We start from the raw sequence: 114,894 nt of genomic DNA, 5'->3' as shown, positions 1-114,894 counted from the left end.
TCGGAACAGGCGAGCCCACATAATCACGTATGTAGGATGTCACCCATCATAAAAATAACTCATCAGACGTTACGCGATTCTCACAACATTAAAGGCACTTCTCGGTTCGACGAATTCGTATTGAGCATTTTTGGTTTGATGCTGCCGCCTCAAAGTCTTGTTCAAGCAAATTCGGCGCTAAAGGAAGCTTATGCTTGCTGTCTGTCATACATTTAAACTCACGCGTGGCCTTCGTCACCAAGCTCTTCCGCTTCATGCTCGCCGAAATGGTTTTCACATCATGTTTATCTCACTGACTTCAAGTTGTTTTTGAAGACCTCTTGCACTATCGCGCTATTTTTTATCATCAAAGCCCCATCGAACCTTGCTACCTAGCCGCTTAAGTCGCTCGTTGCGTTGAGGTACTTTATACTAGTTTTAAATCCAGTAATAAAAACCACTTCGAGAAACTCCGAACGACTTAGGCATATAGACAATCCTATATTGCATCAGATACTCGAGCATAAACTCATAATGATCTGCTTTAGATTTTTTTGCGAAGTAGGTGGCGGCCTTTTTACGATGTCTAACTCTTCGGCTTGCTTGACTTAGTTCCATTGATTTAAGTAACAAAGCCCTCGATTAGCCCTACTACAATGCTCAAGCTCCTCAAACGCTCAAGAATCATTCGTAAGATCAGGCCACTTTGACCACGTCAAAATCATAAGTTGGCTCCACAAATTCATATTGACCACTTATAATTTGTAATTCGTCCTTGCCACTTTCTTTTGTATCCTGCAGAACACCGTAAACCGCGTTACATGTATGCTTAAACGACTCTATATTTGACAAGCCTCTCACCAAACAAGCCGTAAATACAGCAGAAAACAAATTGCCGATTCCATAAACATTTTTATCAAAGCTTATTTTAGGAAGACGCGTAAGGTGACATGAATTAGAAGTAGCTAAAATCGTATTATATGTATCATCTTTTCTCGATTCTAAATGCTTCAATAAAATTACTTTTGGCCCCATATTTAACACCTGTTTACAGGCCGTAATAGCATCATATAACGACTCTATGTTGAGCCCAGTTAGGTCACTTAGCTCATCTTGACTCAGTACTAACACATCCGAAATAGGCACTAAACATTGCTTAACAACCTCTTTTTTACCATTGCGTAGATACCGAGACTCTTCATTCAATTCCAACTCGGGTTCGCAAATATACAAAGCATTGGGATTTCGCTCTTTAGTCAAGGCCACAGCGTCAACTATTGCTTTATATTGTTGTTCACTCACTTGATGCCCAGAGAGCACCGCGCCACATCCATTGAGCTTTCCTATCCCATCGAGTCCACGTATCAATGAATGTATATCATCGGAGTCAAACTTACGTTCAGACCAACCTTGCTCACATTCTGAATGGTTTGAAAATTGGGCAATATGAATAGGCCATACCTCCATGCCCATCTTTTGCATTGGGAAAACAGCCGAACTGTTACCCGCATACCCACTAACGAAGTGGGACTGAATAGAAATAATACTTTTCATAAGGTGCTCTCTAAATTTAGTTAAATTCACGATATATTTTAACTTTGTTGATTACATCTTATGGTCTGTTATCTCTAGTACTAAATACTTTTTGTAGGATCAAATCCATCATATAAAACCAAGCGAGCAATGAGGGCTCATCACCATATTACTGATAATTACGAAACGATGGATGGCATCCGACAGAAACTATTCTCTAATTTTCATCACCTCTCGTACTCTTCATTCAGAGATTGAAAAAACAATGCATTACACAATCGATTTATAATTCACTTTGCATGAAGTTCAGAAATATATTAACTGTTTGGCTTTCGAAGGTTTAAGATCAACCAGAATGAAACAAATGATGAGCTTTTAAAAACGACCTATCAGTATGAAGCATACACTCACCTTAATCGTAGCTGCTTTCATATTAACCACTCCAAACCTTAGCTTCGCCCATAATGACACGCTTACCTATTTGGGAATCACTAACCAGGGCCGTACTATCTTTGAAAAGTATGGCATTCCCCATAATTTACCAAAATCACTTGCTCAGGGTGAACATTTAGTAGAGCACGCCTAAATGTAACGCTTCACCTTGAGTATGATGTGCGTGGCTAGGAACAACAGTGTCTGTTTGCTACAAAGGTTTTTCACTTCAGTACCCGGAACTTATTCGTAAGCTCGTTTAAAAGGCTTATATGAATGGGGGGGGGATGGTATCGTTACAGTAAAACCTATGCTCGGCTGCCAGCTTGTCGATTATAGAAGTCAACTCTTTATTGGTGCCGAATGCCAAGGATTAGATGCCTGGTTAGATATACATGTTAAAACTGCAGAAATCGAGTTCGACTATGATATTAGCGTAGAACTTGGCCAGTGGGCTTACTTAACCGAATTTAACAAACAGATTGGTAAAAACTACAGCCTGAGTGTGCTTTACAACAAAGGAGAAACTCGAAACTCACTCACCCTGAATTTAGGTTATCGTTTTTAGCAACTACTTTGATCATAGTACTGCTGAGACCCTAACGGGTAATATCAACGCACCTGGCTTTGGCGCTATTGTCCATAACTGAGAGTTTCGGTAGTCTTTTGAGCAATATTGGTTACCTCTCTCATTATGGATAACTACCTCTTCTAAATTACCTCTACGGAATAATGCCATTAATAGCGCATCACAGACCGGAGTTTCTGTAATTCTGGTAGACATTGAACAACCCACTACTTGCCGTGAGTACAGACCGATAATAACGACTAAATACATCCAGCCTTCGCTTATAGCTAGATAGGTAATATCTCCGGCCCATTTTTAGTTTTGTGCTGTCGCACTAAAATCTTGCTCAAGCAAATTCAGGTAACAGGAAGCCAATGCTTACTGTCTGTCGTACATTTAAACTTAAAGGCTGCCTTCACGACTAGCTCTGGCACTTAATGATCGCGGTAATGTTTTTTACATCATGCTTATTACCATCTTTTCAAAATCTTTTTTGAATACGCCTTGCACCATAGCCATACGGAAAACCCTATATTGAATAAGATGTTCTAGCATCAACCCAAATCAATCTACTTTAGATTTCTAGCGAAGTAGGTGGCGGCTTTTTACGATATCTAGCTCTTTTGCTTGTTCAGCTAATTATCGTTTGAGTTTGACATTTTCAGTGGCTAGCTCTTTTCTCTATAGCTGATGTTCGCATCTTTTTGACGGCTTTACTTCATCCATAGATTTGATATTCATGTAATAATTGCTGTCGAGCGGCTGCAGCGACCCTGACTTTCTCTGCTAACTTAAGCGCTTCAGCTTTAAATTCAGGAGTATGTTTGATTCATGCTTTCTTAGTTGTCATTGTTCATCTCGTTCGTGATTGTACTTACTTAACGACGTGTCCAAAACTTTTGGAGCGAATCACTGTACTTTAAGGCATTCAACTTGATCGTTGACAACCTACACGTAAAAAGCAGCGAATGTCGCATCCAACCCTACATAAGCGAGTTTGAAGACTAGCATTCACCTGAGATCATCAGCTAAGTAACATTAAGTTGTAAATAAGTGAAAGTAATAGTTTCCATTACAACTCACGTTACTTATTTGGCTGTTAACTGCGTTATATCACATAGATACAAACATGGCAGTCGTTACCCCTTAATTTAACTGGTGATAATATGAACAATAACTGGCTTATAACAGTGCCATGTGGAGTTCTATTGGTAATTTGTATGACAGGGACAGCTTATGCGAAAACAACCGACTTAGATAATCTTTATCAACTCGCACTTAACAAAGACCCACTACTTAAAATAGCAGAGCTTTCAAATGAAAAGTCTAACTTTTCAACTCGTGGTGAATCCGGGAAACTACTTCCTCAAATCAAAGCCTATTTCAACATGTCTGAACTGTATAATTCTGACGTTGTAGAAACAGCTTTTGGTGGTGATGGTAGAGTTGGCAACATCGGTCTAACCTTAAGCCAAGCTATTTATACCCCCGCCGTACGTGCTGGAATTGCAATTGCGGAAAATGAATCAGAAAGTACAAAAATCCTAATAAAAAAAGCTCATGAAACACTCATTTACACCACAACAAAAAATTACTTTGATGTACTGCAAACACAAGCACTGTTAGACACGGCCAAAGCTAACTTTGACGTTTTAGAAAACTACCATGAAATGATCGTACGCCGAACATCTGCAGGTATTTCCAGTGAAATTGATTTGCTAGAAGCGGAAGCTAGGCTTGACCAAGCTAGCGTCACCCTGCTCGAAATGGAAGTACAGCACCAACTATCTCTAGATTCATTGGAAACATTATCAGGGCAAGAATTTAGCTCAGTCAAAGAGTTTAATCTCGAAAATTTTGAGCCAAATTTACCAGCATATCACTCTGGAGAGCCTTGGCTAAACATTGCATTACGTCAGAACCGAGATATCTTGCTAGCTAATTTAGCGATTGACCAATCACGTTTGGAGTTAAAAAGAGCTCAATCGGGCCACAAACCACAACTGTATTTGCAAGCAAGACTCAACCAACGCTTATACGGAGAGGCAAATTTAGCTAATGTTAACGACGTTCCAAACGACACAACCCTAACATCAGCAGAAGTTTCTTTGAACCTATCAGTCCCTGTATATTCGGGTTCTTCACTATCAGCTTATGTCGATATAGCTCAAAGTGACATCGATATTTAGTATCAAATCCTTGAACAATCGCAACAAGCAACAAAAAACCAAGTACGCTATGCCGAGCGACATATGCTTTCAACCTATAAGCAAATAGAGGCGTTCCAAAAAAGTGTCAAATCCCAAAAAAAAGCGCTTAGTTCCGTTACTAAAGGTTATGAGCTAGGTTCGAGAAATATGAATGACGTTCTCAATACCACCAGAGACCTATTTATCTCTACTTCCAATATGTATAGCGCCTACTTTTCATTCATCGCGAACGCCATGCTCTTGAAATACCTTTCAGGTGAAATTTCCGAGCAAGACATTACCTCACTTAATGCCAGCATAAAACAAGGTTAATTCTACTATGTTTAAAAAAACCACCCTATCCAGTGCACTTATCCTTGGAATGAGTGCTAGCACCGATGCAAGCAGTGTACCTGTCACGTATACAAAAGTGGTCCCCGCTCAATATGCGCCTGAGACAACCGTTGTGGCAAAATACGAAGCACAGTCCCACACCTATATAACTCCTCGATTAACAGGGTTTATCAATTCGCAACTTCACCCTGACGGTAAGTTTGTTCAAAAATTACAAGGACCTGGTGGGTCCACACAGTCTGATCTTGAAAATGCACAAGCAGAGCTTGATTCAGCAAAAGCTGCTCTAGACCTAACAATGATCAATGTTAAGAAAGCAAAATATGACTTAGGCTCTACGATCATCACAGCACCATATGATGGAAAGCTTGGAAAATCTAATGTTTCAATAGGTGACTACGTTTCGCCAGCTTCAGGTTCATTGATTGATATCGTTAGTCAAACCCCAATGAATGTAACCTTTAATGTCGATTTGAATACATTCAAAGAGTTCAGCCTCGAGAGCGATAGCCAATCCACTATTCAATTAAGTGATATCGACCAACCAGCTAATGTTGACTTCGTATCAAATAGTGTTAACCCAACAGCTGGAACGGTTGAAATTTCGGCAGAGTTTGATAACCATGAGTTCGGCGTAAAGCCAAATAGCGTAACTCATGTAACTTTACGAAAAAAGAACACTACACAAGGCTACTGGTTACCTGAGACAGCAGTAATTCAGGATCTAACTCTTCAATACGTTTATATCATTGACGAAAACGAGACCGCACAACGCCGTAATGTCACAATATTGGAGCGTGACAGTGGCAAAGTCTTTGTGTCTGAAGGCCTTGAAAACGACGACAAAGTCATTACCGATGGATTGATACGTGTAAGACCAAACACCAAAGTTATCATCAAAGCCGGAGAGTAACCCATGTTGAGTCGCTTTTTTATCCTAAGGCCTAAATTCGCTCTCGTTATTTCATTGATTCTGACCATTGTCGGAAGCATTGCAATAAAGATGATGCCAATTTCTGAATACCCAGAATTAACACCACCTGTTGTAACTGTACTCGCTCTCTACCCAGGTGCGAGTGCAGAAACCATTAACCGAGTCGTAGCCGCCCCTATTGAACAAGAAGTGAACGGCGTAGAAGACATGTTGTATATGGATTCGCGTGCCGCGAACGATGGCTCCTATGTGCTTAAGGTAACATTCGATATCGGTACAGACCCCGATATGGCGCAAGTCAATGTTCAAAACCGTGTATCGGCTGCACTTTCGTCCCTACCGCCAATCGTTAATACTCTAGGTGTACGAGTGAAGAAGGCGTCATCTGACCTCCTACTCGGTGTGGCAATTCATTCCCCTAATAAAAGCTATGGTCGTCAATACTTAGACAACTGGATGGACTCCTATTTAATAGACCGCCTTGCGCGTGTACCAGGCGTCGGTGATACAACAGTTTTAGGCACATCTTATGCCATGCGTATTTGGTTAGATGTAGACAAAATGGCAGCACTGAATGTATCTCCAGCAGATGTACGGTCTGCAATTAACGATCAAAACGCGCAAGTTCCTGTTGGTACACTCGGCTCAGGTACATCGGTTAAAGAGACGATGATTCAGGTTCCTCTTTTGACCCAAGGTCGCCTTGAAAGCCCAGAAGACTTCAAAAATATCATTGTTAAAACTGATTCAAGTGGCGCAAACACATACTTACGTGATGTGGCGGACGTTGAACTTGGCGATAGCCGCTATTCTACGTCGGTCCGTTTAAATGGTGAGTCTGCTGCAATGCTTGTTATTAGTATGACACCAGGTGCGAATGCTCTTGATACTGGTAATGCAGTTAAAGGGCTTCTTGATAGCATGGACATGCCCGACGACATTGCATATGAATATCCGTATGACGTAACCACATTTATATCTGATTCAATCGCTACTGTTACCGAAACGTTGGTGATTGCGATAGCATTAGTTATTATCGTTACTTTTGTCTTCTTGGGTTCATGGCGTGCGACCTTGATTCCAGCGATAGCAATTCCGGTATCGCTGGTAGGCTCGTTCTTCTTCCTAGAGGCCATGGGCTTTACCATCAATACCATCACGATGTTTGGAATGGTATTGGCTATTGGTATTGTTGTTTATAATGCCATCTTGTTAGTGGAGAGCGTCGAGACTGAGATGCAAAAAAATCCAGACTACTCGGCAGCAAAAGCAACTTTTGAAGCAATGAAGCTCGTCACAGGGCCGATTGTCGCCTCAACACTCGTCATGTTGGCGGTATTCATTCCTGTCAGCATGCTTCCAGGCATTACCGGTGTAATGTTTGCACAGTTTAGTATTACCCTTTGCGTATCTTTATTAATATCGGCAGTCAACGCATTAACTCTAGCACCAGCGCTTTGCTCAATCTTACTGAAACGACATGAACCGGCACGCTGGTTTATCGCTTTCAATAAGTATTTTGATAAAGTGACTAACCTCTATGGGAAAGTTGTCGGTGTGATGGTTCGAAAGTCCTCCATCCTCTTTTTGGTGTTCGGTGGAACGATTCTAGCAACCTATGTTCTTAATCAAATGACTGCTCAGGCCCTCATCGAGCCAGCAGATAAAGGTACTTTCTTTGGTATCGTACAGCTGCCAAATAGCGCCTCCCTAAACCGTACAAATGAGGTGTTAAAGCAAGTTGATGAAATTATTCTCGATGATCAAGCGGTAAGCTTAGTAGGCAGTGCTTCAGGCTTTAGTGCACTATCCATGTCGGTACAGTCTAATAATGCGACATTGTTTGTTGCGTTGAAACCGTGGGATGAGCGCAAAAACTTGCCTGGGGATAACACCGTCCTAGACGTTATTCAGCGTCTAAATGGAGAGCTTTCGAATATTGTTGGAGGTGCAGTTATACTTGTTCAACCTGCTGCGATTCCAGGGATTGGTTCGGGTTCTAACTTAGAGTTTATGTTGCAGAATAGTACTGGTGTAAGTGCAATTGAACTGGCTGGTGACACTCAAGAGTTTCTCCAAAAACTCAACCAAGCACCTGAAGTTGCGGTCGCGTACACACTATTTCGTGCAGATGTACCGCACTACTTCATTGACGTTGACCGTGAAAAAGCAAGACAGTATGGCGTTAGTGTATCAGCAATCAATAATACAATGATGTCTTACTTTTCTTCTGTTCGTGTTGGTGACTTCTCTCTTTGGGGAAACACTTACTATGTCAATATGGAAGCGAAGGAAGGTCAACGTAACGAGATATCGGATTTAAGCAAGATCCACATAAAGACTTCTTCAGGAGATATGCTACCACTTTCCGCTGTTGCAACGATTGAGAATCATCTTGAAGCGGATATTACATATAGCTATAACATGCTGTCATCAACGAAACTATTTATTGCTCCAGCGCCTGGCTACTCTTCAGGTCAAGTAATCAATGCCGTTGAAGCAATTGCGGAAAATAACTTAGGACTAGGTTATAGCTATGAGTGGACGAGTATGGCACTCCAAGAAAAAATGGCAGGTAGCTCTATTGTCTACGCATTTATATTTGCGATAATATTTATTTATCTATTCTTGGTTGCTCAATATGAGTCGTGGGCCTTACCCGTCGCCATCATTATTGCGGCAACAACAGCAGCTTTGGGCTCTTACCTAGCCCTAACGTTAACAGGCACAACGTTAACGCTGTATGGTCAAATAGGCTTGATTCTCCTGATTACTTTAGCCGCGAGAAATGCGATTTTAATGGTCGAATTTTCACAGACCCGACGAGAGAAAGGTTTGAGTATTGAAGATGCCGCTATAGAAGGTGGAAGACTACGTTTTAGAGCTGTGAATATGACATCTTGGGCTTTCATATTAGGTATTGTTCCACTGGCTTTTGCTTCTGGCCCAGGCTCTGTATCCCTGAATGGTACAGGCTTAACCTTACTAGGTGGTATTCTATTTGTATTGTTCCTAGGTTCTATTATTACGCCAGGGTTCTACGCTGTATTCCAACGAATGCGTGAGAAATTTAATAGGAATAAACCTTGATTAGCTATCTAAATCTCTACGTTTTTTTAATAAATAAAGTGCTAAGACACACCCAGTAAATGATTACACAAAACGCAAAAAACAATCATTTATCAGTTAAACACTCCACCATTTATGGTGGTTTTCCAATAAACTCAGTTACCAAAATATGTACGGGATCTTATTTAAAGGATTAAAGGTATGAAGGCACTTTCTTATATTTGTATTTTATTATTCACCTCTTTTCCGGTAAAGGCCAGTAGTATTAAGAACCCTAACCAACTACTGCCAATGGGAAGCCAACTTTCATACATGGTTTTCGATGTCAATAAAAATAGAGTTTTATTAAATAAAAACAGCCAATTACTGCTTTCTCCGGCGAGTTTGCAAAAGCTACTCATTGCAACGGCTAGCACTTTACAATTGGGTAATAACTTTCGATTTCAAACTCAGTTACTCGGTGATCCAACAAAACAGAAAGGAAACGTTTATCAAGGTGATTTAACATTACGCTTCGATGGAGACCCTACATTTAGGCATCAAGATCTAGGGAAGTTATTACAGTACATAAAAAGATCAGGTATCAATGAGATACAAGGCAATATCTCTATTGAGAGTGGTGCCTACAACGGCGCATTACACGCTGAAGGGGTAGTTTGGGATGATTTGCGGCATTGCTATGCAGCTCCCTTGCACAGCATTGTGATTAATAAAAATTGTATTTCTGGTACTTTATCAATTGCACCCGTAACCAATGAAATTACTATTAACATCGATCCCATACACCCTGTCCACATTACCCAAAAATTACAAGTGGTTACTGTAGCGGAGCGAGAAAGACGCCATTGTTCGGTACAAATAAATCCTCTACAGGCTAATCATTATCAAATCTCTGGCTGTATATCTGACCAGAACACCAATATTAACTTTGAGCTACCAATTAATTCGCCTGAAAACTATGCCATGGAAGTTATTCTGAACGAGCTACATAGATTAAATATTAAGATAACAGGCAGAGTTCTACAGTCTCAACAAATAAGTGAACAGCTTGTGTTGGTTACTCATTATTCTGATGCACTCCCCCTACTTATCTCAGAGATGATTAAAAACTCTGACAACCTATTTGCCGATAGCTTACTGAAAACCCTAGCCAGACACTATTACCAACAGCCCGGTAACTTTGAAAATGGAGTACTGGCATTACAAGAGATATTGGTGGCACACGGGATAAACTTTGCAAACAGCAAGGTTTTTGATGGTTCAGGTTTGTCGAGATATAACTTAACCAGCGCTCAGCAATTAATGGAATTACTCATCTATATTTACCAACAAGATGATCAGTTAGGCTTGATAAAGATGCTTCCAATTTCTGGCGTTGATGGCACTCTGGCGCATTACCCAGGGGTGACTAGTGAGAAATTGATTAATCGTATTCAGGCTAAATCAGGTTCAATGTCTGATATTGCAAATTTAATGGGAGTAATCAACACGCGTTATGGACCACGCCTATTTGTTATCATCATTAATGGGTATCACTATGATGCAATACACCCAAACCGCTCGCATCCAGAGTTTTATCGGCGATTCTTTGAAACGTTACTTGATTTTCAATAGTGTCTTTGTTATCGAATTCGTAGCAGAAGTCCATTACCCAAATCGAAATAAGCACCTTAACATTACGGGATAAAAGTATCCGCCCCATGAACCCACGGGGCGATATGACTAATGTTTGAAGTTCCAAGGGAGGAGTGCATCGATATCTGGCTCCGCTTTCGCCAGCTCTTTCATGCACTTGACCATGTAGTCGTAAAGGATAAGGCCGCTGGCTTTTGCAGTCTCGACGATACTGTAAAGCATCGCGCTCGCGTCAGCACCATTTGGTGTGTTCGAGAACAACCAGTTCTTCCTGCCAATGACCAGCGGTTTAATTGCACGTTCAGCACGGTTATTGTCTATCGATAAGTGACCGTCATCGATATAACGGATGAGCTTCGGCCATTGACCGAGCGTGTATTTTATCGCTTTACCCAACGGGCTAAACTCTATCACTCGTTGAGTCGTCATCCATTCGTACAACTCATCCAGTATTGGCTTGGCGTTCTGCTTTTCGTGTCTCGACAGACGCACCTTTTAAGCGGGATTCTATGCCATAGAGCTTCTGGATTTTGGCCAGCGCTTTATCTGCTTTGCCTGACTTGCCTTTACCTTGAAGCTTCTTAGCATCCATGAACTTGCGACGTGCATGCGCCAAGCAGCCGACATTAGTTACTTGATGAAGGCCGTCATAAGCACCATGGCCATCGGTTTGCAGATAACCACTGTAATCCCCCAAAAAGGCAACAGGGCACGCCCTCGCGCGACTGTTTTGATAGTCATACAGGCGATATTTTTCACGTTAGGAAGTGCGGCTTCTGGCGAGTCTGCGCCCGTGCAGTAAAGCCACATGTAGCATTGCTTATCTTCCTTGAGGACATTGAGTGGCGTTTCATCCGCCTGAACCACCACTTGCTCGAGTAGGTGTGTTTTCAAGGCCGCGTAGAGCGGTGCGAACTTTTCACTGACTTGGATAACCCATCTTGCCATAGTCGTGCGCGATAGTTCGATGCCCGATTGGGTAAAGAGCGACTCTTGGCGATACAGTGGCATCGCGTATTGGTATTTGCCCAGAATGATATTGGCTAGCAAGCTTTCTGTTGCGAAGCTCTTAGGGATAATGCTTTGCGGCGCTGGCTTTTGAACGATGTGGCTTTTGTCTTTAGTTTGCTCACACTGACGACAAGCATATTTAGGACGAACATACTCCAGCACTTTGAGTACCGCTGGCGAGAACTCTAGCTTTTCACTGCGGTCTTCACCGATTTTATGCAGGCTATGCTTGCAGCACGCGCATTGCTTTTCATGGTCGTCTAAATCGAGCTCGATAACCTCACGAGGCAAGGTTTTTGGAAGTGGCTTACGCTTACCACGTTTCTTCGTTGTGGTGGTTGTCGTGACCTCAACCTCATCTTCCTTAGCGGCTTCGCATTCCACTTCGTTGAAGAGGTCACCTTGAGATTCATCGTAAGGCTTTAACGCCTCCGAGCGTTTAGCGAACTGGCGGTCGAAGGCAAGCTTGAGTTGTTCAAGTAAAGACTGGCGCTCTTGTTTCAATCGGCTTTCTGACGCCATGAGCGCTTTCACCATTGCTTGTAGCTCGGCAACATCTTGACTTTCTGGGTTGATATTTGGCGTCTTTTTCATGGCATTCATTATACTAAAATGGAGCCGTGAACGCTTGGTGGATAAGGCTTTATTATCGATTAAGTCATTGTAAAATCGTTTATTCGAACGGGTTTATGGCCGATAATTGTGAAGCCAGAAAGTAGCCTATCAAGCTCGAATTGAGTCAGGCTAAACACCTCATTTTTCTCTTTTGATGGCCACTTGTACTTGGCTTTTTCGAGGCGTTTGTACCAAAGAGCAAAGCCTGTTTTATCCCAGTACAAGACTTTGATTTTGTCGCGCTGTTTATTGGTGAACAGGAACAGTGCACCGTTTGCCAAGGGTAAATCGGTGTCACTTTCGATAATCGCAGCAAGACCATTGATCGACTTTCTAAAGTCGACACTCTCACGATACAGATAAATCTCTGGAGCGCTGAGCATACGTTTCATGATAGCGCACCGATGAGTTCTGCTAGATAAGTGGCTGGCGTGCCTTGTGGAATACTCAGCCCAACATCATTGACGAGCAGTGTCATGTTAGCCGTTGCTATTTGAGCTTGATACTTGGTTGTCTTTTCGACGACTTCTGCTCTAACAAATCCGACAGGCGCTGATTGAGTTGTCGACTGAAGTTGACGGCGTTTTGCGAAGAACGTCGATAAGCTCAGTCCGTGCTGTTCACAGAAAGCACGTTGAGTGATGTTGCTGTGCTCATAGCGTTCGAGAAGAGTTTCCCATTCTTGGTTTGTGCGTCGAATTGCCATTTCAAATCTCCTTGTGGTTGAAGACCTGATCTTATTACTCGCGCAAAACGATTAGAATGCGGGGTTTATGACGCGCTTACTACGTTCATTGATGCAAGGGCTCCTTGAGAGTGGAAAGCTAAATGAATGTGGTGCGGTACTGTCCGGGTATCAAGTGTGTGAACATCAATACAGGGCAGTTGCTGATGCTGTAGCTTTGATTAAGGAACGAAACCCAAGTGCCTTATATATTTGCGAGCCAGAGTTAGATTCGATTGAGGAGGTTCAGGGTTTATACGACAGTAAGACAGAGACTGTAGCGCAATTTTTGGTGCCAACCTCGGATGTATTGGTACTGACTCAATATGAACTAAGTAATCTAACCGGGCTCAGCATTGGTTCCTTACACGATGCGGTTACTGCTTGCAAAAAGATGCTAGATATGGGGCCTAAGATAGTTCTATTGAAACACTTTGAAGCGAGTAAAACCGATACTTATAACACGCTTCTTGCTACTTCTAACTCATGTCGCCTAGCACTCCTTCCTAAGATACCCTTTGAAAAAAAGGTGCATGGTATCGGCAACTTACTTTCAGCTATTTTTACGGCTTGTTTGGTAAGAAATATGTCTACTCTAGAGTCGTTTAATCATGCATGTAATGCAGTTTACGGTGTACTCCAAGATACAAAAGAGAATGGAAAATATGAATTACAAATCATAAGTGGTCAATATGAATTCGTGGAACCTACTTACAATTTTGATGTGGTCAAAGTAGGGTGGTAAGGCCTGAGAACTATCAAATTGGCTAGCTTCAGAGCTTCGGCTTTAAATTCTTCAGCGTGTCGAGTTAGTTTCGCTTTCTTAATGGACATTGATTCACCTCGTTAGTGATTTTACTCACTTAACTCGGTGTCCGATACTGCTGGTACGGAGCTCCCCGGGAAATTCTCATCTGAAACTGGAAAATCTTCAGATCTGGTGCCACGCTTTCTTTTGTGTGTAATTTCGAAACTGACATTTACCCGTACTAGCTATCTATGAAAAGCCAATGTGGAGTTTGATTATGGAATCAAGCATTTATCTAATGATTGCCAAGCCTTTGCCTTCAACATCGGAGGGTAAGACGCTATTTGAAGACGCAGCGGTCTGTATCTCAAATTACAACGATAAAACGAATTTCGAAGGCTGGAATGAGATTAAGGCCAGTTGGGAAGATAGTATCGGGCTTCAATTCGACGTCGACTACAATGCATTAGGAATGAATACGTCCTCTCGCTTGGTGAAGATAGCGCTGGCGTAGTTGGTCAGAGTTGGCTTCCTTTTGTTAGGGGTGGATGGGCGTAAGATGGCAGTGTTCTAGGAAGCTGGGGCTCTGTTTTTTTGACAGCCGGTGGCTATGCATTGGTTATTAAAAATGGTCGATTTATAGACCCTGAAACAGTGCTGGATCAGGTGCTCAATATGGGGGAAACAGTTAGATTGATGAAATAACGAAAAATAAGTTATACAGCAGTGGGCTATCGACTCTACAGGCCTGTTCTAAATTAGGTATCAACTTTTGCGGGTAGATAATTATGATTATGGAAATCAACAGATACGTTCGGACTACTCTTCTTTTATGGGTTGTCGCTGTCTTTTTAAGTTTTAATGTAGTTGCTTCTGAGGAATCAGCGGATGATAAGGATTCAGGGACAAACACTGGACAAGATCCCACAAAACCAATGACACGTTTTGATATCCGTTTCGAGGAAGGGTATTTGCCTTTTGATGCTCAAGGGAGGGAAGACAAGGAAGGAATAAATACACTAATTTTTCGAGCTGATGCTCCTATCTTACTGGGAGACAAAGGAGAAAACGGAGTGTTATCACTTCGAATGGACGTCCCGTTAATATCACTGCAAAGAACGTCCACAAGAGAAGGAAGTTTTGAGTTGGGTAGCACTTATCTTCAGTTTGTACACATAGCGCCTAGTAGCTGGGGGAATTTACCTGGCGCAAGTGCTTGGGGGTGGGGATATGCAATGCAGGCCCCAAGTTCCACTACTGGTCGACAAGAATTTACCCACTTAGGAATATATGCCTCCAAATGGCAGCTAAGCGAGACAGTGAGTTTCGTACCATTATTTAAATATATGAACGCTTCTTCAGAAGATTATTTTGATGCGATAAATCAGCTCAGCTTTACTCCAATAATCAACTTCAACATAGGCAAAGGTATTGATTTTGTGACGTTGTGGGGCAACTATGAATGGTTGCTAAATTTTGACGATGGGGAATTGACTGGAAAACAGAGTGGAGACTATTTTATTCCTTACGACATTACTGTTGGCAAAATGTTATCTAATAACAGAGTAGTTGTATCAGCAACTGCTGCTGGCAAACTTCTGAGTAGTGGTGATTTCGAACAATATGATAATAAAATTATGCTTAGAGTGGGGTTCTTTTTCTAACTTATGATGGGCTTAGTTGCGTAAAAGAATTATTGACTACTCTTTACCTCTATCTAACAAATCTTGGTGTGTGATTCATAGAGATCATTTCAATCTATAATGATCTCTATGAACAGAGAAATACAACAACGGCTTACTTGGGTTAAGCTCTATGAGGAAACTAAATATGCGAGCGGCTCTATAGCGAACTAAAGTCAAAAATAACCATTAGCAGAACTAAAAACACCGGATAATGGTTATTTATAGGTTTTACAGGTAAGGATATTACTCATGCAATATAATTTTTGGGGCGGTGGTAAGCCTAAGGGCACAAAAACTATAGACTGGGTGGATCTGCTTTTAAGAACACATGCGAACCTATTATCACATAGAACCAAATTGTCATAGGTTCAGATTAAATGATTCATGATTGAGGTTAAGATGAAAAGGAAAATATGTTTATCGACACTTACTGGATTTGTAATCACAGCAGTTTTTTTCTTCGGTTACGCATTTGCTGATGAGAGCATTAATGAGTTTGAAGATCTAGCGGTAATGAGAGATACACCAGTTGAACAATCTCACTTTGATTCTTGGAACAAAACTAAAGCTCACTGGCAGGAAGAGTACGGACTACAACTTGGCATCGATTACAACATGTTAGGGTTAGTTGCAACCGACGCTTTAGGTCAGGATTCGGCTGCTTCAGGGGCTCTGAGGGCATATGGTCAATGGGATATAGTTCATACCAACTCGGGCGCAACTGGTGGCATAGTGTTTAAATTTGAACATCGGCATAAATATACAGACTCGTCGCCTAAGGAATTCGGGTTGAAAGACTTGGGCTATATTGGTTTTGTGCACTCTTTGTACGGAGACCAAGGTTTTAGAACTACACATCTATTTTGGCGGCAATCTATGCGCGATGATCGTATGGTGGTTTATGCGGGCTTCTTGGATATGACGGACTATACAGACTTTTATGCGCTGGCCAGTCCATGGAATGACTTTAACAACGGTGTATTTACAACAGGTAGTGGCACGATTGGAGGCCTTCCTGATGGCGCATTAGGGCTTATGCTTGGTGGCTTTATGAGAGACAATATCTACGGCTCAGCGAGTATTATTGATGCGAAGGGGAATGCGTCTGACCTTGTTCAAGGAGTCAAAGATTTTTTTGATACTGGTGCAACATGGAAAAGTTTAGAAATAGGTTATACGCCATCAAAAGAAACATTGTTTATTGATAACGCACACGTTACTTTCTGGCAACGTGATGCGGTTGAAAGTGATAAAGAAGGTTATGGTGTTAATTTTTCTATCTCTGGCCTTGTTAATAATCAATGGCTTCCATTTATCCGAACTGGCTGGGCGCAAGATGGCGGAGCCATGTATGATGCGTCAGTTAGCGCTGGTTTTGGCTATATTCCTACCAATCGTGAAGAAGACATGATGGGACTGGCGTTTAACTGGGCAAGTCCTATGGCAAGCACATTTGGTGATATCGATTTTGATGATCAATATACCGCTGAATTTTACTATCGCGCGAGAGTGACTCCTTGGCTTCAGTTGTCTCCAAGCGTTCAAGTAATGAATCATACAGCAATAAATCTTAATGCAATTGAATCTGGAGATGTTTCAAACGCGATCATAAAAGATAAAACAGATATGGTGTTTGGCTTAAAGACACAGTTCCTTTTTTTAAACAACAGTTAGTGTAGATAAAGGTTTAAAGCTTTTAGAGACTATATATTAGAGAGATGGAGTGTATCCGCCCCATGAACCCACGGGGCGATATGACTAATGTTTGAAGTTCCAAGGGAGGAGTGCATCGATATCTGGCTCCGCTTTCGCCAGCTCTTTCATGCGCTTGACCATGTAGTCGTAAAGGATAAGGCCGCTGGCTTTTGCAGTCTCGACGATACTGTAAAGCATCGCGCTCGCGTCAGCACCATTTGGTGTGTTCGAGAACAACCAGTTCTTCCTGCCAATGACCAGCGGTTTAATTGCACGTTCAGCACGGTTATTGTCTATCGATAAGTGACCGTCATCGATATAACGGATGAGCTTCGGCCATTGACCGAGCGTGTATTTTATCGCTTTACCCAACGGGCTAGACTCTATCACTCGTTGAGTCGTCATCCATTCGTACAACTCATCCAGTATTGGCTTGGCGTGCTGTTGGCGTTCTGCTTTTCGTGTCTCGACAGACGCACCTTTTAAGCGGGATTCTATGCCATAGAGCTTCTGGATTTTGGCCAGCGCTTTATCTGCTTTGCCTGACTTGCCTTTACCTTGAAGCTTCTTAGCATCCATGAACTTGCGACGTGCATGCGCCAAGCAGCCGACATTAGTTACTTGATGAAGGCCGTCATAAGCACCATAGCCATTGGTTTGCAGATAACCACTGTAATCCCCCAAAAAGGCAACAGGGCACGCCCTCGCGCGACTGTTTTGATAGTCATACAAGGCGATATTTTTCACGTTAGGAAGTGCGGCTTCTGGCGAGTCTGCGCCCGTGCAGTAAAGCCACATGTAGCATTGCTTATCTTCCTTGAGGACATTGAGTGGCGTTTCATCCGCCTGAACCACCACTTGCTCGAGTAGGTGTGTTTTCAAGGCCGCGTAGAGCGGTGCGAACTTTTCACTGACTTGGATAACCCATCTTGCCATAGTCGTGCGCGATAGTTCGATGCCCGATTGGGTAAAGAGCGACTCTTGGCGATACAGTGGCATCGCGTATTGGTATTTGCCCAGAATGATATTGGCTAGCAAGCTTTCTGTTGCGAAGCTCTTAGGGATAATGCTTTGCGGCGCTGGCGAGAACTCTAGCTTTTCACTGCGGTCTTCACCGATTTTATGCAGGCTATGCTTGCAGCACGCGCATTGCTTTTCATGGTCGTCTAAATCGAGTTCGATAACCTCACGAGGCAAGGTTTTTGGAAGTGGCTTACGCTTACCACGTTTCTTCGTTGTGGTGGTTGTGGTGGTTGTCGTGACCTCAACCTCATCTTCCTTAGCGGCTTCGCATTCCACTTCGTTGAAGAGGTCACCTTGAGATGCATCGTAAGGCTTTAACGCCTCCGAGCGTTTAGCGAACTGGCGGTCGAAGGCAAGCTTGAGTTGTTCAAGTAAAGACTGGCGCTCTTGTTTCAATCGGCTTTCTGACGCCATGAGCGCTTTCACCATCGCTTGTAGCTCGGCAACATCTTGACTTTCTGGGTTGATATTTGGCGTCTTTTTCATGGCATTCATTATACTAAAATGGAGCCGTGAACGCTTGGTGGATAAGGCTTTATTATCGATTAAGTCATTGTAAAATCGTTTATTCGAACGGGTTTATGGCCGATAATTGTGAAGCCAGAAAGTAGCCTATCAAGCTCGAATTGAGTCAGGCTAAACACCTCATTTTTCTCTTTTGATGGCCACTTGTACTTGGCTTTTTCGAGGCGTTTGTACCAAAGAGCAAAGCCTGTTTTATCCCAGTACAAGACTTTGATTTTGTCGCGCTGTTTATTGGTGAACAGGAACAGTGCACCGTTTGCCAAGGGTAAATCGGTGTCACTTTCGATAATCGCAGCAAGACCATTGATCGACTTTCTAAAGTCGACACTCTCACGATACAGATAAATCTCTGGAGCGCTGAGCATACGTTTCATGATAGCGCACCGATGAGTTCTGCTAGATAAGTGGCTGGCGTGCCTTGTGGAATACTCAGCTCAACATCATTGACGAGCAGTGTCATGTTAGCCGTTGCTATTTGAGCTTGATACTTGGTTGTCTTTTCGACGACTTCTGCTCTAACAAATCCGACAGGCGCTGATTGAGTTGTCGACTGAAGTTGACGGCGTTTTGCGAAGAACGTCGATAAGCTCAGTCCGTGCTGTTCACAGAAAGCACGTTGAGTGATGTTGCTGTGCTCATAGCGTTCGAGAAGAGTTTCCCATTCTTGGTTTGTGCGTCGAATTGCCATTTCAAATCTCCTTGTGGTTGAAGACCTGATCTTATTACTCGCGCAAAACGATTAGAATGCGGGGTTTATGACGCGCTTACAATTGACATTGCCCTTATAGTGGTTAATAACTAAACGGAAAAAACGAGCTGCCACATAAAAAAATCCGATATTGGTTTCCCAATATCGGATTTTTAATTTGATAACAATTAGAATCTAAATCAGTTCACATAATAGCAATGACGTAATCTCTAGTGAACTATGGTTATATCGCTGTAGCGTTGGAGTTTCATAACCCTTGTACGCTCCCACAAGCTACTTCCATTCATAACAATCTCTACCATTTGATGTTCGTCACAAAATGCCCAAGAAGGCTTTCCTTTGAAACTAGATTCTATTTCTGATACTTGTCCTTGCGTTAACTTAGACACATCCAAACCGACTTCATAAGCATATATTGAAAGCTGACTGTTTACCGCTTGCTGTTTCTTCAAGCTAGGTTCAGTACTATGTTGATACTCATCTAAAACTGTAACTTGGTTTGCTAAATCATCAAGTGAGGAGGCGTGAGCTACGCCTCCAAACGAGATTGCGCAAACTAGTATGCTAGCGGCAATTCTCATCTCATGCTCCTATTTGCTTTTGAACGTCGGGTTACCTTCTGCGCCTGCTTGTGTTGCAGAGAACGTAGGAACAGTAATGTTTTTCAGCCAGCTTGCTTTATCAATACCTTTGAAACGTGCCTTGTCTTCTGGAGTATAGCGAATAGGTTGACCCGCCCATACTTTCTTGAACTCGCCATCGTCAACCACTTTTTGGCCATTAACAATCACATAAGAAATACCCGTTGTTGGCTTGCCTTGCTCTCCCGCTTTATAAGTTGAGTTGTCTTGAACGTTTTCTGGATCAAAAATCGTGATATCGGCTACCATACCTTCTTGCATACGCCCACGCTTTTGCATAGCCTCAAGGCCTTCATCACCTAAATGTTTCGCAGGCCAGTAACTCATCTGCGCTAAGGTAAACATAAGTGGAACACCCTCTTCACGCGCCATTGCGAATACTCGACCGCGCGTACCCGCTGTACGTGGGTGACCTTTATATTCCGTGTAGTCCGCATCCCAAGAATCAACACCCAAACCTGAGTAAATAGAATCTGCCGCTACTGTCATGTGAGGGATCTGCAAGAAATACTTCAACCACTCTTTACGTGGTGGACTGAAAATGACGACAAGGTGACCAGGATCCTTTGCAACCAACTCTAGATAAGCTTCTTTATCTAAAAACTTGTCAGAATCTGGATCATAGATAATGTCCTCATATTTGTAACCAAATAGTCCTTCAACACTTTCTGGTATTAGGAATGACGACCCAATAGCAGTCGATGCTGCGTCATAAGGGTAGTATTCTGACCACATGTTCATACCTTGTTCACGAGCAGATTTAAGTTTCTCCTCTACTTCCCACCAACCAAATTCATTGTTGTGAAGCATTAATAAGCCCGCTTTTAGTGCTACAGCATTTGCAAAGACTTCATCGAAGCCCAACTGTCCTTCCGGGTTTACTGGGTTGCCATGAAAACGTGTATGAGAGGCCGTAAATCGTCCCCAATTTGCCGCCACCTTTTGTGATTCATACATTTCAAATGATGTAAGACCATTGCGCATGTATGCAGTTGTCGATGCAAGATTGATAGCACCATCTTTGAAGCCCTGATCCAAAATCGTCAAGATTTGGTTCATTTGTTCTTCATTGGCCTTGGTATCAGACCAACCACTGACCCCATCTTTGGCTGCTTCTGTGCGTAATTTACTCAGAATATCCGGAGCGTCATACGCTCGATCAATTTTGACTTCAGGGTCCAGAATCTCAAGCCTAGCCGCTTCTTGACTGATTCCAGTACCATAGTTCAAAGGCCAGGCATCTTTCTTATTGTCATACCATTCAGCTACGCGTGTTGCCCCTATTTCTAGATCCATACCTGTGGTTACACCATCAAGAGCTGCCAGCTTAATTGACAGGCCGTCAAGAGAATGGAAGTGAGTATCAATAAACCCCGGAGCAACAACCTGACCTGATGCGTCAATAACCTGACTGCCTTCTAGTTGGTCGGCAGAGATTGTAATAATTTGACCATCTTTTATGCCGACATTAAGCACTGCATCCAGCATGGTTTCAGGATCCATAACCCGACCATTTTCAATCACTAGGTCATAATCTGCTGCATGCAATGTTCCAGCGTTTAACGTCAATGCTGCCAGCACTGACGCTCTAATCAATTTCTTATTTGTTTTCATTTTTTTTCCTTATATTTTGGCTAGGTTCTTCTTTATCTACACTACAAAAGAACAGTCTCGCATATAGTAAGCAATACCATAACGCTTCTAAACAGCCCAAATCTTTAGTTTCAAACGGTATGAACCAACTAACTATTTTCAAACTGACTGTCTCTTCATCTGGCATTTATTCTATAGACATCAAGCAAATACATACACTAGCTTATGTTGGATCAGATGCGACAAAATCATCCCCTTAGCTTGAAAAACATTCAGGTACCATGGCCTAATGGAACTATCTAAAAGCCAACAAGCCAACTACAATAAACAAAACACTCACAACAACTAAACTTAGTCACATATACATTTATTTCAAGTAAGAAAAACCATAAACCAATGCAAGGGTATAAATTGATGAAACTCAAAAAACTTACGGTACTCAACACACTAATAGCTAGTTGCCTTTCATTTAGCACACTAGCTAACGAAGCGGCTGTAGTGATCACCAATGTCGATATCTTTGATGGTGTTAATAAACAACTCACTGAAGATGCCAACGTATTAATCGTTGACAACCTGATTAAAACGATCTCACAAGATGCTATCAATCATGAAGGAGCTAAAGTCGTTAACGGGAAAGGAAGAACGATGATCCCAGGTCTTAGCGATGCTCATACACACATCATGTGGACGGATGATATTGAAACACTTATTTATGGCGCTCCAGAAGGTTGGTCAGGTACCCTTGCAGGTGTGAACGCACGGGAAATGCTTCTGCGAGGCTTTACCACCATTCGCGACAACGGAGGACCAGCTTTCGGTTTAAAAAAAGCCATTGACGAGAACATCATTCCAGGACCAAGAATACTACCCGCGGGTGCATTTATTTCTCAAACATCGGGTCACGGTGACTATGACAAGCGCATGTTTTACATGTCACCTCACTTTACTGGTCAAATCGATAAAGCGTACATTCGAGGTTGGACAGTCATCGCCGATGGAGTTCCGGAAGTACAAAAAGCTTCTAGAGATGTATTCCGCTCTGGAGCAACCCATCTAAAAATATTCGGTAGTGGCAGTATTACCGGTGCACACGACCCGTTAGATGTCACCGAATATACTTATGAAGAACTCAAGGCAATCGTAACGGAAGCAGATAAATGGGGTACCTACGCAGCAATACACGCCTATAGTGATGTAGGTATCCAAAATGCCATCAAAGCAGGTGTAAAAAGCATTGAGCATGGGCTGTTCGCATCAGAAAAAACCATGAAATTGATGAAGAAAAATGATGTATGGTTTTCAACTCAGTTTTTGGCCTTTAGCTTACCCCCTGAAAAAGCAGGGATGACAGGTGACGCGGTTCCAAAATACCTACAAGCTCAATCTGGTGCTCAGGCAGGCTATGAGCGCGCTAAAAAGTACGGTGTGAAAATGACGTTTGGTACCGATATTTTGGGTTCATTAACGCTTCACCGAATGCAGAATCGCGAGTTTATCGCGCGTAGCAAGTATTTCACTCCTTATGAAATCTTAAAGCAAGCAACATCACAAAATGCAGAGCTTTTTGAACTGTCAGGTGAACGCCACCCTTATAAAGATGGAAGACTGGGTGTTATCCAAGAAGGTGCTTATGCTGACTTACTCCTTGTAAATGGTAATCCACTTGAAGACATCTCAATTCTCGCACTTCCTGAGACGAACCTCGATCTCATTATGAAAGACGGTATTATTTATAAAGACAAGTTGTCGAAATAACATTAAATGAATTGATAACACCTTGTACCCCCATCTAACCTGTTAGATGGGTTCATCGCGGATTAGCGTGAACTAAAAACAAAATCGGTAGTAAGTGATATGGTTTAGTCGCCAAACAAGAATCATACACAAACTACCGTTTCCATGCCGAATCATACTTTCCTATCTTCATTCTGGGAAGGCTTTCAAATAGTAAAGTCTCACCAGACAGCATCACTTATTACCCTGACTCTTAAACCTAACTCCAAGGCTAAATGCCTTTGTGGTCTCGAGAGCGAGACTATTCATGAATATCAGTGGCGCCATGTGAAAGAGGCCATGTTGCTCGGTGTGCCTGTTGAACTTTCCGTTCAAACACGAAGAATTAAGTGTCGTGACTGCGGCATAAAAACAGAGTCTCTATCTTGGTTAGAGCCTTATGCTCGCATTGCTAAGCGCCTAAAAAGCTATAAAGAACAACTGTTACCCCTGCTTCCCATTAAGCATATCTCCCAGTTAACGGGCGTTCATTGGCACACCATTAAAGAAATTGATAAACGCCGACTTCGACAAGTGGTACCGCCAGTGAAAAGGGGAAAGTTAAGGCAACTCTTCATGGACAAGTTCGCCATCTTTAAAGGGCATATATATGCCACCGTCATCGCTGATGGGAAGACTCATCAAGTCATTTGGATAGGGTTAGGGGTAGCCGCAAGGACATACGACCGTTCTTCGAGCAACTAGGCAAGTATGGCAATAATATCGAAGCGGTCGCAATGGACATGAATACGGCGTTTGACCTTGAAGTCCAAGCGCACTGTCCGAACGCAAAAATCGTTTACGACTTATTCCATGTTGTTGCTAAGTTCGGTCGTAAGGTGATGGATAGAGTCAGAGTCGACCAAGCCAACAAACTCAAGCAAGATAAAAAAGCGAGGCAATGGGTCAAGCGTTCACGCTGGGTGTTGTTGAAAAACAGAGGCAACTTAAATGCACGCAAGATAGCTATCTTACTGAAATATTGGATATCAATAAGGACTTGATGACCACTTATATACTCGGAGCACAACTCAAGGAACTTTGGCATTGTGAATCAGGAGTACATGCTAAAGGGTTCTGGGAGGCGTGGTGGGCACAAGTACAAGAGAGTGGAATTAAGCCATTGAAAGAGTTCGCACAAAAACTGAGTCCTTATCTTCACGGCATTATCGCATCGGCAAGTTATCCGCTCAACACCTGCACATTGGAAGGGATAAACAACAAGATAAAGCTAATCAAGCGAATGAGGTATGGATATCGAGATACAGACTACTTCTCCTTGAAGATAAAAGCGGCTTTCCCGGAAAGCCGCGATGAACCTTAATCTTTTCACATCTGATAGCTACAACCTGGTACTCTCACCTTCCCTCCATGAACCTTTCATTACAATAGACTCCCATAAGACACCCCATCTGGTTAAACACTCTAGTTATCCTATTTGTAGTGACACGATAACAAAACTAACAAGAAAACTTTTCAACGTTAAATACGGGCAGCGATGCTAATTCGATAGACCAACTAAAACGAGATTAAATTAAAAACGTTGTGGGTCAACCGAAACACACGATTGATAAATGTACTCGCTAGCTAAAAAGGGAATAACCACTAACTTGATAGACACCGTTTAGTTAGACAACAGCACTCACCAAGAGATACTTATGAACAGTAAAAGATATCCTGAATAATTTAAAATTGAAGCCGCTGGTGACTACAAATGTCATAATGTTACTGAAGCTGCCGCTCGTAAAGTGCCAATCACCCATAGCCTCTTTGCATGGAGTAAACGGTATGCCCTAGGCCTCTCTTCATCAAATAAAGTCCGATGAAAAGTAGAGAACAGTCGACTCTAAAAGAGTGATCCGCACCATCAGTTTTGGACACTGCGTTAAGTAAGTACAATCACTAACGAGGTGGACAATGACAACCAAAAAAACACGAATCAAACATGCTCCCGAGTTTAAAGCCGAAGCACTTAAGTTGGCTGAGAAAGTCGGTGTCGCTGCTGCACGACAACTATCGTTATATGACTCTCAAATCTATGGGTGGCGTAAAGCCGCTAAAAAAAGGCCGCTACCTATTTCGCGAAAAATCTAAAGTCGATTATTATGAATTTATGCTCGAACACCTTATACAATATAGGATTGTCCGCATGGCTAAGGTGTTTGGGGTTTCTCGAGGTGGGTTTTATTACTGGATTAATCATCGCCATAAAGTCACTCAACGCAACGAGCACCACCATCAGCTTGATAGCAAGGTTCAAGAAGTCTTGGCTAATAAAAAGGAACGCGATGGTGTAAGGCGTATTCAAAAAGAACTTGAAGAAAATGGGCTGGAGAGATTACTTATCTAGCGACAAGAGAAGGTTGGATGTATTTAGCTGTTGTAATCGACTTATACTCACGGCAAGTCGTTGGTTGGTCAATGAACACTATAATGACGGCGACTCTGGTCTGTGATGCGCTATCAATGGCATTATTCCGCAGAGGTATGCCAGAAGGGGTGATTATCCATAGCGACAGAGGTAGCCAGTATTGTTCAAAAGACTACCGAGACTTAATTACAGCCCATAATCTAAAACAAAGTATCAGTAGGAAGGGAAATTGTTGGGATACGCTTGTGTTGAAAGCTTTTTCCACTCAATGAAAGTAGAAGCCGTCCAATACGAGCCGATAATGACGCGAGAAGAGATGCGCCAAGCACTTTTTGAGTACATCGAAGTTGATTATAATCGAACAAGAAGGCGCAGTCCCCTTGGGTATCTACGCCCAGTTAACTTTGAAAAACAATATGTCGCTTAATGCGCTGTCCAGTCTGGCTGGAGCAGATCAGATGAGAGATAGTTCAAATCACAGACAATTACTCTTGATACTCATCAACTTTTTTTGCATTTAACAAATACGCTGTTGTCGCAAGGTCAGTATCTAATGTTTCCGTCATTAACTCACCAGTGACATAAACCACGTCCCATAACTTAGTCATTGGAGCCCCTTCTTCAAATTTGACATAAATGATTTGGTTCGGTGGTGGCGGTGGAACATGGATGCATGCCCCAAAAAATGGGACTAACAGAAATTCAGTTATATGACTCTCTGTTCCTTCAAGAGGAATTACAAACCCTGGTATTGAAATTTCTTTACCATTTAAATCATCCCTAACCGTTCCTACAGCACTTTGCTTGGCTTGAGGTCCAATATGACTAATCTGAGCACTGTCTCCCGATAAATACGCAGCTCGCTCTTGCTCTGGAATAAGATCAATCCACTCGATCGCTTGGTTAGTGCCTGCCAACGCAAAATTAAAAATTGTAGCGCTCACAATAGATAGGTATAGCAATATTTTATGTGTCATTAGCATACGTCCTCTTATATAACCCTAAGGTAATAGGGCCCCTTGAAATAAGGAGCCTGTTCAACAACTGATATCGATTAAAAAAGGATTTGCGCTTTTAAGCCCATAACTACATCAGTTTTATCTTTAATTAGTGCGTTTGACATATCCCCAGATTCAATTGCATCGAGATTAATTGCCGTATGATTCATGACTTGAATACTCGGGGACAACTGAAGCCAAGGCGCCACTTTCGCGCGGTAGTACAACTCTGCTGTATATTGATCATCAAAGTCGATATCACCAAATGTGCTTGCCATCGGACTTGCCCAGTTAAATGCTAGCCCCATCATATCTTCTGAACGACTAGCTGGAATATAGCCAAAGCCAACGCTAACCGATGCATCGTACATGGCACCACCATCTTGCGCCCAGCCCGCCCGAGCAAACGGAAGCCATTGGTTGCTTATAAGACCAGAGACTGAAACACTCACACCGTGGCCCTCTTTATCATTGTCAACCGCATCACGCTGCCAAAAAGATACGTGAGCGTTATCAATAAACAGCATCTCTTTCGATGGTGTATAACCAACCTCTACACTTTTCCATGTTGCGCCAGTGTCAAAGAAGTCTTTGACACCTTGGCTCAGATCAGACGCGTTACCCTTCGCATCAAGAATACTCGCTGAGGCATATACAGTGTCAGTCATAAAACCACCCAGCATCAGCCCTAAAGCACCATCAGGAAGGCCACCAATCGTACCGCTACCTGTCGTGAATACACTGTTATTAAAATCGTTCCATGGACTCGCTAGAGCATAAAAATCGGTATAGTCAGTCATATCCAAAAATCCGGCATAGGCCACCATACGATCATCGAGCATAGATTGACGCCAAAATAGATGTGTAGCTCTAAAACCTTGGTCACCGTATAGAGAGTGTGCAAAACCAAGATAGCCCAAATCTTTTATACCAAAATCTTTTGGCGATGAATCGGTATATTTGTGTCGGTGTTCAAATTTGAACACAATACCACCCGTTGACCCAGAATCGGTATGAACCATATCCCACTGGCCATACACTCTTAGCGCACCTGAAGCAGCTGAGGACTCTCCTAGCGCATTAGTCGCTGTTAATCCAAGCATATTGTAATCAATACCCAATTGCAGTCCGTACTCTTCCTGCCAATGAGCTTTGGTTTCGTTCCAAGAGTCAAAGTGAGATTGTTCAACAGGCGTATCTCTCATCACTGTAAGGTCTTCAAACTCATTGTTGTTCTCTTCAGCAAATACGGTTGTCGAGACTGCCATCGCTGACATTAACATTGTAACGGTTGCAGATAGACGAAAAGTGGGGTTCATTGTGGCCTCTATGAATAATTACTTCTTAAAATAAAAATGCTGTATTTCATTTGCAGTGCAAATAACAAGACTACGGATAATATAGTAGCCTAAAGGAGACGAGTTATGGGCAATAGATCCATAACCCATTGTTTATGTTGCTTGTTTAGAAGAATGACTTGTACATAAACCACGCGACGGTATTATCAATATCTTGTGTCATTGACGCTGACTCGACGGTACCGTAAGTATTCTCGATACGGAACTCACCCCAATGTGTTTTCGCTGCGTTCATTGGAGTACCAACTCGTAAGGAAGACTTCAATGTACTGGTTTCAATATCGCCTCCTGCATAAGTGTACTCTGGGCTCAACATTACATAGGTACCATCATTACCCGTTTTGACAGTAAAGTAACCTGCGGCCATGCCACCAAACGTCGAATTATCACTCACACCAAACTGGTGAGTCATAGCGTCACTGTACTCTCCTCCTAAAACACCTCCTCTCAAGTACATAGAGAAGTTCTCAGTTGGGGTAATAGCGACAACAGCACCAAGAGCAGCCGTTGTCATCGAGGCATTATCGATAAAGTCAACCGATGCAGCTACTTTGGGCATTGTAGGATTATCGAAGTTAAATACGTGGAAGTATTGCGCGCGAGCATCACTGTATTTTCCCTCTTTATCCATGTTGCCTTCAGCAACGACCATACCTTGTTGAGTGTCGTTAACGGCAAATGCATACGTTAGTGCCCCTTTAACATCACCTTGATTGGTTGCACCTACAGTGAAAGAGGTGGTCGCTCTTGCAATATCTGAAGGGTCGTTCTCTTCTTCAGCGAACGCTGAAGTGCTAGAAAGTGTTAGTACAGTAAGTGCAGTAAGTGCAAATTTTTTGTTCAGTGTCATTTTAGTTTCCAAAGTGGTTAATCAGTAGAGACAGTGATAATACAAAGACTTTCTGAAACAACTAACTAGCGTTTGTAGGATGAAACTGGACAAATTTAGAAACTGGCTTATCTTATATAGATATTAACAAACAACTAAACGAAACTTGGTCAAAGTAACTTAAAAATTGCGCCATCAACCAATACGTTACTTTTACAAATACCCAAATAAACTGGATGAAACACTATGAATTTTAGCCTTGAGCAGCTAAACACCTTTGTTACCGTATACGAGCAGAAATCTTTTAGTAAAGCGGCAGTGAAACTTAACAAGCACCGTAGCACAATTGGTCAAGTCATAATAAATTTAGAAGACTCTCTCATGTTAGCTTTATTTGATAAAGTGGGTCGTTCGGTAGAACCCACAGAAGAAGCATCATTATTGTATCGATATGCGAAACAAGCCGTTGAGCAATTAAACACATTTGATAGGCTAGCAATTAACTTAGCTTCTGGGGATATTGAAGAAATAAATATTGGTTACTGTAGTTTTATCCCTCAAATTGCAATCACAGACCTTAGAATGCAATTAACCAGAGACTTCCCAAATCTGAGAGTAAACCTACTTGTTCGCGGAAAAGAAAAGATCAAACAAGGAATAGAGAGCGGAGAGTTTCACTTCGGTTTGGTTAATATTCACGATAGCACAGCTATTAATAGCATCAATTCCATATACTTAGAGACACTATCTTTCGTTCCATTTGGCGCAAAGAACAGCGAACTATCTCGTACGCCTCCAGACCAAATGTTAACTAAACTAAAAAACTCTAAGCAGTTAATATTGCAGTCTTTAGTAGAAGAAGGCTTATCAGATAAAGTTATACTATCACCTAACAGTGAAGCAATTGACCAACTTTCTGTCATCATCAGATTAACTGAGTTGGGGCATGGTTGGGCGTTACTTCCTCGCTCCGTACTTAAATCGGAGCACATCAATCAGAACTTAGTTCAGTTAGAAGTATTTGAGTGGAAAAAAAGCTTAGAAATTCCAATTTCACTCTGGAGTCCACACTCCCATCAACTGGAGAAAATTAGGGGCTCTATAATTAATGCCTTGAAGGACTATATAGACTATGTTTTGGAAGAACTGAACAACTAACCCCCTCAATGGGGGAGGCACTAAACGCTCTTTAACCAGTAAAATAGACACCTAATTTTCTTTAGCTCGTTACTATTTTATAATCTTAGGGCTGCTCTGCTAGAAAGGGGGGTACTATCTGCAACGGTTATAAAGCGTTTATTTAATGCTCGCCAACGCAAAATTAAAAATTGTAGCGCTCACAATAGATAGGTATAACGTATCCGCCCCATGAACCCACGGGGCGATATGACTAATGTTTGAAGTTCTAAGGCAGGAGCGCATCGACATCTGGCTCTGCTTTCGCCAGCTCTTTCATACACTTGACCATGTAGTCGTGAAGGATAAGGCCGTTGGCTTTTGCAGTCTCGACGATACTGTAAAGCATCGCACTTGCGTCTGCACCATTTGGTGTGTTCGAGAAGAGCCAGTTTTTCCTGCCTATAACTAGCGGTTTTATTGCACGTTCAGCACGATTATTGTCTATCGATAAGTGACCGTCATCGATATAGCGGATGAGCTTCGGCCATTGGCCGAGCGTGTATTTTATCGCTTTACCCAACGGGCTAGACGCTATCACTTGTTGAGTTGTCATCCATTCGGACAACTCATCCAGTATTGGCTTGGCATGCTGTTGACGTTCTGCTTTTCGTGTTTCAACAGACGCACCTTTTAAGCGGGATTCTATTCCATAGAGCTTCTGGATTTTGGCCAACGCTTTATCTGCTTTGCCTGACTTACCTTTACCTTGAAGCTTCTTAGCATCCATGAACTTGCGACGTGCATGCGCTAAGCAGCCAACATTGGTCACTTGGTGAAGACCGTCATAGGCACCAGAGCCATCGGTTTACAGATAACCACTGTAATCCCCTAAGAAGGTAACAGGGCACGCCCTCGCGCGACTGTTTTGATAGTCGTACAAGGTGATATTTTTCACGTTGGGAAGTGAGGCTTCTGGCGAGTCTGCGCCTGAGCAGTAAAGCCACATGTAGCATTGCTTATCTTCCTTGAGGACATTGAGTGGCGTTTCATCCGCCTGAACCACAACTTGCTCAAGTAGGTGTGTTTTCAAGGCCGCATAAAGCGGTGCGAACTTCTCACTGACTTGGATAACCCACCTTGCCATAGTGGTTCGTGACAGCTCGATACCCGACTGGGTAAACAGTGACTCTTGGCGATACAGTGGCATCGCGTATTGGTATTTGCCAAGGATGATACTGGCCAGCAAGCTTTCTGTCGCAAAGCTCTTAGGGATTATGCTCTGCGGCGCTGGTTTTTGAACGATGCGGCTTTTGTCTTCAGTTTGCTCGCACTGACGGCAAGCATATTTAGGACGAACATATTCCAGCACTTTGAGCACGGCAGGTGAGAACTCTAACTTTTCACAGCGGTCTTCACCGATTTTATGCAGGCTATGCTTGCAGCACGCGCATTGCTTTTCATTGTTATCTAAATCGAGTTCGATAACCTCACGAGGCAAGGTTTTTGGAAGTGGCTTACGCTTACCACGTTTCTTCGTTGTGGTGGTCGTCGTGACCTCAACCTCATCTTCCTGAGCGGCTTCACATTCCACTTCGTTGAAGAGGTCACCTTGAGATTCATCGTAAGGCTTTAACGCCTCCGAACGTTTAGCGAACTGGCGGTCGAAGGCAAGCTTGAGTTGTTCAAGTAGCGACTGGCGCTCTTGTTTCCACTCTGTTTTCTCCGACATCAAGGCTTTCACCATCGCTTGTAGTTCGGCAACGTCTTGACTTTCTGGGTTGATATTTGGCGTTTTTTTCATGACATTTATTATACTAAAATCATGCCGCCAACGCTTAGTAGATAAGGCTTTATTATCGTTGTCGATGCGCTCCTGCCTTGGAACTTCAAACATTAGTCATATCGCCCCGTGGGTTCATGGGGCGGATACGGCGCAAGTACAACAACTCCCTAGTCAATCGAGGTTCACTCACGTTTTGGATTGACGAAGAAGCAATAACAGAGTGGAAACAATCTAAACAACATAGACGTGGTAGACCGCGATTGTTTAGTGACTTAGCTATCACGACCGCTCTCATGCTGAAGCGCATCTTTTCCTTACCCTTAAGGGCGCTACAAGGCTTCATAGACTCAGTATTTAAATTAGCGAATGTCCCATTGGTTTGTCCTCACTATACCTGTATAAGCCGTCGAGCCAAGGATGTAGAAGTTGATTTCAAAGCCTCAACAAGAGGCGCCATCCAACACCTAGCCATTGATGCAACTGGGCTCAAGGTATACGGTGAGGGAGAATGGAAAGTGAAAAAGCATGGAACTGATGGCAAGCGTCGAGTCTGGCGTAAACTCCATGTTGCGGTTGATACAGATACACATGAAATTATCGCCGAAGAGCTGACACTATCAGGTGTGACCGATGCGGAAGTACTCCCCAACCTACTCAAGCAAACACGCCGAACCATCAAGGCAATCTCGGGAGATGGTGCATACGATACAAGAGAGTGTCACAGAGCGATTAGAGTTAAGAAAGCGACACCTTTAATCCCTCCGCGTGAAGGTGCCGCATTCTGGGAAAAAGGACATCCACGTAATCTGGCAGTTGGCTGCCAAAAGCTCTATGGCTCGAACAAAAAGTGGAAACAGAAGTATGGTTACCATAAGCGGTCATTGTCGGAGACCGCTATGTACCGCGTAAAACAACTACTAGGTACTTCACTCACGCTTCGAAATTACAACGCACAAGTGGGTGAGACCTACGCCATGATCAAAGCACTCAACAAGCTAACTGGGATAGGTATGCCCGAAACGCAGTATATTGTTTAAAATGCGAACTATTTAGCTAGCGTTCGCTCTTTCGCTGAATTTGGCAACAAAGCCTTGAACACCTCATTTACGGTGGAGACTTTACCACCTAATTTGGTGTCCGGGATCATTAAACCACTACAATCAGTATTATACAAAAGAACGGCTGTAGTAAACTTTTTATATATGGCTGGGTAAGATAGTATAGTTAATATTGAACGAATTATGTTCTAATTTAGAAGCGAGGTTCGAAAATACAAAAAAGGTGTTCTCTGTCACCTTTGGAATTGTATGTTTTTTGTACGTTAACTTTTTTATGATAGAAACTTAATAAGTCCTCAGTTCTGTTAATATATAAGATACTGATTTTATGGAGATTATTTATTTTCTTTTTCGGTACTATTTTTCTCTTTCTTCAATTCAGAAGAATAACCTGATACTGTCTGCTAAACCATTAGAATAACTTCTCTGAACAGAATTTTATTTTATTCAACTTGAGCATTAACTAGTAATTTCACTACACTTTGTTTAATAAAGTGAAGTGTAATTATTGCTCAGATTATCCATTCTACAGATATAAATCAAAGGGAAACTTACGCCATTTTTCGAGTTTAGAACCAGACAACTATTACAAATGTAGAATAGCTTTCTTAATAGCCTCAATGCCACGCTGGTCATAACGCTTCGTCGTCTTTGGATCGGCGTGTCCCATCACTTTACTTACTGTCAAATCATCATAACCTTCCCCTAAAAGGTTAGTGGCTGTGGAGTGACGGAAGTCGTGCGGTGAGATAGTACGGCCTAATATAACTGAAACCTCTTGGCATACACGATTAACAGACTGTGTGGTCATAGCCTGATTAATCACTTGTTTGTGCTTGTTAACACGACAAAACATAGGGTCTCTTGACGTAAAATTCAGGCTATTTTCACGAACTTCTAACCACTTTCTTAGAAGTTCGACAACAAATCCAGAAGTTGCGATGTATACGTACCGCTCTTTATTGCCCTTACCAATGATATGGAGCTCACCGGTATCGAGATCACAGTCTCCTACTTTGAGTTGAACCACCTCTAGACGGCGTAAACCGGCCGCGTACATCAGTCCCAACATGGCGCGATCTCTTTGAGCTTTCACCTGATTTGACTGATTCTTTGTAATTTCCATTATGTTGGCGAATTCAGACTTAGCTATGTACCGACCGGAATCTAGACGCGATCCTCGACTAAGACGAATTGCTCTTATCCGCTCAAGATCATCAATACTTAACCTGCCAGCTAGCCAGTGACTCTTAGCAACGCCGCGGATCATTCTAAAAATGTTGTCGACGGTCGCAGGGCTGTAGTCACGTACTTTGACGATTTTTCCAAGCTCCTTGTCGTATTCTTGAACGCCATCGTAGAGATATTCGTTCATAGAAGCTTGTACAACAGGAGCCACCAGCAGTTCATCCCAGTTATAGCGATGGATGCAGCTAGTGATGCAGTAACACGCGAACGACTCAATCGCTTTTTCAACCTTTGCACTGATGTGCGGTTCGAACTCGATCCTTACATTGGCGTGCTTGGGCTTTAACCAACCATAGGAGAGAAGACCTGTGACCTCACTGGTCTTATTAAACTCACGTAAGATTATAAGTAATTGATTATATGTCACTTCTTCTAGCAGATTAGCGTCAAAATATTGCTGCGCGACAATCTGTAAGCCTTCGAGGAGTGGTGTTGACTCAAGGTTTTTTCGAGTCGTTTCCGATGCTTTTTTTAGCCTGGCAACTTCATGCTCTTTATAGATTATGAAACTCGATAGCGCTCTAGAAAGAAGAGAAGGTTGGTTGAACAGTTGTGACCAATCAATCAGTTGGTAACTGCTACCTAAAAAGAATCGAGAAAAGCGCTCAAGAATGTAGCGGGCATTAGCCTGGCCACCCGTTGTATTAGTGGAGCTAAGAGAACTGATGTAACTAAGCGCTGGATTAGTTACACTGTCACTGTTTCGTTTTCGACGGTTGAGAGCAACTAACTCCAGATTATTCGAAGCGATTTGACTGTGGTTTTGGTCTACAACAATGATGCCGTCTTGGTTACTGTTCATCCGATGATCATTCTCAAGTTTCTATAATGGACATTATATAACGTTGAGATCCATTTTCAAATGTTGATCTTCATATCGGTGTTTTTGCTGTTCTGTCGTTGTTACTTTTAGATTGTGAGCTGCTGTTGCTCGTAACCATGGAGATTTGAGCGAGCACCCCTTGAGAGTTTGTGTATCAAAGCTATATCTAACTCTTTATATACTTCTTAATTGTTTTTCAATCGCTCTCTCTTTCTTAGTGGAGACAAAATCAAGCAACATATAGTATTCGAAGACTTGGATGTCTCGATATTGCTTGTTTACGTCACTAATGTAATTATGAACATCGTTATCTTGATCACTCATTTCATATAGCTTCTTTGATTGTTCTGTATTTATTGGCGTATTGTTTAAGAAACATAGAACGGGCTCCTTGTCTATCATAGGCAAAAAGGGAGCTTTTGTTGCTATAGTGCTTAACATTATAATCGTGAGTAACCCGCATATACATAGTACAACTATACTTAAACATAGATACCCAACGTAGATGTCGATATCAAATTCGTCTATAGAAAGCTGACCAATCAGTTGTATTAATAAAGCCTGTGAAACCAGGAATAGTAAAGCGAATGTTACTCTAAATACATTTTTTGCTCTAATTACTTGAGATTTGGTTATCACAGGCAAGACTAATTTATCTTCATTCCACGTATCCATATCATCAACCTTACGCTTCTGAAAATTCTGACTTAAATCGTCGATCCGTTTCCATTTCGTCTTTTCGTGTGACAATACTCGCCAAGCATGCGAATTCATAGTATCTAGGCTCGCGATCCTGCTCAAAGATTTTTTGAACAAATTCATGTACTTCTGTATGCTCTGAGGCCAATTTCATTAACTTCTTTTTCTGCTCAGTATTGAGCAAGTCAAAATCACACCATATAGCAAAGTCCTCGTCCGGCAGTGGTATATAATAACCAAACATCATCCCCACTCGTTTTAACACGGTACTCATAGTTAACATTACTACTATAACTTGGACTATTACACTAATTATTATTCTCATAAACAAAAGAAAGATGTAGGTGCCGCCTGTCGCCTCGCTATCTATCTCTGGAATGCAAGCAAAAAATAAAAGAAAAACAATGATATTGTAGAAAATAGCGATTTGTATGTAAAATTTCTCTACGCTATTTATATAGTCTTCTTTATATACTTTAATACCTACTATGTTTTCAATCATACTATATCTCCTCTGAAAGATTGCGCTTTTGAAAGATGAAATGAATAAATTTTCCTGTCAGTTTAATTGCGTAGCAATAAGGAATGACTATTAAAGGTGCTGTAATAATGAAAGCCGTTAAGTTGCTTGCGTACGTGCCTTGTTCGTGTAGAAAGGACTGTATTAGTAGAAAGAGCTGCTCTATTTCTTTATCGCACAATATTAACGTTACAACAAAAAGCGTTAAAAGGTACATTTCATTGTAACCTTCGTTTTCACTTTTAAGCGCCTGATAGTAGATGGTCACACTCACTGAAAAGATTATTGCTGTCCATATAAAGGTTAGAATGCCCATTATTTCTCCTCCTTACCCTCTTCTTGCTCAACGCCACGTTTCGCCAAACACAGATTGATGAGGAACCAAGGGACTATGACGATAGAAGCCAACACTGCATATCTACTCGCTTGCACTATGTGCTCCCAGTCTATGTACTGTGAAAGCTCCAGATACAAGACATGAATTAGTATGATAGGGATTGCTACCATATATAGAGCCCCTATGGCGCCGAGGATTTGATAGGAGGTTGTTTTTGCAGCTTCTTTAACCTTATGCATGCTCTATGTCTCCTCATTGTTCACTTCTATGTCATCAATCTTGGAACCGTTAACACAAAGATAGGCTTCACAGTTTTTATATAAAAATTCATTTGATTAAGCAGTGTCATTTTGGCTGCTTAATTTATTGCTAGGATTAACGTTAGCCCTATTCTAAGTTCAACGTCTCATTAGAGGTTGGATCTATGTGTAGGTATTTATTTGTTTTTATGTCACTTATTTTCGCTCTCACTACGTCTTATGCCGATGATCAAATGCCACCTGAGTTTCGTTTCTATCGCGCATGGCAGTGGAACGATATGGAAGGCTGCCGGCTTGGTGACAAACTCTATTCTGTGGGAGAAAAGGTGGCCATGAACGATGGTGCGCTTAAAGATTTCACGCAGCGTACAGGCCGCCAAGCTGCTGATGGTTACGCGGTTCTCATGCAGTGCAATATATTAATCACCAATCCGAGACTTGATGACCACCCTGCTTTGCGCGAGCGTGTCTATGTCTGGACTGCATTTAATTGGTGGAGATAGGGGATATAGCATGGATAGTTTCAGTAACATTTCAAGACTACCAAGTGGCTCGTGTCAGCTTCGCTTTAAGCGCGACAACAAAAAGGTGGAACCCGTCGTCAAAAGTTTGCCCCAGGCTATTTGGCTAAGAAACGAACTCTATTTGAACGTACCTTGTCGTCCACCACATTATTTTGTCAAAATCTTCGGTGAAGATGTTCTTCGTCCTTGTACGAAGATCGACCGTGCAGGGCTGCTAAAAGATTATTGGCAAGTTCACTCACGTAGCCTCGTTGATAGGAAATACCGTCCTAGAACGTTTGCTAGTCATTTAGACGCTATAGAATTTGTTTCGAAATGGCTGCCAAGCTATAACGAGGTCGCTAGGCTTTATAATGTTGAGCGAGAGAAGGAGTTTAAGCGCCTAATAAAACAAGAGCTAAAGACTTTAAACCCCTTATTGTCCTGCAGCTTTGATAAGGCGCTTTGGTACAGATGTGCTGTTTCCATTTACGGAGCGAATGTACTGATGTATTTCACTGAATAATGTGCTTGTGCCTCTAGATTGGCATCATAGAGATACCTTGGCCATAGAAAACAGTTGCTTCCTATTCGCCACCACCACCGCAGCCTCCATCCCCTCCAGAGCTACCACTGTCACTGTATGATGAGCTGCAGTCGTTGTGAGCACTGCCACCATTTCTGGGGTTGTCACTCCCGCTAGATATCATGACGTTGGCGACCATAGCACCGGTTACAAAATCACTAGATTCTGAGCGTGAGTTTGAATGAGTGGATATGGTTCGACGGCTTTGTCTACCTGTTTGACTTGGACGACGCTGGGTTTTTGCGAATACATCATCTGATGATGTATTCCTACTTCGAATCATGGGTTCAGACTCGTTAGACTCACGCTTCTTTGTAATGAATCGATTTATCGCTGCTACGACCATCATTAGTAGGACGAAGGCAGGAATATAGAACCAGATGATGACTGAATTCTCCATAAAATCGCTTAACGGGGTATTGCGCCCATTTCTACGAAAAGTTCCACGAAATTAGCTAAATCACTGTATATAAAGGGTTTTAAATTTCCGGGTTTACCAATTTACGACCTTTTTTCGTACTTTAGCGATCGTTGATCTACTACACCCAAGCAATCCCTGTATCTGTGACAAGCTCTTTCCCTCTCCCAAAAGAAGGGAAATATTGGATCTTAGTTGTTCATCGGGCTTCCGTCCCTGGTACTTCCCCAGCGCCTTCGCCTTTTCAATCCCCTGAGATTGGCGCTTGCGGCGAGTCTCATAATCATCCCTAGCCATCGCTGCAGCTAAATCGATCATAAATTCAGTTAGCACTTTCGAGATCATGGAGCCATCAGAGTTATCATGGAGAACTGAATGAGTCATCGGTTGATCAACAACTACGATATGTAATCCAGCTTCAATTAATCGCTGTTTTAACAGCTTCCACTGTTCATAAGGTAGTCTTGATAGCCTATCGACCTTTTCGATAAGCAATATATCATTTTGGTGGGAATCATCGATTAACCTAGCCAGTTCAGCTCTTTCTAGCGTCGAGCCCGATTGGCTCTCGATATAGTAACTGGCTATCTGAACACCCTTTTTAGCTGCGAACTGGCTTAATTCCTCTTTAGCTCTTTTCGCATCTTGTTCAGCGGTTGACGCTCGTAGATATGCTCTTATGAACATTAACTTGGCACCAGTTTGATTAGGGTATGGTTTGCAATGGTAGTTCGAGTAGGGTTACTTATCAATGGTTTGCGAACCAATTTGAGAGGTGCAACCATATGGTTTGCGTAACGTGTACCCTATGAGTACTACTGGTTCGTGTATATAGATTGCAATCTATATAGATTCTAATCTATAATCACTCCAAAAGAAGCCAAGCACCGACTATGTGGACAATACTGAATCGGCCAGTCTTCATTGACTGGTTTAAAACATTGAATAGCAGGGATAAGGTTAATGTACGTGCATCCCTTATTCTGCTAGAAGAAAGAGGCCCAACTTTACCTAGGCCATACGCTGACACCTTAGAAGGCAGCAAAGTCAGTAATTTAAAAGAGCTACGCGTGCAGAGTAGTGGAAAACCGATTCGGGTTTTCTTCGCTTTTGACCCTGAGCGCCAGTGTGTCATCTTGTGTGGTGGCGATAAGACTGGTGATAAACGTTTTTACAAGAAGATGATTCCTATCGCAGAAAGAGAGTTTAAGGAGCATCTGGAGGAGCTAAATCATGAAAAGTCAGCCACTAAGCGCACTTGATGACCTGATGACTGCAGATGAACTGCACCTGGCACAACAACAAGCTGCAGAGATGTTACTTGAACTTAATCTTGCAGAGATTCGCCATAGTGTTCAAATGTCTCAAGCTCAGGTTGCAGAATCTATGGGGATAAAGCAGCCTACCGTCGCCAGTTTAGAGAAAAATGGCAAAGACGTTAAGCTTCTGTCACTAAAACGTTATGTTGAAGCGTTAGGCGGTCGGTTACGTATCGATATAGAAATGCCGGACGGGCATCACTTTGGTATGAAGGTCTAATGATATCAACAAGGTAATATTTATCTAATCACCTGAGTCAGAGTGCCCAGCTCTGACTCACTTTTGCCCCATTTCGTGTTTCGTTGCTACTTAACACATTTTACCAAAGCGTAATTTGACTTACTTTTTATAATACTAGTAATGTTGTCTTTGGAGATGAAGGACAATCAAATGAAAGAACGTATGGATACTCCGCAATGAACCTTTTTTCTTTCTAAATAAACAGCTTAATTTTTAACACCCTGTCTGTGAGTTATCTCTAGGGGAATTAGCCTTCTTGAGTTTGGGTTATGTATTACACAGAGGTTATTTTGCACGAATACTAATTCGTTAAAGACCAGTCCCTATGTTGATATAGAAGGCTGATTGATCTCTTGACTTCGCAACATCTAGGCCTACTCTGACGCCATAACTAGGAAGAAGGTTATATCTAAACCCTGCACCTATAGAGCTTACATGGTTGGTGATGGTTTGGTTGTTAAGTTGGATGCCCCTGTAATTCAGTGAAGCGACGTCCGAACGAGCTAGCCCTAAGCCGTAAAAACCTAGTATTGACCATTTAGATGTAAAGTCGTATCCAAGCTGAGCTTGGATTGTTACAACTTGGTCTCCTTGATATCGATACGCCGCAACTCCTCGCATATCAACATAGGGTCTTAAGGTGGGAAGTAAAAATGGGTTATTGTATTGAATTCCTTTTAAGTTAGCTCGTAGTGAAAATACCGTGTTGCTAAAAACGTTGAAATAGCTAGATACGTCCGCTTTATAAGTTGAATAGTCAAAGTCTGAACCCAACTTTTTGCCGTGGATAATATACTCTACAAGAGCATCTATGCCTTGGGTCGGATAAAAATAATTATTTCTAGAATCGTATTCAAGAAATAAACCTAAAGCTGAATTGTTAGTACTATCTGAGCCAAAAAACTTAAAGAGATCGTCCACTATTGTTTGATTTGATGATGTTTTTGATGAGACCCAGAGTTGATTTATACCAAGGAACCATTTTGATTGTGAAAGTCGAAATGAGAGTTTTTGTTGGATCCCAAAAAGTTGGGTGCTAGTATCAAAACTGACTCGATTACTATTATCTAACAGCCCTCCCAAGTCTGTATAGATCTCAATGTTACCTACACCCATAACAGAACCAACTTGATAACGTATACTATCATCTAACCATGAGCGGCGATGTCCAACTACGACGCCCCAAGTTCCATTCTGCGTACCTGCCGCACCTACAATAGTCATTGCAGGAGGAGTGACACTAAAACCTTTATCACTTTCTTTGGCGCTGGACTTCTCGCTATCATGCAAGAACAAAGCAACTGCGCCACCACCATATCCTGTAGCGGGTTCAGTAATTACAACTGGAACAGGTATAAACCCTAATTGCTTGAAAGAGGTTCGTTTTCCTATATCGTATACTTCATCTGAAGAGTCAATGAAGTCATTAGCGACCGGGGTACCGAAGACAACATTCGAAACAAAGATTAGGCTCAGAACTAATGTAAACCGCATTTATTTCTCTCGCTCTTCTAGAATCTGTAGCCCAAACTGATAGTTACAGCTTCTCTAGTGGAACCTTTATTATACAAAGCGGTGACATTATAGTGTTTTCCTATCTGTTTGTTGAATCCGACTAGGTACGCCCATTGGTTTAGTTCAACCCCAACATCGTAAGTAAAGTCTCCCTTAAGAGCATCTACATAACCCAAATTCCCAGAGAGCCTTGCATCTATACCTTGATATTCTGCACCAACTAGAAACTGAGCCCTGTAGTCGACAAATTGATATCCCAACATTGGTTGGACAACCAACAAACCATCACTCCAGCTTGAATTACCTTCTAAACGAGTTTTAGAGAATGTCGTGTTCAGAGTAGCGAAGAACTCCTTGTAGCCGACTGCTAGGGTCGTGCCCACACCAATCATGTCATAATTCAAAGTTAGAGGCACACCAAGTCTGCCTGCATCACACAATGGAAGACCTCGATCTGACAGCTCTGTACACAAACCGTCCCCGACTCCGGGGGCCAGAGCGTTAAGATCATCCTTAATTCCATTCATTGTTTCAGCAGTGTACTCAGCATCAACATTGGCTCTAACTTTTATTTTTCCTATTAAACCGTACACGTTCCAAAAAGGTAATATATAGACGTCACCTCTTAAGGAAAAACTTTCGGCCTGGACTTCTGCAAAACTCTTGCTGGGATCAAAGTCCTTATCCAAGTTTTGCAGGCCTAGTGCTCCTAGCCCAAGATTAAATGTGTTAAAGCCAACATCCATATCTTGGTTTCGATAGGTTACCGAAAAGCCATAAGGAAGAGGTATATCAATTCCCTGTCTTCTAACTAAATCTCCCATTAACGGGAAAACACTATCTACTTCGACTTTTTCTTCTTTTATTCTTGGGTCGGAAACTTCCGCCAATCTCTCCGCATTTTTTACGTCCACTCCCGTTGCGTCGTCAAAAAATGCCACGGGTTCAATAACTATTTTCAACTCTGCCGGTTCGCCTTTTAAACTACCTGTGCCAATAATGGTTTTGGTTTTAACATAGAGATTCCCATTCGAGAGGTAGTCAAATAATACTTCTTGCTTGTAGTCTTCTATTTGGTATTTACCGTAAGTAAAAGGGGCAGAGTTTGTGATTACCATTTTCTTTGGAACTTTATCACTAACAAATATTGCAACTTGCATAAACCTGAAGTAAGCGACATCCTGTGGCAATGCATACTTGGAATAGTTGAACCTCACTATTGCATCAGTATTACTTATTTCTTCAACTGTGACTGATGACTTATCATAACTCTCTGCATACAGTCGTAACTTGTATTCGGTTTTTGTTAAATACTCTATTGATTCAGTAACGCCTCCATCTTGGGCTAACGAGGGTTCACCTCCTTCTTCATTAATCTGCCTGTCGAAGTATTTGATTCTTAGATCAATATTTCCTTTTAAGTCAGTTGTTTGAACTAGATAAAAGTTAGAAACTATTGGGCTACCATTTATAGTTGTTGTTTTCTCCACATGTTCCACTATGTGATCACCCTGAGACAGGGAGCTAATGCCAAACTTAGGTAGGTGTTCGGGGATACCATACTGTTCAAAAATAGTCCTTTCTTCGCCAGAAGCCATACGCGAAACAGCAAGAAGTAAAAAGATGCATGTCATTGTTACACTGGCAGGTATACGTGCCTTTAGATATTTGTTAAGTAACATTCAATAACTCCTTTAATCATTACTTTCTGAAGCATCTTTATAAATCACTGTAAAGTGCATCGCAGATACCAGATATAGTACTGCTATCAATACCACTGTTAACTGCCGCATCCCAGTCGTTGATACTGTCAATAATTGCAGCAGAGTCGGAGTTCTCTCTGTAGATTCGTAATACATTGTCTAGGGCAGGATCATATTGATACTGACTGAACAGTTCATCACTAAACCATAAACTACTCATCCTGTTCATTAAATCCATATCTGTGTCTGATGGAGATATGGCGTTTCCATTTATGTTTACGTTTTTGTTAAAAATGAATGGCAGCTCTGCTTGGTTGCAAGGTTTTCCTCCAAAGCATGATAAATTTCCGATCACGTCAAAGATGTTGTCGCCGACTAATTGATTAGTGAAGTCTGCTTCGTAAGAAAAGTGATAGATAGTTGGTTTGTACTTATGTTCGATGTTTGCAACAAAATCTCTCACAGAGCATTTAAAAAGAAGTTGGTTGTTGAGATCATTGAATTTGCCAACATCTTCTGTAACACCAGCAAGAGTGTTTGGAGTGGATGAGGGTGAAAAGTCATCATAGTTAAGTGGACTATTGGAAATCATGTCGAAGTATAGAATGGACGATATGATGGTATATGCTGGTATGTCAGGTACATTTGGGAGGTCTCTGATATCCTCAGAGTCACCTATTATCCAGAGTACAACGTCCAGCAGTTTGATTCCTGGAACGAGTTCTATATTGATTAAAAAGGTGAGCTTAAGCTCCGAGCTATAACTGTTAGAGTCGCTATCATTAAAACCTACTACGGATGGTACCTGCAGCGGATAATCTCTGATTTGGCTCGTTACGTGATAACCGGCAAAATCCTCAAATTTCGTACATATTCCAAGAACTTCCCTAGTGCACTCTCGATGAGACTCTAAGTATGGCGCAAAGGGCATCAATTTTGTTCGGGGCTCAATACTGGTAATCAGCGAGCCGTAGTTCAGAGTTAGTTTGGTAATTATTGTTGCTAAGCTGTCACCATCGCTTTGCCATTGGAGCACATCTGACGCCAGTTGCTCTATGGTCCCATTGGGTAAACCAAATAACCTACCCGTTAATTCGAGCTTGAGTTTACTCTGCAGATCTAAAAGGTCAGAGGTCGACATGTTATCCAAATTCTGTCCTGGATAATGCGTTTCAATTAACGCTATCGCAGTTGAGTATTGGTCTTTAGCTAATTCATAAGATTGGAGTGATAGACCAGTAGGTAGGCTCTGAAGAATAGAGCGTGTGATAATCTCCTCTGGAAGGTAGTCTCCTGATAGTTGCGCTTGCTCGGAACCTTGTTGCAAGATAGATCCAGATGTGGCACCTGCCCCCTGTCCTATTATCGTAATATTCTGAGGATCACCTCCGAACAAACCTATATACCTGCTTACCCATTGTAAGGCTCTTTTTTGATCGCCTATACCAAAGTTTCCTCCTTCAGTATCTCCGGCATCCTCAAGCCATAGGCTGCCTAACAGGCCTAAACGATAGTTAAACGTTATAGCAAGAAAGGGGGTTTCTCGCATTACACTTTTTGCTACCGCGATATCAGGTATAATGTGAGGAAGCTGTCCTGAACCTGATTCGAATGAGCCGCCATGTACGTATATGTACACGGGTAAGTCGTCGCCCTCTTGTACGTTCTCCGGCCTCCATATATTTAAATATAGGCATGTTTCTGATGTGGTCTCAGTCGTATTAAATTGTGGGCAAACTGATTTAAACTGGGTCGCATCTAGTAAGCCACCGCCAGATGCTGACTCTGCCAAGCGAGAAAAAGGTAAGACTTCACTATGTTGAAAGCGGTTTGGCTTCCCAAAGCTGAATGGCTCAGAGTCTGCATCGCCTGAGTGGGCATAAGGTATGCCCTTGAAAGACTCTATATTTGCAGACGACTCTGTACCATTGATTTGTAACGGCTCTCTTAAAGCAAGAAAGTCGACATCGCCAACTTGTACCGCAATAGGCTCTGCTTGCGGCGGTTCCTCAATCGGGTTTGGGTTGAAAGTCAGTTGTGAGTCATCCCTTGAGCATGCGATCAGAAGAAAAGACAATGAAATAAGTAGAATTTGATTCGATAAATGCATTCTAAATCCCCGTGAAGTCTCTAGGCTTCGTTACTTGCCGAAGAAAAATCCCAATCTGAATAGTAGTCTGTGATCAAACTGCTTGTAATTTGATGAGTAAACTAATGGACCTCCGGCGGTCAGTGAGATTATCACTGAATCGTTTGCAATCATTTTGCCTACAGTTATATCGTATGGAATGAAGTAGTCTCCGCTTGATTGATTAGACCCGTACTCTCCATCTTGGAAATTGAGTTTCCAGTCATAATTTCCCCATAACGTCAAAACTTCGAAGTAATCCCATGGTAAGGTGAAATTAACAGTCGGAAGAAGAGTGAGTTCGTTTATCTTTTCAAAATTTAGAGTACCATTTCTCAGAGACTCGTCTGGTGCCCAGTAATACTTCAATAAAGGTATGAACGCTGAACCTTTGGCCTCTTCTCCGAATGGGAATATCGGTATAGCCATACCAAACGTTGGGGCCCACGTTGTCTCCTGCCTTCCGTTAGTTGCTGTGCCTAGTTGTGCCGACATTCCAGCCCCCCAAGCATACTTGTTTGCTATCGCGAGGCTTAGTGGGGAAATGTATATCGCTTGAGCGTAAATGCTACCTAAATCTAGGGACCCATTCGTACCAAGAGTTGAGGAGCTTCTTGAGCTCAGAGGTACATCCATCCTGAAGTAAAGAACACCATTTGAGTCTAATGAGACGGGCGCATCAGCGCGCAAAACAATGGTGTCTGCATCGTTTTTGTTATATGCATTGTGGTAAGAATCATAGGGCAAACTATCATGCTGATACCTTATGTCGAATCTCGTCAAAGGCTGGGTCGCGTCTTGGCCGGTATTCTCTACCGCAATGACACTGGCAGCGTAAAACGTCGCGGATATATTCCACACTGGTGCGCGATTGCTCATAAATTGATCCCTAAAGTTCGTTCATTCCATTCTCGTAATTATTGACCAAAATCTTGCTATCGCTAGAAAAAAAATTTTTTTTAAAAAATTCATTATCTCTTCTACACTTCTAACACTGAGATTTATTGAGGAACCCCTGTGATGCAAAACAAAACCTTCATAACGATGATGGCCTCTTTGTCGTTTCTTATTGCTCCATTCTCGGCGATTTGCGCAGGCCCCAATGAAAACGTCGATAGTTACGTCATAAAAAATGTCCATGTTTCTCCAGAGCAACAAGGCGTTTTTTAAAGTTCTCTAGGTCATTGCGAAGCCAGATTGAGCGAACGCCACTAGGAGAGATAAACACACCAAGTTTACGCAGTTCATTGCTTGTTCTGACTTGACCATGTGCAGGGAAGTCGATGGCGTACTTAAGAACGGCTTGTTCAGTTTCACTATCGACTCGATTCTTCAGATTTGGTGTTCTACGGCTTTGATTAATCAGAGCATCGATACCACCAGTTTCAACTAACTCTTGATAACGATAGAAAGTGTCTCTTGATACGCCCATGACCTTGCAGGCTTTTGATACATTACCGAGTTCTTCTGCAAGATTGAGAAGGCCAGCTTTGTGTTTGATGATTGGGTTGCTAGTATGAAGCATGAGAGTTACCTCTTATTGTCTTTGATTACGGATTCAGCACCTTTAATCAAAGTGGGTAACTCTCTTCTTTTCAAATTGAAGTGTCAGATCTAGTCGGAACTAATACAATTTAATTCTGCGAAATTAGGCATCTTCTTAGCGTCTATTGTTTCGGCTTTTCTCGGCATCATCTTTCTTCGCTATTTCTCTGTTAAAGAAAAACGGAAAGATGCTTGATGATGCTTGTTATTCCAACTTATAAAATAGGACATAAAAGAAGTCACTACTTACCTCTATAATAACAAGGTAGGTAGTGAATATTAAAGAGAACAGCATATACTCTATTGATTGATATGTTGAAGAGAAAAGACTCATTTATTATGAACTACAGCGTTTCCCACATAACGTCACATTTCCCTTCTATTGCTGTTTTTAATAATTCAAGTAATGGATAAGCTCGCTCAATAATCGAAATAGTAGGTTCTGCGTTTTCATGCACTTCAACACTATTAAGGTTTCGTATTTTTTCACGTTCGAACGCACTATTTAGTTTTACCAGTACCTCTGGTATATCTGATGAAAAAATCGCACTTGGCACCTTTCCACTATGCCCCATAATTTTTATTATTTCTTGAGCAACGTCACCAAACATGATGACACTTGCATGATTTTTACAACTGAATTTTACTAGCATAAAAACCTCTCTGCATTTGCTATCTAAACAAAACTATGTCTTAAGCAGCTTCAAAGATAACCCCAATTGAATGTTTGCTAGTATCTATTTGTTCATTCATCATTAATACATGTGTTTAAAGAGATGGAATTGAGGCTATCTACTTTATTACTGGAATCTAACGTTATAATTCGATAAGAAATGCCACGTTTCAATAGATATCTAGTTTCCTCTTTCTCACAAAATTCGATAGCGACTTGCTCAACTAGACTATCCATATCAACAAATTTGCTTTTGGTAAAAATAAGAGAAATGTTATTCGCATCTGACTTGGCTTGTACTAGTGTTAATGCTCCTATTTTTTGTGGAAGTCGACTTGAAATAATCGTTGCTCTATAATCAGATAACTCATTTGGTAACATTTGATTTGATAAACAACCGTTCAGCAGAATGATGATAAATAGTACGAATGTATTACGATGTTGATTCAAGAAAAACACTCCCTCTTGAACTATTTCTGGAGTTATAATTATGAAAAACTTTATGCATTGAGTTGGATGACATAGCCGACAAAAATGCACTGTAATCGAGAGTGAATTGAACTTTCGTTCCAACGGTTAAGGGCGTTTGGGAACTTTCGAGTATCAAGTGATCACTGCTTGACGACAAAATGTTCATATCATAAGGAGCGTTAAGTCCCGTCACACAAACATCTTGACGACCTAAGGCGAGAATTACTTGCGAAACAGCTCCGCGGTCTTGGAGTATTTCCCTTTCACCAAATGCATTGCCCCCTCGATTCCCCCATGGCAAAGAAGGTTTAATTTTAGCTTCGATCACCTCAGCAGTTAACGTAATCGCATCGGTGTGTAACCCTTTGACTGAATTCTGCTCTACAGGGACACAGCCTAAGAATATTGCTTCTCCGAGTCGCAAGTTGTTGACTCGAGTTTTCCCCTCATGAGCTAGAACCCAATTGATTGAAGATGAGTTTCCACCTGAAATAATCTCAAGACTAATACCAAAAACTGCTTCAATACCGTCTGCAAGATCAGAAAGAAGCCTCATCTTTTTATCATCAGGAGCAACACCATAGCGACACGTAAGATTCGCCCCTATCCCTTTAATAACTATATTGGGTAATAGAATGATCTCACGTATGAAATTAATGACGCGACATGGCATAACACCTTCTCTCAAATCTCCAAGCTCAACCATTATTATCACACCGTGTTTAATGTTTGCTCGTTTTGCTACACGAGAGAGCCGCTGAATAACTTGAACTTCAGTATTCAGACTGATGTCACAATACGCCACCACACTCGCAATCTGACTCAGCATTGGAGTGCGTATTAACATTTTCGGAACAGCAACCCCACAATGTGTCATTCTTTGTATATTTTCCACTCTAGAATCAGCAAGCATACTTGCTCCAGCATCAACCAGAATGTGCGCAATGATAGGATGACCTAAACAGGACTTTGTAACTGGTGTGACTGAGACATTTTTTAAAGCCAGTGTTTCAATAAGAAACTTAGCGTTATGGTGAATTTTTGAACAGTCAATATTTAACTTCGGGTAACTCACCTTTGCTCTGATATTTTGTTTTCTAACAAAGGATAGGTCGACAATACCATCTGAAGCAGTTGTTCTTTAGATTGAGATAATGGATCTGTCACAGGTAGGTCAAACTCAGCAGAATACACACTTATTTCGGAAATAATCTCATCTGAAGACATCCCTTCATGATTCAGAGTTAACCCGATAACTGTAGTATTGGAGAACGCCTCTATGAGGTTTATCTCACAGGCAACGGAAGGCATCGGCATATCTGGGAAATCTGTGCGATACATACGTTTAGGCGCATGTTGTAGAATAACACTAGTCGGACAACTACCACGTAATATAAACGAGCTGGTAGAGAATGCAGGATGACTCAGTGCTCCCTGTCCTTCAATAATAATGATATCTGGATTCTCTGCTTCATACGCTTTAACGATTACTGCTTCTAGCTCCCCAGCACAAAATTGAGAGGGGACAGCATCTAATGCCACACAATAAGGTGCACCTTGTATAATGCCCGTTTGTCCCGTCGCTATCATAACAACATTGAGACCCTTATTTCTTAACTCATTCGCCAGTATCGTCGCAGTCGTTCTTTTCCCCAATGCGCAGTCCGTTCCCATTATCGCAACTCTTGGACACTGAACACTGTGTATTTTGCCACTAAATAATTGCAGTTCTCCCTTGCTCTTGGGTCTACGAATATCAAGAATATGAACATTATTTTTTAAGCTGGCTTCACGAAAAACAGGGTCATCATTTAAGAACTCATGTAAGCCATTCACTATATTCATATTTAATGACATAGCATCGAGAATAATTTGCTTTTCATAATCTGAAAGAAAACCTTTTGATGGCGCTATCCCCAAAATAAAGTAATCAGGAACTGTTTCCGATTGAATAATGGCTTCTTCAATATTAGCCACAATAGGAATATAATTTTTCGTACCATAAAGAACTTCACCGGAGTCTAAGCTAGCGAGCTCACTATCAATGACAGATAAAATGCGATAATTGTGGGAGTGCCTTACCAAACCATTAGCTGTCTTTCCGTCAGCTTTACTAAAGTTCCCTTCACAGTAAATAATTGCCGTGGGCGTCGTCGGATTGACTTTATGACAAAGTGGCGTCCAAGGTTCCGGACGAGTTGGGTTATGGTCGTTTTTTATATGTTCGGTTCTAGTTAATTGAAAGATGTTTCTTAACTTTCTAGTTGAAATTGACATAATTAAAGCCTGCAGTAAGGCTTAGGGGGGCTACTAAGGAGTGCCGAGATGTGAGTTCGGAAAAGAAAAGAAGTCCCTACTAAGCGGTAGGGTGAGCAACCATGCTAACACACTTCCAAGACTTTTGTTGGTTATTATTGATACACTTTCGGCGTCTATCACTTTAAGACTTAACCCATACTCGAGTGATTGATTAGAGATTTAAGACTTCTTGTTCAACACTTCCATATCAACCTCTAAGGTTTAAAGTTTCAGATACTTTTTCTAATATCAGTTGAGTGGGTCAGAGCTTTTAGTGTAACGCGTTAATTAGATGGTACGCCCCACACCTACACTAAACTCAGCTATGTCGCTGAACTTCGGGAGGTGCCATCATGTCGGCTATTAAAACTATCGGTATTGATCTAGGTAAATCTACTTTCCATGTCGTTGGTCATGACTACACTGGCCAACAACGTTATAGACACAAATTCTCTAGATCAAAGTTACTCCAATTTATCTCGGTTCATGAGCCAGTATTAATAGCAATGGAAGCTTGTTGTGGGGCGCACTGGCTTGCTAGAAAATGCCAAGATTATGGGCATCAAGTTAAACTGATCCCTCCACAATATGTTAAGCCCTATGTTAAGAGTCAGAAAAACGACTTCATTGATGCTGATGCGATTGCTGAAGCTGCAACTCGACCTAGGATGAGGTTTGTCTCACCTAAAACTGAGCAAGCGCAGCTAGGAGTAGTAATCCGAAGAATCAGAACAGGCTATATTCGAGAGCGCACCGCAATCATGAACCGTATAGGCTCAATCCTCACTGAATTTGGGTTCAGCTTTCCACGCGGACACGCAAATATGAAACGTGGTGAAAAAGCTGGCTAATACCAAACGAAGTACTCGTACGCTGCAAGCCCTGCGAGAATACGATCGGTTCATCAAGTGTATTTACGTACTTGAGTATGTCGATAATCAAACACTCCGGCAGTTTGTACAGCAGGCTTTAAATAGAGGTGAGGCCTATCACCAACTCCGGCGTGCCATCGCGTCGGTAAACGGTAATCAGTTTCGTGGTGGTCATGACTACCAAATCGAGCAATGGAATGACTGCGCTCGCCTCATAGCCAACTGTATAATCTATTACAACTCGGCTTTACTATCAGGGCTAGTTGAACGCTTTAAAGAAAAAGGTAACCAAACGGTGGTCGATCTACTGGCTAACCTGTCTCCCGTAGCTTGGAGTCACATTCAGTTGGCGGGTAACTATACCTTTGCCGATGAGCAAGATGCTCTTAACCTTGAAGCCTTGCTGGAAGATGTCAATCCTTTATCAGAAGGGACTTTAGGTGATGATGAAGATGTTTGATAGGTGAGCAATCAACAATTATCACTGAATAAACAAAGGTTTATTAAGGATCGTGGAACTTTTCGTAGAAATGGGCGCAATACCCCTTAACGATTGTGGGTCTGCAGGTTCACCAGTAGGTTCATTAGTATCTCGAGCCTCACGAGCGAGTTTGATTGCGCTCATTCTCCTGTCCCACATTTGGGTGTATCGATCCGAATCGAAGGTGCCCACATTTTTATAGTGAATCAGGAGATTTCCTTCCTTATTTTCTATCCGCTCAATTTCTGCTGTGCGCCCAGATTGCCAGCCCAAGTACTCTTCAATTGTGTGGCTTGGATAGAGCGTCTTACCTCCGTAGAGACGAGTCCAGTTGAAGTCGGGTCCTAGGCACCGTAGTGATGTTTCCACGGGTAGAAATTTGATCGAATCATTATTAGGATGTTTGCAAACCAAGTGTCGATTGTTCTTTTGGTCATAGCGCCAATGTTCTCGACTAAAGGTTGCCAATAAGTACGGCTGGCCAATTGGTGTACGTGTTTCTTTATCTTGTTCAGCGAGTGTTGCGTAGGTCGCGAGTGCCGCTCCACTGCGTGCGTTATACGCACTAGCATGAAACGACAATGTGATTAGTGCAGCTGTACCAATAGTGAGTAGAAAGTTCATAGCGTCATTTCCTTATGCGATGAACTTTAGTTAAACACAAGCAAGTTTGTGTTCTTGACGATTAAGCAGACAAATCGAGGCTTGTTAATTTTCCATAGATGTTAGGTTAGGTTTGCTTTTCCAATTCCATCTCCTTCAAATCGATAAATGAACAATTGACGTGCTGATACAGATCAACGATATAACGCGATGCTTTGTTGGCCATGGTGTAAAGCGTCAAGGATTGTTCGGCGCGGGTCATTCCAACATAAAAGAGCCTAGCCTCTTCATCGTGCTCATCGTCAAGCAATGGCGTATCGTGGGATTCGAGGAAAGGTATGTGCCCTTCCACACAGTGCAGAATGCTCACGTGTTGAAACTCTAAGCCTTTTGAACCGTGTAAAGTACTAAGTACCAATTTGCCTTTAAAGTCGGTGTCGGCGCTACGCTTTTTCTTCTGTAGCTGACTATAGAAGTGATTGATGATTGGTTGCAGTGATAGGTTCTTGGATGCCATCCGCGTGAGCATGTCGGTAAATCGCAATAGGCTCTCAAGATCACCGGCGTTCTTGATTGATAACATTTCAACAATGCCCCTTTGGAAATGGGCTATGTCCGAGGCGTTTTCGAACTTTGGGAAACCGTCAATTGTAACCGTATGAAGAAAGTCTATCAGTTCATCCGAGATTCCATGACTACGCTTGTATTGCGGTTCATGACACCGAATCACAAACTGTCCTATGACTTCGGTGAAGTCGTGTTCTCGCATATCCTTGCGCACTTCATCAAGTGCACTCTCTGATACCTCGAAGTAAGCAAGCGATTCGATAAGGTGTGAATATGACTTTTGACTGAATGTATAAAGCATTCTCAAGTAGAATCGGATGTAGAAGAGATCTAAAAATCGTTTACCACCGAGTTTTACGTAATTCGTCACGCCATATTCTTGAAGTGTCATTTCAAACTCGGTCAGCGTGCGATTGGTACGAGCCAAAATTGCTTGGCCCTCTGGCTTGTGGTTTTCAGATGTGTTTTTGGCCACTTGGGTTATAAGTTTATCCAATGACGCGTTTTGGTATTCAACTAGAGTTACTTCCCCTTTCCTGTCGAGTGCGGATATCAGCTGTTTGTCGTATCTCTTGAAACAGTGATTAATGACGCAATTCGCAGCGTCTAATATCTCTTGAGGGCAACGGTAGCAGGTTATGAGAGGAAGTACTTTGCCATCAATGTCTTTCACAAAGTTCTCTAAATTCAAGATTCCATTTGCATTTCTAAATCGATAGACGCTCTGATCATCATCCCCGATAGCGAAAATCGTACAGCCTTGTAGAAAGTGAGTCATGACAAACTCGTATTGTAAAGTATCCGTATCCTGGAACTCGTCTATAACCAAATGGCTTGTGCCGTAAAGTGCTTTTAGAGAGGGGTAATGCCCTTGCTGCATGCCTTCTACGACATCTCGCATTACTACAGAGAGTTCGATAACTTTGTCCTGTTCAAGGTATTGACGATACTTTTCGTACAAAGCCATGGTATGTTCGTCAAAGCGTCTGTGGACTGAGCTGCAACCTAGCTGTTCCAATGCCTCTTCAGCTTCTTCTAAATCAACCCAACCAACAGAGCGCATAGCGCGTTCAACATACACTCTACGGTCGTTGTCCATTATGAGCCTGCGATGTGGATTCATATGGCGCCATATTCGCCAGGCAGCAGAATGGAATGTGCAGATAACAATTCTCTTTTGCTCGGGTATGTTCAGCTTTTTTTTAACTCTCTTTAGCATGTTTTGAGCGGCGGCATCGGTGAAGGTGATCATGCACACCGCATCATACAGTGACTCTGTGACTATGCGTTTGGCATACTCGATAGAAAGGTGCGTCTTACCAGAACCCGGAATGGCGACAATCAGTGTGTGACTGGTTTGCTGAACGGCACAGCTTTGTTCCGCATTGAGCATTGTGCTCTCCTCGCAATGGATCTTATTGGTAGGTTAACCTCACTTATGTATCAAAAGTGCCGATTAAGCAGCCAAAAAGGTCTGCCATAAGTCACCCTTTGAAAAGTTTGCACTCTCTACCCCTATTCTTTGGGCAGGTTTAGGACATAAATAGATTGCTGTTGGAAAAGGGAGTGATGATGCATAAGATTCTGTTTACAACAATCGTTGTTCTATTCATATCGTTTGGAGCTCGTGCGGATGTTGTCGAGTTTAGCTTCGTCGATACGAATAACGATCAACGACATACTTCAGCGCAGGGTTACATTAACCCTTCATCAGATGTTAGCGTTCTTCTGTCGGCAGGTTTAGATAGACGGGTCAGACTCACGGTACGTCAGCAGAATGGCGGAATTGTCTATCAACGTACTTCAGAGTTTATCACCGTCGATGACAGGATCTCTGACTCAGCTAGTAACGTCTATTACGGCGTAGTCTTTGATGTGCAGAAACGGTTCTTGATAGATGGTGACTACAATTTTACTCAGGACATTTTGGACTTTGAATCTAATGTGACCGGCAGTGTTTCTTATGATGTAGTTGTGGATACCAGTTCACCTTCAGCCAGCGCGCTTCTCAACAATGCTGGAGGCTACAATATGGTGACGACAGGTCCAGTATGGTCACTTGGGTATGGCGGTAGTGGCTATGCTCTGCTTATCGTAGAAGACATTGCCGACGAGAGTGGGATCGAAAGCGTTTCAGTGAACAATTATCGTCAAGATGGCAGCCTTCATGTTACTGCGCCTATGCAATATGACGCGGCCAACAACGTTGCATCAAGAACGTTTGAGACCGGTGTCTTTCCTCGTTCAAATCTGGACGAAGACTTCATGCTGGAAGTTGTCATCTTGGATAAAGCAGGCAATCGTTACGTCAGTGATCGTCAAGTAGCTCGTATGGATAACGATAGAGGAACCGTCGAGCTTTGGGGTTTTTACAACCCTTCTGCTTCTGGCTCGATTGGACCAGGTCTCGATGGTTTTGAGCGGTATCAAAGCGGTATGGTTGTCCATACGAACCCTGTCGTCGGTGCTTATCGCGTCAAAAAAAGCAATTGGCGCTCTTATAACTATGGTGGACTCGTTTTCACAAATGGACTTGGAGAGAACCGGGTCGCTGGCGAGGACGATGAGTATGTCTATATTGTGTTTAGCGCTCCGTATGGCAACACTAATGGCAACTATATACGGTTTGTAAATCAACATGAATGGTCAGGGCATGGTATTGGCTATAACGTTACGCTGTCTGATGCTGCGCCCAAAACGCCTTATCTAGTTAACGTCCATTACAATTTCAGCGATGTCGGGTGGCGCGATTTCTACCGCTATTATGTGGATGTGTCCTCCCTACCCGTTAGCGTGTCTGGTGTTCGTGGTTACGTTGAAGAGAGAAGTTACACGCAACGTTTCGTTCACTTTGGCAAGGAATGTTTTATCCCTCCAGGCGAGACCTTTTGTGAGTTTGATATCGACTACACGATGCAAGATGGTACGCTAGGTTATTTGCATGGTAACGCTACTGTCTATGATCCTTCGAATGCTTTGCGTTCAAACCCGCGTTGGGGCGAGACGCATTGGAATGGCCAGTATTACCCTCAAATCACTAGCGTGTTTGATGAAGAAGGCAAGACTATGACCGCCTACATAAAACAGTTAGGACGGGGACATTTCTTCGACCGACTGAGATTAAATGGTGCTTGGCTCATTGATCAAAATACAGGTGAAACGCTCAACGTTTCAGGCGGAAAGATAGCAGAAGATCGAACCGATTATACTTATCGCTGGGATCTAACGTCGCTTCCTGAGGGGCAGTTTACGATTGCTGTAAAGGCAAGAGAAAACCATGGGGCTACGACTGTCGGGGATAGCTTTGAGTATAACAATGATAAGTCTCCTCCCGTCATCAGCTTTGAACTCAAAGATGGCGAAGTCTACGAGCCTGGGATGTTAGTGAAAGGTCTTGAACGTATCAGGTTAAGGATTGACGACAATAGCGCTTATCAGTTTACCAAACTAAATCTTAGTGGTGGTCCTAGTAACGATAACGTCGAACTGGCGTTCAACGATCAAGGCGAGAATGTTTATGGGCTTGAGTATCCGAGAACATTCCCGACAAATGTCGGAGAGGACTATAAGCTCACTGTTACTGTGACAGACGCATTTGGCCAGGTACAGACACAAGTCTATCAGTTTGCCTACGAACCAGATAACTTCTTCAAGCTCGATGCGATCACATCCGTACCTCACAACCGACCGCTAGCCGACATTTACAACAAGCCGCATTCATTAATTACTTCCAACACGCTTCGAGCCGATAATGGTCAACTCGCCAGTGGCGAGCAGCGACTGTTCATCACTGTGCGTGCAGATGCTGATTACTCTCTGAACTTTAACGGTGTTGTGGTCCGTCCTGGAGAGACCAAAGAGATGTATGTGTCGCTTGACGACAATGGTCAGCTAAACCTGCCGGTGAGTGCTCTTGAGGACGTGCATGGTCAGGCCAACTACATGATTGAAATTACCGGGATACGCTAACAATAAAGGAGTGGTCGTTCACTCCTTTACTTTTTGTTCTTAGAACATGGTAAGTTTGAGCAAGATTTACGTGTTAGAAATGGTGTATTAGCTAATGCTCATAGCCAGTGCCAACCCAAAGTAGATTAGATACATCATTGCAATCCTACTTGGCCGCGTGCTTTTCTCAAACGTACGTCCTATGACGCATATAGCCAATGGCGCTGCAAGGTCCATGACTATATTGCGTTCTTCAATATTTAACACGAAAAAATACAAGCATCCGATAAATGTTAAAAGAGTCGCTCTTAGAGTTAAACTCCGTACATTAATAACGACAAAGGCTGCTTGATACGCAACCATCAAACTAGTGGCAACCACGACACATCCCGTTAATAGAAATACCAACTGAACCAGCAGCAACAGCGCCGAATGTTCCTACTCCCATTATGGGCGTTAGCACACCTGCAACCGCTCCTGAAAAAGCACCTATAGCTATTGATCTGAACCCAGCATTAGGATTACCACCTACGACGCCCATACCTCCTAAAATAGCGCCGGCTATGGCTGGCTTTACAAACACAGCTAGCGGTGCAGCCATTGGCTGAACATCTCCAGCAACGTTTTCACGATCACGAGCAACAATGATCCCTTGTGGCTCTACAGTTAAAACGATGTCTTTAGAGTCATAGATTGCAAACTTTCCAGAGTTATACACATACTCACCGTTGTAGATGTAATAGACATCGAGATTAACGGATACTGTTTCAATTTGCTGTCTCGAAAGGTTGACCAAGGTTATGAGTCTATTTCCCGTTTCTAGGCAGTACCCTTTTGCCTCAGTTAAGTGATATGCCTTACCTTCTTCTAAAAAAGTACAGTCACTTGGGAAGGCGTTAGCAACGCCCGAAAAAAAGATGCTAGCGAGTAGAACAAATCGATTATACATTGTTTTTACAGTTCATTGAATGATAATAATTATCAATCAATGATATGAAAGACGACCGTTAAGTGCAACGTGTTGCAATCGTTTACTTTTAATTATTGGTTAGGTATCTGATTCATATGTGAAGTTGCTCACGAATATATGTCTTTTATTCGCGCTATCGAGTTCGATGTTAGAAACACTTGTAGATTTCGCTGTTGTCACGAAGTTTTTGCATGTAAGCAGATACTTTTTAGTGTTCTGCAATGATAGATCCAGAACTCTTTACTGGTCCTTTTCACTAGGATTTGGTAATGTAAAACTCAGCCCAATTTAACTATATGGGCTTTTTTTATGGACTTATTTCAATCCTTTATCACTGCGATGCAATTGGAGCTTCGTACATCAAACCCTTATCAAGGGAAGCATGAGCTTTTGCATCACATCGTTACAGTAATGGCGCTTGTTCGTTACGCAGAGCAACACAGCTTGAACGCGGAGATCCTTTATGAATCTCAAACTAGCAACCGTATACTCGCTTCAATCGACTGTGATGGTCATGTGTACTACGCCGATGAATTTGGCTATTACTCCCAACCTCCGATTTCCACAGTTAATAAGAGAGAGTTGTTTCTTCAAAATGCTATCGCATTCAATAACTGGGAAGAATCTATAGCGACAAGCGTTGAACTGATGTGTAAATATAGAGGACTTACAACTGATGAAGTGGACTTTTTATATCACGATGCGGTTATGACTCAATTGAGCATCATCTATAGTGACCCTGTTCAAATACCTGGCAATGCGACAATCCACTAGTTGAACAGCATCTCTATACTTAACGTCGAGCTTAATCGTTAGACTTTTTTCAATGAGCACTTATTGGTCGCTTAGATATAGTTTATGAACCTGATTAATAAAACAAGCCAGATAATTCTCATTCGATATGCACTAGGCTACAACCAATCTCAAATGGCGAGTGTGATTGGTGTATCCAAAGAAACGGTACAAGCGTGGGAAAGAGAAACTGGGGTCCTTGAGAAAAGAGTCGGTCTTGCTTACCGTTATGTAACGTTAACCATTCCAGAGAGTGAGCAAATTGAGTTATTACTGCGCAATATCGATAGCGATAGGTATGTCTTGTTTTTGCGCTCTTTAAACGAGCGAGGTTCCTTACCTCGCACTTCTGTCTATCAATGCAGATGTGAAGAGCCAAACCTCACCTATTCTCACAAGAAACTTCAAAGCTATTCTCTTCTTGTCGCATACTGCACTCATTGCAATCGTAAGCAATCATTGAAACACATGGGAAGTTATAGACGTTTTCGATTAATGCATGGCACACTCGATCTTTATGATAAACATAGCTACGATTTCGAAAGTTGGCGGGCAAACAATGGCAAACTCTGATTTTGATTTACTCGATCCATCACGATGTAACGATTTAATCACCTTGAGAGTTGTTTTAGGATATTCGCAATCGCAATTGGCCTCTCTACTCGGCTTAAAGAGTTACGATGTAATAAGCGGTGCTGAAAATGGAGACTTTACGCTCAGTATAGTGACGAGAAAAGCGCTGCTTGCTTTACTGTATCTCGAATGCCGAAAATATCCAGGCCTGGTTGAAACGATCAGTAAGATCAACACTGACGATTACGTCAACTTTCTAAAAAAGAAAGTCTGTACTGTGTATTTACCGAAATTTTCGTACCCGCAGTGTTGTAAATGTGGCTCTTTAACCGCGGAAGTTGTTAAAAATAAGGGTGCAGCGAAGCCATATGAAGTACGTTGTAATGAATGCGGATATGTCGAGTCAGACGTTGCGAGTAAAAGTGCTCACCGCGTGTATACTTTTCGCCAACCAAAAGGGGCGAACGTATACAAGAGATCTTTGTACGGAGCATTGTAGTCTCGCATTCCTCTAAACAAGCACTACATACTCCGGTATAGCTCGTAAAACTCAATACCCTGACTACTCAATGGATGGTCCTCAACAACCAGCGCATAGTCGGCCCCCATCTTTTTTACTGATGTGACAAATACAGCGTATGGGTAATCACCATAACTTGGGTCTACATATTGCCAACGATAGCCGGTGAGTCTTGATGGCGGTAATTCGTTTCGCTTCGATATCACATTGACTACCTCAACTTTTCGTTCTGTCTCAGCAGACTTGCATTTCATCTGGTATGAGTGGTGCGGGAAATTAGTTTGTATTTCTACCCTTACCGTTTCCTCGCTTAGCGGGCAATTAGGGCTGTTAGCGAGCACGTAACTAGAGTAGTCGCGCAGATCGAACACAAAGTAGTTCGCTTCTTGCTTCGGTTTACTTTGTTGTCTATTTACACAACCGGTAAGAAGTAATGCCAGAAAGACACCGGTGATAACACGCTGATGTAAAGTCATAATGCCTCCATGTTTTCGACTTGTTCACTCTAAAGCACCTTGATTAAAACATAGGCAACATTCCTCAAGCAGTGTTTTTGAGGTATTCAGCGATATTTTCGCTCAGTAACTCTTTTGTCGACGCGTCGAACACCTTCATATCTTGTTTTCTTGTCAGAGTGGGATAGCGTTTATGACTTTGCCGAATAACCCCTTCAAGAAATCTTTACTGTACTGATGCACGTTTTTTCTCTGAGTGACCATTTGTGCCCTCTGGATGAGTGAGGTGTTCTGAAAGCTTGTTGTAGCTATGGGTTCTAACTCTTCCATAAACATATTTGCGAGCTCGCATAAGGGGATCTCTACGGTAACAGAGGTGTACCCACCACCTGCAGACGGTACTCTAAATGGTATAACAATGCCTCCTACAGTTTTACGATCTACAGATATAGACTCCACGGACATTCGCGCTTGTTTCAACACAATAGGGTGATCATTTTGTGACGACCCACTGCGTCTTATGTTTATTCTCTTCATCGTTAAGCTCCTTGTTTTTCTGCATAGTATCTAAGAGGCCGAGCCTTGGTAAAACGTGCCACGTGTCCACGTTTTTCATAGAGATGAAATCGTAAATAAATGCGATCCATATCGCTTTATGAACTGAAAAGTTGGCTTTGTTATCGAGGTATTTGGTTTTTCTTGTTCTTGTTTATCTTATTGGCGACCCTTCTATTTAGTTATAGTGCTCTAGAATGACGATTATCGCATTGATTAGTAATGACGCCTTTCGTCATTTGTTGAATCTCTGCACGTTCAGTCCTATCTTGATATACTCCTTTCATATTAGATCTTTAAAACACTGAATAATATGGACTACAGTCAACAACTTCGCGCGGCTACAACACACATCCTGCTGTCTTATTATGGTCAAATGCCCGGCAAACATGTTCCACTAAAAACTCAGAACCAAACGCTGCGGAAACTCATTAAGCCATACTTAACCAATGCTGATTACCGCGCTGTTCGAAATGAGCTTAAAAATATCGACGTCCTCGCTAAACGAGGGAAGACCGCTCTAATCGCACTTGAAGAGTTGAGCCGCACACCGCAGCACACCGCTAGCAATGATGTTGAGGTATTTGGGTACCTGATAAAAGAGTTGGAAGCGGTACTGTGTATCAGTATTACGCCAGTTACCTCGTTCGATGATCGATCAATCACCGGAACCAAAGCTTATCTACTGGAAAGTGATATCCATGAAGCGTTCAGTGACGATAATCACCATATAAAAGCAGTCAACATACACCTTCTACTCAACAAAACGCGTCGTGAAGAGCTTGCAAGTGTCATTGGCTCCTACAGCCTAAATAATACTTCGTACCACTACGAGATAATTTCTGAAGAGAATGTGGGCCACGATGTCGTTTCAGTTATGAAGAACGCCTAAAACTTGTCCACAATTTTTGAGGATAAGTCTGGCTTTTAGCGCACTTTCAGTAGGATAAAGAATGACAGAGAAAATTGACGGTTTGGTAGACGAAGTACTATATAAGTATCGCGATATGTCTCGGTATACGCTGGAGATATTCATTAACAAGCAGATCTTTTTACCCATATCGTCAATGTTCAATGATCCCTTTGATGCACAAATCCGCCCGCAAGATTACATCAGAGAATTAAGGATAAACGATCCAAACATCGACCCAGATGCGTTCAAGGCACAAGACGACTTTGTAACAGAAAGGCTTAAGCACATGGGCATCTACAGCCTATCGCGAAACCACGACAACATACTTATGTGGTCACATTATGCCGATTCACACCGTGGACTGTGCATCGGTTTTGCCCCCAATCTGACTCACCATTTGTCGAACTATGATTATCCTATTTACCTTCGCGATGTGCTCTATGAAGAAAAGCATCCATACATTGAAACCTTAGAACGAAAGCTCTCAAAATCGTATTACAATTCAGATGATGCATTTAGCAACCTCATCGAATGCAATTTAGACCTGTTGTTTGCCGGGCTTACTAAAAAGCATCAATGCTGGAGCTATGAGCGAGAGGTACGTTTAATGGCGGAACATAATGGATTGCAGGATATTAAACCAAGCGCTATTCGAGAGATTATTTTTGGTCTTTGTATGTCTGAGGGCGATAAGAACACGATCAGGTCACTGATGTCTACCAATGAATGGTCGCACGTAAAGTTGAAACAAGCTGTGAAAGGTCAAGCCTTATTAAGCATTGATATCGTAGACGCGTGACCTAGTTTTGACGTACTAAGCTAGGCATCCCGCTTCTAAACTGAAAGTTTAGTCTGTAGAGAAATACTAGTTTTAAAGTATCGATTTTCTGAAAATCTAACGTAATTGGTTGCATCTGCAAGTAGTCACATGGTTTAGTAGAAAGGCATATAGTTGCTTATTGGTGCAGCGGAAGCGCCTTAAAGCACACTGCAATAGTAGTACTAATTAAACATTCAACGTAGACCACTGGAGGGCTACTTACATGTTCAAATATCTAAAACTACTTGCTCTATCAACCGTCATTGCTAGCACAAGCGCACTTGCTTCGAGCTATGTTCAACCCATTAATGGTGAACCATTGGTCATTCCTCTATGGGATAAAAACAGCTATCCTCATGGTGTCCCAACTGTTTATCAATACAACATCGACGAGAATCCAGATTGGTGTGGCACGCCTTACCCAGGCAAGTTCCCAACACTGAAAGACATGAACAAATTTGTTCAAAATGACACAACGCTGTCAGTAAACCATTTATCTAAACATATGAACGTCAAGCAGTTGTACGCAAGCCCGCAGTTAACATCGTTCGTTATGTAAGTAGCTCAGTTTGTAGTGGGTCTTCATCGACCCGCTACCATACATTCTTTTAGACCCTCATCCGAACTGCCCATCATTTCTTTCCCTTACTTCTAGAGCAGGTCTGTGAAACGGCCAAATTAATTCATGCAGGCCAGGCGGACTTCCTCCTACACCCAGTGTTTTATCATCGCATTTCGGTCGCTTAATTGGTTTTTGAAAAATGGTGATTGCCATACTGAGGATAACCTTCGATGTGATATCGCCAACTATTGTTGGCTTTGACCATCATCAGTTATGCCGCTGCCAACGGCTTCTACTTTTGTAGCTTTCACTCTTAACCGAGACAACCCCCTTTGAAAATCGACTACATTTTATGCAACTGTACCCTATACTGCTGCATGAATATCGTCACTTTCAAGGACGAATGAGGATACGATTATGCGTTATTTAATTTCTATTGTGTGTGGTGCGTTCTTATCTGCTTGTGCAAACACAAACTATGTCATCGAACAAGATGATTCACTCCCTTTACAAGTAGTAAAGTCAATTAAAGCCGGTAGCTGCTTTGAAGACCGCGAGGTTCCAGAGAGTACGCTCAATGATGTAAGTGCACTTGGATATGCTGGAAGTGTTGGATTAGGCGTTTTAGCTTCAAGTGGTGGTCTGTTACTGGGTCTTAACAACGCCATGGTAGCCGACAATAAGTGTGGTTTGCAGTATGGTGGTAACGTAGCTTTCTTGGATGCGACCAAATGGAGAGATGCATCTAACAAAGAGATTCAAACTTATCTCCTCAACCTAAGCTTTGATAACAACCCAATTTCACAAGAACAATTAGAGAAAATTGCTTCTGACTGTAATTGTGAGGTTGAGTTTGAGCCTACGGTTTATAGTACTGATAGCTTTTTGATTAAAGGCTATAAGGTGCACAAACCTGATGTCTTACGTACTTTACACACCGAAGACATGCCGTTTTCGATGGTTGGTGTTTCAATAAGTACATCTAGCGCCAAATTCAAACGCTATAACCAAGTTGCTTCAAGTACCTTTGGCAATGAGTTGAACCAAGAGCTAGATGGTTCTGATGTGATGCCTATTCGCTACAAGGTTTTAGTCCTAAATGGTTTTGAAAAGTCGAACCTATTAGATGATCAACTACCTCCAAATCACTTTAATATTTTCCCTGCTTACGCGGCGAAATTTGAGGACGACGGAAAGATTAAGCGTATTGGATTAAACATTTCAGCTGTGCGAGATGCTGACCAAAATGTGTATTTCTTCGTGAAACCGCATAATGGTGTAACACCTCACGTAACTGCGTCAAATGACGAGTTTAGAAAACAGCTCACGCCAAAAGGCTTAACTTACCCACTTTAAGCTCCCTAGGGAGCTTTTTTTTTATTCAACAAGCCTTAAAGGTGAGCCACATACTTCAGGTCTAGGTACTACTGAGCAGTCTAGGTTCTCTTCATACTGCAAGTGATCTCGACGGTCGTTTATGTTCTGTTGAATATTCTGCTCCCGAAATCTTTCTTCATTTAGCGAAACTGGGTCAAGTGCATTGTCGTTATTAGGCATCCAAGGTTTACTAGACAGATTATCTAGTGTTAAGTCATCATGCTCTACCGCCAGTCCGGAAGCCATTATCATTGCTTCCCACTCACTAAAATCTATCTGATCCCAATCAAGCTCGGCAATTTGACGCAGAGTCATGCCTTTACATTGCCCGTTCATTGGGTCGAGTGTCATACCTAATTGTGGGGCAGCTTGTTCCATGATGATTCGCCCAAGTGGTGACGGATAGCAACAGTAGTATTCGCGCTCAACTAGGCATCCAAAGAAGGTGTCAATGTGACAGCTTTCACCTCCGTATATACATTTACCTTCATCAATCGTCATTCCCATGCTCATTTCTTCGTCTGAACAAGCCGAAATCATTTGTATAGCAAGCTTGACCACCTGATACGCTGCGTATATACCAGCAATTGCAGAAAAGGCACCACTGATTGCAGGGTTCAATTGGAGAATCGTTTCTCCTGCCGCCTTATCGCCGATATTCTCGAATAACAGTCCTCCTAGTCCTTCTGCTCCACCAAGCGATTCAAATGCAAAAGACATCATCTCCTGCTTTATTTGACTTACTGCTTCTCCCATTAACGTTTCACCAGCTTCGCTAGCGACAGATTCTACGTCGAATACTTCACGCGCAATATAGTCATACCCTTGGCTGAAGCTATCCGTCACGTACGATACCCCATCACTGATTGGTGTTGGTATTTGTTCACCCCAGGCACCAATAACTCCCTGATCCGTTAAACCCGCCATCGCTTGCTCTAACGAATATACGTTGTAGGTCATTTTAAGATAGTCGAGCACATTCGTTTGGCCTGCTGACAATGTACAACAGTTGTAACCAAGTCCAGTTTTCTCTACACCACAGTAACGAGCTTGACCCTCAAACACGCGGCATGATTCTACATCGTCGGGATTCTCACAAGTCAGATTCTGCTTAATATCCTCAAGCATTTTAAATGTGGCCATCGCTTCACCAAAGTCGGCGTTGTTCTCGAGCTCATGAAAACTACATTCGCCACCCACGCATAGCATCTCTCCACTACAAATGTCTTCCTCTAATGTGTAGGCATAGTCTCTAGACGTGTAGGTATTACATTCATAGGTCGACTCCTGAATGTAGACCCTACCAGTGACAGGGTCACTAAATGAAGGTTCACTGTCGACAAGCTCACAATCAGGGTTATCACGATAAGGTGCACACTGATCGGGTGCGTTTTGATTTAGAGATGTGAAATCGCTACAAACCGGATCTGAATCATCTGGGTAATTTGGATACTGGCAAACTTGCATCCCAGGCAGCGGGTTACATTGATAATCTTTGGCGTTGATTTTGGTGCACTGCTTAGAATCCGTGGTAACACCTGAGCTAATTGGAGGAAAGCTAGAGACATGTGGGTAGTATGTGTCTGGTGGTGTTGAAGCGTCGGTACACTCCCACTCGCTAAACGTACAAACTTGACCTACTTGGCCATTACCGAATGTCTGATCTGCATTGCATTGAGGATTGATATAAGGATTACTTCCCGGACTGCCGAGAATATCGCACGTAGAACGCGGCTGCACATAGCCAAGTTGTGTTGCGCACCCAGGTGGCGTCTGCTCGATGAACTCTTTAGGTGAGGCTCTGTTCTTTGTTTTAATTTCTATAATTGAGTACGAGAAACCCCAGTCTGCTGCTGCTACCCTATTTCGGAAATTCACAAGCCCATGACCGGTAGCCCGTGCTTGCTCGAATCGCTCTGTTACGTCTCCACCATTAGGAAATCCACCATGAGTACCACCGTCACCAATTTTCCAAATTGTACTTCGTTCACAGGTACCATATGGTGTCATTCCCGGAGCGCCATATATTTCCGACGAAGGTGAGTAGGGAGGTTTAGGGTTGTAGTTAGTATATGGAAAGCCATTCTCGTCTTGCCAAAAGCCCGAGACATTCGCATGTTGATAGATGATATCGTTGTTCAGATAGATTTGAATGTGGTCGTCAAACAAGGCGTATTTCATTCTGACCTGTTCGATCTCTAAGTCTTCTCTGATTTTTATTTGAACACTGTAATTGTACTCAGCGCATTGCCCCCATATTTGAGCGGACGGGTTACCAACGATCAGTTGAAAGGTATGATCATCAACATAAGACAAGGTACCTGTACCATTCGTCTTGATAACTGGGTAGTCAACATAACGCTCAATTTCGCAGTAGTTTAGATTGGTAGTATCAGGCTCCTGACACTCATATTTTGTTTTACCTAAGTATTCTTTATTAACTGAAAAAGTATTGCTCTGTGTTGTGCAGTCGCTAAACCAATCATTCTCTCCTTCCAATGATTCAGCAAGATCATTGAACAAGGTTTCCGTGTCAGTCATGATAGTGTCATCAGAGTCTAAGAAGACTCTGTTACCACGAGCGTCGTTCAGCGTGTTCCAAGCTGCTACATCATAATCTGTTTCAGAGCCTACAGAGTTTCTATCAATCCGTTGTCGAAGTGTTTGTTTATCCCGCTCTAATTCCGCTTCATTCTGATAAGCATCTGCAGCCTGAAAGTGACTATTATCTCTCGCTTGCTCATAACCCTCACCCAACAGTTCCCCTTCACCAAATTGAGTCGTGACTATTTCACCGTGCTCATTTCGCCCGTAGATGTTCACCTTGCCACTTGCATCCATAGTGGGCAAAGCAAAACCCTGGGTTACTTGGCTATTTAGTTGCTCTGCGCCCTGAAAAGGAGTTTGTTCGGCGGCAAAACTGTATGGGGTATACGAAGCCACCAGCAGCGCGCTGTACCAGCTTAGATTGCCTAACTGAAAAATGAACGTGAATAGACTGAAATACGTTAAAGTGCGACGCCACATAATCAAGCTCCCTATTTAAGTAATGGGAGTCTATGACATTGACTCTTCGCTTAAGGGGATTAAGCGGTCAGATTGGAATACCTAGTGGATTAGTATGAAAAACACAGCGTAGCGCTATCTTAGAGTGTTTTAGCCAAACCATTGACCAGTTTTTCTGTTAAATGAGCTGACCCAAGCAACGCTTCGACACGCCGTCTGAGCGCAGGGTCTTTAATGCTTAAAGTATCTAGCTCATTGACGTTGAACTGCTCATGAGTTCTTCGTGATTGAGCGGTTTTTGCAAGCATCATCACCAAAAAACGATCTGTGCTGGTGGCTATACCCGCGACAGTACTATCGACGAGCACCTGATCTTTTCTCGACCTAATCTCCTCCCTACTTAAGCGAATTTCTTGCTTTGAATCTTTGAGCGGCTTTGAAGCTTTGACCGGAATAGTCGTCTCAATATTCATCGCTTCCTCTAGCTTCTTGATCTCAGAAGCTGTGCCAAAAAATGGCAGTATAATCGCTAGATCTCTATCAGACAGAGAGGCTTGGGAAATTGGGTGCCGATGCAGCATTTGAGTAGTTGGGTTCACCAGACTCCAATGTTTTTTAACGAATGCAACGAGCGCCAGTACCGCATCGCGCTTTTGTGGCATTGATCGAAGCTGCTCAAGATCTTTCATCTGCATTTCCTTTTTCGGCGTAGCTCAGCACAAACCCATAAATCTGCAACCAGTACCTATTTCTAAAAAACCGATAGCGGTTAGAAAGGTAACAGAGACAGCAGTCCAAAATATTTGTTTCATTCAAAGGCTCCAAGTCATTGTGTTTTTTCAAACCTTACAACGAACGGGAGCTGAATTGCCAATTAGCCGTACCATTGGTTGCAGTACTGCAACGATAGGATATCGACACCGAATAATTTACCAAACACTTCGCTACCTTTAGAGTAAAAGCACGATTGAAAGTGCCTACCCAATGGTTTATCAATTCTCATTTTATCACCACAAAACTAATATTAATAAATTCAACCGCAGCACAACTCATGCGCTCTATTTGTAGATTGATTTACTGCTATATTTTTACACTAAAAGATAAATAAACTTCTTTAAGCAAAGCTTCTAACGTAAACAAAATCATTTAGGTTAATGCATGTTCTTTAGTAAGAGACAAGAAGTCGATTGGGCATCAAAACCAATACACAGTTCGGTTGTTCAGGCTTTGTCTTCAGTCGACACGCCTCCTTATCGGATCAAAGCAAAAGTGGAGCGCTGTGGTTTTGCTTCGGGGGCGAACTACGGGGGGTTAATGATAACTATTGAGAATGACGGCCACTATGTATCATGCTATCCGACAGGCGGAGCTCAACCCTGGCTTGCCCTCACGGCAACAGGCGATACCGTCTATATGTTAGTTGATCATGAATATGAGTTGCGAAAACCCATTTCAAACAGATTCATGGCCATTGACTTCATAAATCAAACCCTAGAATCACGTTTTGGTCTTCTTAATTATAAGCGTCTAACCAATGAGTCACGTAAGTGGTCGATGGTGTAAACCTTCGATTAACAGACCACAAATCAAGATGTAAGGGAGACTACTGAAATGGATTCAAAGAAATCATTGCCGGTTGAACTCAAAATAGACACGTTTGTAGAAGCAGTGGATCGGCAAAAAGCAAGACATTTAAAAACAGCAGCATTTCGCGAATGGTTGCGCAAGCTAAATCGCAATGACCAGTTGCCTCGCGGTCGTTTTTTTAGGGACAAACAACCCGGTCCTCCGCGTATCCTAATAGATGAAGCTCACACCTTCTATAGTTCACAACTCAATAGAATCACTTTACTAGGTAGTTTTTCTAGCTTTCAACCTAGTTGCGCTACGAGGGTAACACCAAGACGTTTATTGTTCAGGGGAGGAGGGAAAGGTGACGAATAAACCAAATTGCAAATCATCAATAGCGGAAATTGAACGTCAAATCACGGCCGCCCAACCTGTAGCCGTGCGAATTTTCTTAAGTTGGCGAGCGCCATTATTCTCATTCATTCTTGGCTTAGTATTTCTTACTGTTAGCCAATTCAATCAACTTAGCCAAATTAACACACTTCCATTACTCGTAGGAAACGCTATGGGTATAGCAGGTGTGCTGCTCATATCCTACGGACTGATCGGGCTTGGTAATTATGATTGGAGCTGGGGTCAGGGAAAGGCCAAGCAATAGAATACACCTAACACGACAGCATCACTTATTTAACCTCATCACTACCAAGTAGCGATCTCTTCCTAGTTGATAGATGTGGATTTACGCTAATCTACAGGGCTTAACTACCATCCGACTTAGGCGTAAATTCGTACACACTATTTTATAGTGTGTACGCTTTATATCTCTAACACTCACAAATCAAAGCTTAAGAATACTTTTAATAACTCTACTTCCCTCTTCTATATCCCGCAAATTGATATTCTCATTTACAGGCAACACCAATAGCTTTTGAATAAGGGACTCTGCATGACCTAGCGACCTATCTCCAGGGTGAAATTCAGAAAAAACAGGATAGTGTGTAATTGGTTTCAATTCATATCGATATGGGTCGGTAACTAAGCCTCTTGATGCAAGCTCTTTCGCGACCCACACCCCATCGGTATGGTCATTGAAAAGCATCGTACACGCATAAGGTGCACTTGTTCCGTCATTAACCATAGGGATACATGACAAATTAGGTAAATCAGACAGACACTCTTTCCAAGCAGCGCATAAATTCTGGCGATGTGAAATGTAGTTGCCAATCCCACCTAGCGTAATTTTACCAGCAATAGCTTGAAAGCCTGATAGCTTGTAATTGACACCAGGCAGATTACCATAGGCTTTTCCGTCATAACCCACACGAATAAATACACGTAGTCGAGCTGCAATATCAGCATCGTTAGTTGCAATGAAACCACCTTCCCCAGTTGAAAGCAGTTTGTATTCATGAGTACTGAAACAACCTAGTTTACCTTTAAGTCCCTCCCCCCCACCTGAAGTTGACGCACCAAAAGATTGTGCCGCATCCTCCAAAATCGGAACACCATACTGTTCTGATAATACCAACATCGCTTCTGATGTTCCTGGATTTCCCCACATTCCACAGGCAATAACCGCTGTTAAGCCTTTTAACATTTCACGTTCAAGCTGATCTGGAAGCATACAAAATGAATCGCCATCAGAATCGATAACGACTGGTATCGCACCAAGTTGAATAAGTGGTAACACGGTCATCACAGCACAGATTGCAGGAACTGCGACTCGAGACCCTTTTTTTACTCCTAAAGCAACCAACCCACTATGGATAGCTGCAGTACCAGATGAAACTGCGATAACGTGATTAACTTGAAGGTATTCTTCTAGCGCTTTCTCATAATCACGAACCACGGTAGCTGTGCCCGAGTAATCACGATATGCAAGTAAACCACTTTTGTACGCCTCCACAGTGTTCTCTGTGATAACTTTTGGGCTAACGGACTTAATCATTTTCACTATTGCCCCAACCCCACTCAAGATAAGGCGATACTGCATCTCCAGATAGAGAAAAAAGTATAGGCGCAATATAGTCAACCACATCTAGTTCGCAATTTGATAAAGAGACAAATTCGAGTTCGCTGCACTTATGAGGTTCATTATTGACTGGATTACCCTGCCAATCTGTTGCTTTCATGAATACATCAATTACTCGGCGATCCGTCGTTCTTCGATGCATCACAGAAAGAAACTCCCAATTCTTTTGCGGTATATCGAGACCAGTCTCTTCTTTTAACTCGCGACTAGCCGCCAAAGTCAAAGATTCGCCTTCGTCAACATGACCTGCTGGAAACGACCATTTTCCGTCAGCATAACCTGTATTTGCACGCCTAAGCATAAGTACACCGTCACCATTGCATACGATGCAGTAGATGGCTAGATAAGGACGCTCTCGTTCAATATTCATTTAGCTAATTCTCCTTTTTGAGTAAGAGGGCGGTGTGATAGCCACTGCAATCATTGAAATAATAATGAGCACTTCACCAAACACCTTAACCTGTCCACCTGTATAGCCAAAATGAGGCAGCGAAATAAGAGTTACGACCAAGGGTGAGAGTGCACGTAGCGCAGTGGCGACATGAAAATCAATGTCCTTTTCTGATTTAATATATGCAAACATTGAATAGTAAATAAAAACTGCACTTAAAAGACTGTACAATAGATTTTCGAACTGAAAACCATAAGAAAACAACTCACCATCATAAGGTTCGAAAAAATAAACAGCCACAAGCAGTAACATAAAGCCGTTAATACCTAAAGGCGCGCAAGGATGAACATCAATAGGCTTTCTCTTTAAAACTGCATAATTAAGTGCAAAGCATAAAGAAGAGAACAATGTCAATATCACTGCTCGTACAGTCACGTTACCTGTAGATTCAGGTAGAGATGAAAGCACCACACCAACAATACACGCTAACAACACAAACAATTTCGTCATCGTCAGTTTCTCACGAAACCATAGTACTGAAATGACAATTCCAAACACAATGTAGCTACGCGCTATAAAAGAGTGTGTTCCAGGTGTAAGCTCCTCAAGTCCACTATAAAAACACCATGTCCCGACTGTATTAAAGATAGCAGCGGTTATTCCATTGTAAGAAAAAAGATAACGAGTCATTTCGTTAAACCGAGAATGAATCAATGAAAGGAAGATGAAAGTCATTGAATAGCATAAAAGAAAAACACCACCATTATTAAAGCTTAAGCTAAGTTTGGCGAGTAATACGGAAAATGCATTCAGAAAAATAGAAATAAGTTGATAGAACATAGGTTACCAAAGATAGCTTTTTATAATGTCAGAAATTTTGCTGATAATGATGCTTTTCTTGTGCAAAGATAGAGGGGTTCGCCCTCGCGCTAGATCATGAGGAACTTCTAGAAACCAGTCAGTGGAGCTCCTAAGGTAGTCAGTAGCATAGTGGATTGGAGAGTACTTAACTTCAGAAGCGGTCCGAACGTTAAAACGGTGAATTTCGCGAGCAATAAAGGCCAATTCGTTGTCAATTGACTCTACACCTCCCTTTTCTAACGTTTGACGCTGCAGAAACGTCTCCTCCATTATCGTGGGAACCGACGCATGTATACCGTCTAATCCGTTGTTATTAAACTGTGCAATGCTATTTTCTAAGTTAATGGTTTGACCAAGCTTTGTAAGACTGCTGTACATCTGGTACTTCGATGGCGTGAAAATTTTCTCATAGATATCGGAAGGGGAAGTAAGCGTACCCAACTTTCCGAAATAGATGATTTCTGACGGGGAAAAATTTTCGCATATAAAACGGACGACGCTACCTGATAGGCGCCCCCAAAAGCTATATTTGCAACCAAGAAATACGACATTCCCTTTTGCTTTCCAGATAGAATAGAACTCATTTTCTTCAAATGATAGAATTTGGTTCTTCATATTATCGACCAATAAGTCACAGCATCCGATAATAACTTTACTACCAGGAGAAATTTCAAGGTCGTTGAGTCCAGTTGCGACTGGGTAGTTGCGATCCATTAATTTTTCATAGTTAATGGTTATAAGTTCTTGTGGATTTGAAACTCGACCTTTCAAGTAATGAAGAACCAATGATGAAAAATGACGGATATAATCATAACCCGAAGGGATGCGAAGTATAACGACTTCCTTTTTATCAACGTCAACTGACGTATGCCAAGAAGGCCTGTAACAATTAACAACCCTACTAGTTTGACGATATTCAAATCTAATCTGGTTAGACAAATGGCTACTTCGTCTAACACCTTCGACTACTATAGGAATACGATTAACAGCAACATGCTCCAATAAATCAATTGGGAGCTTTTGTTCAACATAGTCATCCAAACTATGAGACATAGTATGTTCAAGTGGATAAGAGATTGGTATTTTATTAATAGAGATCTTGTTGGCCTGCATAGAATAGAATCATCAGATAAATGAAAACATGCATCAAGATTACTATTCCAATATGTCAGAATAGTGTCAAATAAACAGAATGCATAATGGTTAAAATCTTTTTGAATGCATTATCGTTCATTTTTACCGTATAAAAAATAAACTTTCCTCTTTGTTTAACCTGTGTCAATAACGTTTTTGAGTGACTATTTGAAATACGAAAAGCCTTGAAATCAAATTCTTTAACTGCGATCTTTTGAGAATTGCCATTTTTAATCGGTTGTGCCACAAAGTCGTGTTGTAGGCCGTTTGAGCAGTCGGTGAATTTGAGACGTCATTGACTAATACTTTCATCCTGAATGCGTTGAAGAGGCTTTCAATAGCTTTCTAAATAGTGTGGTAGCTCAACATGGTTTGTTGCAAGATAGGGTGTCAGAAGAAGTAACTACGCTGTGCTCGATGCAAGGAATATGTAACTTTGGTTGAGGTGGTTATTTAGGTTGTGGTTGATAGGGATAATCGACATCAGCTATTTGAACAATATCGCAGAGCTGAGTCATCGATGGGTAAACAAAAAATTCTGTAAGGACTTAGTAGGAATTCATTGGAGGGCGCGATTGCCTGTATTTAATAGATAATAATGTGGAAAGTGATTCAGCGAGCCCAAACAGAGGTTCAGGATGAAACTGCTGCGGAGGAAATGTGCGCAGTAGTACACTAAGTGTTGTTAGCACATGCTTACCGCCACTTAGTTTCTATTTGCTAGACAACTTTTCGTGATAGCCAATTAAGCAACCAATCTCAGCCTTACTAAGTAAGTTCTTTCGTCACCACTACACCTCACAAACTAGATTTTGATTTAAGCGACGTAAAGTGAGGTGCTTGCTATGTTTTTCGATGTTCCTATACATGACGACTTACCCCAAACAACTCTGACACATGAAGAGCGCTGTGTGACAGTTACAGAGATTGCTGACAAGAAAAAAGTACCCCGCGATTTCTTGAACTTACTCGTAATTGCTGAAGGCGGCAAAAAAGGACAAGTTGTGGCCAACACCGATGGCTCTAGCGACCTGGGACCTGCTCAGGTAAACACAATCCATCACGAATACATCGAGCGCCACTACCCCGGAAAGAGTTGGAGTGATGTTGCTTCTAATGTGGAGCTCAATTTCTCAATTTCAGCCGATATCTTCCGCCAATGCCTTCATCACCCTTCGGTACAACAAAACGTCTGGGAGGCTGTTGGCTGCTATAACAGTAAGACGGTTAACATCAAAACCCGATACCTCTACAGGGTAATGCGTGTTTGGGACAGAATACAAAGGAGTAACGAGCTCAGTTGCCGAAATTATTGGTCTTAAGGCCCCTAGTTTTGGAAATGACAGCAGTTTACGACGCTAGTGCACATATCTAGTGTTGAGGGACACGTTGTACACTGATTCTTAATCTCTTGCATACCAATGGTTCTAGCAAGTCCGACATTCCACTGGAGTCGGAAAGCAGTTCCCAAAACCAATTTAGTCTACAAGCTTCATAGTGCGGTGACGCTATTACAATAAATGTAAGGAGAAAACTCTAGCGCGACGATAAATGGTTCCACATCAATACTCCTTAGAAGCGAAAGCGCAATCTAAGTATGGTAAAGAACGGATAGTAAAGACGCGCACAAAACATTGCCGCTCCTGTTGCACTTAAAACTATCACCCAAGCTTGAAGACCATCTTTAACATCGACACCATCCTGTAAATTTAAAGATGCTATCAATATCAAGTGAGTCACAAACACAATAGCTCCAATAAGCACACCGGCTATCGCGCCTACCAGGGGTGGCAGAGAATTCTGTGTGTAGGGCAACATGGCCAGACAGGTAGAGATGGGGCTCATTTTTATCAAAGAATCACGTAACCAATACACTTCAAAGTAGTGCAGCGTTACCAACACAACTACTAATATACTTAGCTGAACGATGGTAAAGCATGCCAGAGCTTTGGTGGTTGTCAGGCTATCCATAGGGCTTCCATTTTAGATCTGAGGCTCAAAAAAAGGAGGGGTAGAAAGCGTGTTTATCATTGCCACATCGTTTCCGATATCCGTTATTTTTCCAACGTCAGGAGTATCGAAACTCACTGATACTGACCATAACAGGCTACTCTCACCATTCTTAAAGTCTGTCTGAAAACTGCCATGGCAAAGTACGGTTTCGGGGGCGGTATTTTCGCAGTTCTGAGTTACCAATCTTACCCGCTGTATACCACCTTGAGACTCTGCAAATTCTCTGTTTCGCGCCAATAATGGCTCAGACATCGCTTTACTTGATGTAGGGGTCACTTCGTATAGTGATGCTGCTAATCCGGACATTGTTTTGAGGCGCTCCACTTTAACTTGATTCTCAAGAAATAGCATCAAACCGCAATTAAAAACAATAACAAAGAATACAATGCGCCATTTCATTACTGAACCACTGGCGCGGTATAAGTTGCAGAATCAACGTCGGCATTGTACTCATCGAGCGTGTATGAATAGTCGACAATTTTTTCTGACCAAGCACCTAAGTTATTGCAATCCAGGTTGGAAAGCGCAAAGCGATCTAGAAGATATGACTGAGGGTGGCCCACTGATTGTGCAATTGCCAACATCTGTACACCTAAAAGGTTTGGTGTCTGAACAATAAACTCGCTGGTCGTAATTGAGCACGCCCTTGAGACATTTTCAGCCAGTTTTTCAACAGTATCTGAACATGTGTCACACGCTTGTTTGTACCCATCTAGAAGCCCTTTAGCACTCTGAGTATAACCGCCTGTAGCCAACGCGACTGGTGATATCAAGGCAAGTAGAAGCAGAAGTTTGTTTTTAGTGCACCATTTCATTTCTCGTTCCCTCATCTAGAAAGCCAAAGAAGGCGTCTTCTTCATCGAACTCGTTTACTCTGTTCTTGATGTCATCGCCAAAACTCTTATCTCCGCGATCTTCAAGCACACGCTCTATCGCTTCGTCCAAACTTAGCCCCATCTCTCGATAGCGTGCTAAATCCTGCCGGTCTTGTGGATCGGTTGAATACATCAAGAGCATTTCTTTGGGTGCGTAGAGCCGAACTATTTCAGATATCTCATCGCCAATCTGCAGGAAGATTTCTGAATACTTGCCCTTGACCGTGCGAACGGATTTCAGCAGTTCGAATTGCTGGTCAGTTAAGTCCAAATAGCCATTCTTCTTAACTGTATTGATAGTGTCCGATTTCTGGTAAAGATAGAATCGATAGACTGAGTTTGCTGCGATACTGCGACCAAGTTGGGTTTCGTGAATATCAGATAGCATCTGGGTACATATACCCGCGGACGCTTCCACTTTTCTAAACCGACGATAGGCCTGATCGAGAAAGTTAGAAACCGGATTCATTTCCCCTTCCTTACCGTTTTCCGATTTTTGCAGAAACTCCCAGCACTCATCTATAACTAGCATTTTACGGCGCCTGTCTGATGGATTTTCATCACTCAGGAAGAAGTGCCTGTAACACAAATTAATGATTTGCATCAGCGCTAACAATTGGACTTCTGGTAGCGACTTAAGCTCTTCGAGCTCACAAACAATGAATGGATTGTCGAGATCCGGTGGTGGCTTTTTGGTTGTAAAAATATCACCGTAAATTTTGCCCTCACAGTATGGTTCAATCATGAGAGCGATTTCTTGGATCTCAGGTAGCTTATGTTTTTTGCAGTATTCAGCAAACAGAGTAACGCTCGATGCTTGCTTATGATCGTTCCACATACTTTGAAGTACTTCGGGCATCTGAGCCTCTTGTATCCGCGATAGACGACCTTTAGGGTCAGCCATCCACTTCAACAAGTCTAAAATCATGCCAGATTGACCGTCTTTACCACCCCACTCTACGATTGACGGGAATGGGTTAAGTGAGTACTTCATGTCTTCGCCAAACGTGATGTATTGTCCGTTCAGCGCTTCACACAAGTTTTTATATGAGTAGCCAACATCAATAATCATGACCATGCCGCCGTCACAATGCTTCATGTTCATGGCTGGTAACGTTTTGGCTAGGGTTGCAAGCTCACGCTCAGACATCTCTTCTAAAAGTGACAGCAGATACCTTGATGGCTTCTTACCGCTACCGAGTATGCAAGTTGCGATGTAGTTGATAACAAAACTCTTACCACTACCCGACTCGGCACTAATTAAAAAGTTCATCGAGCCATTCGTTAGATAAGGGTTGAATCCAAAGAGCTGCATGTCTCTTGTCACAAAGGGCACTATGGGCTCATGCGGGGCATTACCATCGCTAGAAGCAATGACTGGTGTTAAGAAGGCAGCCACGTCCGATGGCATCAATAGATAGCGGTTAATAAAATCCATTGAGGGCTTGTCAGGACCAAAAGGCGTACAGTGAAGAAATAAGGGGCTTGTCATGTATTTATCTAGTTCAAGTTCGAAGCCTGCCGGTGAACTAGCGATTTTCTTCATTCTCGAAACTTGACGCTGAAGATCTTCTTCATCGTCTCCCCACACGAAAAACTGCAAGTGGCAGTTCACCAAGCGTGAGCCTTTTGCCTCGAGCTTTTTATACATTTCGTCCAAGTCACCAAGTTGCCATCTCACTTTCTCAGACCAGTTGACGAGCTTGTTACCCCTTTGCATATCCATGGTTTTGCGCATTCGATATTTCGAGCGCTTCTTTTTGTCATGGTTTGGGAAATGGACATTAAGGACAATTGCAAAATTTGACCAAATAGTATTGTGACCAAACCGCCAGTCTGAGAAGACGTTGAGCATGTCTCCGAATCCAATCGCAGATGGATATGTCTTTGGCGAAAGAGAAGCAATTGGTTTTTCATCAATCAATACTTTATCGCTCTGGAACTCGACCGCTCCACCTACTTCCATGACCTGCTCGCGAGCCATGTACAACTCATTCTTATTCTTTTTACCTTTACGCCAGCTCGCCGAGTCTCGGCGATTGTGCATTCGCTGCATGACCGACAGCCAGTCCCACTGATCCATCTCTTGTGGTCGCAGTCCCACTTTTGTGAGTGTCTCCTCTATGGTGATGCATTTGTCGTAGAAATCATCGAATTCCTTATCCAATGGTCGACCGTAGCGGCCTTTAACAGGGATCTTTATGGTCAGGTAAGCATTAAAGTTTCGAGCTCGGCAATTGCTATTATCAAAACCATTCTCCGCCGATCTACGATAGTGTTTTGCTATCATTTTCGACATTGCCGTGAGCTTCTCATCAGTCTCTGGGTTAGATTGTCGACCGCCATGGAAGTGTGCAAAGTTCTGCTCGAATCCACTGACATCTTCATTTGCCCACAACATCACTTGCGCAAAGGTGTCTTCGGGAAACTCTGTTTTAAAGATGTCTTCCATCATGTTCTGAAGCTCTACATTACCACCAGACACAGGCTTTAGCTCATACATTCTTCCGATGTATCCGTCATCAAGTACAAAGTACCCAAATCGTTCTCGGCCTTTAGGTTTCTTCACATAGTCGATGACAGGTAAAAGGTCTGAAAATTTCCCTTCTTTATTCTGACGCTCATAGTAATCTGCAATCATTGGTCACCTCCTGATTGGATCTCTCGCATGAGCTTGAATGCGTTCTGCTTAGCCTGCTCCTTCACTTCAGAAGGCGATGGCGCAGCCTGACCATTTCGGCTTTCTACGCCAATCTCGCCACTATCTTTGACCTGATACGATTGAATCTGCGACGACTGTCTTAATCCTACATCGATAAATTGATTTGCTTGACTGCGCGCATTCCGGTCAATAACCCATGTGCGAGAGCGAGCTTCAATGTAGCTATGACCTGGAACTTTAAGTCTGTCATTTACATCGACATATGGACGTATCAGATTGCGGACAATATCAGCGGGTCTTCTCATAGCGACTGGCTCAGGGGCTGGTAGCATGAGATGTTGGTACGGATCAGGCTTTACATAAGGCTTGGCAGTGTGTGTTGACGGGGAGCTTGTGTTCGATTGTTGGCTTGACTCTTCCGGACTTACCACTGTGCCATATGGCACTTTCTTGCCTTCTTCATCTAGAACCACTACCCGAGAATCACCCGTGTCTTTGGCATAATCTTCGGCGTTATTGTAGTGGTTGGTAATTTCATAGACTTCGCGAGACGAAGCGCACTTGATACCATGAGTCGAGCCTGCACATGTCTGCTCTTCTTCATGCCCCACGACTGAGCATCCGACCAACAGCAATGGCATGATTGCGAGAATGAGGTTCTTCATTGTTTAGCTCCTTCGAAAAAAACACGCTCGAATTTGGCAAAATCTTTGGGCAAACCGACCTGAGTGTTCGCACCACCAGCAAACGTTGGTACCCCCATCTGGCCAGTACTAAGTAGACGCAACCCAGCAACGGTAACGTTCACATCAGAGACTTGTTGTTTACAATCACCCACCTTCGGGAAACGATGCTCACTGAAGCTACCACGAAGAAGTGCCTGGTAAGCGCCTTCTGGATTTGCGCTGCACGAAGCCAAAATGGTGTTCTTGTAATCGTCTGCGGAAAGAATGGGGGCAATGGCTATAAAGAATTGTTTGGAGGGATAGCGAGACTGCAGCTCTTGCTTGAATGTTTTACACGCAGAGCAGTTTGGTGCAACGAATAAGGTTCCGCCAAAATCAGCTGCGCCTTTATTGATGGTATAACCTACAAAATACTCCCTCGGCTCAATCCCCATATCATGAAGCGTCGGTGTCATCGCTAATTTGAAATCATCAAAGGAATTGAGAACCTTAGCGTTTACAGATTGGATGATGGTCGGGTTTTTTATCACAAAGCGGCCATCAGCCGTCGCAAGGTAGATATCACCTGACTCCAGCTCAGCAATTACAATGCCTGGCGTTTGGTAGAAAGCAGACTGTTTGATATCAACTTCACCAAAGACGCTCGGGTCAACCTTTTGCTCTGCTGCCAATTGATAGTGAAATAGTGTCGCGCTAAAAAGAAGCAGCGATCGTGTGAATCTGTCCATACTTGCTCCTATGTTTAGGGCAAGTATGGTGAGTTGAAAACATGCTAGAACCAATTAAGCAGCCAAAAAGACCACCCTTAAATGCCTTTCTTCTCCACGTGGAAGTCTAAGCATTGGATCCCAAACGTCGCACACCAATGATGCACTGTTTCGCACAGCTGTCGATTTGTCCTATCGCGAAGCACAAGTACCGCATTTGAATAGATGATGTTGGCAAACAGCTTTAACTTAACGCATCCAACCTCTCGAGCAGAAGCCTGGGGGTAGCAATGTAACAAGTGTGCGGGAGCGCATACTGAAAGTTCACCAGGCCTTGGCACTGTATCGATTAAAACTGGGGTCAGATCCAGCTCTGTCTGTTTGTTTCTAAAATCCAATACAAGTACTCGAAACTCAGTCTGACTTAAAAGCTGGCGATGATAATTGCCGCAGAGCTTGAACGTTGTTGTCGGTTCTGCTTCAACTACTTTGTTAAGTGCATCAAGATAGCGCTGGTCGGCCGGAGCACCGCGGCCAATGTTCATTTTCAACAGGTAGAAATCCATATCTTGACGCGATTTCTCTAATATTTTTCGGCAAGTGATCAACTGCTCAACCAATTGCTCTGAGTCATACCAAGTAGAGCCTTGCGAAACCGTAAGGTGATACACACGGTTGTTCAGCCCTGACACACTGCTATACCCTATATTGGACAGCACAACGGGAATGCCTACATTAAAATAGACGCCCTCAACTTGTTTCACTGGCACGATATATCCGTTCACATCTCACCTCTACCGTTACTTTTTGCACTCATCATTACTAATCTGAGTTCAATCTCGGTCCTGCTAAACACAATTTTTTTAAAATTTGGCTTTTTTGGCTGCTTATTTGGACTTTTGTGGCTCAGCCGTGGTGTTTAATAGAGCTAACTCAAGCAAAAGAGTGGTGATTGTATGACTAAGGAACAAGTATCAATCCTGTATAGCATCGCACTAGGAGAGACCATTGATGGAAACGAACGTCTCGAGGTACTGGCTCTGAAGCGAGCACGATTGGTTGGCTCTGTTTTCATTCAAAACCACAGAATTCATGCGGCTCTGAGTTCACGCGGCCGTAAGTGGCTTCGAGGAGCAGCTATTAGGGCTTCTCACTAGTTTATAGTCAATAATGGAGAACATCTCATGAAGTTAGTTTTAATAGACGCCGATCAATTTCACATACCGCTAACTCTACGCGATCTCTCTGGACGTGATGTTAGTGTCATCGCGTCATCCGCCACAAAATCTTGCAGCGTCAACATTGATAACCTGCAGTTCAAACGGGTGGAATGCCGTAAAGAAGCCGCGGATTTGGAGTTAATCTTAGAGGCAAACACACTGCTACAGGAAGGCCTAATTGACCATGTGACAATTATCACCAGAGACCACAAGCTCGCTGACATGGCGCAACGTTTGGCTGAACGTTATGGTGTTGCATTCCTTCGTTACGGTCAGGACGACTGGTTGCATGTGATCCGCAAATCTCTACTCAACCTGAAAGACAATAGAAAGAAAATCACTAGAGATACCGTGAAGCTGCTAAAGCAACATCCTAATGGGCTTAATTTTGAGAACATTGCGCGTCAACTATCAATGTCGCGAGCTGGGCTAGCTAAGATCTTGGAGCAGAAGCAGTTTACGCGTGTCGCAAACCGTTATTATTGTTAAAGAAAATGGCCAGTGCGGACGATTCCTGCTGCACTGGCCAATTTAGGATTTGTTGTTATTTTTATACATTACCCGGTATTTTTATAGTATTTGAGGATACCAAGCAAGCAAGTTAAATATATTAACTACCACTATCTAAAATACATGCTAGTGAATACGTTTCACGGAATCATTCACCGAAGGCATATTATCAAAAATCACCCCTTCAGGAATATAGTTCGCTGTTAATCCTTTACGGGTAATGAAACATTTATTCCGGCTACTAATGACAGTTTTATAATTATATTTATAATACAGCATGCCGTAATGGGCGTATTTATTTAACCTACCATGCACTAACCTATTAGTAAACACATCCATCAAAAAGTTTATTTTCAATGACTTACAGAAGATTCTACTGCGTAAGGCTTTGAAGTAGTGAATAAATTTGAAAATAATATTCACTTGCATTGTGTAATTGCGTATATTGTTTTCTATAATAACCAAAAAAAGAATTTTCATTAGTCAGCTGGAATTTGCAATTTGATATGGACATCAAAAAAGACTTTATCATCGTTGTCGATGAGACCTTTATCTCGACATCATTAAAGAATGAATTAAGCAAGCGCGTAAGTCATTCAAACATTTATATTTATCGAAGCCTTTCTGAAGCAAAAGCGCTTGATTACGATGGCGCGTCCTACCATTTCATCATCGACATGGGCATATCAGGGGCCACCCCGTTTGATATCATCTATTGGATTCGTACCGTTCGTGATGTCTTACCTTCAACCACAGTATCATTGATGACAAAAAACTCGGACTGGCCACTGCTTGAAGCAATCTGCCACGAACTTGACATCGATCACCTTATCGACAAGAGCAAAGAAGAGAACATCATCGACGTGATTTTTTCTCCCAAGCAGACTTTGACAGTCACTGAACGTGAATTAGAGAGAGCTGCTGCACTGCTGGATTGTTCTAGAACAAAAGCAGACACGCTGACAAAACTTGCTCAGTACACCCCTCAAAACTCTATCGCCATTGATGAAGACAAAACCAACGCCGCGATTTCAAAGCGTATCGGTAAAGTCGTTCAACAGGTTGGTATACAATATTCCGCTTTGTTGCTTTGGTTTAGAAAATAGTCGCCTAGTAAGGACCTTGGACGGGTAGAGCTTGCTCTATCATTGGCAGAATCATTTCACCGCGATCTAATTCTGACCAATGTGAGGCATTATGAACCGTCATGTTCTGCTTATAGAAGACGACTTGGTTATGGCTAGAGGTATTGAACAATCTATATTGCATACCATGTCAAGCAATCTGGTAACAACTATCACCACGCTCCAGCAGGTGAAATCGATCCCAAGCTTTGAGACCTTTCATCATATTATCTGCTCCCTATCATTGCACCATTGCAGCCACTATTCGATTCTTAAGTTCCTTCACGCTATTAAGCAAACCTACCCCACTATCATCGTTACACTGATGCACAAAGAGAATGATACCGCTTTGCTCAACGCAGTAGCATCAGTGGCCAAAATCGACTTTTTAGTAGATAAACGAGACGCTGCGAGTCATGAACAGATTCTAAGTTCAGGCTCGGTACCCACTTACACTTGTAAACGTGACATCGAACGCGCGCATTTTCTACTTGGTCTTGACGAGAGTCGGTCGCAAATACTCGCTGAGCTCGCCCGCTACACATCGCAAAAAGCAATAGCTCTGGATGCTAACATAACTAATGCGGCCATCTCTAAGCGCATTTCAGGACTAGTAAAAAGTGCGCAGTTTCCACTCGCAAAACTTCTTTTATGGTTTCGAGAGTAAAAATCACCCTTAAAAGGACTTAACTTCCATCTCTTGGCGTTAGGGTGGTATCAAATCGCAATGAGGAGATACCCATGAACGCTGCAACCCAAACCTGCTTTATGAACTCTACAACGCCGATTCAACAGGCATATGATGAACAAGGCAACCCAAACTACCTGCGAGAAGGCCAGCTTCTTGAAGGTATCTATATCGGCCTAGAGAATAATGTCTACCATGAACTGCCCGCAATCAGTTCTAGCCAGATCAAAACCTACATTACAAAAGGTGCGGCGCATTATTATCGTCGATATCTCTCAAATATTGAGACTACGCGCACGAAGAATCTAGCTCAAGAGCGCACGCTAGATACAGGGACTATCATTCATGAGTTAATCCTGGAAGGCACCGGCTTCTATGATCGTTACTATCGCCTGCCACTTGAGAAAGACTACCCTGATGCCCTTATCACACAAAAAGAGCTCGTATTGGCATGTGAAAAGCACCAAGTTGACGTTCCAAAGTCTGCGACCAAGCCTGTCCTAGCTGAGGCACTAAAATCCGCGAATGCCCCAGTAACCATTTTTGACGACGTTCTAAAAAACATTGAAGACGACCCTTATAACGAAGATAAGACAGGTTTGGACGGTATGGTTTGGGACAACGCCCATCGAGCTTATAAAACCTTTGAGGAGCACCCAACAGCAAGTGCTTTCATCAGTAATGGCCTCGCAGAAGTGACCTTCATTGCTAAATGCCAAATCACGGGGCTAATCCTTAAATGCAGATTTGATTGGCTACGTTTTGATAACCATGCAGTTGATGTCAAAAGCACGCGTTCAACCTCCATCAACGATTTCGTCAGACAAGCAGGCTCTTTGGGTTACCACTATCAAGAAGCCTTTTACACCTATGTCGCTTCTTTGCTCAATGTCGATCTGGAGGACTTCATTTTTCTGTGCGTTGAATACTTGGAAGCTGATATCACTGAGATCATCCGGGTTCGAAACAAAGAGAGAGCATTCACCAAGACTTTACGAGCTTTGAAAGACTTACAAGCACGTCTTCATGCAGATGATTTTGTAACTGGAGTGAGTAGCGGTGGTGTTGTAGAGGTCGACATCCCTGAGTACTACTAAAAATCAGTCAAGAACTTACCCTTAAACCAAAGGAGAACTGCCACATGTTTAAAAACTCAACGACTTATCAAACACTGCAGGCTGCGAAACCAGAGTACATTAAACGTGCAGCTAGAATGCCCCATTTGGATGCAAATGCTGAGTTTCAACGTATTGAGAATGCAATTGAACAATTTGGATTCGAAATTTACAACGACCTAGACCAATGCTCTATCTATTACACCGTTTTGGAGATGGCGGAGGTCGCTCTGTCCATAGAGGAGGGGCTCAATCACGCTACCCTTCTATTCAACAAGCATCCAGACTCTGGGGACTATGAGTTATGCTACTACCCTATTTACCATGGCATGATTCAGCTTCTCAAAGAGTCGAATTGCGTAAAACGTATTGATGCAGCACTGGTATACAACGGAGATAATTTTGTGTTCCAGGGCATCAACAAGGATGTAATTCATGAGGCAACATTCAATTCCACCGGTTTGGAGAATATCCAAGCAATGTATGGAAGGGTTGAGGTGGTCGATGGTGAAATTTACGTCGAAGTTCTGGAGCGCGAATTTGTAGAGGCTACAATTAAACACCATCAGAACAGCCCAGTCGCTTCTTCACTTTGGTCGAATGAATTCGTAACCGTCATGCTCAAGAAGACTGCGCTTCGCCGTGTTATCGCCAGCTGCGTGGATTTATTCTTACACGATAACCCAGAACTCAAAATACGCTTGCAAGCACTTTCACGTATCGAGCGACGTTTTTGGAGCATGATTGAGGCCAACCAGTTCATTGACCATGAGCTGCGACGCAACCAAGCTATTGAGCTCGCCAAAAAGGAAAGCGCTGAAGATACCGCTTTCGCCTTCAAAGTACCCAGTCGCTTCAATGCAAAAGTGGTGACCTCCGAGTACACGCACATCATTGACCGGGTACCAGAAGCATCGGCTACTTCGGCGCCAAGCTATAACGCAGGCTATATCATGGGGCAAAGCACCGAACAGACACCAGAAGTGACCGACTGCAACGTTTTCAGTGGAAGAGGATGGATGGACGATGAATGGTAAAGACACTCAGCTTAAAACTTTACTGAAGAAATTGACTAAGCAAAACCCAAAGAACTTTCTAGGCAAAGATGTTTCTAGCCCCTTGGCGATTGCGACCCTATTTAGTCATCGTACAAGGCAAACAGAGCCTTCAGAGAAGTAAGAAAAAATGAAAGCCATTAACAGATAGCTAAAGATTAAATTGATCCAGTCTCAAAATTGAGAACTTACGTTTAGAACTATGCTAAATCGCTTTCAATCAATACGTTATCAATCTAACAAACATGCACAGAACGTTAATTATGTGGGGTTAATTCAGAAATATAAATTTTGGGTTGCTTAATCTTAAAAACCGTACGCTTCAAAGCCTATACTAATCGAGTGATGATAAGAAGTGCTTTTAGCACTTACAGAAACGTCAAACCATTGGATTAAAAAGATTATTTGTAATCATAAGAATAAGCGGATAGCGTATGATTGAAACGTTGATAGTGTTACTTTGTATTATTGCTGCTCTTAAACTGGTCTATTTCATTATTAACCTATATAAAGAGCTTCGTTTTGTGCTTGATGAAATGTCTCAAATCAAAGACCAACGAATAGCCAGCTCTCTTGCAAAAGAGCGAATTAACAAAATACTTAAGGCATGGCCGCTAAAATGGCTTGATAAGCCTATGAACAGAAAAGAAAACGCCAGCAACTTTTAATCAACATCCTCAATTAAAAAGGCTTGCATGACACTTAGCATGCAAGCCCTGTTCTCCGTAGTTATCTCAACGAAAACTACTCTTGTTCTAGATTCACTGACCGTTAGCTAACGCATTCATTTCGTCGATACTTATTAATGGAGCCTGCCATTCTGCTGGTATCGCCCCTTCAACTGCACCTGCAGACAGCACGATATAACCTTTACGATTCAATATCGTGATCATGTTCTTATGGTAGGTCTCAATCGAAACGGCAGAATAGCCCTGTGCCCTCAAGTCATCGTGAACTTGTCGATATGGGTAAACTACTAGTCGAGATGAGGCTTCGTGCTTCAAAGGTGCTTCATCTGAAGTAAACCAAATTGTATTTGCCATGAAGGCCAGTATGACCATCTGCAGCGCGAGCAAGATAACTAGAATACGTGTTCCTTTGTGTGAAGAGGCAGAAGAAGCAGAAGTGTTTAGCACCCTTTCCATACGGGACTTCTTATCCTTTGTCTCTTCACTTTCAATCATCTCCTCTAGGTCTTGTTGAGGACCTATCACATCTATCATATTCTCATTCACAGAGTGCTGCTTGTCCGACATGCTCGCCCCCTTAGTCTTGGAAAGTTAAAGTGAGTGGAGCTTGAAGAAAAAACGTGACCTCTTGGAATGCATCCACGTTGATGGTTGGCCAGATCTCTTCCAGCATCTTCACGTAGTAGTCTGCAATCCTATCTAGCGCCGTTGCAGTTCCACTAAGACCTGCAGCCGCTCCGATAGAGCCAAGATCAGGAGTTTGAAATCCGCCACCTTCTGAATTAACGTCAATACCGACGACACGCTGAGGAGCAATGCCTTGCGCTAAACCTGAAAAGAAACCTGCCCACATGGAACCTTTTAACACTTCTCCGTTTCGAGCCACCAGCATACCTGATATTCCGGCTTTACCATCAGCACCAGTGGCATAGCCTTTCGCATTTGATTCGGCCACACGCCCCTGCTCATCAATACACACAATAGATTCCATACGCATATAAGCACGGCGGTCTGATAAAGAACCCACTGCTGAAACCAAAGCTTGGCAATCACGTAAATCAACTCGGTAGTTGTTAGGCAGTAGTGCATCATGTTTGATTCGCACTGCAGCTGGAAGCGGTTCGCGCTTTGAGCCTACCGATGTTGGTGCCTCCATACCAGATAACAGCACACCGGTAATCAAGCTGGTGGTAGGCAGTTGCACCTTATAAGATACTTTCTCAGGTGTAGCTTCTAGTTTGGCGAGTGCTTCTGAAAGCTCGGCTTCTTTCTTATCACGCCAGGCTTGTAGCTCAGCTTCGGATTCTGCTTTCTCAGGCGTCATAATTTCGTTTGCTTTAACAAGGGTTTTTACCTGTCCGTTTTGAAGTAAAATCGTATCGTTCGCCTCATCGACACTTCGTATACCGGAGACTCTATTCGGAAGACTTTGGTTAAGTTGATTAGTGCTTGACGAAGGCCTTGGTACCGAGCTTGGCTCAACGGTTGCCCTATTCCCATTTGCATCCACTGTTACTTGGCGGCTATTGGGAACCTGAGTTCGTTGGTAAGGGGTTCGCTCAAGTGTTTTCTGACCCGTTTTCCAAAGCGTCAACTCATTGTCTAACTTATCGACTTTTTTCCCCATACGTTCCAACTGACTGTATAGTGCATCGTACTCGTAGCTGTTATTGTTGATTTTTGAGCGCTGATCTTCCAGCGCAATACGTGTTAGCTCATCTTGAACTTGCGCCATTTCTTGGCGCTCAAGCAAGTCACCTGTGTTATTTGGCGCGTAAATGGGTGTAATTTTTTTCTTTGCTTCAATTTGATCCGCTATTTTTTCTGGTCGAATAAATAGACTAACAAGCAAAGCTACAACTGCTATTACACCGAATACAACACCGAAACGTACGGTACTGTTTTCCCAATATTGTTTAATATCCATTGCTCTACCCTCAGTCCAATAATGAAGGACGCAGCCTTCTCGATTTCATTCGAGTCTCATGCAAGCGGTCTCGTACAACGTATACTTCTGTCTTCTCGCCAGGAGCTAAAGTTGTTCGATTTAGGATCCCTGTAGAAATTACATCGTCATCTATCCAACACTGGCTCTCTTCAAGAACAACGTTGTATCGATTTTTATTCTCTACCAGCACCACATCGACAATGCGCCTCGAAGAAATAAGTCGTTGCTTAGTGACCGCATAGGCGTCAAACCTGCAAGGGTATCGAGCAGAGTCTGGAATGTTTTCACTTAAGTCGAACCCATTGGGTCTCCCATTACCTGCTACTTGTGCAACGAGCAAGTCGATGGAAGTTTCGTAATCATTGCTTTGGAAGTCCGGATCTGACTGTAGCAGGAGCTCTGACTCCATATCTCTGATCCGTGCTTCTTGCTCTTGAATGTCATGTTGTCGCTCTCGTTTAACCTTGGCTATTTGAGACTTCATGGTCGAATTAAAACGAACTTTTATATCCACCATGGCCGGCATCACATTAAGCGGCACGATTGATACATTGATTTGTGTATCTGGCACCCCTTTTTCAAACATAATGAGTCCAAATGGTGCATCTGACTCAGTAGAGAAATAGACATGTGAACCTTCAACTTTAAGCACTACATTTGGATCGCTAGAGCGCACTGTTATCTCGGAGAAATTGACTTTAATCCTATTAAGAATGTACTTTGCAGCAGGTAGCGTTATGTTGTCACCAGCATTGACTTTATACCGCTGTACACCTTTATATTTCTTCATCATGTTTGCCTGCAGTCGTTCCATAGACGACAGTGGCCTAGGCGGTGCTTCGTTGTTTATAGGCTCTACATTGTCAGTTGGCCGAGAGTTTTGAGGGGTTAGTGACACCGCTTTTTCTGCGCCTACGGTGCTGACAGAGCGTCCAAAATCATCTTTTTGGCTTTCTTTCGTTAAATTGATGAGCTTTTGCTTTTTTTCAACAGGTAGCTGGTCAACAACTTGCGACATGACGGACTCTACCTGTTCTTCTGTCAATTCTTGCTTGTTGTTGTCCACTGGAACGATGTTCGCCACCTGCGCATAGGTTGGCGTTATCCCTATTCCAACTAGTAGAAAAGCAATTGCCATTGTTAGATTTTTCATTGTGTGGACTCCCTTGAAAAGCGGGCTCTATCGATTTTCGGAGCACCTTCGTATTGGCTGATGTGCATCAGTTTCGGCGTACCAAACGCGTTTTGAATGCTGATCTCATATGTCCATCTGATGGGGCGACTGTTCAGCCTCTCATCGTCTGAAACACGTTTGCTCTTAATACTTCGCTGACCGTATATGATGACCCTGTCATACTTCTCATCGTAGAAAGAATCGACAACGTCGAACTCTTGGTATTGATTACGAATCGACAGAGCTTTGACGTGTGCTTCAAGTTGAGACGCCATCACTTCATAGTCATCACCACGAAGCATTGGTTTAAAAGCATCAAGTACCGTATCGAGAGAGCGCTCATTCGCGTTACCAAGCAGTTCAGCAATAGCGACCGCCCACATTCGCTTCCAAGCCTCATCTGCTTTCTCACCAACTAGAGTGAATGCCTCTGCAAAGTTTGGAGGGGTCACCGTCATCACTGGCTGCTTAGAAACAATTGAGAAGACCAATACCAAGTTGGCGAGAACACTGATCATAAGCATTGTGGTCAACTTCTTCGCTTGATTGATAGCGGCCGTCCAAGTTCCTTGTCCAGGTGACAGAGATTCTGTTTCATTATTTTCTTTGCGCTTGAATAAATTCATGTTCAAGTCCCTACTTGTAGAAACGGCGATTGTATGGATTGGGTTTTGAGCGAGTTTGTTTGGTGTTTATTAAGCCGTACCACCAAAGAAGGTGTTTAAGTCGACCTCTCGGATACTTGCCTTTGATGTAGGCATACCCAGCTGCAATGAATATCCCAGCAACCATGAAAGGGAGAACGTCTCGTGTGTAGTTACCAATCGCGATAGCGCCGAGAATGATGCCAAGCGTGTCGGATTCAATCGACATCAATGACCATTTTTGGTTGATACCTGTCGGAATATAGGTGTGTGTTTCTGGTAGAGCGGGCTTCGCATCTTTGTCTACGTCTATTTTACTCATGAGTAAACGCCTCTATAACTTCGCTTAGCTTCCAGTAAAGACAATGACGTTGGATGATTTCGCAATTAAGCGACCCATCTGGTGCAGGTTAAAAAAGTTAACCATTCATTTGTTGATGCCAGTTCGTTGGCAGCTGGCAATAAAAAAGCCTGCTCAAACAAGCAGGCTGTACGCCAAAATCGAAAGTGAAATGGATAGAGCAAGGGAGTGCGAACCTAGGTTGCCATCTCTTCGCATTAGCGAAGAGAACCGAGGTATCTTCGCTAATTTACTCCATTTAAAAGCAGCGTATTGACGTAAGAGCCATCGCTCCCTGGATACAAAGCAACAGGTTGTATGGCAATACTTGAGTCGTTAGTTTTCATATAGTCACTCATTTTGATTATGCGCGCGTAGTCTAATCGATGTAGCGGTTAAAAAAGTCCGTTTCTTTCTTTTTTATTCGATGTTGTATTTTATTTTCGTCGCAGCATAAAAAAGGCTCCTTTCGGAGCCTAGTTGGTTGGGTAATTGAATTGTAATTAAACTGGCAAACCTGCGGAAAGCATAGTTGTGATGATTGTGTTCAACTGTGCAAGTACGACCATGACGATGATACTCGCCCCTAAACCAACAAGGTTTGGACGTACAATGGAGAAAATAAGCACACCGGCGACCGTAAGAAATGCTACGATTTGGCCAGGAATACCATCGGCGAATGAAATTAAGTCGTCCATTACGCCTTGGAAGGCATCACCACCTGAACCAGCCATAACAAGTGAACTGGCACAAAGTAATGCGAAGGCAAGAGCGTAGCGCAACTGAGAAAGGTTAGATTTAAAAGTGGAGTTTAGTTGACCTAGCATACGACATTCCTTTAGTTGTGTGTTGAAGTCGTAACGAGTATCGATAAGTTCCTCCCTTTCAAATTCTATTAAGCACCCTAATTTTTGTGATCACTAAAAAAGAGACAACACTTTTTCTAATCTATTGATTGTTCATTGATTATTAGTTTCTCACAGAAAACTGAGTAAATTATTGATTAAATCGCTTGTGCTAAATTGCATGCAAATCGGGCTAAAATCCTTATTTGGTACAATTAAGCTGCCCAAAAAACGTTTTCATTTTTGAACCACTAATTCTATTTCACTTGACGCACACTCCTTTCGAGAGCCATTAATAAGTAGAACTTGTCTTGAACGCGATTTCTACGTTGGGGAAAGGTATGACATCAATCTATCAAAAAGCGCTGGATAAATGGGGCGAAACGTCACAAGTACTCATAGCCACGGGCGAATGCGGAGAACTAATAGCAGAAACCACTCGGCATTACATACAGCAGAAGTCGACCTTAGACGCATTTATTTCTGAGCTTGCTGACGTTTCCATCGTGATGGAGCAAATGCAGCTACTATTTGAAACCTGTCGAATAAACAACGAAATCAAGCAAACGCCCCCCGTCTTTAAAAACTTAACCGTACCACATTGTGCTGTGCTGACTTCCCAAGCGTGCGCTGTATTTATTGCAGAAGCAGTAAGTTACTATATCGAACAAGAAGAGAATCATGATGCTGTGCTGAGTGCCGTCGCTATCGTTACAGTCAGAGTCGATGAAATGAAGAATATAGTTGGTGCTGAGCATTTCGACATCGTAAAGTCTAAAAAGCTAAGCCGGCTAGAAGCGATTATCGATGGTCGATTCGAACATCCGCATAAAATAAAAGCCTCATAGTACCGACAGACGCCATGCTCTTAATCGTCAATTGCAACAGCTCGAAAGCAGGTTAATTACACACAACACCATCATCATTCGCGTCGTTCATGAACTTGTATGCAGCGTGCGCCCGAAGGACAGGAGCGATACCATGGAGGCGAGCTTCGGCACACGAAATTTTGCCATTCTCATTTTCATCGTACAGAGCAAGAGGGTCTAACTGTACGACCTTAACACTCACATCTGTATTTGGTGGATAGAATACCATTTCAACACTACTGCAATTCGATAGTATCGACTCTAATGCCTGCTTTTCTGCATCGTCGACAGTCAGAGAATATTTACGCTTAATCATAACTACTCTGTTCGCATACCAGCATTGATTGACTTTAGCGGACGCCAAAGTCAGGTTCAATAGATCAGACGCGAAGTCTTTCCTTGTTTGAGTAGACGCATCGCAAAGTCCGCTATCATGCCCCTCTGCAGCCGCAACTATGTGTTCGATATCGGTATTCTTCGCTGAAGAGAAATAGCTACCGCTATACGGGCCATAGATCTTACCGTCCATCTCACCAATGATGTCCGTTTCCAAAGATGCTCGATAAGGATATTGTTTTTTCTTGTTATAGTCGGAGCAGCGATTTTCTGGTGCGACAACCAGCCCTCGCCATAAGTCCTCGGCCACATTCTCAGAGTGAGAGCTAAACGAAGCGCCGCTCAATGCCAGTAGTAAATATTGAAAGTATGCTTTCATTGTCGTCCCTTCACTAATACAAAAGCCACCAGCCCGCGCTGGACTTATTAATCCATCATTGAGAAAGCTTTGATAGGTTCAAGTTTCAAGTGCCTGTTGTTATCAAGACCACTTTTTACATAGTCTACAAACGCACGAAGCTGTCGAGGAATGTACTTTGATTGCACATATTGAGCGATAATTTTGCCCTGGTAGTTACCACTCACATGCCAATCAGCGAGGAGCGGTACAAGGGTACCATTATCAATATACGACTGAACTGAAAACTCCGGAAAGACTGACACCCCGAGCCCACGAAGCACCGCTTCTCGACGAATTTCACTATGATTTACCGCAAAACTGCCTTTAACGTCCACTGTCGTTGAGTGTCTGTTCGACGAGAATGACCAGATTTTATCTCTTGGGTTCTCTCCTAGGCACAAACAGTTGTGTTCTGAAAGCTTATCTGGATGAGATGGCATACCAATACGTTCTACATATGCAGGGCTTGCACAAAGAATTAATCTGCATTGCCCAAGGCTAGTAGCAACAAGATTCTCTTTGGGTGAATTTGTGATTTGAATTAATACATCAACTTCATCACTCATAGGATCGATAAAGTGATCTGCTACTTTAAAATGTAAATCGACATTTGGATAAGCCTCTGCAAAGTCCAAAACTATTGGCATTAAAACTTGTCGTGATAACGCTTTTGGAGCCGCGACTCTTAACGAACCGCATATATCCTCTTGTTCAGATTGTGCAGCAAATACTGCGTTCTTAGCAGAACCCAACATTTCAAGGCAATGCATATGGACTTTTTTGCCTACTGGGGTCAAAGCCATATGTCTAGTGCTACGCTCTATGAGTTTTTCATTCAGCGAAGCTTCAAGTCTATGAATAGTTCGACTTACTGAAGACGGCGCACAACCCAGCACTTTTGCCGCCTTTGCAAAACCACCTTGTTCGATGACTTCTACGAAAACTGCCATCTCATGCAATAGTCCGATCAACTTACTTTTGTCCACAGAGCAATTATCCTTTGCGTTTGGAGCTATTTATTTCCTTTGAATCAATATTAATACTTATATGGCCTTCTTTAAAGTCATCAGCAAAGGAAATGCGTTATGAAGAAATTGAGAAGTATTGAAGATTTATTATTAATGTCTACGCAATGTAAACATATTCTCACCCTCTTTAGTGGTGGTCTAGACAGTGCGTATTTATTGTCTCTCCTATCTGAAAGTAAAGCTAAAGTCACTGCTTTAGTGGTTGACGTTGGCGAGACATATGACCGACAACGCTTACAAATAGTCTGCGACCACTTTGATGTTGAATTAGCTATTGTGGACGCAAAACAAGATTTTATTGAGTACGGCGTTTTGCCCGCTATTCAATCTCAAGCTTATTATCTAGGTGACTACCCAGTGAGTTCATCACTTAGTCGCCCTATCATTGCCCAACACGCAGTCAACACCGCAAAGAAACTCGGCTGCGACGCCATTGTTCATACCGCTACTCAATCTCAAAATAGTCTCCGTCGACTCAACGGTGCTATTGAAACGTTAGGCTTTGACGGCTATTACGGTTCTCCATACGAGTATTCAGCGATATCAAGAGAAGAAAAAACGGATCACTTAGCTGAACAAGGTCTCATGCATTTTAAAGGCAGAGAAGTCAGTTCAGATTCTAACCTATGGTGCCGTGAGTTCGAGTCCGGCGTTATGGATAATCCCGAAGATTTCGCTGATCCAAATAGTCACTTTTCTTGGGCAGTATGGGAGCCAGAGCATCATTTGGAAAACCACACCATCAAAATTGGTTTTCATAAAGGCCACCCTGTTGAATTAAATGGTCGCGCAATTCAACTGAGTCAGCTAATCAGTTATCTAAATCGACACATTGGCGGTTATGAGATAGGACGATATGTTGGTTTTGACCATTTGGAAGAAGACGAGAAGGTACTAGAAATTAGAGAAGCACCAGCGGCCACATTATTGATGTCTGCGTTTAAATTGCTGTCCGTCGCTACGCTACCTACTGATATTTTGCGTGCCAAACGAGTCCATGATGACGCCTGGACTATGGAAGCTGTAGAAGGACGTTGGAACAGTTTGGCTCAACAGATGAGCTATCAGTATATTTCCACGCTTTCTGAGAGTATCACTGGCGATGTGACCTTCACATTAACCCGAGGCGCAGCGCTACCAAGTGCGATTTACGCAGAGAACGCTCGTTACTTAAAAAACAGAGACGAGTGGGAAAAGCTCGTGACCAAAGAGCGCAGTCTACGAACAGTGAAAGCTCGTGCCGGTTTCGATCTCGATTCGAACGTAGCGTAAGGAGTGAGTCATGAATACGTTAATTGCTCCCCACAGTACACGCATCACAAACGAGCTAGGCTCTAACACATACGCTTACGAGAAAGGTCAAATGTTACGTGAAGCGCTGTTTATTGATGACCAAGATATAGCTGAGTTTGCATCTCACTGGCACCAGCTCAAAATCGATAAGTATATGAACGATGGGGGTCGATACCGTTATCGTCGTTACAGTCAACTGATTAAGCTCAGACACTCAAATGAGTTAGTCCTACTTCCCCACGAACCCTATCAACAATCTATGTCCGTCAATTCACTCAATGGTGGCACATTACGCTATTTCGAGCCGATGACTGATGACTTTCTCACCTCACCATGCCTAGAACGTCTGCTTGTTTTCCTCGCTTATTGCTTCGACGATATTCTCGGTGAAGCTAACGACTGGAACATCAAGCTTCACCCTTACCGAATCCTAGCAAATGATGAGGCTGGACAACCGACCCCTGAAGGACTGCATCGTGACGGCGTCACTTTTATTTCATCTCTTCTCATTGCTAGACACAACATTCGAGGCGGCACGACAACGATTACCGATAATCAATGTAAGAAACTTGAGGAGATCACGATGACCGACGCATGGGACATCATCATCGCAAATGACGCGCAGTCTATGCATCAGGTCAGTGAAATAACGCGTGAAAATGTGGAGTTCGATGCTTATCGCGATGTATTGGTGATCGCCTTTACCAAGATCGAGGACAAATAAAATGCATATATTGTCAATTGTGAACAATGAAAAGCACCGGTGGCCAGTTACTGAAGGGCTTTTGTTACTGGTCGCCATTTTTTGGGGTACCAGTTACGGAATGACGAAGTCCGCCCTGGTGTTTACCTCTGTTCTTATGTTTATTGCGATTCGCTTCAGTCTGACATTTATAGCACTGCTGCCTGTAGTCATTAGAGATTTTAAGCTAGGACGAAATAAAGACTGGATAACTGCGATACCGACAGGCGCTATCCTCTCAGCCATTTTTTTCTGTGAAGTAATTGGTGTTTCAAAAACCACGGCGTCGAACGCTGCGTTCTTAATTAGCCTTTCAGTGATTTTTACAGCGTTTGCAGAGAGACTGGTGAACAAGCACGAGGTGAGCATGACCTACAAATCGCTCGTTGTCTTGTGCATTATCGGTGTCTATCTCCTCAGTCAACCAGATCTCACAAGCTTTACATTTAACTCTGGTGACTATTGGATCCTCGGTGCGGCTTGTCTCCGCGGTTTGATGGTCACTACGACAAAACGCCTGACAGAAGGGCACGTTATTTCAACGGTCTCTTTGACAGCCCTTCAATCGGCGACGGTCGCGGTCGTCGCCATCATTGCATGCGGATTGTTTCTGCCAATGGACGCCATATCAATCCCAACCTCACTATCATTTTGGTTGATGACCCTCTACTTGGTTGCGTTTTGCACCCTGTTCGCATTCTTTGTTCAAAACTACGCCGTTCGTCGCTTATCACCTACTCGCGTTTCTTTACTCATGGGGAGTGAGCCGCTATTTGGCGCACTGTTCGCAATGCTCTGGTTAGGAGAGCAATTAACTGCGCTGCAAGCACTTGGCGCACTGATGATCATCTCTAGTGTTATCTACGTGTCTTTGAAAAAAGCTTAAGGAAAACCTATGTACGTTGCTATTTTTATACTCTCAATATTGCTGATTTACGCCATCTTTTGTCTCTATACCATACAGAAACAAGTACGGGGTCTTATTGATGATCTCGAAAACATGCCCAATAAGAAACTCTCATTCACACTAGCCCTAAACACCCTAAATGGCTTGTATTCACGCATGCCACTTCGCTGGATGGATGATTAGGCTCTTAAGTTCAAACTGTTAGATAAACCAATGTGTTTCAGAATCAAATAGGTGATATTGAAGATGAGCCTAGAAAAAATCGACATTAACGTTACGGTCTACAATCACGCGCAGTTCTCATTTTCTTCGTTTAGCATCGCGCTATTCGACGATAATCAGTGGAACTTACCCATAGATGAGCAGACGATTTACGCTCGTCACTGGGCGTCAGATCCACAGCACGACGTTGTTTATGAAAGTGATTACGACCTGTTATCTTCTTCGTGCCCACTGACAATTGAATGTGCGATTGATGGAGTTGTGCTTGATGGCCAAAGCAGATTGGGCTGTATTATCGCGTGGCATGCAACTGGAGATCCTAGCATTCAGATTGTAAGCGGCGAACTTGACCCGTCTTCGCTCGCTTTCGCTCTACCAAACGATGCGGCTTCAATGCTCTGGGGCAGCGTCGATAGCCACTTGCCTGGTATTGAGTTCTTAGACAATGGAAATACGCTGTCGAAGATCGCATTAACAAGGCTTCTTCGCCCTCCACGAGGCACCACCACACACCCAGGTGTGTCCATCACCCTAGACCGCAGCAACACACAGTTCGACATCCATCTAGGGAGTAATAGAAGCTGTTCAGAGAGCCAAAATAGCCAAGTATCGGTGCTTGACCGAAGCTTAGTAACGTTAGGAAATGGCACGAATGTGACAAGAGCTAGCGTTGTTCCTATTAGTGTGGAGAAACCAAGCTTCGAGGAGTAGTCGTGGTGGTTTCGAGAGTATAGTGAGAGCGCACGCCCTAATGCCGATCAGTTAAACATTAATCGGCAGATCAATTGAATGATCCCCCCAGTGTGTAAAAATCCGATAGACCCTGTTTATCGGATTTTTTTATGCACGTTTCTCAAGCCCTCGATATCATAAATAGCTACAAACCTAATCAAGTCGAAACTCTCGCAGACCTCCTACCGATTGAGCTCATCAAAGATGCCTATGAGCTGACAGATACAGTCACTCTTAGAAAGCGAAAACTGACTTTGGAATCGATGGCATGGCTGTTGGTCGGGATGGCTATTTATAACGACAAATCTATGGCCGATATCATCAATATGCTCGATATTGTCGACCGCTCAGGTAAGCCGTTTGTTGCCCCGAGTGCATTAACACAGCGTAGAAAAAATCTCGGCGAAGCAGCGACTAAAGCCCTATTTAAGTGTACGCAAAGACATTGGTTTGAGCATGCAAGACTACCCAACTGGAACGGACTCACACTGCTTGGTGTTGATGGAGTTTTGTGGCGAACAGAGGATACTAATGATAATGCCGAGGCTTTTGCAAAGCCTACCAATCGTGATGGTAAAGAAACACAGTACCCTCAGCTACGTATGGTGTGCCAGATGGAACTAAGCAGTCATCTAATCACAGGCAGCGCTTTCGACTGCTATACCGTGAATGAAATGACGCTGGCCGAGCAACTAATAGAAACGACTCCCGACAACAGTCTAACCCTTTTCGATAAAGGCTTTTACTCTCTTGGGTTACTTCAGGAGTGGAGCGCTAAAGGTGTAAATCGACATTGGCTTATCCCAATGAAAAAGGGATTAAATTATGAAGTCGTTCAGTCCCTTGGTCGACAAGATAAACTCATTAAACTGAAGAGTAACCCGCAAGCTCGCAAGAAATGGCCAACGCTAGAACATGAAGTTGTTGTCCGTCTAATCACGAGGGTCAAGAATGGCAAGTCATATGATGTTCTTACCTCAATGACCGACCCGATGCTTTACCCAAAATCAGACATAGTTGGTCTTTATGGATACCGCTGGGAAATTGAGCTCGGATACAGAGAACAAAAACAATATATGCTTGGCAACCGCCTTACACTAAGAAGTCGACTTCCAGAATTAGTGAAGCAAGAGCTATGGGGAATCTTGCTAACGTATAACTTGGTCAGGTATCAAATGGTTCAAATGTGTCACACGTTGAATGGAGATTACCTGCCATACCAACTAAGCTTCAACGGTGCATTAGCCCATATTATGCGCTTACTAGTCGGCCTTCCATATTCGTCACCAGGAGCAATACCTAGGCAACTCCAGAACTTTTACTCAATAAGCGAGAGTTTAATATTAGAGCCAAGACGGGAAAGATCCTTCCCTAGAGTAGTGAAGAAAAAACCAAGCCGATATCCTAGAAAAAACAATGCCGCTCACCTTAAGTGAACGGCATTAGAGCGCACGCCCTCACTATATAACGTATTTCTAATACAGGGCGCCAATCGATTCCAAAGGTGTAATCAGCTATGCTTTGTCGGCTAGATATTGCTCCCGCGTAATGTGAAGACCATTATAGAGATCCAACAGTTTCTGAAAATCATTCACGTTTTTCTGATTCTCTTTTATACCTGTTTCAACCAATATCGCATGTAAATATCGATTTGATTCTTCCAAAGCACTTACTGTGTCGGTTAACTTCTCATTTTTTTTCTCAAGCAGCAGGCGCTTGCTTTCTTCTTTTTTGAGCTCACGTAAGTAGTGTTGCTTCAACAGGAAATATTCTATCTTTGAATCGATGAACGCCAATATTGAGTCGATATCACATCCACTAATGAATCGTGACCGATTGCCCGTTGGGTGGCTTTCGACAAACATAGGCTTTTGAATAGTTGACAACAAGGAACGGAAAAACTCAGCGTAAAGCTCTTTGGGAAAGGCGTATGTCTTCACTGGCCACAGTTCAACGTTGTCCGAACTAGCTTTCACTAAGTCTGTTTCTGAATACCTTTTCGCCGTTTGTTTTATCCTGACTTTTCCAGTAGTCCCCCCGTCCAACTTAACCAGTAGGACAATTAACACCTTCCCTCGACCTTCGAATGCAGATGGGTATGAGTCTAATAAGTGCTCTTTGGAGCTTATATATTCAAAATGAAGGCAATACTTGTACGTTTTTACTTCAGACTCGAATCTAATTTTTTCTAACTGCCAAAATCTTTCTGCTTCTTAAGATTTGACAGTGTAAGAACTCGCGCAGCTGCCGAATGTTCTAGATAAAACGGGTTTGTTTCTATTTGCATCATAAGTCATTGCTCAATGGAAAGTTCATCGTGAGATTAGACTTAGTTGACATGAACTGTGCGCTAGAAGTGAGAAGCGACTGGAAAGAAAGAAAATGGGGAATAATACGTACTTAGGTGTGGCGTTCAAGTATTACTTAAGTCGATAGCGACGAATGCACAATATTCACTCAGGACATGCCCTATCACTGGCCCTTTTCGTCATTGCTCCTTAGTAGTTACAGCCGCGCATGGACTGCTTTTACAACGAGTAAGGCTGGTAAGAGGCGACTAGTTTTCTAGTTGAAGTCCCCGTGTTTTAGTTTATTTAGTATCTGTCTGAGCTCTGCTCTGCCATTGACATCATTGACTAAATCACACGGCTTTTTTCCAGATAATGCAGGTATGGGCGTATTGAACCATTCTTCAGCCAACAACTGAGTACCAAATAATTCCAATGCGAGTGTCTGAATGTCACTGTGTTCCGGCGAGTAGGTGTTTTGCATGTCTTTAGACCTCATGAATATCCGTAGCGCTTGGTAACTCCGAGGTTTGATTTTGCCACATTTCGGATCACGGCGCGCTTACTATGAACGAAAGAGTTTCACCTCCTTCGTTCTCCATACTCAGACTCTTCTGAGTTTACGCAACATTAGCAAAGCAATAAGCCCAAACCAGGACATTGAACCACCACCACCTCCTCCTCCAGTTGAGGTCACGTCACCGCCACCATCATCTGGGTCGATCGGGTCTGGTGTATCCGTCCATGCAGTATTGAGCGCTGTGACATCTAACAACTCCTTCATAACCTCATCATCAGAAATTACAACAGCATACACCTGGCTATCGATAAGTTTGGCATCTTCAAATAGCGGGTGAATAGAGGTGAAGGGTACGAGAACTGTCTTGCTGAGTTCATTCGCCAAGAACTCGATTTCAACAGGGATAATCTCGTTGGTAATCGTTGCACCACTACCTGAAATATGAAGTTCAGCCGTAGATGGTCGGGTCGTGTTAATAGAGCGAGTTACCGTAAACTCAAACTCCGACTCTGCGGTATCCTCAATCGCAACCAACTTTAACGTGTTCATATTCAAAGGTAAGGCGTCGTTTGCTACCAATGGTGCGTAAGTATTGATAAAGCGCACCACATCACCATGACCGGAGTTACATCCTCCTTGACCGGCAACAAGAGGAGCACTTGCTCCAGTAGACACCAGTTCGTGCATTAATGAATACGCGCCATCGTCACAGATGTCACCATGACCATAATCCTCGCCATTACCAAGTGAGTCGAAAGATTGAGCTCCAGATTCATCATGACGCGCACCAAAGGAATGGAGTACTTCGTGAGCGAGAATGTACGGGTAACGTGAGTCTGTACGAGACATAACACCAGAAGCTACTGCACTTTTTTTAGTGTTAATTGAAGGAGTAGCATAACCGTAGTCATAATACGGAACAGCAACACCGAGAATCACCACCTTGACTATAGCCTAGCCCAACCGCAAAGTGACTAGCCGTATCCGACACCGCTTCCATTGTCCCGTAACCAAGAAGCCCACGAGTTTGACGCGTCGTTTGACCATTTGGGAACACTGATACATCTTCGCCGCTAATTTTTGCAGGTACAAACGTCAAGTTTACTCCTGCTTCATCAAACAATGCGTTAGCTGCATCAATTGAACGATAAAAGCCCACGATATCGCTAGAAAGAAGTACACCTGTATCGTTGTAGAACGCATCAGAATAATACAGTGAAATCTCAAGTTCAGTGGCTTGAACTGCGAAACATGATAGTGCGACCGCACTAGAGACCAATAGACGTTTCATGTAGCTTTAATACCTCCATGTATTATATGCAACTGATTGCTATTATACTATCGTAACTAAACAGAACCTTACATCTAAAAACACCATTGTCTTTACAACGTTAGTCACAAATTACAATGCAAGAATTGGACTTTATTCTTGTCCTTTACAGGCATGTCTATGGTAAAGATGTGTTCGCTGTCGGTGCACATAACCGCTGCCAAATGAAATGAAGAGTAAAAGTAACAAACCCAATGTAATGACTAACGCATTTTGCTATAGTTTCCACCTAACATGCTGTATTTAGGTGGATTATTCTTGTCTGATCTCGTACTAATGCCGTTCGCTCGCCATGAAAGTGGTAAAATCATAAATATCGCTGATGCGATCCGAGGAGACAATTGCCAGTGTACATGCCTCGGGTGTGATACCCCTGTCACCGCACGCAAAGGGGAACAGCGCGAGAAGCATTTTGCGCATCAGACAAAAGACAGCAGATTGACCACCAAGAAGTGCAACTATTCCCCTGCAACCGCCATTGCGCTGCTATTAAGACAAGAGCTACCAAACTTCGGCATGTTGAAGATTGAAGGTGACTTTCAATTTGTGAACTCCTGGGAGCAAGAGACCGGCACTCCGCCAGTTGACGCTATCGCTAGACTAAGCAATCAAGAAAGCGTTGCATTCCACCTACCGTTCCCCGGAAGAATCAATAGTAAACTGGAACACTACTACGACTATGACTACGTTTTTGAGTTAGACTCAAGCGCCATAGCCCACTCACTGTGTTTGAAAGCAATTACAAGCGGGGCTCAATTTCGGGATGTACTCGGAAAGAACTTTGATAGCTGGGCTACAGTCTTAAAGCCAGTCGTTAAGGAAGAGGTAATCGCAGAGCCCGTTCCTGTCGTTAGGCCATTCAACGAGCCCGAGCGATTTGAGCCACCAGCCAAAGAAACAGTCAACTCATTACCGCCGAGTGATACACAGATGTGCCTGTGCTGTGGCCAAAGGCCTGGCGAAAGAGCTAAAAAGGCGTTTTGCTACGCCTGCGTAAGTCAGCATGTTGGCACGACTTACATTAGTATTGCCGATATGTATCAATCGATAGTCGGGAAAATCACTTAATTCTGTCTCCTTAATCGGCTTTTAGAGCCAACGGCGTTACACACTTGTAGTATTTACAGATGTCGAGTATCGCCAATGTCCTATTGCCCGATCAGCCAAGCACTTAGAGAACTTGAGTTTTGCATGCACAATCAGAAGAGCTCAGCGCCTAAGAGTCCGATTAGACGTAAGCGCGGCAAGCGCCGTTACTACAGCCTATGTCGTGCTCGAAGTGATGCGTAGCCGATACCTTTGCTGATGTTAATAGCTCTATACACCCAAAGACGTCAGCGTTTGAACGTGAGACTCAACTTATCCAGTCTCACGTAGAATACTAAGCTGAAGCTAGCTTTGCAGTATTGACCGCCACAAACACTCTTTCTTCTGCATTCCATCAATGTCAGTAACTTCGACCGTAATGGGTGATTGCTGACTTAACTTAGTCGAATATCGATGCGTCGTCTTAATGTTGTAAAGCTTTCCTGAGGCCACAGCCAAACTGACGGATAGTTCACGCGCCAGCAACGCAGCAGTGTAGGGTTTGCCTTGTTTTAGCATATAGCTTGCTACTTCAAACGTTGTCATAATGAAATCTCCAACTTATGTGCTACTGAGTCTACCGGTAGCCACGGTTAACAAAGTCCATTACTCCCTGCTTTTTAAACAAGCCACCAGCCTTATGTTCTAAACCCTCTGAGTTTTGCTTTACGGAGATCTTCGGGCAGATATTGGATCCAGTTTTTCAGACCTTCAACTTGTGCGGGTTGAAGTGTGCAGTGTGTGGAAAGATACTGTTTTAAAGAAGAGATAAACTCCATCCCCCCGTTTATCTTGTGCTTCCAAGTGAGCAAATGTTCTATCGAGAATAAAAGCGTAAGCGTGGCAAGTCGCGAGATTAGCGAGGGATAGTTTTGGGCTGAACACTTTTGCTTCAATGTTCATGATGTAGGCGGCGTCACTTTCTGAAATAGTGCCAGTTCGAATATAGTCTTGATAGAACCTATTGAGAACTTGATAGGAAAGAGATCGGCCGTTATAGCGAAAATCAGAGAGGAGCTCCTCTCTTAGCAGCAAATACCCAATCGCTGCAGGTATCTGGCTACTGTTGGTTTCACCTGTACTCCCTCCTCCACTTCCACCTGACTGTCCGTTCTTTCCAAGTGCAACCAGCGACTTTGTTAGATCAGGGACGCTTTTGATGTCATTTACACCTAGAGTTTTGGCACAATGGGTACCGCCATAATGAATATCGCCGGTTTCGTCTTGCATATAATACGCGGTACCCGAAGACAAGCGATGTCCCTTAGAGCAGTATGACTCGGTGTTTTCGTCTACAAAATCCTTTTTGAGTATCCTCATTGGTAGCACCTCTTTGCTTTCAAACTTAATCAACATAGCGTATTGAACTACCTTCAGATTCCTCTTTAGCAGTCAAATTAACGTGGAACACTAGGCGGGGAAAGAGTCCTGAACTTGACGCATTTCTTGTCATCGGATAAAAAAGTATGATCGTAAATATGGCGATTTGACATACCAAAAAGAACAGATTGAGAAGCAAAGTCTGATCATATTGTCACTTCATTTCGACTCTTAGAGTACATAGAGTGACAATAAAGATTGATCGATAAAGATTGATCGATTCCTAAGAAGCTTTTGGACAGAAATCATTTAGGGTCGATGGTCTAAATAACCCTCAATTCATTACTTTATGTATTCTGAACCAGCCAAGCCCACACTACATGTGAAAATCAGTAATGAATAAATACTAATAGGCAAGGTTCTATGTTTTGCCTTATTCTATTTAAGCTGCATCCCCCCTTCAGACAACAGTTCCGATATTTCCCCTCTACAGACGACGTAAAAAATAGCGCATTCTAGCATTGAGGCTATCTCTTTTACTCAAAGAATCAACTCTTTGATTCAATATGAGTCGGACTGACATCTATTCCAACACGACATGATGATCACGACTCGCATTACAAGCCAGCGTTACGCTGCGTGCTATTAACTCCCCTAAAGAGTCTAATTGTAAGGGCTTTGTTATTACTCCATTGGCACCAGCGTCCACGAATGCTATGGCTGTATCTTTGGTAACATCAGCGGTACATCCAAGAATAATACCCTGAAAAGCATGCTCATTTCGTATTAATTTTGTCGCTTCTATGCCCCCCATTTGTGGCATTTGATGATCCATCAAGATTACGTCAAAAGAACATTCGCGCACCCTTTTAACAGCTTCTATACCATTAGATGCAATATAGGTAGTAAACCCTAACTTTTGACACAATCGTTGAGCAACAAGCTGATTAACACGGTTATCCTCAACGATAAGGACTGACTTACCGGAAAAGTCTTTTTCGCCTGAGAGCGTTCTTTGATCTCGGAGGGTGGTTACTCTTGGGCTTATCACCTTTGCCACAAAGCAGCTTCCTGAACCTAACTCACTTGTAACAGTAATATCCCCCCCCATTGATAAGCATATTTTTTTCACGATGGATAAACCTAACCCTGTACCTCCAAAATCGTGCATCGTTCTAACATCTGCTTGTTCGAACGCATTAAAAATGCCTTTTAAACGATGGGATGGTATGCCAATTCCGGTATCAGATACCTGAATACAAAGCTCATTTTTATCACTTTCATATTTTAAAACAACCTTAACCTGTCCATCAGAGGTGAACTTGATGGCATTACCCACTAAATTGTAAATAACTTGACGTATACGAGTTTTATCACCGACTAAAATTAGATCTTCAGGCAAGCTATTGGTGTCGAATATAAGCTGAAGTTTTTTTTCAGAAGCCTGTGGTTGAAAAGAATTTTTTATAGGGACCAATAGTTTGCTTAGCTCAAATTCTTCCTGAACAAAAACTAAACTTCCTTGTTCTAGATTTGAAAAATCAAGAATTTCGTTTATGACCACCATTAGGTGTTCACCTGACTCCAATAGCGTATCTAAGTGCGTCTGAATACTTGGATCTTTATTATCCGATATGAGTAACTGTGTCATTCCTATAACACCATTCATTGGAGTTCTTATCTCATGACTCATTGTTGCTAAAAACATAGACTTAGCTAAGTTGGCTTCCTCTGCCTTATTTACAGCTACCTGTAATGCTAGCTTGGTCTTCTTCAACTCTATAATGTAATGATTGAGATAAAGAAAAACGGCAGAGAATATTAAAATAATGAATAGTATTAAAGTATAGACGGCTGCTTTACTGGTTAAGAAGATGTTATCCATCAAACGTTCATGAACATGTTCCGCTGCTTCATCCATCTCTTCTGAAAACACCTGCCTCTCTAATTCGATTAATGAAACCTCTGGTACTATCTGTTGTTTTGCTTTAAGCATTTTATCAAGCAATACCAACTGTTTATCCGCAGTTTTTACGTACTCCTCAACTACAGAAGGGAGGGGATTTCCTACCCAAATCATTTGAGGAAATCTAACGTTAATGTCGTTGCTAGCTTCTTTTAAAGTGTTTAACTCAGAGGTTAGCTTTTGTATTTCAGAAAGTAGTTTATTTATCTTGTGGTCACCATCTTCTCTCTGAGTTAAATGTATATAGCTTCTCATGTGGACAAGGCTTGCAGAATGAGCAACGATTGAGCTTTCAGTGGCCTCTAGAAGGGAGTTTTGAGTTTTAAATGAAAAGAAAAAACTGAGAGTTATGCCTATTGCTAGCGCAATTAAAGCTTCCATAACATTGAACTTTTGTGAGTATTTATAATTCACTTGAGTCCTCCAGATGAAATTCATGGATAACAGGTATAAAGCTTTCTTTTTCAATATAATAAAAAAAGCAAGCAACCATCAATAACCAAACAATTAATGTTACCCATACCAATACGTTTGTTTTATTCACCTTCCAGCACCTCTTTTTCTCATATGCATAAAGTTTAGAAGAGGATAGCTTTAGTGGCTACTCAAGTTTCGTGACATAAGTCACCGGAGATAAAATGCTATATATGAGATACTTAGTTTTAAAAAGGGTAAAAAACCTAAAAGAGGTACAGCGAAAAGTTGAAGTTTAAAAATTGCTCCAACTACGTAGCAACACATCTCGGAGCACAAATGTTTAAAATAGTTGGAGTAATTCGCTTTTTCCCGAAGCGACCTTACCGATATAGAAAATCATTTTTGCTGCATGAGTCTTGTTGTCGGTACATGAGCATGATTTGGGTAAATTCCGGTTGTCTACGAACGTGAATGTTATAACCGAAAGTGATAATGGGGCATTTTCGTGTTTCATACCCCGCCATCAAGTCTCTGGACATAAGTTAGTCAGTTACTTTGTAAGCATGTCATAAACCTCATATTCTAATCGCCAAGTACAAATATTAAGATCAAGTCTCTAACCACAAGGAGATTTTAAATGGCAAAACGACGCTCTAACGTAAACGCCCCATGAACCCACGGGACAATTCACCCAAAATTTTATTAGCGTCGAAGATGGTATTTAGTGCATTAGTAGCACTACTGTATTTACTCATAAAAGTCACCAAAGAAAGCTTAATGAAACTTCGAAGCGAACTAATGATTAAGCTATTGTTTATTAAATAATTAAATGTTGTTTGATTTGCTCGCATTATGCATTTGGAGCCACCTCCATTATGCATTTGGGGTGGTTTCCATCGAGCATTTATGGCCAGATCTATGAATGATTTCTAGCACACTCTTTCTAGTCAACCATAGTTACTTATTTATTTAGGATTGGACTGTTTGATTATCTCTGAGTTTAACTCCATGTCATCCGTTATCTTGAGCTATACTGATCAACATTAAAGTCAGAACTACTGTCAACTCCAGTTTAAAATTGACCCACTTATCGACGTTATCGCCGAAATAAAACTGCAATTCTTTGTTTTCACGTCACTAAATGAATAAACAAGAAGCTAGCATTGGATCTATAAATTTCAACTTTCACCCCGTATTACATCACGAGGGTTCCACAACGATCAGCACGACAGGGATGGATAAGTTTTGGTAGGGCAAACGCACATTAACAGCATGTGTATGAGTAAAAGCACTAAGTGGGAAAGGGGCAAAAGCGTGTTTATCATCGTCAGTACACATAGCCTCTGCTAAGTGGACTCACAGAGGGAAAGTGACAAACATTATTGTAAATGATCAGACTTTATTGGAATCGATCAAACTATATTGTTGTCTACCGACAGCAGCACTTGCGGGCAATACACTGTAAAGATTGAATACCACGTGACAAAGAAACATGATGACGAACTTAAGGTGTTCAAGATTGTTAATGCTCATTGGATTCATGAGGAAGACGAATTTGTTCAATAATCACCAGACCGCGCCTTTTCACCGTCAACCTCCCAGACATTTAACGTAGTGATTCGTTGTGCATCTAGTAAGTGTTTGCATGTAAAGTACACTTTCCCATCAAGTTCTACTGCCGTGATAAGTGAAGAGTACCCTTGCATCCCCAAAGCAAACAATTGGACCCTGTAAATAATTCTGTGTAACTGTCGGGGTTACATGTATTCAGTGAGTCGGTCTTCAAACATAATCATAAAGCGGTTTAGAGCTTGTCGCCAGTTTCTGATCGGCATCGTCCACTTCTTGGAAGCATCTCGGATAGCCAGGTAGATCACCTTTCTAGCTGATTCATCTGTTGGGAAGAGCTTGCGCTTCTTAATCGCTTTTCTAATAACGCTGTTGAGGGATTCGATGGCGTTAGTTGTGTAAATGGCTCGGCGAATATCCTCTGGGTAGTTAAACAGGGTGTTGAGGTTGTCCCAATGCGCCGTCCAAGAGCGACTGATTTGAGGATACTTACTATCCCAGCGGTCAGAGAACTGCTCTAGAGCCAGCAAAGCCTCATCTTCTGTGGCGGATTGGTAGATTTTCTTCAGGTCAGTCGTCACCGCTTTGTAGTCTTTCCAAGGGACGTACTTGACCGAGTTTCGCACCATGTGGACGATACAGAGCTGTATTTGCGTCTCTGGGAACGCAGTGTTGATGGCGTCAGGAAAGCCTTTTAGTCCGTCAACGCAAGCGATAAGGATGTCTTTTACCCCACGGTTTTGAAGTTCAGTCAGCACGTTAAGCCAGAACTTGGCACCTTCCGTTTCAGAGAGCCACATACCGAGCAGTTCTTTTTGGCCTTCCATGTTGACGCCTAACGCAAGATAGACCGCTTTGTTGATGACTTGCTTGTCTTGACGCACCTTAACCACGATGCAATCGAGATAGACAATAGGGTAAATTTCGTCGAGAGGTCGCGACTGCCATTCAATCACTTGCTCAAGCACCGAATCGGTTACTTTCGATATCAGTAAGCGCGTCATAAACCCCGCATTCTAATCGCTCATCACGAACAATAAGATCAAATCTCCAACCATAAGGAGATTTGAAATGGGAAAACGACGCACTAACCAAGAATGGCAAACGCTCATCGAGCAATCTGAATCTAGTTCCTTGTCTACACTCGCCTTTTGCAAACTCAAGGAGATCAACCCTTCGACGTTTTATGCCAAGCGTCAGCAACTCAATAAATTTGAGGTTTCTCAAGGCTTCGTTAAAGCTGAAGTCATCGAAAAAACAACCAAGTATCAAGCTCAAATAGCAACGGCTAACATGACACTGCTCGTCAATAATGTTGAGCTGAGTATTCCACAAGGCACGCCAGCGGCCTATCTCGCAGAACTCATCGGTGCGCTATCATGAAACGCATGCTCAGCGCTCCAGAGATTTATCTGTATCGTGAGAGTGTCGACTTTAGAAAGTCGATCAATGGTCTTGCTGCGATTATCGAAAGTGACACCGACTTACCCTTGGGAAGTGGCGCACTGTTCCTATTCACCAATAAACAGCGCGACAAAATCAAAGTGTTGTACTGGGATAAAACAGGCTTTGCTCTCTGGTACAAGCGCCTCGAAAAAGCCAAATACAAGTGGCCATCAACAGAGAAAAAAGAGATGTTTACTCTGACCCAATTCGAGCTTGATAGGTTGCTTTCTGGCTTCACGATTATCGGCCACAAACCCGTTCAAATAAACGATTTCACAATGACTTAAACGATAATAAAACCTTATCTACCAAGCGTTAGCGGCATGATTTTAGTATAATGAATGCCATGAAAAAAACGCCAAATATCAACCCAGAAAGTCAAGATGTTGCCGAGCTACAAGCGATGGTGAAAGCCTTGATGTCGGAGAAAACAGAGTGGAAACAAGAGCGCCAGTCGCTACTTGAACAACTCAAGCTTGCCTTCGACCGCCAGTTCGCTAAACGTTCGGAGGCGTTAAAGCCTTACGATGAATCTCAAGGTGACCTCTTCAACGAAGTGGAATGTGAAGCCGCTCAGGAAGATGAGGTTGAGGTCACGACGACCACCACAACGAAGAAACGTGGTAAGCGTAAGCCACTTCCAAAAACCTTGCCTCGTGAGGTTATCGAACTCGATTTAGATAACAATGAAAAGCAATGCGCGTGCTGCAAGCATAGCCTGCATAAAATCGGTGAAGACCGCTGTGAAAAGTTAGAGTTCTCACCTGCCGTGCTCAAAGTGCTGGAATATGTTCGTCCTAAATATGCTTGCCGTCAGTGCGAGCAAACTGAAGACAAAAGCCGCATCGTTCAAAAACCAGCGCCGCAGAGCATAATCCCTAAGAGCTTTGCGACAGAAAGCTTGCTGGCCAGTATCATCCTTGGCAAATACCAATACGCGATGCCACTGTATCGCCAAGATTCACTGTTTACCCAGTCGGGTATCGAGCTGTCACGAACCACTATGGCAAGGTGGGTTATCCAAGTCAGTGAGAAGTTCGCACCGCTTTATGCGGCCTTGAAAACACACCTACTTGAGCAAGTTGTGGTTCAGGCGGATGAAACGCCACTCAATGTCCTCAAGGAAGATAAGCAATGCTACATGTGGCTTTACTGCTCAGGCGCAGACTCGCCAGAAGCCTCACTTCCCAACGTGAAAAATATCACCTTGTACGACTATCAAAACAGTCGCGCGAGGGCGTGCCCTGTTACCTTCTTAGGGGATTACAGTGGTTATCTGTAAACCGATGGCTCTGGTGCCTATGACGGTCTTCACCAAGTGACCAATGTTGGCTGCTTAGCGCATGCACGTCGCAAGTTCATGGATGCTAAGAAGCTTCAAGGTAAAGGTAAGTCAGGCAAAGCAGATAAAGCGTTGGCCAAAATCCAGAAGCTCTATGGAATAGAATCCCGCTTAAAAGGTGCGTCTGTTGAAACACGAAAAGCAGAACGTCAACAGCATGCCAAGCCAATACTGGATGAGTTGTCCGAATGGATGACAACTCAACAAGTGATAGCGTCTAGCCCGTTGGGTAAAGCGATAAAATACACGCTCGGCCAATGGCCGAAGCTCATCCGCTATATTGATGACGGGCACTTATCGATAGATAACAACCGTGCTGAACGCGCAATAAAACCGCTAGTTATAGGCAGGAAAAACTGGCTCTTCTCGAACACACCAAATGGTGCAGACGCAAGTGCGATGCTTTACAGTATAGTTGAAACTGCAAAAGCCAACGGCCTTATCCTTTACGACTAAATGGTCAAGTGTATGAAAGAGCTGGCGGAAGCAGAGCCAGATGTCGATGCGCTCCTGCCTTGGAACTTCAAACATTAGTCATATCGCCCCGTGGGTTCATGGGGCGGATACCCTAATTCACACCATAGGTACATTCAAAGGAGGTCAAGATGTGGTCTAAGAAAAGCGGTTCGACAGGACAGAAGAAACCATTCCGGTTAGAGGATATTTGGCGTATTCGAACGAGACTGGAGATAGAAGGTAATGTCAGGGAGCTGGCATTATTAAACCTTGCTATAGACTGTAAGCTTCGTTCATGTGACCTGCTGGCAATGAGGGTAAATGATATCTCTAGCGGAGGAGTTATTAATAGGCGCATTCGCTACAGACAACGAAAAACAAACCGTGATGTGCAGTTCGAAGTTTCATCAAGAACAGCGCAGTCCATAAACCATTGGTTGACTCAAAGTGGTATTTTAATGACTGATTATTTGTTTCCTAGCCCCCGTCGACCCGGTAAACCGATGAGCTACAGCTATTATGCTTCTATCATTCGTCGTTGAGCATCTGATTTAGGATACGATGCTTCTCTCTACGGTACACACTCAATGCGTCGCACCAAAGCCACCATTATCTATGCAAGGACAAAAAACATTCGCGCCGTTCAGTTGTTGCTTGGTCACGTTAAGTTGGACAATACGATTCGTTATCTTGGCGTAGAGATAGAAGATGCGCTCAACTTATCAGAAAGTGTTGAGACATGATGTCAGAGCGCTGCCCTCAATAAAGCCGAACCAAGGATGGCACGGCTAAACCGCCCTCAGCTAGGCTCACACGAATTCGTGAGTTAAACGCTTGTTGATGTTCCTAGATGTCAAATTGTACTTCATATCCTCACTATAATGCGTAAATTACCATTCAATCTTCTTGCTCTAAACTCAATGGATATGGTCATTCAAATCATACGACTTTAGTTTATTTTCTCTTCAAATTGTCTAAAGAGTATTAAATAAAACTTGTGTCATATAAGAAGTCTGTCTAGCTTTAGAAGGGTTAAGCGGTAGGTCGTATGTTTCGGTTTGCTCGATTAAAACCATAATGTTGGTCGAAGGAGAAAAATGATGGCTAGAGTGGCGAGCGTTTCAAGTGTTGATAAAGAAGCGAGTGCTGATTTACAGGCGAAGTATATCAACGACGTGGTCGCCATAGAGCAATTGTCGCCTGAGCACCAATATCACTTTGCCACATTAGCTCGTAACGGAGACCACGCTGCTAGAGATGTTATGATTGAGACAAACCTAAGGTTGGTTGTAAAGTTAGCACGAAGCTATATCAAGAGAGGTTTGACTCATCTTACGATTCTTGACTTGATTGAAGAGGGTAATATTGGGCTGATAAAAGCAGTAGACAAGTATGACCCGGAGATGGGCTTTCGCTTTAGCACCTACGCAGTATGGTGGATAAGGGAGGGTATTGAGTCCGCTATTATGAATACAGAACGTACGGTTCGATTGCCCGTTCATATTATCAAAGAGATGCGCAAACTTTATCGCGAGACAAATCAAATGCTCTCTTCAATTCACCATCCCCCTTCAGTTAGCGAGATTTCCAAACACGTTAATGGAGAACAGGGACATTTAGGGGAGCTCATCGAGATGAGTGGTTATATTGAGCCTAGGCTAACGGTTGACTCTATCTCTATCCCTTCTCACCTTGAAGCGATACCATCAGAGATAGACAAAGAGCCGGACCGCTCTCATCAAAATCAGAGTTTGCAAGCGAACATCGATGCACTCATCAATCTCCTTCCAGAAAAGTACCGCGATATCATCATTCATCGCTTTGGGTTGCACGGTCGCGAAGTGTTGACGCTTCATGAGATAGGTAAAATGAATGGCGTGTCGAAGGAACGTGTTAGGCAGCTACAAAATGAGGCTATTGGGACACTTCAACGAAAGCTAGACTATATGGGGTGGACCGAACGTCACTAAATCTAGATTTGCGCTGTAGGTTGATATAGAACGCTCAACACTAGTCGTTGTCCTCATCAAGAAAAGCGATATCGAGAACAAAGGCAATACCAATGAGAAGTAGCCCAAACTTTAAGCCGAAGCGAGCTATCAAATCCATTAGTCCAGTATGGTCAGCCAACAGCCAGTAACCGATAGAAGGGAAAGCGCCTAAAAGAACCAATACAAACCCCGTTGGAATGAGCCAAAACAGCGGACTTTTTATAACTTTAGTTAGATGCAACGATGACCTCCACCTGGTTGATTGAATGCCACTATTGTCAATCGAGTAGTCATACAATTAAAGGAGTTAGTATGAAATTATCACCGATTCTCATTTTTGTGTTTGCCGTTCCCTTCGCACAGGCATCACTCACCCCTCTTAAGGACGACAAGATTATTGAGTTGGCTCGACTGTCGATGGCAGAGCATTTAGAAGAAGGGTTGACTATCGATGACGCAGAGCTGGCCTTTGCTTTCAAAGACAGCCTTAATAAATCGGTTATCTATTTTGAAGTCAAAGAGCATAAAGGTGAGCATGAGTACTATATAGTGACGTGTCGAAAGGAGAAATGTCTCTTGAGCTACCGCTAGCTGACTAATCGTCAGAAAGGAACAGACATGAGCAGCAATGAAATCTTTCTTGATAGCTATCAACGATGCCGTATCGGGGTTCATTTCTTAACTGACTTCCTAGACCACTTTTGCGCGACCAATCATCGGTTTCAAGAGCGATTCGGAGCTGTCGACACAAAGAAGCAGGCGCGAATGCTGAAAGCTTCTTTGGTGCTAATACAAAATGCCTCGGCATTGGCTTCAGTGCGCGACACGGTCCGAAAATTAGGCGATAAGCACAAAGAGATGGGCCTGAACATTTCGGAAGAAGAGTTGGATATGTGGGTGGAGAGCTTGCTTGCCACGGTTGAAAAATACGACCCACTTTACAATGATGTCATAGAGAAAGCGTGGAGAGACGCACTCGAAGTCGGCATCGGGATAATGAAAGAAAAGGCGTGCCAGTAACAACGACCTTTAATCCTTATTAAGGACACTCGTTATCGCATTCTGTGAGAGGACTCTCTCTCAGAGCTACAGGTTTT

At 42.7% G+C, this 114,894-nt stretch carries 108 protein-coding genes and 13 pseudogenes; 54 read left to right on the top strand and 67 right to left on the bottom strand.

Going from position 1 to position 114,894, the window contains the following annotated elements; genetic code table 11:
• Window positions 1-127: 127 nt before the first annotated feature.
• Window positions 128-584, bottom strand: a pseudogene (locus AC6I8Y_RS26510) (transposase family protein); the annotation flags it as partial.
• 91 nt (window positions 585-675) lie between these two features.
• Window positions 676-1,533 (bottom strand): pyridoxal kinase, encoded by an 858-nt coding sequence (pdxY, locus tag AC6I8Y_RS26505; protein ID WP_498023188.1) that lies wholly within the window; start codon window positions 1,531-1,533, stop codon window positions 676-678.
• Between the two features lie 558 nt (window positions 1,534-2,091).
• Here pdxY (AC6I8Y_RS26505) and AC6I8Y_RS26500 point away from each other — a divergent pair.
• Window positions 2,092-2,512, top strand: a pseudogene (locus AC6I8Y_RS26500) (hypothetical protein); the annotation flags it as partial.
• Window positions 2,513-2,596: 84 nt separating this feature from the next.
• Here the strand turns inward: AC6I8Y_RS26500 and AC6I8Y_RS26495 are convergent.
• Window positions 2,597-3,341, bottom strand: a pseudogene (locus tag AC6I8Y_RS26495) (DDE-type integrase/transposase/recombinase); the annotation flags it as partial.
• Window positions 3,342-3,732: 391 nt separating this feature from the next.
• On the opposite strand from AC6I8Y_RS26495, the gene AC6I8Y_RS26490 reads away from it, so the two are divergent.
• From AC6I8Y_RS26490 to dacB, 5 genes are all read left to right on the top strand, one after another.
• A complete protein-coding gene (locus tag AC6I8Y_RS26490) occupies window positions 3,733-4,701 on the top strand; it encodes a TolC family protein (RefSeq protein WP_498023186.1) in 969 nt (322 codons plus the stop codon).
• Between the two features lie 168 nt (window positions 4,702-4,869).
• Window positions 4,870-5,034 (top strand): hypothetical protein, encoded by a 165-nt coding sequence (locus AC6I8Y_RS26485; RefSeq protein ID WP_498023184.1) that lies wholly within the window; start codon window positions 4,870-4,872, stop codon window positions 5,032-5,034.
• Window positions 5,035-5,041: 7 nt separating this feature from the next.
• Window positions 5,042-5,968 (top strand): efflux RND transporter periplasmic adaptor subunit, encoded by a 927-nt coding sequence (locus AC6I8Y_RS26480; RefSeq protein WP_498023182.1) that lies wholly within the window; start codon window positions 5,042-5,044, stop codon window positions 5,966-5,968.
• Between the two features lie 3 nt (window positions 5,969-5,971).
• Window positions 5,972-9,079 carry an efflux RND transporter permease subunit gene (locus AC6I8Y_RS26475; protein ID WP_498023180.1) on the top strand — a complete coding sequence of 1,036 codons (3,108 nt, stop codon included), beginning with the start codon at window positions 5,972-5,974 and terminating at the stop codon, window positions 9,077-9,079.
• A 180-nt stretch (window positions 9,080-9,259) separates the two neighbouring features.
• Entirely contained in the window at window positions 9,260-10,672 is a 1,413-nt protein-coding gene (gene dacB / locus AC6I8Y_RS26470; RefSeq protein WP_498023178.1) for a D-alanyl-D-alanine carboxypeptidase/D-alanyl-D-alanine endopeptidase, read from the top strand.
• A gap of 108 nt (window positions 10,673-10,780) precedes the next feature.
• On the opposite strand, the gene AC6I8Y_RS26465 is transcribed toward dacB, so the two are convergent.
• The 5 genes and pseudogenes from AC6I8Y_RS26465 to tnpA (AC6I8Y_RS26445) all read right to left on the bottom strand — a co-directional run bounded on the left by AC6I8Y_RS26465 (window position 10,781) and on the right by tnpA (AC6I8Y_RS26445) (window position 13,025).
• Window positions 10,781-10,858, bottom strand: a complete 78-nt coding sequence (locus tag AC6I8Y_RS26465) for a hypothetical protein (protein WP_231692930.1) — start codon at window positions 10,856-10,858, stop codon at window positions 10,781-10,783.
• A 126-nt stretch (window positions 10,859-10,984) separates the two neighbouring features.
• Window positions 10,985-11,390 (bottom strand): annotated as a pseudogene (locus AC6I8Y_RS26460) (IS66 family transposase); the annotation flags it as partial.
• Window positions 11,324-12,298, bottom strand: coding sequence for an IS66 family transposase (tnpC, locus tag AC6I8Y_RS26455; protein WP_498023177.1), 975 nt, complete (start codon window positions 12,296-12,298; stop codon window positions 11,324-11,326). The pseudogene AC6I8Y_RS26460 and the gene tnpC (AC6I8Y_RS26455), both read right to left, overlap by 67 nt.
• 59 nt (window positions 12,299-12,357) lie before the next feature.
• Complete coding sequence (tnpB, locus tag AC6I8Y_RS26450; RefSeq protein ID WP_498023165.1) at window positions 12,358-12,711, bottom strand: IS66 family insertion sequence element accessory protein TnpB; 354 nt, start codon at window positions 12,709-12,711, stop codon at window positions 12,358-12,360.
• Window positions 12,708-13,025, bottom strand: coding sequence for an IS66 family insertion sequence element accessory protein TnpA (gene tnpA / locus AC6I8Y_RS26445; RefSeq protein WP_498023175.1), 318 nt, complete (start codon window positions 13,023-13,025; stop codon window positions 12,708-12,710). The genes tnpB (AC6I8Y_RS26450) and tnpA (AC6I8Y_RS26445) overlap by 4 nt, the downstream gene beginning before the upstream one ends.
• A 67-nt stretch (window positions 13,026-13,092) precedes the next feature.
• Here tnpA (AC6I8Y_RS26445) and pdxY (AC6I8Y_RS26440) point away from each other — a divergent pair, with 67 nt between their 5' ends.
• The 4 genes from pdxY (AC6I8Y_RS26440) to AC6I8Y_RS26425 all read left to right on the top strand — a co-directional run bounded on the left by pdxY (AC6I8Y_RS26440) (window position 13,093) and on the right by AC6I8Y_RS26425 (window position 17,150).
• A complete protein-coding gene (gene pdxY / locus AC6I8Y_RS26440; RefSeq protein WP_498023173.1) occupies window positions 13,093-13,788 on the top strand; it encodes a pyridoxal kinase in 696 nt (231 codons plus the stop codon).
• Window positions 13,789-14,068: 280 nt separating this feature from the next.
• Entirely contained in the window at window positions 14,069-14,305 is a 237-nt protein-coding gene (locus AC6I8Y_RS26435) for a hypothetical protein (RefSeq protein WP_498023171.1), read from the top strand.
• Window positions 14,306-14,579: 274 nt separating this feature from the next.
• On the top strand, window positions 14,580-15,455 hold the full coding sequence (locus tag AC6I8Y_RS26430) for a hypothetical protein (protein ID WP_498023170.1): 876 nt from the start codon (window positions 14,580-14,582) through the stop codon (window positions 15,453-15,455).
• Window positions 15,456-15,875: 420 nt separating this feature from the next.
• The gene (locus AC6I8Y_RS26425) at window positions 15,876-17,150 is read left to right on the top strand and encodes a carbohydrate porin (protein ID WP_498023169.1); all 1,275 of its coding nucleotides are present in this window, start codon (window positions 15,876-15,878) and stop codon (window positions 17,148-17,150) included.
• An 84-nt stretch (window positions 17,151-17,234) separates the two neighbouring features.
• Here AC6I8Y_RS26425 and tnpC (AC6I8Y_RS26420) read toward each other — a convergent pair whose 3' ends face one another.
• The 5 genes from tnpC (AC6I8Y_RS26420) to AC6I8Y_RS26400 form a co-directional block, all read right to left on the bottom strand.
• The gene (gene tnpC / locus AC6I8Y_RS26420; RefSeq protein WP_498023167.1) at window positions 17,235-18,680 is read right to left on the bottom strand and encodes an IS66 family transposase; all 1,446 of its coding nucleotides are present in this window, start codon (window positions 18,678-18,680) and stop codon (window positions 17,235-17,237) included.
• A gap of 59 nt (window positions 18,681-18,739) precedes the next feature.
• Window positions 18,740-19,093, bottom strand: coding sequence for an IS66 family insertion sequence element accessory protein TnpB (tnpB, locus tag AC6I8Y_RS26415; RefSeq protein ID WP_498023165.1), 354 nt, complete (start codon window positions 19,091-19,093; stop codon window positions 18,740-18,742).
• Window positions 19,090-19,407: an IS66 family insertion sequence element accessory protein TnpA gene (tnpA, locus tag AC6I8Y_RS26410; RefSeq protein ID WP_038228469.1), complete on the bottom strand. Its 318-nt coding sequence runs from the start codon at window positions 19,405-19,407 to the stop codon at window positions 19,090-19,092. The genes tnpB (AC6I8Y_RS26415) and tnpA (AC6I8Y_RS26410) overlap by 4 nt, the downstream gene beginning before the upstream one ends.
• Before the next feature lie 230 nt (window positions 19,408-19,637).
• Window positions 19,638-20,009 carry a hypothetical protein gene (locus AC6I8Y_RS26405; protein ID WP_498023163.1) on the bottom strand — a complete coding sequence of 124 codons (372 nt, stop codon included), beginning with the start codon at window positions 20,007-20,009 and terminating at the stop codon, window positions 19,638-19,640.
• A gap of 9 nt (window positions 20,010-20,018) precedes the next feature.
• Window positions 20,019-21,683, bottom strand: a complete 1,665-nt coding sequence (locus AC6I8Y_RS26400; RefSeq protein ID WP_498023161.1) for an amidohydrolase family protein — start codon at window positions 21,681-21,683, stop codon at window positions 20,019-20,021.
• A gap of 393 nt (window positions 21,684-22,076) precedes the next feature.
• On the opposite strand from AC6I8Y_RS26400, the gene AC6I8Y_RS26395 reads away from it, so the two are divergent.
• The 3 genes and pseudogenes from AC6I8Y_RS26395 (at window position 22,077) to AC6I8Y_RS26385 (ending at window position 26,236) form a co-directional block, all read left to right on the top strand.
• Entirely contained in the window at window positions 22,077-23,420 is a 1,344-nt protein-coding gene (locus tag AC6I8Y_RS26395) for a metal-dependent hydrolase family protein (RefSeq protein ID WP_498023159.1), read from the top strand.
• A gap of 144 nt (window positions 23,421-23,564) precedes the next feature.
• A pseudogene (locus tag AC6I8Y_RS26390) lies at window positions 23,565-24,755 on the top strand (ISL3 family transposase).
• A gap of 600 nt (window positions 24,756-25,355) precedes the next feature.
• Window positions 25,356-26,236 (top strand): annotated as a pseudogene (locus tag AC6I8Y_RS26385) (IS3 family transposase).
• Window positions 26,237-26,294: 58 nt separating this feature from the next.
• Here AC6I8Y_RS26385 and AC6I8Y_RS26380 read toward each other — a convergent pair.
• The 3 genes from AC6I8Y_RS26380 to AC6I8Y_RS26370 all read right to left on the bottom strand — a co-directional run bounded on the left by AC6I8Y_RS26380 (window position 26,295) and on the right by AC6I8Y_RS26370 (window position 29,015).
• Window positions 26,295-26,786 (bottom strand): DUF3299 domain-containing protein, encoded by a 492-nt coding sequence (locus tag AC6I8Y_RS26380; protein WP_498023157.1) that lies wholly within the window; start codon window positions 26,784-26,786, stop codon window positions 26,295-26,297.
• A gap of 77 nt (window positions 26,787-26,863) precedes the next feature.
• On the bottom strand, window positions 26,864-28,126 hold the full coding sequence (locus AC6I8Y_RS26375; RefSeq protein ID WP_498023156.1) for a carbohydrate porin: 1,263 nt from the start codon (window positions 28,124-28,126) through the stop codon (window positions 26,864-26,866).
• Between the two features lie 145 nt (window positions 28,127-28,271).
• Entirely contained in the window at window positions 28,272-29,015 is a 744-nt protein-coding gene (locus AC6I8Y_RS26370) for a hypothetical protein (RefSeq protein ID WP_498023155.1), read from the bottom strand.
• Between the two features lie 225 nt (window positions 29,016-29,240).
• Here AC6I8Y_RS26370 and AC6I8Y_RS26365 point away from each other — a divergent pair, with 225 nt between their 5' ends.
• On the top strand, window positions 29,241-30,152 hold the full coding sequence (locus AC6I8Y_RS26365) for a LysR family transcriptional regulator (RefSeq protein ID WP_498023153.1): 912 nt from the start codon (window positions 29,241-29,243) through the stop codon (window positions 30,150-30,152).
• 247 nt (window positions 30,153-30,399) lie between these two features.
• Here the strand turns inward: AC6I8Y_RS26365 and tnpC (AC6I8Y_RS26360) are convergent.
• A pseudogene (tnpC, locus tag AC6I8Y_RS26360) lies at window positions 30,400-31,914 on the bottom strand (IS66 family transposase).
• Window positions 31,915-32,030: 116 nt separating this feature from the next.
• On the opposite strand from tnpC (AC6I8Y_RS26360), the gene AC6I8Y_RS26355 reads away from it, so the two are divergent.
• The gene (locus AC6I8Y_RS26355) at window positions 32,031-32,933 is read left to right on the top strand and encodes an IS5 family transposase (RefSeq protein ID WP_498023152.1); all 903 of its coding nucleotides are present in this window, start codon (window positions 32,031-32,033) and stop codon (window positions 32,931-32,933) included.
• Window positions 32,934-33,540: 607 nt separating this feature from the next.
• On the opposite strand, the gene AC6I8Y_RS26350 is transcribed toward AC6I8Y_RS26355, so the two are convergent.
• The 5 genes from AC6I8Y_RS26350 to AC6I8Y_RS26330 form a co-directional block, all read right to left on the bottom strand.
• Window positions 33,541-35,004, bottom strand: coding sequence for a tyrosine-type recombinase/integrase (locus tag AC6I8Y_RS26350; protein ID WP_498023150.1), 1,464 nt, complete (start codon window positions 35,002-35,004; stop codon window positions 33,541-33,543).
• Window positions 35,005-35,199: 195 nt separating this feature from the next.
• On the bottom strand, window positions 35,200-35,700 hold the full coding sequence (locus tag AC6I8Y_RS26345) for a hypothetical protein (RefSeq protein WP_498023376.1): 501 nt from the start codon (window positions 35,698-35,700) through the stop codon (window positions 35,200-35,202).
• Between the two features lie 10 nt (window positions 35,701-35,710).
• A complete protein-coding gene (locus tag AC6I8Y_RS26340; protein ID WP_498023375.1) occupies window positions 35,711-36,226 on the bottom strand; it encodes a hypothetical protein in 516 nt (171 codons plus the stop codon).
• 1 nt (window position 36,227) lies between these two features.
• On the bottom strand, window positions 36,228-36,560 hold the full coding sequence (locus tag AC6I8Y_RS26335) for a hypothetical protein (RefSeq protein ID WP_498023374.1): 333 nt from the start codon (window positions 36,558-36,560) through the stop codon (window positions 36,228-36,230).
• The gene (locus AC6I8Y_RS26330; RefSeq protein ID WP_498023373.1) at window positions 36,560-36,820 is read right to left on the bottom strand and encodes a hypothetical protein; all 261 of its coding nucleotides are present in this window, start codon (window positions 36,818-36,820) and stop codon (window positions 36,560-36,562) included. Before AC6I8Y_RS26330 ends, AC6I8Y_RS26335 begins: the two co-directional genes overlap by 1 nt.
• A 209-nt stretch (window positions 36,821-37,029) precedes the next feature.
• On the opposite strand from AC6I8Y_RS26330, the gene AC6I8Y_RS26325 reads away from it, so the two are divergent.
• Window positions 37,030-37,344 carry a hypothetical protein gene (locus tag AC6I8Y_RS26325; RefSeq protein WP_418643037.1) on the top strand — a complete coding sequence of 105 codons (315 nt, stop codon included), beginning with the start codon at window positions 37,030-37,032 and terminating at the stop codon, window positions 37,342-37,344.
• Window positions 37,345-37,931: 587 nt separating this feature from the next.
• Here AC6I8Y_RS26325 and AC6I8Y_RS26320 read toward each other — a convergent pair.
• Both AC6I8Y_RS26320 and AC6I8Y_RS26315 read right to left on the bottom strand, forming a co-directional pair.
• A complete protein-coding gene (locus AC6I8Y_RS26320) occupies window positions 37,932-38,330 on the bottom strand; it encodes a hypothetical protein (RefSeq protein WP_498023372.1) in 399 nt (132 codons plus the stop codon).
• A 93-nt stretch (window positions 38,331-38,423) separates the two neighbouring features.
• On the bottom strand, window positions 38,424-39,035 hold the full coding sequence (locus tag AC6I8Y_RS26315; RefSeq protein ID WP_498023371.1) for a recombinase family protein: 612 nt from the start codon (window positions 39,033-39,035) through the stop codon (window positions 38,424-38,426).
• 206 nt (window positions 39,036-39,241) lie between these two features.
• On the opposite strand from AC6I8Y_RS26315, the gene AC6I8Y_RS26310 reads away from it, so the two are divergent.
• A complete protein-coding gene (locus AC6I8Y_RS26310; RefSeq protein ID WP_023404384.1) occupies window positions 39,242-39,610 on the top strand; it encodes a type II toxin-antitoxin system RelE/ParE family toxin in 369 nt (122 codons plus the stop codon).
• A complete protein-coding gene (locus tag AC6I8Y_RS26305; RefSeq protein ID WP_023404383.1) occupies window positions 39,582-39,887 on the top strand; it encodes a helix-turn-helix domain-containing protein in 306 nt (101 codons plus the stop codon). Before AC6I8Y_RS26310 ends, AC6I8Y_RS26305 begins: the two co-directional genes overlap by 29 nt.
• Window positions 39,888-40,217: 330 nt before the next feature.
• On the opposite strand, the gene AC6I8Y_RS26300 is transcribed toward AC6I8Y_RS26305, so the two are convergent.
• The 9 genes and pseudogenes from AC6I8Y_RS26300 to AC6I8Y_RS26260 all read right to left on the bottom strand — a co-directional run bounded on the left by AC6I8Y_RS26300 (window position 40,218) and on the right by AC6I8Y_RS26260 (window position 50,220).
• Window positions 40,218-41,402, bottom strand: a complete 1,185-nt coding sequence (locus tag AC6I8Y_RS26300) for a BamA/TamA family outer membrane protein (RefSeq protein WP_498023370.1) — start codon at window positions 41,400-41,402, stop codon at window positions 40,218-40,220.
• A gap of 17 nt (window positions 41,403-41,419) precedes the next feature.
• The gene (locus AC6I8Y_RS26295; RefSeq protein WP_498023369.1) at window positions 41,420-43,105 is read right to left on the bottom strand and encodes a hypothetical protein; all 1,686 of its coding nucleotides are present in this window, start codon (window positions 43,103-43,105) and stop codon (window positions 41,420-41,422) included.
• A 37-nt stretch (window positions 43,106-43,142) separates the two neighbouring features.
• The gene (locus tag AC6I8Y_RS26290) at window positions 43,143-45,236 is read right to left on the bottom strand and encodes a carboxylesterase family protein (RefSeq protein ID WP_498023368.1); all 2,094 of its coding nucleotides are present in this window, start codon (window positions 45,234-45,236) and stop codon (window positions 43,143-43,145) included.
• 30 nt (window positions 45,237-45,266) lie between these two features.
• A complete protein-coding gene (locus AC6I8Y_RS26285) occupies window positions 45,267-46,133 on the bottom strand; it encodes a hypothetical protein (protein WP_498023367.1) in 867 nt (288 codons plus the stop codon).
• Between the two features lie 265 nt (window positions 46,134-46,398).
• A pseudogene (locus AC6I8Y_RS26280) lies at window positions 46,399-46,779 on the bottom strand (helix-turn-helix domain-containing protein); the annotation flags it as partial.
• A 364-nt stretch (window positions 46,780-47,143) separates the two neighbouring features.
• A complete protein-coding gene (locus AC6I8Y_RS26275; protein ID WP_498023366.1) occupies window positions 47,144-47,452 on the bottom strand; it encodes a DUF1840 domain-containing protein in 309 nt (102 codons plus the stop codon).
• 92 nt (window positions 47,453-47,544) lie between these two features.
• Window positions 47,545-47,931 carry a type II secretion system pilot lipoprotein GspS-beta gene (gspS2, locus tag AC6I8Y_RS26270; protein WP_225874956.1) on the bottom strand — a complete coding sequence of 129 codons (387 nt, stop codon included), beginning with the start codon at window positions 47,929-47,931 and terminating at the stop codon, window positions 47,545-47,547.
• Complete coding sequence (locus tag AC6I8Y_RS26265; RefSeq protein ID WP_498023365.1) at window positions 47,906-49,018, bottom strand: alanine/ornithine racemase family PLP-dependent enzyme; 1,113 nt, start codon at window positions 49,016-49,018, stop codon at window positions 47,906-47,908. The genes gspS2 and AC6I8Y_RS26265 overlap by 26 nt, the downstream gene beginning before the upstream one ends.
• Window positions 49,015-50,220 carry an N-acetyltransferase DgcN family protein gene (locus AC6I8Y_RS26260; protein WP_498023364.1) on the bottom strand — a complete coding sequence of 402 codons (1,206 nt, stop codon included), beginning with the start codon at window positions 50,218-50,220 and terminating at the stop codon, window positions 49,015-49,017. Before AC6I8Y_RS26260 ends, AC6I8Y_RS26265 begins: the two co-directional genes overlap by 4 nt.
• A 374-nt stretch (window positions 50,221-50,594) precedes the next feature.
• Here AC6I8Y_RS26260 and AC6I8Y_RS26255 point away from each other — a divergent pair.
• Both AC6I8Y_RS26255 and AC6I8Y_RS26250 read left to right on the top strand, forming a co-directional pair.
• Window positions 50,595-51,074: pseudogene (locus AC6I8Y_RS26255) on the top strand (IS110 family RNA-guided transposase); the annotation flags it as partial.
• Window positions 51,073-51,573, top strand: a pseudogene (locus AC6I8Y_RS26250) (Tn3 family transposase); the annotation flags it as partial. The pseudogenes AC6I8Y_RS26255 and AC6I8Y_RS26250, both read left to right, overlap by 2 nt.
• Window positions 51,574-51,594: 21 nt before the next feature.
• Here AC6I8Y_RS26250 and AC6I8Y_RS26245 read toward each other — a convergent pair.
• Both AC6I8Y_RS26245 and AC6I8Y_RS26240 read right to left on the bottom strand, forming a co-directional pair.
• Window positions 51,595-52,218 (bottom strand): hypothetical protein, encoded by a 624-nt coding sequence (locus tag AC6I8Y_RS26245; RefSeq protein WP_498023363.1) that lies wholly within the window; start codon window positions 52,216-52,218, stop codon window positions 51,595-51,597.
• A gap of 106 nt (window positions 52,219-52,324) precedes the next feature.
• A complete protein-coding gene (locus AC6I8Y_RS26240) occupies window positions 52,325-54,157 on the bottom strand; it encodes a UvrD-helicase domain-containing protein (RefSeq protein WP_498023362.1) in 1,833 nt (610 codons plus the stop codon).
• 176 nt (window positions 54,158-54,333) lie between these two features.
• On the opposite strand from AC6I8Y_RS26240, the gene AC6I8Y_RS26235 reads away from it, so the two are divergent.
• The gene (locus AC6I8Y_RS26235) at window positions 54,334-56,733 is read left to right on the top strand and encodes an Ig-like domain-containing protein (protein ID WP_498023361.1); all 2,400 of its coding nucleotides are present in this window, start codon (window positions 54,334-54,336) and stop codon (window positions 56,731-56,733) included.
• Window positions 56,734-57,079: 346 nt separating this feature from the next.
• Here AC6I8Y_RS26235 and AC6I8Y_RS26230 read toward each other — a convergent pair whose 3' ends face one another.
• Complete coding sequence (locus tag AC6I8Y_RS26230; protein ID WP_498023360.1) at window positions 57,080-57,661, bottom strand: hypothetical protein; 582 nt, start codon at window positions 57,659-57,661, stop codon at window positions 57,080-57,082.
• Window positions 57,662-57,991: 330 nt separating this feature from the next.
• Here AC6I8Y_RS26230 and AC6I8Y_RS26225 point away from each other — a divergent pair, with 330 nt between their 5' ends.
• Together AC6I8Y_RS26225 and AC6I8Y_RS26220 are read left to right on the top strand one after the other, a co-directional pair.
• Window positions 57,992-58,456 carry a hypothetical protein gene (locus tag AC6I8Y_RS26225; RefSeq protein WP_498023359.1) on the top strand — a complete coding sequence of 155 codons (465 nt, stop codon included), beginning with the start codon at window positions 57,992-57,994 and terminating at the stop codon, window positions 58,454-58,456.
• An 84-nt stretch (window positions 58,457-58,540) separates the two neighbouring features.
• Complete coding sequence (locus tag AC6I8Y_RS26220; protein WP_498023358.1) at window positions 58,541-59,047, top strand: helix-turn-helix domain-containing protein; 507 nt, start codon at window positions 58,541-58,543, stop codon at window positions 59,045-59,047.
• A 522-nt stretch (window positions 59,048-59,569) separates the two neighbouring features.
• On the opposite strand, the gene AC6I8Y_RS26215 is transcribed toward AC6I8Y_RS26220, so the two are convergent.
• Entirely contained in the window at window positions 59,570-60,043 is a 474-nt protein-coding gene (locus tag AC6I8Y_RS26215) for a hypothetical protein (RefSeq protein WP_498023357.1), read from the bottom strand.
• A gap of 847 nt (window positions 60,044-60,890) precedes the next feature.
• Here AC6I8Y_RS26215 and AC6I8Y_RS26210 point away from each other — a divergent pair.
• The 4 genes from AC6I8Y_RS26210 to AC6I8Y_RS26195 all read left to right on the top strand — a co-directional run bounded on the left by AC6I8Y_RS26210 (window position 60,891) and on the right by AC6I8Y_RS26195 (window position 64,228).
• Window positions 60,891-61,469, top strand: a complete 579-nt coding sequence (locus AC6I8Y_RS26210; protein ID WP_498023356.1) for a hypothetical protein — start codon at window positions 60,891-60,893, stop codon at window positions 61,467-61,469.
• 61 nt (window positions 61,470-61,530) lie between these two features.
• Window positions 61,531-62,289, top strand: coding sequence for a DUF2971 domain-containing protein (locus tag AC6I8Y_RS26205; RefSeq protein ID WP_498023355.1), 759 nt, complete (start codon window positions 61,531-61,533; stop codon window positions 62,287-62,289).
• Window positions 62,290-62,533: 244 nt separating this feature from the next.
• Entirely contained in the window at window positions 62,534-62,869 is a 336-nt protein-coding gene (locus AC6I8Y_RS26200; RefSeq protein ID WP_498023354.1) for a hypothetical protein, read from the top strand.
• Between the two features lie 420 nt (window positions 62,870-63,289).
• Window positions 63,290-64,228 (top strand): hypothetical protein, encoded by a 939-nt coding sequence (locus AC6I8Y_RS26195; RefSeq protein ID WP_498023353.1) that lies wholly within the window; start codon window positions 63,290-63,292, stop codon window positions 64,226-64,228.
• A gap of 21 nt (window positions 64,229-64,249) precedes the next feature.
• On the opposite strand, the gene traN is transcribed toward AC6I8Y_RS26195, so the two are convergent.
• Both traN and AC6I8Y_RS26185 read right to left on the bottom strand, forming a co-directional pair.
• Window positions 64,250-67,276, bottom strand: a complete 3,027-nt coding sequence (gene traN / locus AC6I8Y_RS26190; RefSeq protein ID WP_498023352.1) for a conjugal transfer protein TraN — start codon at window positions 67,274-67,276, stop codon at window positions 64,250-64,252.
• 119 nt (window positions 67,277-67,395) lie between these two features.
• The gene (locus AC6I8Y_RS26185) at window positions 67,396-67,944 is read right to left on the bottom strand and encodes a hypothetical protein (protein WP_498023351.1); all 549 of its coding nucleotides are present in this window, start codon (window positions 67,942-67,944) and stop codon (window positions 67,396-67,398) included.
• A gap of 469 nt (window positions 67,945-68,413) precedes the next feature.
• On the opposite strand from AC6I8Y_RS26185, the gene AC6I8Y_RS26180 reads away from it, so the two are divergent.
• The 3 genes from AC6I8Y_RS26180 to AC6I8Y_RS26170 are packed head-to-tail and all read left to right on the top strand — an operon-like array spanning window position 68,414 to window position 69,482.
• On the top strand, window positions 68,414-68,818 hold the full coding sequence (locus AC6I8Y_RS26180) for a hypothetical protein (RefSeq protein ID WP_498023350.1): 405 nt from the start codon (window positions 68,414-68,416) through the stop codon (window positions 68,816-68,818).
• Window positions 68,819-68,866: 48 nt separating this feature from the next.
• On the top strand, window positions 68,867-69,199 hold the full coding sequence (locus AC6I8Y_RS26175; protein ID WP_498023349.1) for a hypothetical protein: 333 nt from the start codon (window positions 68,867-68,869) through the stop codon (window positions 69,197-69,199).
• Entirely contained in the window at window positions 69,189-69,482 is a 294-nt protein-coding gene (locus tag AC6I8Y_RS26170; RefSeq protein ID WP_498023348.1) for a hypothetical protein, read from the top strand. Before AC6I8Y_RS26175 ends, AC6I8Y_RS26170 begins: the two co-directional genes overlap by 11 nt.
• 180 nt (window positions 69,483-69,662) lie before the next feature.
• Here the strand turns inward: AC6I8Y_RS26170 and AC6I8Y_RS26165 are convergent, their stop codons facing one another.
• Genes AC6I8Y_RS26165 through AC6I8Y_RS26150 form a run of 4 tightly spaced genes read right to left on the bottom strand, consistent with a single transcriptional unit; the run spans window position 69,663 to window position 73,221 of the window.
• The gene (locus AC6I8Y_RS26165) at window positions 69,663-70,772 is read right to left on the bottom strand and encodes a DegT/DnrJ/EryC1/StrS family aminotransferase (RefSeq protein WP_498023377.1); all 1,110 of its coding nucleotides are present in this window, start codon (window positions 70,770-70,772) and stop codon (window positions 69,663-69,665) included.
• Entirely contained in the window at window positions 70,765-71,226 is a 462-nt protein-coding gene (locus AC6I8Y_RS26160) for an NUDIX domain-containing protein (RefSeq protein ID WP_498023347.1), read from the bottom strand. The genes AC6I8Y_RS26165 and AC6I8Y_RS26160 overlap by 8 nt, the downstream gene beginning before the upstream one ends.
• Window positions 71,227-72,087 carry a DMT family transporter gene (locus AC6I8Y_RS26155; RefSeq protein ID WP_498023346.1) on the bottom strand — a complete coding sequence of 287 codons (861 nt, stop codon included), beginning with the start codon at window positions 72,085-72,087 and terminating at the stop codon, window positions 71,227-71,229. It abuts the gene before it with no gap.
• Between the two features lie 3 nt (window positions 72,088-72,090).
• A complete protein-coding gene (locus AC6I8Y_RS26150; RefSeq protein ID WP_498023345.1) occupies window positions 72,091-73,221 on the bottom strand; it encodes a hypothetical protein in 1,131 nt (376 codons plus the stop codon).
• Between the two features lie 866 nt (window positions 73,222-74,087).
• Here AC6I8Y_RS26150 and AC6I8Y_RS26145 point away from each other — a divergent pair.
• Window positions 74,088-74,564: a lytic transglycosylase domain-containing protein gene (locus AC6I8Y_RS26145; RefSeq protein ID WP_498023344.1), complete on the top strand. Its 477-nt coding sequence runs from the start codon at window positions 74,088-74,090 to the stop codon at window positions 74,562-74,564.
• Window positions 74,565-74,814: 250 nt separating this feature from the next.
• Here AC6I8Y_RS26145 and AC6I8Y_RS26140 read toward each other — a convergent pair whose 3' ends face one another.
• The 7 genes from AC6I8Y_RS26140 to AC6I8Y_RS26110 all read right to left on the bottom strand — a co-directional run bounded on the left by AC6I8Y_RS26140 (window position 74,815) and on the right by AC6I8Y_RS26110 (window position 80,970).
• Window positions 74,815-75,213, bottom strand: coding sequence for a hypothetical protein (locus AC6I8Y_RS26140; RefSeq protein WP_498023343.1), 399 nt, complete (start codon window positions 75,211-75,213; stop codon window positions 74,815-74,817).
• A gap of 12 nt (window positions 75,214-75,225) precedes the next feature.
• Entirely contained in the window at window positions 75,226-75,654 is a 429-nt protein-coding gene (locus tag AC6I8Y_RS26135) for a hypothetical protein (RefSeq protein ID WP_446569755.1), read from the bottom strand.
• Entirely contained in the window at window positions 75,654-76,070 is a 417-nt protein-coding gene (locus AC6I8Y_RS26130; protein ID WP_498023342.1) for a hypothetical protein, read from the bottom strand. The genes AC6I8Y_RS26135 and AC6I8Y_RS26130 overlap by 1 nt, the downstream gene beginning before the upstream one ends.
• On the bottom strand, window positions 76,054-78,771 hold the full coding sequence (locus tag AC6I8Y_RS26125; protein WP_498023341.1) for a TraC family protein: 2,718 nt from the start codon (window positions 78,769-78,771) through the stop codon (window positions 76,054-76,056). The genes AC6I8Y_RS26130 and AC6I8Y_RS26125 overlap by 17 nt, the downstream gene beginning before the upstream one ends.
• A complete protein-coding gene (locus AC6I8Y_RS26120; protein ID WP_446569758.1) occupies window positions 78,768-79,457 on the bottom strand; it encodes a TraV family lipoprotein in 690 nt (229 codons plus the stop codon). Before AC6I8Y_RS26120 ends, AC6I8Y_RS26125 begins: the two co-directional genes overlap by 4 nt.
• The gene (locus AC6I8Y_RS26115; RefSeq protein ID WP_498023340.1) at window positions 79,454-80,206 is read right to left on the bottom strand and encodes a hypothetical protein; all 753 of its coding nucleotides are present in this window, start codon (window positions 80,204-80,206) and stop codon (window positions 79,454-79,456) included. Before AC6I8Y_RS26115 ends, AC6I8Y_RS26120 begins: the two co-directional genes overlap by 4 nt.
• A 77-nt stretch (window positions 80,207-80,283) precedes the next feature.
• Window positions 80,284-80,970, bottom strand: a complete 687-nt coding sequence (locus AC6I8Y_RS26110) for a hypothetical protein (protein ID WP_498023339.1) — start codon at window positions 80,968-80,970, stop codon at window positions 80,284-80,286.
• Window positions 80,971-81,141: 171 nt separating this feature from the next.
• Here AC6I8Y_RS26110 and AC6I8Y_RS26105 point away from each other — a divergent pair, with 171 nt between their 5' ends.
• From AC6I8Y_RS26105 to AC6I8Y_RS26070, 8 genes are all read left to right on the top strand, one after another.
• The gene (locus AC6I8Y_RS26105) at window positions 81,142-81,342 is read left to right on the top strand and encodes a hypothetical protein (protein ID WP_498023338.1); all 201 of its coding nucleotides are present in this window, start codon (window positions 81,142-81,144) and stop codon (window positions 81,340-81,342) included.
• Window positions 81,343-81,369: 27 nt separating this feature from the next.
• On the top strand, window positions 81,370-81,894 hold the full coding sequence (locus tag AC6I8Y_RS26100) for a hypothetical protein (RefSeq protein ID WP_353500310.1): 525 nt from the start codon (window positions 81,370-81,372) through the stop codon (window positions 81,892-81,894).
• A 527-nt stretch (window positions 81,895-82,421) separates the two neighbouring features.
• Window positions 82,422-83,021, top strand: a complete 600-nt coding sequence (locus AC6I8Y_RS26095) for a hypothetical protein (RefSeq protein ID WP_498023337.1) — start codon at window positions 82,422-82,424, stop codon at window positions 83,019-83,021.
• A 91-nt stretch (window positions 83,022-83,112) separates the two neighbouring features.
• Window positions 83,113-83,706: a hypothetical protein gene (locus tag AC6I8Y_RS26090; protein ID WP_498023336.1), complete on the top strand. Its 594-nt coding sequence runs from the start codon at window positions 83,113-83,115 to the stop codon at window positions 83,704-83,706.
• Window positions 83,707-83,780: 74 nt separating this feature from the next.
• Window positions 83,781-84,824 (top strand): PD-(D/E)XK nuclease-like domain-containing protein, encoded by a 1,044-nt coding sequence (locus tag AC6I8Y_RS26085; RefSeq protein WP_498023335.1) that lies wholly within the window; start codon window positions 83,781-83,783, stop codon window positions 84,822-84,824.
• Window positions 84,825-84,868: 44 nt separating this feature from the next.
• Entirely contained in the window at window positions 84,869-85,879 is a 1,011-nt protein-coding gene (locus tag AC6I8Y_RS26080) for a recombinase RecT (RefSeq protein ID WP_498023334.1), read from the top strand.
• Window positions 85,869-86,021 carry a hypothetical protein gene (locus AC6I8Y_RS26075; RefSeq protein WP_367357794.1) on the top strand — a complete coding sequence of 51 codons (153 nt, stop codon included), beginning with the start codon at window positions 85,869-85,871 and terminating at the stop codon, window positions 86,019-86,021. The genes AC6I8Y_RS26080 and AC6I8Y_RS26075 overlap by 11 nt, the downstream gene beginning before the upstream one ends.
• 310 nt (window positions 86,022-86,331) lie before the next feature.
• Window positions 86,332-86,565 carry a hypothetical protein gene (locus AC6I8Y_RS26070; RefSeq protein WP_353500300.1) on the top strand — a complete coding sequence of 78 codons (234 nt, stop codon included), beginning with the start codon at window positions 86,332-86,334 and terminating at the stop codon, window positions 86,563-86,565.
• Window positions 86,566-86,658: 93 nt separating this feature from the next.
• Here the strand turns inward: AC6I8Y_RS26070 and AC6I8Y_RS26065 are convergent, their stop codons facing one another.
• The 6 genes from AC6I8Y_RS26065 to AC6I8Y_RS26040 form a co-directional block, all read right to left on the bottom strand.
• A complete protein-coding gene (locus tag AC6I8Y_RS26065; protein WP_498023333.1) occupies window positions 86,659-87,153 on the bottom strand; it encodes a hypothetical protein in 495 nt (164 codons plus the stop codon).
• Between the two features lie 10 nt (window positions 87,154-87,163).
• The gene (locus AC6I8Y_RS26060; RefSeq protein WP_498023332.1) at window positions 87,164-88,513 is read right to left on the bottom strand and encodes a TraB/VirB10 family protein; all 1,350 of its coding nucleotides are present in this window, start codon (window positions 88,511-88,513) and stop codon (window positions 87,164-87,166) included.
• Between the two features lie 10 nt (window positions 88,514-88,523).
• Window positions 88,524-89,687 carry a hypothetical protein gene (locus AC6I8Y_RS26055; protein ID WP_498023331.1) on the bottom strand — a complete coding sequence of 388 codons (1,164 nt, stop codon included), beginning with the start codon at window positions 89,685-89,687 and terminating at the stop codon, window positions 88,524-88,526.
• On the bottom strand, window positions 89,684-90,334 hold the full coding sequence (locus AC6I8Y_RS26050; RefSeq protein ID WP_498023330.1) for a TraE/TraK family type IV conjugative transfer system protein: 651 nt from the start codon (window positions 90,332-90,334) through the stop codon (window positions 89,684-89,686). Before AC6I8Y_RS26050 ends, AC6I8Y_RS26055 begins: the two co-directional genes overlap by 4 nt.
• A 10-nt stretch (window positions 90,335-90,344) precedes the next feature.
• The gene (locus AC6I8Y_RS26045; protein ID WP_446569772.1) at window positions 90,345-90,674 is read right to left on the bottom strand and encodes a type IV conjugative transfer system protein TraL; all 330 of its coding nucleotides are present in this window, start codon (window positions 90,672-90,674) and stop codon (window positions 90,345-90,347) included.
• Window positions 90,675-91,195: 521 nt separating this feature from the next.
• Entirely contained in the window at window positions 91,196-91,519 is a 324-nt protein-coding gene (locus AC6I8Y_RS26040) for a hypothetical protein (protein ID WP_353500294.1), read from the bottom strand.
• Window positions 91,520-91,878: 359 nt separating this feature from the next.
• Here AC6I8Y_RS26040 and AC6I8Y_RS26035 point away from each other — a divergent pair, with 359 nt between their 5' ends.
• On the top strand, window positions 91,879-92,385 hold the full coding sequence (locus tag AC6I8Y_RS26035; protein WP_498023329.1) for a nucleoside triphosphate pyrophosphohydrolase family protein: 507 nt from the start codon (window positions 91,879-91,881) through the stop codon (window positions 92,383-92,385).
• A gap of 52 nt (window positions 92,386-92,437) precedes the next feature.
• Here AC6I8Y_RS26035 and AC6I8Y_RS26030 read toward each other — a convergent pair whose 3' ends face one another.
• Together AC6I8Y_RS26030 and AC6I8Y_RS26025 are read right to left on the bottom strand one after the other, a co-directional pair.
• A complete protein-coding gene (locus AC6I8Y_RS26030) occupies window positions 92,438-93,121 on the bottom strand; it encodes a GmrSD restriction endonuclease domain-containing protein (protein WP_498023328.1) in 684 nt (227 codons plus the stop codon).
• Between the two features lie 47 nt (window positions 93,122-93,168).
• Window positions 93,169-94,128: a LysR family transcriptional regulator gene (locus AC6I8Y_RS26025; protein ID WP_498023327.1), complete on the bottom strand. Its 960-nt coding sequence runs from the start codon at window positions 94,126-94,128 to the stop codon at window positions 93,169-93,171.
• Between the two features lie 99 nt (window positions 94,129-94,227).
• Between AC6I8Y_RS26025 and AC6I8Y_RS26020 the strand changes: the two genes are divergently transcribed.
• The 6 genes from AC6I8Y_RS26020 to AC6I8Y_RS25995 all read left to right on the top strand — a co-directional run bounded on the left by AC6I8Y_RS26020 (window position 94,228) and on the right by AC6I8Y_RS25995 (window position 99,502).
• A complete protein-coding gene (locus AC6I8Y_RS26020) occupies window positions 94,228-95,442 on the top strand; it encodes an argininosuccinate synthase-related protein (RefSeq protein WP_353500287.1) in 1,215 nt (404 codons plus the stop codon).
• A gap of 10 nt (window positions 95,443-95,452) precedes the next feature.
• Window positions 95,453-96,187 carry a 2OG-Fe dioxygenase family protein gene (locus AC6I8Y_RS26015; protein ID WP_353500288.1) on the top strand — a complete coding sequence of 245 codons (735 nt, stop codon included), beginning with the start codon at window positions 95,453-95,455 and terminating at the stop codon, window positions 96,185-96,187.
• Window position 96,188: 1 nt separating this feature from the next.
• Window positions 96,189-97,091, top strand: a complete 903-nt coding sequence (locus tag AC6I8Y_RS26010) for a DMT family transporter (RefSeq protein WP_498023326.1) — start codon at window positions 96,189-96,191, stop codon at window positions 97,089-97,091.
• A gap of 9 nt (window positions 97,092-97,100) precedes the next feature.
• Window positions 97,101-97,295: a hypothetical protein gene (locus tag AC6I8Y_RS26005; RefSeq protein WP_353500290.1), complete on the top strand. Its 195-nt coding sequence runs from the start codon at window positions 97,101-97,103 to the stop codon at window positions 97,293-97,295.
• A 63-nt stretch (window positions 97,296-97,358) separates the two neighbouring features.
• Window positions 97,359-98,045 carry a hypothetical protein gene (locus AC6I8Y_RS26000; RefSeq protein WP_498023325.1) on the top strand — a complete coding sequence of 229 codons (687 nt, stop codon included), beginning with the start codon at window positions 97,359-97,361 and terminating at the stop codon, window positions 98,043-98,045.
• 131 nt (window positions 98,046-98,176) lie between these two features.
• Window positions 98,177-99,502, top strand: coding sequence for an IS4 family transposase (locus AC6I8Y_RS25995; protein ID WP_498016596.1), 1,326 nt, complete (start codon window positions 98,177-98,179; stop codon window positions 99,500-99,502).
• Window positions 99,503-99,580: 78 nt separating this feature from the next.
• On the opposite strand, the gene AC6I8Y_RS25990 is transcribed toward AC6I8Y_RS25995, so the two are convergent.
• From AC6I8Y_RS25990 to AC6I8Y_RS25975, 4 genes are all read right to left on the bottom strand, one after another.
• Window positions 99,581-100,135 (bottom strand): hypothetical protein, encoded by a 555-nt coding sequence (locus tag AC6I8Y_RS25990; RefSeq protein ID WP_498023324.1) that lies wholly within the window; start codon window positions 100,133-100,135, stop codon window positions 99,581-99,583.
• Between the two features lie 496 nt (window positions 100,136-100,631).
• A complete protein-coding gene (locus AC6I8Y_RS25985; protein ID WP_498023323.1) occupies window positions 100,632-100,838 on the bottom strand; it encodes an antitoxin Xre/MbcA/ParS toxin-binding domain-containing protein in 207 nt (68 codons plus the stop codon).
• 120 nt (window positions 100,839-100,958) lie between these two features.
• Window positions 100,959-101,723: a hypothetical protein gene (locus AC6I8Y_RS25980; RefSeq protein WP_498023322.1), complete on the bottom strand. Its 765-nt coding sequence runs from the start codon at window positions 101,721-101,723 to the stop codon at window positions 100,959-100,961.
• Between the two features lie 58 nt (window positions 101,724-101,781).
• Window positions 101,782-102,165, bottom strand: coding sequence for a hypothetical protein (locus tag AC6I8Y_RS25975; protein ID WP_498023321.1), 384 nt, complete (start codon window positions 102,163-102,165; stop codon window positions 101,782-101,784).
• Between the two features lie 297 nt (window positions 102,166-102,462).
• Here AC6I8Y_RS25975 and AC6I8Y_RS25970 point away from each other — a divergent pair, with 297 nt between their 5' ends.
• Window positions 102,463-103,272, top strand: a complete 810-nt coding sequence (locus tag AC6I8Y_RS25970) for a competence protein CoiA family protein (protein WP_498023320.1) — start codon at window positions 102,463-102,465, stop codon at window positions 103,270-103,272.
• Between the two features lie 324 nt (window positions 103,273-103,596).
• Here the strand turns inward: AC6I8Y_RS25970 and AC6I8Y_RS25965 are convergent, their stop codons facing one another.
• The 4 genes and pseudogenes from AC6I8Y_RS25965 to AC6I8Y_RS25950 form a co-directional block, all read right to left on the bottom strand.
• Window positions 103,597-103,836 carry a hypothetical protein gene (locus AC6I8Y_RS25965; protein WP_498023319.1) on the bottom strand — a complete coding sequence of 80 codons (240 nt, stop codon included), beginning with the start codon at window positions 103,834-103,836 and terminating at the stop codon, window positions 103,597-103,599.
• 165 nt (window positions 103,837-104,001) lie between these two features.
• The gene (locus AC6I8Y_RS25960; RefSeq protein WP_498023318.1) at window positions 104,002-104,646 is read right to left on the bottom strand and encodes a hypothetical protein; all 645 of its coding nucleotides are present in this window, start codon (window positions 104,644-104,646) and stop codon (window positions 104,002-104,004) included.
• Window positions 104,647-105,193: 547 nt separating this feature from the next.
• The gene (locus AC6I8Y_RS25955) at window positions 105,194-107,014 is read right to left on the bottom strand and encodes an ATP-binding protein (RefSeq protein ID WP_004735155.1); all 1,821 of its coding nucleotides are present in this window, start codon (window positions 107,012-107,014) and stop codon (window positions 105,194-105,196) included.
• 1,736 nt (window positions 107,015-108,750) lie between these two features.
• A pseudogene (locus AC6I8Y_RS25950) lies at window positions 108,751-109,554 on the bottom strand (IS256 family transposase); the annotation flags it as partial.
• Window positions 109,555-109,633: 79 nt separating this feature from the next.
• Between AC6I8Y_RS25950 and tnpA (AC6I8Y_RS25945) the strand changes: the two are divergent.
• The 5 genes and pseudogenes from tnpA (AC6I8Y_RS25945) to AC6I8Y_RS25925 all read left to right on the top strand — a co-directional run bounded on the left by tnpA (AC6I8Y_RS25945) (window position 109,634) and on the right by AC6I8Y_RS25925 (window position 113,776).
• On the top strand, window positions 109,634-109,945 hold the full coding sequence (gene tnpA, locus AC6I8Y_RS25945) for an IS66 family insertion sequence element accessory protein TnpA (protein ID WP_498023317.1): 312 nt from the start codon (window positions 109,634-109,636) through the stop codon (window positions 109,943-109,945).
• A complete protein-coding gene (tnpB, locus tag AC6I8Y_RS25940) occupies window positions 109,942-110,295 on the top strand; it encodes an IS66 family insertion sequence element accessory protein TnpB (protein WP_498023316.1) in 354 nt (117 codons plus the stop codon). The genes tnpA (AC6I8Y_RS25945) and tnpB (AC6I8Y_RS25940) overlap by 4 nt, the downstream gene beginning before the upstream one ends.
• Before the next feature lie 59 nt (window positions 110,296-110,354).
• Window positions 110,355-111,884: pseudogene (gene tnpC, locus AC6I8Y_RS25935) on the top strand (IS66 family transposase).
• Between the two features lie 71 nt (window positions 111,885-111,955).
• Window positions 111,956-112,549 (top strand): annotated as a pseudogene (locus AC6I8Y_RS25930) (tyrosine-type recombinase/integrase).
• Between the two features lie 354 nt (window positions 112,550-112,903).
• Window positions 112,904-113,776 carry a sigma-70 family RNA polymerase sigma factor gene (locus AC6I8Y_RS25925; protein ID WP_498023315.1) on the top strand — a complete coding sequence of 291 codons (873 nt, stop codon included), beginning with the start codon at window positions 112,904-112,906 and terminating at the stop codon, window positions 113,774-113,776.
• Window positions 113,777-113,816: 40 nt separating this feature from the next.
• Here AC6I8Y_RS25925 and AC6I8Y_RS25920 read toward each other — a convergent pair whose 3' ends face one another.
• Entirely contained in the window at window positions 113,817-114,038 is a 222-nt protein-coding gene (locus AC6I8Y_RS25920) for a hypothetical protein (RefSeq protein WP_498023314.1), read from the bottom strand.
• A 71-nt stretch (window positions 114,039-114,109) separates the two neighbouring features.
• Here AC6I8Y_RS25920 and AC6I8Y_RS25915 point away from each other — a divergent pair, with 71 nt between their 5' ends.
• Both AC6I8Y_RS25915 and AC6I8Y_RS25910 read left to right on the top strand, forming a co-directional pair.
• Complete coding sequence (locus tag AC6I8Y_RS25915) at window positions 114,110-114,388, top strand: hypothetical protein (protein WP_498023313.1); 279 nt, start codon at window positions 114,110-114,112, stop codon at window positions 114,386-114,388.
• Window positions 114,389-114,415: 27 nt separating this feature from the next.
• A complete protein-coding gene (locus tag AC6I8Y_RS25910) occupies window positions 114,416-114,817 on the top strand; it encodes a globin family protein (protein ID WP_498023312.1) in 402 nt (133 codons plus the stop codon).
• The last annotated feature ends 77 nt before the right edge of the window (window positions 114,818-114,894 follow it).

The organism is Vibrio sp. KUL78 (assembly GCF_059725505.1).
Note: the sequence above shows the minus strand (reverse complement) of the source record. Positions and strands in the feature narration are given on the sequence as shown.

Bases quoted from the DNA above. Each gene is read 5' to 3' on its own strand.
- pdxY (WP_498023188.1), bottom strand. From the start codon at position 1,533: ATGAAAAGTATTATTTCTATTCAGTCCCACTTCGTTAGTGGGTATGCG.
- AC6I8Y_RS26490 (WP_498023186.1), top strand. From the start codon at position 3,733: ATGACAGGGACAGCTTATGCGAAAACAACCGACTTAGATAATCTTTAT.
- AC6I8Y_RS26485 (WP_498023184.1), top strand. From the start codon at position 4,870: ATGAATGACGTTCTCAATACCACCAGAGACCTATTTATCTCTACTTCC.
- AC6I8Y_RS26480 (WP_498023182.1), top strand. From the start codon at position 5,042: ATGTTTAAAAAAACCACCCTATCCAGTGCACTTATCCTTGGAATGAGT.
- AC6I8Y_RS26475 (WP_498023180.1), top strand. From the start codon at position 5,972: ATGTTGAGTCGCTTTTTTATCCTAAGGCCTAAATTCGCTCTCGTTATT.
- dacB (WP_498023178.1), top strand. From the start codon at position 9,260: ATGAAGGCACTTTCTTATATTTGTATTTTATTATTCACCTCTTTTCCG.
- AC6I8Y_RS26465 (WP_231692930.1), bottom strand. From the start codon at position 10,858: ATGGTCAAGTGCATGAAAGAGCTGGCGAAAGCGGAGCCAGATATCGAT.
- tnpC (WP_498023177.1), bottom strand. From the start codon at position 12,298: ATGAAAAAGACGCCAAATATCAACCCAGAAAGTCAAGATGTTGCCGAG.
- tnpB (WP_498023165.1), bottom strand. From the start codon at position 12,711: ATGAAACGTATGCTCAGCGCTCCAGAGATTTATCTGTATCGTGAGAGT.
- tnpA (WP_498023175.1), bottom strand. From the start codon at position 13,025: ATGGCAATTCGACGCACAAACCAAGAATGGGAAACTCTTCTCGAACGC.
- pdxY (WP_498023173.1), top strand. From the start codon at position 13,093: ATGACGCGCTTACTACGTTCATTGATGCAAGGGCTCCTTGAGAGTGGA.
- AC6I8Y_RS26435 (WP_498023171.1), top strand. From the start codon at position 14,069: ATGGAATCAAGCATTTATCTAATGATTGCCAAGCCTTTGCCTTCAACA.
- AC6I8Y_RS26430 (WP_498023170.1), top strand. From the start codon at position 14,580: ATGATTATGGAAATCAACAGATACGTTCGGACTACTCTTCTTTTATGG.
- AC6I8Y_RS26425 (WP_498023169.1), top strand. From the start codon at position 15,876: ATGAAAAGGAAAATATGTTTATCGACACTTACTGGATTTGTAATCACA.
- tnpC (WP_498023167.1), bottom strand. From the start codon at position 18,680: ATGAAAAAGACGCCAAATATCAACCCAGAAAGTCAAGATGTTGCCGAG.
- tnpB (WP_498023165.1), bottom strand. From the start codon at position 19,093: ATGAAACGTATGCTCAGCGCTCCAGAGATTTATCTGTATCGTGAGAGT.
- tnpA (WP_038228469.1), bottom strand. From the start codon at position 19,407: ATGGCAATTCGACGCACAAACCAAGAATGGGAAACTCTTCTCGAACGC.
- AC6I8Y_RS26405 (WP_498023163.1), bottom strand. From the start codon at position 20,009: ATGAGAATTGCCGCTAGCATACTAGTTTGCGCAATCTCGTTTGGAGGC.
- AC6I8Y_RS26400 (WP_498023161.1), bottom strand. From the start codon at position 21,683: ATGAAAACAAATAAGAAATTGATTAGAGCGTCAGTGCTGGCAGCATTG.
- AC6I8Y_RS26395 (WP_498023159.1), top strand. From the start codon at position 22,077: ATGAAACTCAAAAAACTTACGGTACTCAACACACTAATAGCTAGTTGC.
- AC6I8Y_RS26380 (WP_498023157.1), bottom strand. From the start codon at position 26,786: ATGACACATAAAATATTGCTATACCTATCTATTGTGAGCGCTACAATT.
- AC6I8Y_RS26375 (WP_498023156.1), bottom strand. From the start codon at position 28,126: ATGAACCCCACTTTTCGTCTATCTGCAACCGTTACAATGTTAATGTCA.
- AC6I8Y_RS26370 (WP_498023155.1), bottom strand. From the start codon at position 29,015: ATGACACTGAACAAAAAATTTGCACTTACTGCACTTACTGTACTAACA.
- AC6I8Y_RS26365 (WP_498023153.1), top strand. From the start codon at position 29,241: ATGAATTTTAGCCTTGAGCAGCTAAACACCTTTGTTACCGTATACGAG.
- AC6I8Y_RS26355 (WP_498023152.1), top strand. From the start codon at position 32,031: ATGGGGCGGATACGGCGCAAGTACAACAACTCCCTAGTCAATCGAGGT.
- AC6I8Y_RS26350 (WP_498023150.1), bottom strand. From the start codon at position 35,004: ATGAACAGTAACCAAGACGGCATCATTGTTGTAGACCAAAACCACAGT.
- AC6I8Y_RS26345 (WP_498023376.1), bottom strand. From the start codon at position 35,700: ATGGATACGTGGAATGAAGATAAATTAGTCTTGCCTGTGATAACCAAA.
- AC6I8Y_RS26340 (WP_498023375.1), bottom strand. From the start codon at position 36,226: ATGATTGAAAACATAGTAGGTATTAAAGTATATAAAGAAGACTATATA.
- AC6I8Y_RS26335 (WP_498023374.1), bottom strand. From the start codon at position 36,560: ATGGGCATTCTAACCTTTATATGGACAGCAATAATCTTTTCAGTGAGT.
- AC6I8Y_RS26330 (WP_498023373.1), bottom strand. From the start codon at position 36,820: ATGCATAAGGTTAAAGAAGCTGCAAAAACAACCTCCTATCAAATCCTC.
- AC6I8Y_RS26325 (WP_418643037.1), top strand. From the start codon at position 37,030: ATGTCACTTATTTTCGCTCTCACTACGTCTTATGCCGATGATCAAATG.
- AC6I8Y_RS26320 (WP_498023372.1), bottom strand. From the start codon at position 38,330: ATGGAGAATTCAGTCATCATCTGGTTCTATATTCCTGCCTTCGTCCTA.
- AC6I8Y_RS26315 (WP_498023371.1), bottom strand. From the start codon at position 39,035: ATGTTCATAAGAGCATATCTACGAGCGTCAACCGCTGAACAAGATGCG.
- AC6I8Y_RS26310 (WP_023404384.1), top strand. From the start codon at position 39,242: ATGTGGACAATACTGAATCGGCCAGTCTTCATTGACTGGTTTAAAACA.
- AC6I8Y_RS26305 (WP_023404383.1), top strand. From the start codon at position 39,582: ATGAAAAGTCAGCCACTAAGCGCACTTGATGACCTGATGACTGCAGAT.
- AC6I8Y_RS26300 (WP_498023370.1), bottom strand. From the start codon at position 41,402: ATGCGGTTTACATTAGTTCTGAGCCTAATCTTTGTTTCGAATGTTGTC.
- AC6I8Y_RS26295 (WP_498023369.1), bottom strand. From the start codon at position 43,105: ATGTTACTTAACAAATATCTAAAGGCACGTATACCTGCCAGTGTAACA.
- AC6I8Y_RS26290 (WP_498023368.1), bottom strand. From the start codon at position 45,236: ATGCATTTATCGAATCAAATTCTACTTATTTCATTGTCTTTTCTTCTG.
- AC6I8Y_RS26285 (WP_498023367.1), bottom strand. From the start codon at position 46,133: ATGAGCAATCGCGCACCAGTGTGGAATATATCCGCGACGTTTTACGCT.
- AC6I8Y_RS26275 (WP_498023366.1), bottom strand. From the start codon at position 47,452: ATGCTAGTAAAATTCAGTTGTAAAAATCATGCAAGTGTCATCATGTTT.
- AC6I8Y_RS26260 (WP_498023364.1), bottom strand. From the start codon at position 50,220: ATGTCAATTTCAACTAGAAAGTTAAGAAACATCTTTCAATTAACTAGA.
- AC6I8Y_RS26245 (WP_498023363.1), bottom strand. From the start codon at position 52,218: ATGAACTTTCTACTCACTATTGGTACAGCTGCACTAATCACATTGTCG.
- AC6I8Y_RS26240 (WP_498023362.1), bottom strand. From the start codon at position 54,157: ATGCTCAATGCGGAACAAAGCTGTGCCGTTCAGCAAACCAGTCACACA.
- AC6I8Y_RS26235 (WP_498023361.1), top strand. From the start codon at position 54,334: ATGATGCATAAGATTCTGTTTACAACAATCGTTGTTCTATTCATATCG.
- AC6I8Y_RS26230 (WP_498023360.1), bottom strand. From the start codon at position 57,661: ATGTATAATCGATTTGTTCTACTCGCTAGCATCTTTTTTTCGGGCGTT.
- AC6I8Y_RS26225 (WP_498023359.1), top strand. From the start codon at position 57,992: ATGGACTTATTTCAATCCTTTATCACTGCGATGCAATTGGAGCTTCGT.
- AC6I8Y_RS26220 (WP_498023358.1), top strand. From the start codon at position 58,541: ATGAACCTGATTAATAAAACAAGCCAGATAATTCTCATTCGATATGCA.
- AC6I8Y_RS26215 (WP_498023357.1), bottom strand. From the start codon at position 60,043: ATGACTTTACATCAGCGTGTTATCACCGGTGTCTTTCTGGCATTACTT.
- AC6I8Y_RS26210 (WP_498023356.1), top strand. From the start codon at position 60,891: ATGGACTACAGTCAACAACTTCGCGCGGCTACAACACACATCCTGCTG.
- AC6I8Y_RS26205 (WP_498023355.1), top strand. From the start codon at position 61,531: ATGACAGAGAAAATTGACGGTTTGGTAGACGAAGTACTATATAAGTAT.
- AC6I8Y_RS26200 (WP_498023354.1), top strand. From the start codon at position 62,534: ATGTTCAAATATCTAAAACTACTTGCTCTATCAACCGTCATTGCTAGC.
- AC6I8Y_RS26195 (WP_498023353.1), top strand. From the start codon at position 63,290: ATGCGTTATTTAATTTCTATTGTGTGTGGTGCGTTCTTATCTGCTTGT.
- traN (WP_498023352.1), bottom strand. From the start codon at position 67,276: ATGTGGCGTCGCACTTTAACGTATTTCAGTCTATTCACGTTCATTTTT.
- AC6I8Y_RS26185 (WP_498023351.1), bottom strand. From the start codon at position 67,944: ATGAAAGATCTTGAGCAGCTTCGATCAATGCCACAAAAGCGCGATGCG.
- AC6I8Y_RS26180 (WP_498023350.1), top strand. From the start codon at position 68,414: ATGTTCTTTAGTAAGAGACAAGAAGTCGATTGGGCATCAAAACCAATA.
- AC6I8Y_RS26175 (WP_498023349.1), top strand. From the start codon at position 68,867: ATGGATTCAAAGAAATCATTGCCGGTTGAACTCAAAATAGACACGTTT.
- AC6I8Y_RS26165 (WP_498023377.1), bottom strand. From the start codon at position 70,772: ATGATTAAGTCCGTTAGCCCAAAAGTTATCACAGAGAACACTGTGGAG.
- AC6I8Y_RS26160 (WP_498023347.1), bottom strand. From the start codon at position 71,226: ATGAATATTGAACGAGAGCGTCCTTATCTAGCCATCTACTGCATCGTA.
- AC6I8Y_RS26155 (WP_498023346.1), bottom strand. From the start codon at position 72,087: ATGTTCTATCAACTTATTTCTATTTTTCTGAATGCATTTTCCGTATTA.
- AC6I8Y_RS26150 (WP_498023345.1), bottom strand. From the start codon at position 73,221: ATGCAGGCCAACAAGATCTCTATTAATAAAATACCAATCTCTTATCCA.
- AC6I8Y_RS26145 (WP_498023344.1), top strand. From the start codon at position 74,088: ATGTTTTTCGATGTTCCTATACATGACGACTTACCCCAAACAACTCTG.
- AC6I8Y_RS26140 (WP_498023343.1), bottom strand. From the start codon at position 75,213: ATGGATAGCCTGACAACCACCAAAGCTCTGGCATGCTTTACCATCGTT.
- AC6I8Y_RS26135 (WP_446569755.1), bottom strand. From the start codon at position 75,654: ATGAAATGGCGCATTGTATTCTTTGTTATTGTTTTTAATTGCGGTTTG.
- AC6I8Y_RS26130 (WP_498023342.1), bottom strand. From the start codon at position 76,070: ATGAAATGGTGCACTAAAAACAAACTTCTGCTTCTACTTGCCTTGATA.
- AC6I8Y_RS26125 (WP_498023341.1), bottom strand. From the start codon at position 78,771: ATGATTGCAGATTACTATGAGCGTCAGAATAAAGAAGGGAAATTTTCA.
- AC6I8Y_RS26120 (WP_446569758.1), bottom strand. From the start codon at position 79,457: ATGAAGAACCTCATTCTCGCAATCATGCCATTGCTGTTGGTCGGATGC.
- AC6I8Y_RS26115 (WP_498023340.1), bottom strand. From the start codon at position 80,206: ATGGACAGATTCACACGATCGCTGCTTCTTTTTAGCGCGACACTATTT.
- AC6I8Y_RS26105 (WP_498023338.1), top strand. From the start codon at position 81,142: ATGACTAAGGAACAAGTATCAATCCTGTATAGCATCGCACTAGGAGAG.
- AC6I8Y_RS26100 (WP_353500310.1), top strand. From the start codon at position 81,370: ATGAAGTTAGTTTTAATAGACGCCGATCAATTTCACATACCGCTAACT.
- AC6I8Y_RS26095 (WP_498023337.1), top strand. From the start codon at position 82,422: ATGGACATCAAAAAAGACTTTATCATCGTTGTCGATGAGACCTTTATC.
- AC6I8Y_RS26090 (WP_498023336.1), top strand. From the start codon at position 83,113: ATGAACCGTCATGTTCTGCTTATAGAAGACGACTTGGTTATGGCTAGA.
- AC6I8Y_RS26085 (WP_498023335.1), top strand. From the start codon at position 83,781: ATGAACGCTGCAACCCAAACCTGCTTTATGAACTCTACAACGCCGATT.
- AC6I8Y_RS26080 (WP_498023334.1), top strand. From the start codon at position 84,869: ATGTTTAAAAACTCAACGACTTATCAAACACTGCAGGCTGCGAAACCA.
- AC6I8Y_RS26075 (WP_367357794.1), top strand. From the start codon at position 85,869: ATGAATGGTAAAGACACTCAGCTTAAAACTTTACTGAAGAAATTGACT.
- AC6I8Y_RS26070 (WP_353500300.1), top strand. From the start codon at position 86,332: ATGATTGAAACGTTGATAGTGTTACTTTGTATTATTGCTGCTCTTAAA.
- AC6I8Y_RS26065 (WP_498023333.1), bottom strand. From the start codon at position 87,153: ATGTCGGACAAGCAGCACTCTGTGAATGAGAATATGATAGATGTGATA.
- AC6I8Y_RS26060 (WP_498023332.1), bottom strand. From the start codon at position 88,513: ATGGATATTAAACAATATTGGGAAAACAGTACCGTACGTTTCGGTGTT.
- AC6I8Y_RS26055 (WP_498023331.1), bottom strand. From the start codon at position 89,687: ATGAAAAATCTAACAATGGCAATTGCTTTTCTACTAGTTGGAATAGGG.
- AC6I8Y_RS26050 (WP_498023330.1), bottom strand. From the start codon at position 90,334: ATGAATTTATTCAAGCGCAAAGAAAATAATGAAACAGAATCTCTGTCA.
- AC6I8Y_RS26045 (WP_446569772.1), bottom strand. From the start codon at position 90,674: ATGAGTAAAATAGACGTAGACAAAGATGCGAAGCCCGCTCTACCAGAA.
- AC6I8Y_RS26040 (WP_353500294.1), bottom strand. From the start codon at position 91,519: ATGCTAGGTCAACTAAACTCCACTTTTAAATCTAACCTTTCTCAGTTG.
- AC6I8Y_RS26035 (WP_498023329.1), top strand. From the start codon at position 91,879: ATGACATCAATCTATCAAAAAGCGCTGGATAAATGGGGCGAAACGTCA.
- AC6I8Y_RS26030 (WP_498023328.1), bottom strand. From the start codon at position 93,121: ATGAAAGCATACTTTCAATATTTACTACTGGCATTGAGCGGCGCTTCG.
- AC6I8Y_RS26020 (WP_353500287.1), top strand. From the start codon at position 94,228: ATGAAGAAATTGAGAAGTATTGAAGATTTATTATTAATGTCTACGCAA.
- AC6I8Y_RS26015 (WP_353500288.1), top strand. From the start codon at position 95,453: ATGAATACGTTAATTGCTCCCCACAGTACACGCATCACAAACGAGCTA.
- AC6I8Y_RS26010 (WP_498023326.1), top strand. From the start codon at position 96,189: ATGCATATATTGTCAATTGTGAACAATGAAAAGCACCGGTGGCCAGTT.
- AC6I8Y_RS26005 (WP_353500290.1), top strand. From the start codon at position 97,101: ATGTACGTTGCTATTTTTATACTCTCAATATTGCTGATTTACGCCATC.
- AC6I8Y_RS26000 (WP_498023325.1), top strand. From the start codon at position 97,359: ATGAGCCTAGAAAAAATCGACATTAACGTTACGGTCTACAATCACGCG.
- AC6I8Y_RS25995 (WP_498016596.1), top strand. From the start codon at position 98,177: ATGCACGTTTCTCAAGCCCTCGATATCATAAATAGCTACAAACCTAAT.
- AC6I8Y_RS25985 (WP_498023323.1), bottom strand. From the start codon at position 100,838: ATGCAAAACACCTACTCGCCGGAACACAGTGACATTCAGACACTCGCA.
- AC6I8Y_RS25980 (WP_498023322.1), bottom strand. From the start codon at position 101,723: ATGTCTCGTACAGACTCACGTTACCCGTACATTCTCGCTCACGAAGTA.
- AC6I8Y_RS25975 (WP_498023321.1), bottom strand. From the start codon at position 102,165: ATGAAACGTCTATTGGTCTCTAGTGCGGTCGCACTATCATGTTTCGCA.
- AC6I8Y_RS25965 (WP_498023319.1), bottom strand. From the start codon at position 103,836: ATGACAACGTTTGAAGTAGCAAGCTATATGCTAAAACAAGGCAAACCC.
- AC6I8Y_RS25960 (WP_498023318.1), bottom strand. From the start codon at position 104,646: ATGTTGATTAAGTTTGAAAGCAAAGAGGTGCTACCAATGAGGATACTC.
- AC6I8Y_RS25955 (WP_004735155.1), bottom strand. From the start codon at position 107,014: ATGAATTTCATCTGGAGGACTCAAGTGAATTATAAATACTCACAAAAG.
- tnpA (WP_498023317.1), top strand. From the start codon at position 109,634: ATGGGAAAACGACGCACTAACCAAGAATGGCAAACGCTCATCGAGCAA.
- tnpB (WP_498023316.1), top strand. From the start codon at position 109,942: ATGAAACGCATGCTCAGCGCTCCAGAGATTTATCTGTATCGTGAGAGT.
- AC6I8Y_RS25925 (WP_498023315.1), top strand. From the start codon at position 112,904: ATGATGGCTAGAGTGGCGAGCGTTTCAAGTGTTGATAAAGAAGCGAGT.
- AC6I8Y_RS25915 (WP_498023313.1), top strand. From the start codon at position 114,110: ATGAAATTATCACCGATTCTCATTTTTGTGTTTGCCGTTCCCTTCGCA.
- AC6I8Y_RS25910 (WP_498023312.1), top strand. From the start codon at position 114,416: ATGAGCAGCAATGAAATCTTTCTTGATAGCTATCAACGATGCCGTATC.